This window comes from Shimia sp. (assembly GCF_965227725.1).
GTDB lineage: Bacteria > Pseudomonadota > Alphaproteobacteria > Rhodobacterales > Rhodobacteraceae > Shimia.
In genome coordinates this window covers 168,588-278,993 of sequence record NZ_CBDDGH010000004.1, presented here as the reverse complement: position 1 = coordinate 278,993, position 110,406 = coordinate 168,588, and the positions used below count along the sequence as shown (strand labels likewise).

Below are 110,406 nucleotides of genomic sequence, written 5' to 3'. Positions count from 1 at the left end.
ACAAGATCCCGTTGGCGGTGTTCACAACGTTTTCGATAGAGGTCACGAGAGAGTTGGCAAAAGAGGCGAAGACGCCTCCGGCTTCGGCGGCGTTTGATGTCGGTTCCATAGGCTTCCTGTGTCGTTTGCGCAGCGGGGCTGCGGTGCCGGGCACAAGCGAAGGCGGCCCGACTCAAATTTCGGCGCCTCCTTACGCCTCACAGAAAGAGGGGGAAATGGCTTTTCCCCCATTTTAGGCTGATTTTGCCCTTAAAACGCTGCGTAAACTGTTTTGATCAACCAGAGCGCACCAAGAGTGGGCCTAAGCTCGCCTTTGAGGTGGGGTGGCGGTTGCGCCCAAAGACATGCACCTTGGTCGCCAGCTCGGGAAAATGCGCAAACATTTCCGCGCGTCCTGCCTGCGCGCATAGTGCTTTGGCCTGCGCATTGGGGTGAAAACACTGGCTCAGCACCCCGTCTCCGCTGACAATCTGAGGCGTTTCAAAGGCGAGGTGATAGTAGGTGATCTTGTCGGTCTCTGCTGCGCGCACATCGCAATTGTCGACCAGGGCCTTGGCGGGCACCAAGATCTCTTCCTCGCCATAAAGCAGCTCTGCGCGCCAGCCTGTGAGCAAGACAAGATGATCCGGCGCCACCAGATGCGGCCTAAAGGCGCCAAAGGTTTCATGAGCTATTTGAACCGGCGCATATTGTCCCCGCGCAGGCAAAAGGCGCTTTCCGATCCACAAGATCGGCTGAGGCCCGTTGTCTCTGGTCCAGATCTGATCCCCTTCTTTCAGGGTTTCAATCAGCTGATACCCCACTTCGGTGCGAATGCGGGTGCCTTCCGTGAAACAGGCGAGCCCACCGGTGGTGCGTATTTTGGCGATTGGGGTTGTGGCCTGCGCTGTGGTGGCGGGGACGGTTGGTTGTTCAGACACTAAAGGGGCGGGGCTGGCCCAGGATGTGCTCGCAGAGGAGCCGCCTGACATCGCGCCTGCGGCCGCGCCGTCCACGGCCACCACCGGCGCAGAGTTTGCGCGTGTGTCAAAGAAACAGAGCACGCGGCCGCTCGAAAGATCCGTCAGAGCCACCGCCGTGATGCGCGTTTCCCGCGTGCCTTGGGCAAACAGAACCGGAAAGCGGGACGCTGAAATCACAAAGGTCTGCGTGTTTTTCTTCGAGTGAATGAACGTCAGAACGCCAGCTTCGGTGAGCGTCATCTCTGTGCCGATGTGCCCGTCGATCTGATAACAGGAAACAATGAAACCTGTGGCGTCTTCGTTTGGGTCCAGCGTGACCTCAATAAAATCCTCAACCCCGGTCGGATGGGTAAAGTCATTGGAAAAATGCAGCTCGCTGATACGCGCCATTAAAACCTCCAGATACTAACACTCATGCGGCAACACACGCCGCTGGCGACATCTTGGGGCTGAAATGGTGAATAAATCGTAATCTGTTTTTCTTTTGTTCTCTTATGTTCTGCTTGCTGACCTGATCCGTTCCGGTTTTGGCCGTGTTTCCAATGTGTCAGCTGGGGGAGAGGCCGAAATAAAAAAGGCCCGGAGCTTGCGCTCCGAGCCTCTTAAAGTTGGTGTTGCCTAGGCTTACGCAGCCAGAGCAGCTTTCGCTTGATCCACGATCGCGGTGAACGCTTCGGGCTCATGCACGGCCAGGTCGGCCAGAACCTTACGGTCCACTTCGATGCCAGCCAGGTTCAGGCCGTTGATGAAGCGGGAGTAGGTCAGCGCTTCGTCGTGTGCACGGACAGCAGCGTTGATACGCTGGATCCAGAGCGCACGGAAATTACGCTTCCGGTTCTTACGGTCACGAGTTGCGTACTGGTTCGCCTTGTCAACTGCCTGACGTGCCACCTTGAAGGTGTTCTTACGACGGCCGTAGTAGCCTTTTGCGGCCTTGACGACTTTCTTGTGACGGGCGTGGGTTACGGTACCACCTTTAACGCGGGACATATATCAATCTCCTCTTAGCGGTCGTAGGGCATGAAGCCCTTGACGATCTTCGCGTCCGGTGCGGACAGCGTTGTGGTGCCGCGTGCATCACGCAGGAATTTGTTGGTGCGTTTGATCATGCCGTGGCGCTTACCGGCTTGGCCGGCTTTCACTTTGCCAGAGGCAGTGACCTTAAAGCGCTTTTTGGCGCTCGACTTGGTCTTCATCTTAGGCATTTCCGTCTCCTTTGTATTCGGTCGGTGACAAACGCGACTCGGCATGCCATCCAGCCGGTCGCGCGAATAGAGGCGCCGTATAGAGCGCTCATTGCTGTGGCGCAAGGGGTAATTCGCCGATTTCCTGCTGTTTGTTCCAATGACAGCAGCTTGTGGTGCCTCAGTGCAGGATGTCGGCAATCACGCGCACCACAACATTGGGCAACTCCCCAAAGCTGTAGCGCGCCGGGTTAAGCAGCACGGCCAGCGTAATCACCGCCGCAGACAGCACAAACGCGGCCATCGGCGCGCGTGGAAAGCGGTCGTCCGCATAGGCGGAGATCATGGCCGGGATGGAAAACACCCCAACCAAAAGCCCGATGGTGATCAGATAGTCCGTGGTCATGCTGTGGTCCGGTTGTTACCGGCCGACGCTACTCCGACTCGACGTTGAAAATCAAACGCTCGTCACAGGGGGACACGCGCAGAATGTTCGTTGTGCCCGGCACATTGAACGGCAGACCTGCGGTCACAACGATCTGATCGCTCTCCTGCGCATAGCCAAGATCGCGCGCGGCGCGGGCCGAGGCCACAACCGCCATTTTAAAGCGGCTGACGTTAGATGTGATCACACAGTTGGTGCCCCAGCTCAGGGCCAGACGCCGCGCGGTGCCGCGCAGGCTGGTCATGGCGATGATCGGCACGCGCGGACGTTCCCGCGCAATCAAGAGCGCTGTGGTGCCCGATTGACTGAAACAGCAGATCGCGGCCACCTGCGTGGTTTCCGCAATCTCACGGGCTGCAGCCACAATTGCATCCGCCACGCCGGAACGCGGCTGCGTGCGGCTGGCTTCGATGATCTCGCGGTAAGTCGGATCGTTTTCCACTTCCACAGCCACGTTGTTCATCGTGGTGACCGCTTCAATCGGATAGCTGCCTGCCGCCGATTCGGCGGACAACATGATTGCGTCAGAGCCTTCATAGATCGCGGTGGCCACATCCGAGATTTCCGCGCGGGTTGGCATCGGGCTGTCGATCATGCTTTCCAGCATCTGAGTTGCCACAATCACCGGCTTGGCCACATGGCGGCACTTCCGCACCAGTCGTTTTTGGATCGGAGGCACGGCGCTGACTGGCAGTTCCACACCAAGGTCGCCACGCGCCACCATGATCCCGTCAGAGACCGCAAGAATGTCGTCAAAGGCCTCCACGGCGGCTGGCTTTTCAATCTTGGACAGGATCGCTGCGCGCCCTTGCGCCAGCTCGCGTGCCTCGGTCACATCTTCCGGGCGCTGCACAAAGGACAGAGCCAACCAATCCACGCCAAGACCGCAGACAAATTCCAGATCGTCCCGGTCCTTGTCTGACAGCGCGGCCAGCGGCAGCACCACGTCAGGCACGTTCACGCCCTTACGGTTGGAGATCGTGCCACCTGTGGTCACGACGCAATTGGCAAAATCATCACCGCAGTCTTCGACCTTCAGGCGGATCTTGCCGTCATTCACCAGAAGGTTCGCACCGGGCTTGAGCGCGGCAAAAATTTCCGGGTGGGGCAGGCAGACGCGATTGATGTCGCCTTCTGCCGCGTCCAGATCGAGGCGGAACTTGGCGCCTTCTTCGAGATCTTCAGCGCCATTGGCAAAAACGCCCACACGCAGCTTCGGACCCTGAAGGTCGGCCAGAATGGCAATCGGGCTTTGCAGGTCTTTTTCCACCTGACGGATGATGCGGTGCTTTTCGCGGATTTCTTCGTGACTGCCGTGGCTCATGTTGAGCCGGAAGACATCAGCACCCGCTTCGTGCAGGGCGCGGATCATGTCATAGGTTTCAGAGGATGGGCCCAGAGTGGCCACGATTTTCACGTTTCTCAGTCGTCGCATGATCGGTCTTTCTTTGGCTTTGCCTGTCGGGCGCGCGGTCATTCCGTTTCGGGATGTCTTGCGGTTTGCGCTACATGTTAACGCTAACAAATGCAAGTTTTACCTCTATGGAATTCCTTTTTAGGTCGAACTCTCTTAACTCAGAGCAAATAGCAATGACAGGCCCATGACATACACTCCTTTTTCTATCTATGGCGCGGATCGCCCCGCGCGTTGGCTCATCACCTGTGACCATGCATCTAACCATGTGCCCAGCGACATCGCGGGCGGCGACCTTGGTTTGCCAGCCGAAGATATGGCGCGCCACATCGCTTACGATGTGGGGGCACGCGGCACGTCTCTGCGATTGGGAGAGCTGCTTGATGCGCCGGTGATCTGCACCAATTTCTCACGTCTCTGTATTGATCCCAACCGGGGCATGGATGATCCAACCCTGGTGATGCGGCTGTGTGATGGCTCCGTCATTGAGGGCAACCGTCATGTGAATGACGCAGAGATCGCCCGCCGGGTTGAGGCGCACTACAAGCCCTACCACGAAGCGCTGGAGGGACTTGCCGCTGCACGGACGGCCCCTGTGATCATCGCCATGCATAGCTTTACGCCCCAATATAAAGGCCGCGCGCCGCGCCCATGGGAAATCGCCGTGTTGCATGCCAAACCCGAAGACCGCTTTGGCCACGCCCTTCTGTCGCGCCTTTCCAAAGAGCATGATCTGACCGTTGGCGACAACGAGCCTTATGATGGCGATTTGCCCGGTGACAGCATCGACCAGCACGCGCTGCAATCTGGCCGCTTGAACGCGCTGATCGAGTTGCGCAACGATGAGATTGAAACAGCTGAGCAGCAAAACCACTGGGCGGAACGGCTGGCTGTGATCCTGCAGGAAACCCTTGAGGAAAGCGGCCTTTAACGCCTGACACTAAGTGTCGTCTCCCTTGTTGCAGATCTTTGCCATCACCATATTTGGGGTAAGGAAACGCTGCTGCCACAAAGGAGGCTCACAATGTCCCATGCAATGCTCACAAGCTTCTTCGGCTGGATGACTGTGCTTCACGTCGCGCTCCTGTTGGTCGCGTCCATTGGCATCTATGGGATGCGGGGGCGGGTGACGGCCATGCATGCACGGCTCACCGGTGTGCCCCAAGACAGCCTGGCGCCGCTCTACTTTCAGTGGCTTGGCGCCTACAAGCTGCTGATTTTTGTCTTCGCATTGGTGCCGTGGATTGCCCTACAGCTCCTTTGACCGGCTTGCTGCGCGTCTCTGCGCTTGTTAGGCCTTAAAAAACACCCTGCTCTGAGGAGAGTGACATGGACGAGCAAACCCAAATCGAACTGGAAGCCGCAGCATTCCGCACGTTGCGCGCGCATCTCATGGAAAAGCGCACCGATGTGCAGAACATCGACATGATGAACCTTGCCGGATTCTGCCGCAACTGCCTGTCGCGCTGGTATCAGGAAGCCGCCAATGAGCGCGGCATCGAAATGGGTAAGGAAGAGGCGCGCGAGCTGTTCTACGGCATGACCATGGCAGAGTGGAAAGCCAACTACCAAACCGACGCCAGCCCGGAAAAGCAGAAGGACTTTGAAAAAGCTTTCGCAGAGAATGTCGGCAACGAAGGTAAGTAACCACCTTTGAGCGGGCCGGGCGTGCGGTAAATCTACATCACGCTTGGCCGACTATCTGGACACCAAGCAATTTTGCCTGCTTTGGCCACATTGTTGCCCTTTTCCATCCGCACCGTGCAGTGGGGCGTGGAGGAATGAAGTGATGATTACACTGCTGACACTAAGCGCATGTATGGGTTTTGGCCTGATGGCGCGGGGATTTGACCCCAACGAAAACAGCGACACCCGCTAAAACAAATTTCCGCCAAAGCGAGAGGCCGCAACCTCGGCCAAACCTCGCCGCAATGAGGCCTACCGGCTGAGTTCATGCTCATAGCGCTGTTTGGCTATCTCTTCGTTTTGTGTGGATTTCTTGTGGTTGGACAAGGCGTTTTCCACATAGTCCAGATGCGCAATCACCGCGTTGCGCGCGCCTTTGGCATCACGCGCCTGCAGCGCTTTGTTGATGGCCCGGTGCTGCTCCAGCAACTCGCCCCGGGTGGTGCGCTGCTTGAACATAATCATGCGGTTGTAAAACACACCTTCACGCAGCAGCTGATACATCGAACGCATCATATGCAGCATGATCACATTGTGGCTCGCCTCAATGATCGCCAGGTGAAAATCCGCGTCCAGCTGCGCTTCATCCGTGGGATTGCGCTTGGGGTGGGCGGCTTCCATCTTGTCAAACACCGCCTGAATGACCTGCAAGTCCGTATCAGATGCCAGCATCGCAGCGCGTTCTGCGGCCAACCCCTCCATGTCACGGCGGAAAGCGATGTAGTCAAACACCGCCTCATCATGGGCCGAAAACAACTGCACCAAAGCTTGCGAAAACGCGCTGCCCAGAACATCGGCGACAAAAATGCCCGCGCCGGCTTTGGACGTCAGCAGCCCTTTGTCCTGCAGCATTGCAATCGCTTCACGCAGGCTTGGGCGCGAGACACCCAGTCGATCACTCAGTTCCCGCTCCGCCGGAAGCCGCTCCCCGGGGCGCAATATCCCCCGCAGGATCAGCAACTCGATCTGTCGCACAACGGAAGTGGAGAGTTTTTCTGGCTGAACCTTTTGAAACGGCATGACTTTCCTTCTGGCCCAAAATGAGCGCATCAAACTGGTCAGGTAATTTGACCACGCCATTCCACAGAGGGCAAGCCCTGTTGGATCACTGCTTAGGTGAGGGTCTTTGTCATAAAGATTGAAGAACTGTTGGCTTCATAGTCCCCAAACGGCCCGCAATCCACAAATCCATGCGCATGATAGAGGCTGTGCGCCTCGCTCAGCTTGTCTCCGGTTTCAAGCTTCAGCTCTGCAAGGCCCTGATCCCGCGCGGCCGTATCAAGCTGCGCCATGAGCTTGTGGGCAATGCCTTTGCCGCGGGCCTCTGGGGCGACAAACATGGATTTGATCTCGCCATAGGCGCCCTTGTTCGCAAGCGCGACGCAGCCCAATGTGAAGTCGCCTTCTTTGGCCACAAAGAAGCTGATTTCCGGAACACAGAGCTCGTCAATCGACAGAAAGTGATTGTCCTCAGCGGCAAACAGGCTCTGCATCAGTGTATGGCTGGCCTGCAGCAGCGCCGTCGCCTGCGGATCACGTGGATCACCGGGAATGACCGCGATTTTCGATGTGTCTTGTGCCATGTTTGCCCCCTGTCATTGTAAGCTGTCATCTGACCTTGCGGTTGTCTGGCAGCAGTTCTCAGCCAAGTCCAGAAGAGACGTGCCCACAGGGAAGTTTTGTACCACCCAGTCGCTGCCTGGTCCTTGCGGTTGCATAGAATCATGGCGCTTTGCGCGATAAGCTTTGTCGGGCTTTTTAAGCGCCTGCGCAGGGCTATCTTCACCTCAACTGCAATATCTTGTGGATAAATCCGCCGCCTTTGCCATATCATGTGGTTTGCCGTTGACTCCCCGCTACAAGCCTTTGCAGACTTCTCAAAATCACAGGAATCATAGGGCCGCAGATAATTTGCGCTTCTCCAAACTCAGACTGACTGGCTTCAAAAGCTTCGTGGATCCCACCGATCTGATCATCGCTGATGGTCTGACTGGTGTTGTGGGCCCCAACGGCTGTGGCAAGTCCAATCTGCTGGAGGCCCTGCGCTGGGTCATGGGGGAGAACCGTCCAAAGGCCATGCGCGGTGGCGGTATGGAGGATGTGATTTTTGCCGGAGCGGCCACGCGACCCGCCCGCAACTTTGCCGAAGTGTCGCTGCAGATCGACAACTCCGAACGACTTGCCCCGGCAGGCTTTAACGATGATGACGCGCTCGACATTGTGCGCCGCATCACCCGTGACGTGGGCAGCGCCTATAAGGTCAATACCAAAGACGTGCGCGCCCGGGATGTGCAGATGCTCTTTGCCGATGCCTCAACCGGCGCACATTCGCCAGCTTTGGTGCGGCAGGGGCAGATTGCCGAGCTGATCAACTCCAAGCCCAAGGCACGCCGCCGCATTCTGGAAGAAGCGGCAGGCATTTCCGGCCTCTATCAGCGCCGCCATGAGGCCGAGTTGAAGCTCAAAGGAGCTGAAACCAATCTCGCGCGCGTTGATGATGTGATCGAGCAATTGGCCAACCAATTGAGCCAACTGGCGCGTCAGGCCCGACAGGCGGCGCGTTACCGCGCGATCGGGGATGAGCTGCGTCAGGCTGAAGGGCTGTTGCTCTATCGCCGTTGGCGCGAAGCCGATGAAGCCCGCGCCAAAGCTGATGACGAACTGCGTGAGCGCACCACTTTGGCCAGTCAGGCGGAAATCGCGGCCCGCGCTGCGGCCAAAGAGCGGGTGGCGCGCGATGATCTTGTGCCGGGCAAGCGTGAAGAAGAGGCCATCGCTTCTGCGATCCTGCAGCGCCTGCAGGTGCAGCGCGACAGCCTGAACGATCAGGAAGCCCACGCGCTGCAGATCATCGAAACGCTTAAGAACCGCATTCTGCAACTCAGCCGTGATATGGAGCGCGAAGCAGGTCTGAACCGCGATGCTGTTGACACCATTGAGCGATTGGAATGGGAGCAGCGCGAGCTTGGTAAGGCCAGCGAAGGCCACGTGGAGAAGCTCGAAGCGGCCTCAGATGAAGCCCGTGAAGCTGCCAGCGTGTTGCAAGACCGCGAGGCCGAGCTTTCCCAGCTGACCGAAGACGTGGCCCGTTTGGCCGCGCGCCACCAATCCGCGCAGCGCCTGCTGCACGACAGCCAGAAGACGCAGGAAAAGAGCGAAGCGGAAGCCGCCCGCGCCCGCGCTGCGGTTGCGGAGTCCAAAGACGCCCTCAGCCGTGCGGCTGAAGAGTTGGAGACCGCGCGCGAGGCCGAAGAAGAGGCGATTGAGGCGGCGCAAGACGCCGAGGAACGGCTCGCGGCCGTCGAAGAAGAGCGCGCAGAAACCCAATCCCGCGAGGCCGAGGCCCGGGCAGAGCGCTCTGAAGCCGAAGGCGAACTCAATGCCCTACGGGCAGAAACCACGGCTTTGGCCAAACTCGTAGAGCGCGACACCGCAGAAGGTGGGCAGATCCTGGATCGGCTTCAGGTACAACAGGGGTTTGAGAAAGCGCTGGGCGCTGCCTTGGCAGATGACCTGCGCGCGCCGGAGGTGGAAGAAGAGGGGCCATCCGGGTGGTACGTGCTGCCGCAATACGATGATGTGCAGCCGCTGCCCGATGGGGTCACCTCACTGACCCAGCACGTTTCCGTGCCTGAGGTGCTTGAGCGCCGCATGAGCCAGATCGGCCTGGTCGCCACCGAAGATGCCTTGCAGTTGCAGCCGCTGTTGAAGCCGGGTCAACGTCTTGTCTCGATCGAAGGCGACCTGTGGCGCTGGGATGGCTACCGCGCCTGGGCCGAAGATGCGCCGAGCGCGGCCGCGCTGCGCCTGCAGCAACTCAACCGCCTTGAGGAACTCAAGCAAGCCATGGCCAGCGCCACCGCGCGCACCGATGGTGCCGTGGACGCCCATGAAACCCTGCAAAACCGCTTGCGGGAGTTGTCTGATATTGATCAGGCCGCCCGCGAAGCCCGCCGTGCCGCTGACCGCGCCGTGGCGGATGCCAACCGCGCCTTGAGCCGGGCAGAGGCGGATCGCAATCTGGCTGAAGGCAAGCTCGAAAGCCTTGGCCTTGCGGTGACGCGCCACGAAGAAGAGGCCATGGCTGCACGCGCGCAACTCAATGAGGCGGAACGCGCCTTGGCGGATCTGGGCGATCTCGATGCCGCGCGTCAGGGCGTTGAAGACATCAAAATGACGGTCGAAGCCGCCCGCATCATGATGATGTCCCGCCGCTCTGCCCATGACGAGCTGCGCCGTGAGGGCGAGGCGCGCCTGAAGCGCTCTCAAGAGGTGATCAAAGAGATCAGCGGCTGGCGCCACCGCCTTGAGACCGCTGAAAAACGTATGAACGAACTGGTCGAACGCAAGGACAGCTCCGAGGAGGAGCTGATTGATGCAGGTGCCGCTCCCGAAGAGATCGCAGCCAAGCGCGAAGAGCTGACCGATGCCATCGAGGCCGCCGAAGAGCGTCGCCGCACCGCCGCCGATGCTTTGGCTGAGGCGGAAGGCGCGCTGCGTGAGGCGGAGCACGCAGAGCGGGACGCGGAACGCGCGGCCAGTGAGGCCCGCGAGGCACGCGCACGGTCTGAAGCGCGCGCAGATGCGGCGCGCGAGACCGTGGTCTACGCAGCGGAGCGGATCATGGAAGAGCAGGAAGTCACACCTGCCGACCTTCTGGAGCGCCTTGCCGTGGAGCCGGACAAAATGCCGGATGCAGGTGACATTGAGGCCGATGTGAACCGCCTCAAGCGGCAGCGCGACAGCCTTGGCGCGGTCAACCTGCGTGCCGAAGAAGATGCCAAAGAGGTGCAGGAAGAATATGACGCGCTGACCAGCGAGAAATCCGATCTCGAAGCGGCGATCAGCACCCTGCGCAGCGGCATTGCCAGCCTTAACAAAGAAGGGCGCGAGCGTCTGCTGACAGCCTTTGAGCAGGTCAACAGCAACTTCTCGCTCTTGTTCCGCCATCTCTTTGGCGGGGGCGAGGCCAATCTGGTTCTGGTGGAAAGCGAAGACCCGCTGGAGGCCGGTCTTGAAATCATGTGCCAGCCGCCGGGTAAGAAGCTCTCCACCCTGTCCCTGCTGTCTGGCGGGGAACAGACCCTCACCGCCATGGCGCTGATTTTTGCGGTGTTTCTGGCCAATCCGGCACCGATCTGTGTGCTGGATGAGGTCGACGCGCCGCTGGATGATGCGAACGTCACGCGGTTCTGTGACCTCTTGGACGAGATGTGCCGCCGCACCAACACGCGGTTTTTGATCATCACCCACCACGCCGTCACCATGGCGCGGATGGACCGCCTCTTTGGGGTGACCATGGTCGAGCAGGGCGTGAGCCAACTTGTGTCGGTTGATCTTAAGGCGGCAGAGACGCTGGTGGCGTAACGCTCAGGGGCCAGCCCCGCTTGGCCTGACGGCCAATTCACCCCGGAGTATTTTTGGCAGAATGAAGAGGCTCACCGCTTTGTGACGCAGAAACACCGCCCGCTCGGTTTAGGGTTGCGGCATGGAGGATGCGTAATGCGGATGATGATCGGGTTTTTGATGCTATTGGCCGCGCCAGTGGCTGCGCAGGATTGGAAAACCCAGCCCGGCGACACAGCTTTTGACAGCGCAGGCCTGACCGAGCGCCTGTCAGGACAGACCTTGGTATTCTTTGACAACGGGCGGTCGGTCTTTGAAAGCAACGGCCAGTATCAATACACCTATGGCGGTGGCGGGACCTGGTATGGCCATTGGAAGGCCGCCGCGGACAGCACGTTTTGCGTGACTTTTGTCACCGGCGTGGAGCGCTGTGACCGCATTGTGGAAAACGGTGGCCGCCTCGTGCTGCAGACCAAAGACGGCATGCGCTTTCCAGTGCGCGAGGTTGTCGCGCACTCCTGATCCAGCTTTTAGAGTGCGTTCAGCAATTGCTGCGTGGGCCAGGCATCCGCAGGCAAGCCCAATCGCTGTTGTTCCGCCTGCACCGCACGGCGGGTCAGCTTGCCGAGAATGCCATCCACCTTGCCAACATCATGACCGCGCGCCTTGAGTTTGCTCTGCAATTGCTTCATTTGCGCGCCGCTCAGGCCGGGGTCGGCATTGCCCGCATCATAGCGCGTCGCCCCTTCCAGACGGGTGGCAAAATAGGCCGCGGTGGTCACATAGACAAAGCTCTGGTTCCACTCAAAATACACATTGAAGTTCGGGTAGGCGAGGAAGGCTGGCCCTTTGCGCCCCTGTGGCAGCAACAGTGACGCAGGCAGATTGGCCAGCTGTCCTTCGCGGGGTTTCACCCCCATCTTGGCCCATTGTTTTGCAGGCAATGTGGTGTCCAGCCCGGTCTTGGACCAATCCAGATTGGCGGGCACTGTGACTTCCTGCAGCCAAGGCTCGCCTGCGCGCCATCCGAGATGGGAGAGCATCTTACCGCCAGACATCAGCGCATCCTGCGGCGATGTCTTGAGGCGCACCTTGCCATCGCCGTCGCCATCCACGCCGTTTTCGATGATATCGGCGGGCAGCATCTGCACCATGCCGATCTCACCGGCCCAGGCGCCTGTGGTTTTGGTCGGGCTGAAGTTGCCGCGTTTGTACAGCTCCAGCGCCGCAAACACCTGTGGGCGGAACAGCTCCGGGCGGCGGCAATCATGGGACAGGGTCACCAGAGAGTTCAACGTATTGAAATCCCCCTGAAATGCGCCGTAATCGGTTTCAAACGCCCAGAACGCCAACAGCACGCCGCGAGACACGCCATATTGGCGTTCAATGCGGTCAAAGGTGCTGGCATATTGCTGCGCCTTTTTGCGCCCCACATTGATGCGGTTCTGACTGATCAGGCGCTGGCTGAAATCCAGAAACGGACGTTGGAACACGCCTTGGCTGCGGTCCGCTTTGATGGTGGCCGGGTCTTGGCGCACATTGGCAAAAAACGCATTCACCGTGCTTTTGTCATAGCCTTTCGCGCGGGCTTCCTGCTTCAGCCCATTGACGAAGCTGTTAAACGACCCGCCGCATTGCGCGATGGCGGTGCTGGCGGTGGTGATGGAAAGAAACGCGGCGGCAAGCGCAGGCAAAAGACGCATCTGAAAGTCCCTGAAGCAAAATTTGCGTTCAGACATAGCCAGAGGCGTCTAACTGGGCAAGCGCTCAGAACAGAGCCAGTATCAAGGCCGCCGCGAGCGTGATGCCCCAACTGCGCCACAGCGCGCCACAGGCGGCGTCCACATCATCAGGCCCGAGTTCTTTGCGGCCTTCAGGGTTCACAAAAGGAAAGCTCTGCATCTTGCCGTCATAGGCACGCGGCCCCGCCAGAGAGATGCCGAGCGCGCGGGCCATGGCGGCCTCAGGCCATCCCGCATTGGGGGAGCGGTGCAGGCGCGCATCCGCTTTGATGGCCTGCCACTGGGACAGCCCAGCATGGCTGGTGGCAATCAGGGCTGCGGTGATGCGGGCGGGCACCCAGTTCAGCACATCATCAAGCCGCGCAGCGGCCCAGCCGAAGTGGAGATATTTCTCAGAGCGGTAGCCAATCATGCTGTCGGCGGTGTTCACGACCTTATAGACAAGCAGGCCGGGCAGCCCGCCGATCAGGAACCAGAAAGCGGGGGCAATCACCCCGTCGCTCAGGTTTTCTGCACCGGATTCGATGGCAGAGCGAGCCACGGCGCTTTGATCCATATGGGCGGTGTCCCGGCTGACAATTCGCGCCACCATGCGCCGACCGTCTCCGAGTGACAGCCGCAGGCCATCGCCCACCTCCTGAACGTGATCCACCAGCGAACGCTGAGCCAAAAGGATGGCGGCAATGATCAGTTCGGGCAGCCAGCCAAACAGCCCAATCACCTTGCCAAGCACCATGGCGCCGATGACCAGACCAACCACCACAAGCGCGCCTTTGAGGCGGCTGGCCTCACCGGTGTTGAAGCGTGCATCGGCGAGGCCGATCACACGGCCCATCAGAACCGCCGGATGGGGCAGACGCTGCCAAAGCCAGCGTGGCTCGCCCAGCGCGGCATCCAGAAGCATCGCGCCAACCAAAACACATGCAGTGCTCATGCGCCTGCCTCCATTGTCGTCAATGCACTCTCAAGCTGTCCCCAGCGATCCGGCGCAGGCAGACCAAGGCGCAGGAATGTCTCCGAATATGGGAAAACCCGTGTCCAGATGTGGTGTTCAGCGAGTTGTTCCTGCCATTTGGCCGCATCCGGCACGTCATAGAGACGGAACAGCGTGGTGCCGCCCACAACCCGCGCGCCTTTGGCTGTCATCAGCGCATCCAGACGGTCACTGTCTTTGCTCAACCGCGCGCGTGTATCCGCGGCCCAGCTGTGATCCTGCAACGCCGCTGCACCGGTGTGCAACGCCGGGCCGGAGACTGCCCAGGGGCCGCTCAGGGCGTTCAGCTTGGCGATGGTGTCAGGTGTGGCAATCGCAAAGCCGAGCCGCATCCCAGCCAGCCCCCAGAACTTGCCAAAACTTTTGAGCACGATACGCCCCGGCTGATCCGCCAAGTGCACAAGGCTGTCATCCGGGCAGATGTCACAAAAGCTCTCGTCGATCACCACCAACGGGGCATTCACATCCTCTGCCTGCCAGCGTTTGCCGGTGGGGTTGTTGGGATGCACCAGCACCCGCGCATCAGGTGCGCTGTTGCCAAAGGCCCAGCCCTGCGCCGCAAAGGCGGCGGCATGTTCATTGTAGGTTGGGGCAGGGATGTCCACGCTGCCTGCAGGCAGGAGTGCCGGAATACGCGCGATCAGGGCGGAGGCCCCGGGAGCCGCAAGGATCGCAGCACCCTCCGGCACCTGCCAGAACGCCCGCGCGGCGCGGATCAGCGCATCCTGCGCCGCCTGATCGGGCAGATCATTCCAATCCGCCGCGGTGAACTCTGGCAAAGGATAGGGCACCGGGTTGATCCCGGTGGACAAATCCAGCCATTCTGCGCGTGAGCCACGCCAGCGAGCCACCGCTGCATCAATGCCGCCACCATGATCGCGCGGCGGCATGACTGAAACCAATTCTTTTCCCGCCTGCATTGCGCCGCGCTCCCAGTCTTGCAAAACTGCTGTTCAGAGCGCGGCTACACCACGAAGGCGGCGTTTGGCAAGCGGTGCTCAGCCGCGCCCGTGCGGCGCGTCAAAATCCAGCACCGGATTGATCGGCACAATACGGTGCGGATTGATGCTTTCATGGCTGCGGTGATAGTGGCCGATGATGTGATCCATGTTCACGGTTTCAGCCACACCTTCCATCTGGTAGAGCTCGCACGTGTAGCCCCAGAGGTTCGGATAATCGATCAGCCGCTTGCGATTGCATTTGAAATGCAGGTGATAGACCGGATCAAAACGCACAAGCGTGGTGAAGAGCCGCCAATCCGCTTCGGTGATGTGATCGCCCAAGAGATAGCGGTTTTGCGAAAGCCGCTCTTCCAGCCAGTCCAGCGTGTCAAACAGCGGGTGCACAGCGGCGTCATAGGCCGCTTGCGAGGTGGCAAAGCCGCTTTTGTAAACGCCATTGTTGACGGTGTCATAGATCCGCACGTTGACCTCTTCGATCGCGTCACGCTCTGCCTCAGGCCAGAAATCCAGCGTATTGCCGGTCAGCCCGTCAAAAGCGCTGTTGAACATGCGGATGATCTCGGAGCTTTCATTGCTCACAATGGTTTCCCGCTGTTTGTCCCAAAGGATTGGCACGGTTACGCGGCCGGAGTAACTCGCATCCGCCTTGGAATAGAGACTGTGGGCAAATGGCAGACCATAAAGCGTGTCGCCTGTCGCACCGGCATCATCTGTCTCAAAGGTCCAGCCCTCGCTCAACATGTCCGGATGCACCGCAGAGATGCTGATGTGATCCTCAAGCCCTTTCAGCTTGCGAAAAATCAGCGTGCGATGCGCCCAAGGACAGGCGTAGGACACATAAAGGTGATAGCGACCGCTCTCGGCCTTGAAGCCATCTGTGCCGCTTGGCCCCGCGCTGCCATCCGCGGTGATCCAATTGCGAAACTGTGATTGCGAGCGCACAAATTTGCCGCCCGTGGAGTTGGTGTCATACCATTGATCGGTCCATTTCCCATCAACCAAAAGCCCCATGGCGTGCTCCCTTCCGAGGTGGTGTCGTCATCGATGTTGCACAGTAATCTAGGGGCCACAGCGGCGTCGTAACACCGGCATACCCGCGCGCTTGCTGCGCATTTTTGCACAGAAAAAACCGGGCAAGGCCGCATGGGATGTCGCGCTTTTACAAGGCGTTGCCCTTCCGAACGGTGGCGTATGTTTACAAAATCTTCGCTTGACCCAGCTCTAATGGGTCGCGACGATGGAGGCCGATTTTGGAGATTCTCGATGAGTACATTCGTTTCCGCTGAAGTGCAGGCAGGCTTGGATGCCGCCCGTAAGAAGGCCCTGAAACAGCGCCATCGCCTTCGTATAGAAGCTGATGGTCAGAGCATTCGTGTGCTGCGTCATTGGGAAACCGGTTTCACGCTGGACGCCGAAACCGCGCCACATCTGCGCGGTCTGGTCGATCTCTATGACGGCAGCAAACATCTGTTTCAATGTCTGGTTATTGCCGCAGATGAGGAACACGGCGAAATGCGCTATGAGTTCAAGCGCTCCACCCCGGCAATGGAACGTGCTCCGGTCGATTTTTATCAGGAAGAGCCCGCGCCGGTCGCTCTGCTGGAACAGCAGAACTGACCCGCACGGCAGGTAGCGCCCCGCCCGTTTGAGTAGCGGGCAGGGCGCCTTTGTTTTATTGCATATCGGCGAATGCCGCGCGCAGACGGCTTGCCGCCTCTTGCACGCGCGCGCGCGGCGTGGCGATGTTGAACCGCAGGAAGTTTTCGCCGCCTTTGCCAAAGGTCGGCCCGTGGTTCACCGCGATGCGCGCGTCCTGCTCCACCCGTTTGGTGAATTCAGCCCGTGACATGCCGGTGTCGGTGAAATCCACCCAGCTCAGATAGGTCGCCTCAAGCGGCATTGACGCCACTCCGGGGATCTCGGCAATCACAGCATCCAAAATTTTCCGGTTGCCATCCAGATAGGTGATCAGATCATCCACCCAGGCCGCCCCCTCCGATGAATAGGCCGCTTCCGCCATGAACAGGCCAAAGCTGTTAGGCGATAGCCCAAGCGCGGCCATGCGGGTGGCAAACTTGGCGCGCAGCGCCGGGTCTGGAATGATCACATTTCCAGAATGGCTGCCCGCGGTGTTGAACGTCTTGGTGGTGGCGGTCATCATCACCAGCCGGTCCAGAATGCTCTCATCCACTTTGGTCATCGGGATATGGGTGTGCCCCGGGTAGACCAGATCATGGTGGATCTCATCAGACACTAGAATGAGATCGTGGCGTTTGCAGAAGTTTGCTACGCCCTGCAGCTCTTCACGGGTCCAGACACGGCCACCGGGATTGTGCGGCGAGCACAGAATGAACATGGTTTCATGCCCCTGCATCTGCGCATCCCAGGCCGCGAAATCCATTTCGTAGCGCCCCTCGTTCAGTGCCAGCGGGCATTCCACAACCTCGCGACCCGCCGAAGCAATGACCCGTGCAAAGGCGTGATAGACCGGAGTGGTCAGCACAACGCCATCGCCCGGTTTGGTAAAGCTGTCCACACACATACCGGTGCCGTTCACCAGCCCATGGGTGGTGAAGACCGAGGCCGGATCCACCTCCCAGCCATGCCGGGTCTTCATCCACCAACAGATCGCTTCGTTGTACGCGGTCTCATCGCCGTAATAGCCATAGATGCCCTGCGCCTGCATTTTGGCAACTGCATCCGCCACACATTGCGGTGGGCGGAAGTCCATATCCGCAACCCACATGGCGATCCCGTCATCGGCCGGCACGCCATAGATCTGCTCCATCATGTCCCATTTCACAGAGTGGGTGCCAAAACGGTCGATGATTTCGTCAAAACTCATGTGCTGCGTCCTTTGCTTAACATCGCAAGGCACGCTAGCGAAAAGCGGGCGCGGCGCAACCCATCTTGCAAAAAACCCACATCTGCATCCTCTGGATTTGAGGATATTTTGTCTGATGCCGCTCTAGTGACTTGTAATTGCGCATCTATTGGGGGGCTCGCAGGCGGTCTGTGTCAGAAAAGCCGCTTTAGCCAGCCGTTGGGCGCTATTGCACAGAGCCTAACCCGTTGCGCGCAGGGCGCGTCTGTCCTAGATGAGGGCCATGATTAAGCCCATTCTCATCCACCCCGATCCGCGCCTCAAAAAACTCTGCGCGCCCGTTGCCGATCTGAGCGACGATCTGCGCACATTGGCCGAAGATATGCTGGAAACCATGTATGACGCGCCTGGCATCGGCCTGGCTGCGCCGCAGGTTGGCGTGCTGGAGCGTCTGATCGTGATGGATTGCATCAAAGAGGGCGAGCCGGAACCGGTGGTGATGTTCAATCCCGAAGTGCTGTCCAGCTCCGAGGATCTGAGCGTCTATGAGGAGGGCTGCCTGTCGATCCCGGAGCAGTTTGCCGAAGTCACCCGCCCCGCCGAAGTGCGCGTGGGCTGGATTGATATGGATGGCAATCCGCAGGAGAAAGATTTTGATGGCCTTTGGGCGACCTGCGTGCAGCACGAAATCGACCACCTCAACGGTAAGCTCTTCATCGACTATCTCGGCCCGATGAAGCGCCAGATGATGACCCGCAAGTCCCAAAAGCTGAAGCGCGAGCTGGCACGCGGATGAGCATTCTGCCGCTGGTCTTTTATCCCGACGCGCGGCTGACGCAGCCCTGCGCTCCGGTCGCAGATCCGGTCACCGACGAAGACCTGCGCCCCCTGATCGCAGATATGTTTGACACAATGTATGCCGCTCCCGGTCGTGGCTTGGCCGGGCCACAGGTGGGTGTGATGAAACGTGTCTTTGTGATGGATTGCACCTGGAAAGACGGCGCAGGCACGCCAATGGCATTTCTCAATCCGGAGATCATCGCGCAGAGCGAGGGGGAGGATACGCTTGATGAAGGCTGCCTCTCGATCCCTGATCTGATGGTGCCTGTTGTCCGCCCCACAGAGATCACAGTGCGATGGATCGATGAGCTTGGCCGCACGCATGAGCGTGATTTTGACGGCTTTGAAGCCCGCTGCATTCAGCACGAAATGGATCATCTTGACGGCCGCGTGACGCTTGATCACCTATCCGAGCTCGCACGCGCCAAGATTTTGCAAGGATATACCGCCCCATGACAGTTCGCCCCTGCCTGCCTTGGCCTGACAAGCGCCTGCGCACCGTATCCGAACCTGTGGCAGAGATCACCGATGAGGTTCGTCAGGTCTGGGATGATCTGATTGACACCATGTACGCCATGCCCGGCGTTGGCATGGGCGCGAACCAGATTGGCGTGCTCAAACGCCTGATCGTGGTCGACGCAACCGAAGAAGGCAATCAGCCCATCCGCATGGCCAACCCGGAAATCCTGCACGCCTCGGTTCAGCCGCGCGAGCATGAAGAGGCCAGCCCGAACCTTGTGGGTGTTTCTGCCAAAATCTCCCGCCCCCGGGCGGTGACCGTGCGCTATATGGATGAGTCTGGTGAGACCGTTGAGAAAGATTTTGTCGGTCTCTGGGCCACCTCCGTGCAGCACCAGATCGACCACATCAACGGCAAAATGTATTTCGATCATCTCAGCAAAACCAAACGCGCGATGCTGATCAAAAAAGCCCAGAAACGCCGCTGACGCCCAAATTCCATTCCACGCACGCAGGAGCCAAACCATGCGCATTCTTTTCATGGGAACCCCAGATTTCTCAGTTTCCGTGCTTGATGCTCTGGTTGAGGCAGGCCACGAAATTGCCGCCGTTTTCTGCCAACCGCCGCGCCCTGCTGGACGCGGTAAGAAAGACCGCCCAACCCCGGTCCATGCCCGCGCTTTGGAGCTGGGCCTTGAGGTGCACCATCCCAAAAGCCTGCGCACTGATGAGGTGCAACAGACCATCCGCGATCTGAAGGCGGATGTTGGGGTTGTGGTGGCCTACGGCCTGCTGCTGCCACAGGCGGTGCTCGACGCCCCGACGCAGGGTTGCCTGAACATACACGCCAGCCTTCTGCCACGTTGGCGCGGCGCTGCCCCCATCCACCGCGCGATCATGGCGGGAGATGCGGAAACGGGGGTGTGCATCATGCAAATGGATGCGGGGCTGGACACTGGCCCCGTTCTGCTGCGTCGTGACCTCACCATTGGTATCGAGGAAACCACCGCAGAGCTGCATGACCGCCTCGCGGTCTTGGGCTCCAGCGCCATTGTGGACACGCTTGCCGCATTGCCCGAGCTGACCGCCAAGCCTCAGCCAGAAGAAGGCGTCACTTACGCCGAAAAGATCGACAAATCCGAGGCGCGCATCGACTGGTCCGCCCCTGCGGTTGAGGTCGACCGCAAAATCCGCGGCCTCTCCCCATTCCCCGGTGCATGGACAGAGATTGAAGGCCAACGGGTGAAACTCCTCGCCTCCCGCCTCGCAGAGGGGCAGGGCGACGCCGGCACTTTACTGGATGATGCGCTCACCGTGGCCTGTGGCGACGGCGCTGTGCAACTCCTGCGCCTGCAACGCGCCGGCAAAGGCGCGCAGGATGCAGACGTGTTCCTCCGAGGCTTCCAGCTCAGCAAGGGCGATGTGATCTAGGCGCGTCGCTCAATTAGGCGCCTCGTGTTTCAGCATTGCTGGACTACCCAACATCGCCCACACGCCCGCCACTGCGTTTTCTCATTCGTCAAATATCCCGGGGGTGCGGGGGCTGGCCCCCGCGAAATCCAACGTCGCGTGCCTTTCTTCAGATGCTGGCTTCAGCGCCATCTCTTGCCCCGCCGCGCGTTTTGCCCAATCGTAGGCAGGTAAATACACTGCCAGCACGTCCATGAGGTCTCATGTTCTTTGCCTTCTTCGGAACCGTCATCATCGCCGGAATCATCGGCTATGCTTCAGAGCGCATCCGCTTCACGCATAATGGCTACATCCCGTCGATCATCATCTGCATTGGCGGGGCATTTTTGTTTTTCATGATCAGTCGCATGTTTCACATCGGTTTTGGCAGCCCGGGCATGAATGCGATCGTGTCTTCCATCGGCGCGCTCATCATCGTGCCAACCCATTACCGCCGCTAAATCCCGGCACACCGGTGCCCCGAAAGCCACAAGCGTCTGCGCTACATTAAGAATTTCTTAAAATTGTAGACCGTTGGCCAAAACCTCGATTATGCTCGATTCATATAAGCGGCATCAAAGCCGCATGCTTTATTGAGGCGAGCAAAAATGGCGATTTTGGATTTTGGCAGCGATTCCGCTGCGCCAAAGGTCACGGTTGTGACCACCATGAAGGACGAAGGTCCTTACATTCTTGATTGGGTTGCACACTACAAGGCCCTTGGTGCAACTGACATTGTTGTGTTCACCAACGACTGCAGCGATCCCACTGATCAGATTCTACGAAATCTCAACAGGCTGGGCTATGTCCATCACCGGTTCAACCGTGTGATGCGTCGTGGGCCGCACAAAAGTGCGCTGATGTGGGCGGAACAAGAGCCTGTGGTGCGCGATGCGGATTGGCTGCTGGTGGTTGATGTGGATGAGTATCTCGACATCAAAGTCGGAGACGGCACATTCAAAGCGCTCATTGATCATCACAAAGGCGCAGATGCAATTTCTCTGGTATGGCGCATTTTCGGCAATGCGGGAATTGAGCACATCTCAGATCGCCCTGTGCCGGTAGAGTTCGTGAAATGCGAAGGCGCCGAAGTTAACCCACAACGCCGCAGCCGCTTTTTTAAGACTCTTTTTCGCAACAACGAGAAATTCAACCGCATGGGGGTGCACCGCCCGTTTCTTGAGCGCGGTGCTTCAGATATTGTCTGGGTCACCGCTGACGGCACGCGCATTCCGGATGAAAATATGCCCGGCGCGCTCCATGTGAGTGACGGCTACGGCTATGAAGTTGCACAGCTCAATCACTATGCTTTGCGCTCCAAGGATGCGTTTTTGAACAAGCAGCGCCGAGGGCGCGCCAATCATGTCGGCGGCAACCTCAAACTCGCCTACTGGAAAAAATTTGATCGCAACGAGGTAGAAGATCACAGTCTGGCAGAAGGCTTCGCCAAAGCCCTGCCGATCAAAGAAGCGATGCTAGACGATCCTGTTGTCCGTAGACGGCATGAAGAGGCGATCGAGGGCGCTCGGGCCATGGCCAAAATGGCGCGTAGAAAGCGGCCAGGCCGCGCCTTTGTTGTGCATCTGGATCGCATGCTTTCTGGCGGGCACATACCCGATGAGGAGGAGATCGAACTCTCAAGTGATGGCGCCGATCAGGCGGCCTAAGACGATAAAAACGCAGGTAGGAGGATATCATGGCAATCCCTGACACGCTCGCTGTGCGACTCATGAATGTCGTCGGAGATCACGAGCTCGGCGGCGATTTTCTAATGCTGGGACGTCAGCGCTGGGTTGGGAGCCGCCGCAAGCGTTCCGCCCGACTGTTTCAAGACACGATCAAGGCGCGTTTTCCGGATCTCTCCGAGGAAGATTTCGCCAGCCCGGACAACAAATACTCCGAAACCTTCTTTGAGCGTTTGGGCTTTGATCAGGTGGACAGTATGGATGTCTCTGACTTTGAAGATGCCAGCATCGTTCAGGATCTTGCCGGTAAGCTCCCCAAAAAACTGCGCGGGCGTTTTGATGTGATCTATGATGGCGGCACATGCGAGCATGTCTTTGATCTGCCAACCGCTTATCGCAACATCGACCGGATGCTGAAGCCCGGTGGCGTTTTGATCGGCCACAGCCCGTGCAACAACTGGATCAACCACGGATTTTACCAAATCACGCCGGAAATGGTGTATGGGTTCTGGGAAAAGACACTCGGCTATGAAGTGCTGGAATGCGAATTGCAGCCGTTGCTTCCCATGTTTGCGCACCGGAGTGTAGGGACAACGAACCCCAACGAAACCGGGGTGCGTCCCCGTTTGCTTGGCAAACTGCCTGATGGCCCGGTCATCTTATCTTACGCTGTTCGTAAACCGCTTCAGAAGCGCGCTGATAAAGGCACAAAAGTCTATCAGACGGACTATCAGGCGCGCTGGTCTGAGGGCGAAGAACAGCAGGCTGTCGCGGTATAGGGTTGGGCGCTACTTCCCGGCCTTAAATGGGGCCATGCCTTCACGAGCAAGCTCGTCGGCGCGTTCGTTTTCCGGATGGCCAGCATGGCCTTTGACCCATTCCCAAGTCACTGAGTGGCGCGCTTGCGCCGCATCAAGCCGCTGCCACAGCTCAACGTTTTTCACCGGCTTCTTGGCGGAAGTCTTCCAGCCGTTCTTCTTCCAGCCGAAAATCCAGCCGGTGACACCGTTCTTCACATAGGTGCTGTCCGTCACAACCGTGATGGTGCTCGCGCGTTCCAGCGTTTCAAGCGCCATGATCGCGGCCATCAGCTCCATCTTGTTGTTGGTGGTCTCCGGTGCCCCGCCAGACAGATCACGTGACTTGATCACCGTGTCGCCATCCTTGGCCTGCAACAGCACGCCCCAGCCCCCCGGACCCGGGTTTCCAGAACATGCGCCATCGGTATATGCAATCAAATCAGCCATGGGCGGTCAGTATGACAAATGTATCCTCACCGCCAGCCAATCCTTTGCCATTGCCCCGCCTTTTTCGGATGACCGTAAAGCCCGCCGCTTCCAGCAGGCCAATCAGCTCTGCCTCGCCATAGTAGCTGTAAAACCGCCCCAAGCGATCTCGCGCTTCAGCCTCGCCCAGCTTCATGCCGATATGAAAGCCGCCTCCGGGTTTGAGTGCCCGGTACACGCGAGCCAGATGCGTCGAGAAGTCAGCACGGGGCGCATGCAGCAGGCTGAAATTGGCCCAGATGCCATCATATTTGGCCTCTGCCGTCAGATCTTCAAACACGCCCACTGCCACGTCCAGATCAAACCGCTCTTTGGCCAGTTTCGCCATCTCTGGTGAGGCATCCATGGCCTCAACCCGATATCCCGCGTCACGAATTTTGGTCGCCCATTGCCCGGGGCCACATCCCAGATCCAGCACCAGCCCATCGTCCGGCAACAGCTCAAACAGCGCCTTGAGATCGCTGAACTGATCGATGTCGCCCTCAGCGACCTTGGCAAACCGCTCTGCATAGTCCTCGGCGGCCTGTGCATAAACCTGCATGGTTTCCTTGTCGCTCATGCCCGCTCCAGTGCCAGACGTCCGGCCAGCGCCACAAACAGCGTGGCAAAACTGCGGTTCAGCCAAGCCATCACCCGCTCACTGCCCAAGAGTGCATCCCGCGCCTTTGCCGCAAACAATCCATAAAGCACAAAGACGCCGAAGGTCATCGCCATGAAAGCCCCGCCGAGCAAGGCCATCTCTGCGGTGGCGCTCGCAGGATTGCCGCTCAAAAAGGGCGGCAGCAGCGCGAGGAAAAACACCGAAAGCTTCGGGTTCAGAATATTGATCAATGCCCCGCGTCGCGCAATCACTGCGCCCTTTTGCACCTCGCGTTCTGCACGCACGCTTAAGGCGCCATCGCTGCGCAGCGCCTGCCACGCCAGATAGAGGAGGTAGGCCACACCCGCGAATTTCACGACATTGAAGAGCACCGCAGAGGTGTGCAGCACCGCCGCCAACCCCAATGTGGCGGCCAGCAGGTGCGGCAAAATTCCAGCTGTGCACCCAAGGGCTGCCCAAACTGCAGCACGTGGCCCTTGGCCGAGCCCCATCGCCAACGTGTAAATCACCCCGGTGCCGGGCGCGATCACCACCACAAAAGCGGTGATCAAAAACTGCAATGACATCATCCTAACTCCTCCACTCGGTCACAAGCGCCTCGCGCCATCCGCTCAATAAACCACGCTGATCGCCAAACAGCTCACCACAACCGCTGTCAAAATCAGCCGCAGCCGCATCCACCACGGCGGCGTCAGCCCCCATTTGAAAAACGCATAGTCCAGAAACAGAAGCCCGGCGAAACCAAACAACAGTTTGGTCCCCGCGCTTACAGGTCCGCCGCCGGTCATGAAAAACGCCCAAAGCGCCGGAACAACCGACAGCGCATAGCCTGTAGCCGCCCGCCCGCCTTCCGCTTTGGTGGCAAAGCCCCACAACACGCCTGACATGAAGCTTAAAATGATCGCACCGTAATAGAGCTGGATGTAAGGCCCGACAAACCGCGGTCCCATCGCCCGCGTGCCCCAAAGCGCCAGATCCGGGTTCAGGTAGGACAGCGCGCCCCAGACAAACGGGATCAATCCGGCCAGCCCCAGTGCCAATGGCGCCTTTGGAATGCCTAACATCTTCACCTCTTTGCGTTTTTTCTGTTTCGTCACGTCAGTATGCACGCGATCTCTTCCGTGCCCATAGGCAATAAACTACCCAAGTGCGATGACGATCAATAGACTAAACACACGCGCGCTGCTGGTGCTGACCATTGCCCAGCTCATAGGCGCCACTGCCGCTGCCGCCCAACCTTGCCACCCCAGCTATAAAGGCGCGTGCCTGCCGCCAAATGGTCCGGACGTGGATTGTGCCGGTGGCAGCGGAAATGGCCCAATTTATGTGAAAGGCCCTATTCGGGTTGTCGGGCCTGATCCCTACAAACTGGATCGCGATAAGGACGGGATCGCCTGCGAGAAATAATGCGCCGCAGCGCTGAATGTTTCAGCGTACAGGCACTTTCTAAAGAAATGCACCGCTAAACGTCCGCGCAACAGGCGCTGCCCGCTTCAGCAGGGACGTTAAGAGGCAGCTTCCACATCGCGCAGCACGCGCGGCACTTTGAAATTCACCCGCTCCACCGCGGTTTCCACGATCTCGACCGTCACGTCAAAACGGTCGCGGAAGGCGTCGATCACCTCATTCACCAGAACTTCCGGTGCACTGGCGCCAGCGGTGATGCCAAGAGCAGAGATCCCTTCCAGCGCACGCCAGTCGATATCGGTGCTGCGCTGCACCAACTGGCTGTAATCACAGCCGTTTTTTGCACCCACTTCCACCAGACGTTTGGAGTTGGAGGAGTTGGGCGCGCCCACAACCAGCATCGCATCCACTTTGGGGGCCACTTCCTTCACCGCTTCCTGACGGTTGGTGGTGGCGTAACAGATGTCTTCCTTATGCGGGCCCACAATATTGGGGAAACGCTGGTTGAGCGCGGCAACAATACCTTTGGTGTCATCCACCGACAGCGTGGTCTGCGTCACGAACGCGAGCTTGTACGGATCACGCACATCCACATCGGCCACATCTGCCTCGGTCTCCACCAAAAGCACTTCGCCATCTGGCAGTTGCCCCATGGTGCCAATGGTCTCTGGATGCCCGGCGTGGCCAATCATGATGATCTGCAGCCCGCTTTCAGAATGGCGCTCCGCCTCAATGTGGACCTTGCTCACCAACGGGCAGGTCGCATCCACATAGATCATATTGCGCCGCTCAGCTTCCGCCGGGACAACCTTGGCCACACCATGGGCCGAAAAGATCACCGGACGGTCATCGGGGCATTCATCCAACTCTTCGACAAACACCGCCCCTTTGTCGCGCAGCCCGTCGACCACATATTTGTTGTGCACGATCTCGTGGCGGACATAGACCGGCGCACCCCATTTCGTGAGAGCCATCTCCACGATCTTAATGGCCCGGTCCACACCGGCGCAAAAGCCGCGCGGGGCAGCAAGGTGAATGGTCAGAGGCGGCTTGCTCATCGGCTCAACTCCACATTGGTCGTTGCCCACAGGTAGTGATTTCCCAGCGCGCCGTCCAGTGCTTGACCTTCCAGTGTGGGAGGCTGCTAGCAGCGGGCAAACGACGAATGGAGAGGACATGTCTTTCAAGCAAGCAACCGTCGCAGCTGCGGCCACTGTCGCCGTCGCCGCGATTGTCTGGCAATTTGCCTTTGGTGCTTCAGATGCGGATGCCGCCGCCCTGCGGCTGCCTTATGACGAAGCCGCGCGGGTTTCGCAGGGCGCAGAACTTTATGCCGAGAATTGCGCGGTCTGCCACGGCGCGGCTTTGCAAGGCGCACCCAATTGGCGCGAACGCGATGCAGACGGTTTGATGCCAGCCCCGCCGCATGACGCAAGCGGTCACACCTGGCACCATCCTGACGAGGTGCTCTTTAGGATCACCAAATTGGGCACGGAGGCAGTTGTGGGACAGGGCTATCAAAGCAATATGCCGGGATTCGCTGACAGCATGACCGATCAGGACATTCTGGATGTGCTGGCCTTCATCAAAAGCACCTGGCCCGAGCGGGTGATTGAAATGCACAACAGCATGAACGCGCAATCGGAATGACAATGCCCATGTGACAGGACAAAGAAAAAACCGGGGCGCTCAGCACCCCGGTTCGATTCTATCTCTTGTGTGGAAGGCTCAGTTGCCAACCATCTCCGCTTCGCGGCCCGGCTCCGGCATCGGGTCACGCGGTGGGCGTCCGATAACCTCGCGCAGCCCGTCGAGCTCGATAAAATTATCGGCCTGACGACGCAGCTCATCGCTGATCATTGGCGGCTGGCTGCGGATCGTTGACACAACCGATACGCGCACGCCCTGACGCTGCAAGCTTTCCACAAGCGGCCGGAAATCCCCATCTCCCGAAAACAGCACAATGTGGTCGACATGCGGCGCGAGCTCCATAGCATTCACTGCCAGCTCGATATCCATGTTCCCCTTGACCTTACGGCGGCCCTGAGCATCGGTGTACTCCTTGGCAGCTTTGGTCACCATGGTGAAGCCGTTGTAATGCAGCCAATCAACCAGAGGTCGAATTGGCGAATACTCGTCATTTTCCAATAGCGCGGTGTAGTAAAACGCACGCAACAGCTTACCACGGCGCATAAATTCCTGCCGCAGAAGCTTGTAGTCGATATCGAAACCGAGCGACTTGGCGGCCGCGTACAGATTCGAACCGTCTATGAACAGCGCAAGCCGTTCGTCTTTGTAAAACATCAAAATGTCCTTTCTGGCTCTGTCGCGCTTGGCATGTCCCGTGAGTGAAATTATTTGGATAGGCGCGACAGCGTTGTTTAAAATATAGGTATCTTTCCGGGCCTTCAAGCGCTCGCGACATATCGCCCATAACTCGCGTAATTCGGAGCTACTTAAGTGAGCAGATACGGCCTCTTAGCCCTCGGCGGCAACTTGCCTTCTAAATTCGGGACTCCCAAAGAAACAATAGTTCATTGTATCAAGGTATTGAGTGGTAATTCCATCCATATTCGCGCAATCAGCCGATTCTATCAAACCCCTTGTTTTCCGGCGGGGGCTGGGCCTGATTTTGTGAATGCTGCAGTTGCCATTCACACGGAATTGAACCCGCGCGATCTTCTAGTGTGTTTGCATGACATCGAAGCGGAGTTTGGCCGCGAGCGTCTCACACGCTGGGGCACACGTCCACTGGACATTGATCTTATTGCGCTGGACGATCTGGTGCTGCCGGACTCCGATGTGCAGACCCGCTGGCGGCAGCTGGATCTGCAGACACAGGCCACCAAAGCGCCCGAGGAACTGATTCTCCCGCATCCGCGCCTGCAGGATCGCGCCTTCGTTCTGGCCCCGCTTCTGGACGTCGCTCCGCACTGGCGGCACCCGCTTATTGGCCTCACGGTGGCAGAAATGTTTGCCCAATTGCCCGAAACCGAGCGCAATGAGCCGGAGCCTCTGTGAATCTTGCTTGTCAAGGGGTACAATCCCGCTTACATACACGACTTCCGACCCGATCCATAAAGAATGGAGTGCCTGATGGCCCGCGTGACCGTTGAAGACTGCGTAGACAAAGTTCAGAACCGCTTTGAGCTGGTGATGCTCGCGTCGCACCGTGCCCGTGAAATTTCGGCTGGCGCCGCAATCACACTGGATCGTGACAACGACAAAAACCCAGTCGTGGCCCTGCGCGAGATCGCGGAAGAGACCCAGACCGCTGACGAGCTGCGTGAGCGTCTGATCGAATCCAACCAGAGCCAGATCGAAGTGGACGAACCAGAAGAAGACCGCATGGCGCTTCTGATGGGTGCCGAAGCCGATACTCCGGCGGAGGACGATATGTCCGAAGAAAAACTCCTGCGCGCCCTTATGGAAGCGCAAGGCCAGGGCTAAGCCCCAGCAACTACGGTAGGCGCTAATGATTCCTGCTGACGAACTTGTCGACCACATTCGCGCCTACAACCCTAAGACCAACGATGATCTTATTCGCGCGGCCTATGAGTTTGGCCGCGAGATGCACGATGGTCAGTTCCGCCATTCCGGCGAACCCTATTTTACCCACCCCATCGAAGTCGCCTGCATCTTGGCAGAGCAGCATTTGGATGATGCTTCCATCATCACGGCGTTGCTGCATGACACGATCGAAGACACCAAAGCCTCTTATGAGCTGGTGGCAGAGCGCTTTGGCGAAGAGGTGGCCGGTCTGGTGGATGGTGTCACCAAGCTGACCAATCTGCAGCTGTCTTCTTCAGAGACCAAACAGGCCGAAAACTTCCGCAAGCTCTTCATGGCAATGTCCAAGGACCTGCGGGTGATCTTGGTTAAGCTGGCCGACCGTCTGCACAACATGCGCACGATCAAGGCCATGCGCCCTGAAAAGCAGGCCGTGAAGGCGCGCGAAACCATGGACATCTATGCGCCTCTTGCCGGCCGCATGGGGATGCAGTGGATGCGCGACGAGCTGGAAGATCTGGCTTTCAAGGTGCTCAATTCCGATGGCCGCGCCTCGATCATGCGCCGGTTTGTGACGCTGCAGAAAGAAACCGGCGACGTCATCGAGAAAACCACCGCCGACATGCGTCAGGAGCTGGCCGCCGTCAATGTGACCGGCGAGGTCTTTGGCCGGGCCAAGAAACCCTATTCAATCTGGCGCAAGATGCAGGAAAAGGATCAGGGCTTCTCCCGTCTTTCCGACATCTACGGCTTCCGCATCATCACCGATACCGAAGACAGCTGCTACCGCGCGCTTGGTGTCATCCACCAGCGTTGGCGCGCGGTGCCGGGGCGCTTCAAAGATTATATCAGCCAGCCGAAATCCAACGGTTACCGCTCGATCCACACCACCGTGTCCGGGCGCAACGGCCGTCGGGTTGAGGTGCAGATTCGCACCCGTCAAATGCATGATGTGGCGGAATCCGGTGTGGCGGCACACTGGTCCTACAAAGACGGCGTGCGCGGCGAAAACCCTTTTGCCGTTGATCCGGTGAAGTGGATCTCCGGCCTGACTGAACAGTTTGACGCCGAGGAGGATCACGAAGACTTCCTCGAGGCCGTGAAGCTTGAGATGTACTCCGATCAGGTCTTCTGCTTCACACCCAAAGGCGAAGTGGTGAAGCTGCCCCGTGGCGCCACCCCGGTTGATTTTGCCTACGCGATCCACACCCGGATCGGCCACGCCTGTGTTGGTGCCAAAGTGGATCACCGTCGCGTGCCGCTCTGGACCCGCATCAAAAACGGCCAATCGGTGGAGATCATCACCGCAGAAGGGCAGGTCCCGCAAGCGACCTGGCTCGATATGGCCAAGACCGGCAAAGCCCGGACAGCGATTCGCCGCGCCCTGCGGGAAATGGACCGCGAACGCTTTGTGAAGCTGGGCTCGGAACTAGCGCGTTCCGCCTTTGAGCATGTGGGCAAGAAATCCACCGACAAAGTGCTGGATATGGCCGCCAAACACCTGCGCCTGAAAGAGCGCGATGAGGTGCTGGCGCGCCTTGGTTCTGCTGAGCTGACTGCGCAACAGGTGCTGCAGGCGGTTTACCCCGATCTTGCCCCCTCTGAGGCTGATGAAATTGGCGCGGAACGCGCTGTGATTGGTCTGTCTGCGGATCAGAGCTTTCAGCGTGCGCCCTGCTGTCAGCCACTGCCCGGCGAGCGCATCGTGGGCATCACATACCGCGGTCAGGGCGTGGTCGTGCACAGCATCGACTGCGATTCGCTGTCCAACTACGAAGACCAGCCCGACCGTTGGCTCGATCTGCATTGGCACGCTGGCAAACACAAACCGATCTACGCGGTGCAGCTCTTTGTCACCATTGGCAATGACGCGGGCGTACTGGGGCGTATTTGCACATTGATTGGCGAGAACAACGCCAATATCTCTGACCTCGAGTTCGTTGACCGGAAACCGGATTTTTACCGCCTCCTGATAAGTGTGGACCTCGGCGATGCCGAGCATCTGCACAAGCTGATGCTGGCTTTGGAAGCGGAAACCGACGTGGCCGAGATTGAACGCTACAGAAACCCGGAGAGGGCCCGCTCCGCGCTGGCGCCCTGACGTAACTGAGGACAGACCCGGTGGTATTCAAACGCCGTGATAGAAGACCCTTCCTCCGAGTGCTCGGAGAGTTTTTCTATCCGCGTGGCGGATGGGGGCGTGCCTTTCGCTATGTCAAACACCGCCTGCACCGTCTGCCCGGTTCGCCGGAAACCATCGGGCGCGGCATCTGGGCCGGGGTGTTCACAACCTTCACGCCATTTTACACGATGCACTTTATCGTGGCCGCCATTCTGGCCCGCATCCTGGGCGGCAACATCCTTGCCGCGCTTTTGGCGACCTTCTTTGGCAACCCGCTGACCTATGTGCCCATCGGCGTGGCCTCTCTGCAAACCGGCCACTTCATTTTGGGTACCGAATTTGAGGCCGGTGACAAAAGCTCACTGGGCGGTAAATTTGCCAATGCTGGCGCGGATTTGTGGCACAATCTCTTTGCGCTGTTTACCGATGAGGTGCCGGATTGGACGGGCCTGCGCATCTTCTATGACGAGGTGTTTTACCCCTACATGATCGGCGGGATCATCCCGGGCATCATCGCGGCGACCGTCATGTATTACCTCTCTGTGCCGGTGATCCGTGCCTATCAGAAGCGGCGCTCCGCGAAGTTCGCAGAACGCATCGCCAAGGCGCGAGCGCGCGCCGAAGAGCAGGCTGCCAACGTCCAGTCAGACACGTAAAGCCTGAAAGACCCTATCACATCTTTTGATCAAAAATCGGTTTTCCTCGCGCGGCACCCGGCATAGGGTCGCCACAGACATATTAGCGAGATGAGGACTGAGATCATGCTGCGTCTTGGGGTGAATATCGATCACGTCGCCACCGTGCGCAATGCGCGCGGTTCTGCTTACCCGGATCCGGTCCGTGCAGCTAAGCTGGCCGAAGAGGCGGGGGCAGACGGCATCACCGCGCACCTGCGCGAAGACCGTCGCCATATTGCCGATGCCGACATCGACGCCTTGATGGAGGCGCTTTCGGTGCCGCTCAATTTCGAGATGGCCGCCACCGACGAAATGCAGGCCATCGCCCTGCGTCACAAGCCACATGCGGTTTGCATCGTGCCGGAAAAGCGCGAAGAGCGCACCACAGAGGGCGGGCTTGAGGTCGCGCGTGAGGAAAACAAACTGGCGCATTTCATCGCGCCGCTGCGCGAGGCGGGCTGCCGGGTGTCGATTTTCATCGCCGCTGATCAGGCCCAGATCGAAGCGGCCAACCGGATTGGCGCACAGGTGATTGAGCTGCATACGGGTGCGTATTGTGACTTCCACTACGAAGGCCGTTTTGAAGAGCGCGACGCCGAGCTTGTGCGCCTCACGGAAATGGCACGTTTTGCGCATTCACTGGGGCTTGAGGTCCATGCGGGCCACGGTCTGACCTATGAAACCGTTGGCCCCATTGCCGCGCTGCCGGAACTGATGGAACTCAACATCGGCCATTTCCTGATCGGCGAGTCGATCTTCCGCGGCCTCCAACCCGCCATCGTGGAAATGCGCCGCCTGATGGATGAGGCGCGGGCGTAACGCTCGTGTCTGACTGCAAGGTGACTGTGTCGTGACTTTGAATCTGAAGAAATACGCCCTGCACTATATCCTCACGATGTTTGGTGTCATGGGCGCCGCCATGGCTTTGGCGGCTTTGGATATTGACTTCCCAGATGCAGCCGGAGGGCTGATGCCCTCCATGATCGCGGCAATGCTGGCAGGGGCAAAGCACGCTGAAACCACGATGCAGCCTCTGGCGAAAGGTGAAGCCTGGCGTTTGGCCCTGCCCATGACCCTATGCGCCGCCGCCATCCAGGTGGGGTTTTCGCTAGTTTATCTTTTCGGCTCTGGAATACTGAGCGAAGGCCTGCCAGTCTTGCTTAGGACAATTTCATTGGCGACTTGGAGCCTGCTTGCGCTGTTCGTTCTGGCGGTGGTCTATCTGACAAATCGCATCTTCTTAGGGATGGGCGTGCGCAACGGTCTTAAGGCAGCACAGCGGAAAGCAAGCAAATCATGATCACTCCGGAGTTCATCGCGATTTGGATTGCATGGCTCATGGCCGGTGGCTCTCCGGGGCCGGCCACCATGGGCATCGCAGGCACCGCCATGTCTGCGGGTCGCAGCTCGGCACTGGCCTTTGCACTGGGCATCCTTGCGGGCTCCGCCAGCTGGGGCATCGCGGCGGCGCTGGGGCTGTCAGCGGTGATGCTTGCAAATGTCTGGGTGTTTGAAATCCTGCGCTACGCCGGGGCTGCCTATCTTGGCTGGCTGGCGTTCAAAGCGCTCAAACGCGCTGTGGCTAAAGACACACCCGCCGCCGCTGGCACGCCGTTTTCCGGCAGCGCACGCAGCCTCTTTGCCAAAGGTGCTGCGATCCACATCACCAACCCCAAAGCCATCCTCAGCTGGGCCTCCATCTACGCCATCGTCGCCCCCGCTGACGCCACTCCGGCCACGCTGTTTGGCTATTTTGGCCTGCTGTACGTGGGCTCGATCTTGATCTTCATCGGCTATGCCTTCCTGTTTTCCTCAGAGAGAGTCGTGCGGGGCTATCGCCGTGCGGCGCGCTGGTTTGATCTCGCTTTCGCCGGTTTCTTCGGTTTTGCCGGCTACAAAATCCTCACCGCACGTTTGCAGGGCTAAACACCATGATCCTTGGTATCGGCACCGATCTTGCCAACATCGACCGCATTGCGGGCACCATCGACCGTTTTGGCGATCGTTTCAAAAATCGTGTTTTCACCGAGGTGGAGCAGGCCAAGGCCGAGCGCCGCCGCGATACCGTGGGCACCTATGCCAAGCGCTGGGCCGCCAAGGAGGCCTGCTCCAAAGCCTTGGGCACAGGTCTGGCCATGGGCATCAGCTGGAAAGACATGGCGGTCAAAAACATGCGCACGGGTCAGCCCGTGATGGAGGTCACTGGTTGGGCCAAAGAGCGGCTGGCAGAGATGACCCCGCCCGGCCATGAGGCGATCATTCATGTGACATTGACCGATGATCACCCCTGGGCACAGGCCTTTGTGGTGATCGAAGCCCGCCCAATTGCAGCGCCGCAGGGACAGTCTGCTTGACACCTCGCGCCCGCGCCCGCATGTAACCTCAGACCAAAAAACACTGGCAGAACGAGCGGAGAGCATTCCCCATGGCGGAAAAAGCCAAAAGCGAAAGCGGCATTGTCGAGACCATCAAAACGATCTTCTGGGCCTTGCTGATTGCCGGTGTCTTCCGCACCTTGTTCTTTCAGCCCTTCTGGATCCCGTCAGGCTCCATGAAAGACACGCTGCTGATCGGGGATTTCCTCTTCGTCAACAAGATGACCTACGGCTATTCCTACGCCTCCTGCCCGTCGGTGCGCATCCCTGCGGTGGGCGTGAATATCGACGCCGAAGACCTCTGCGGCTGGCTTGGCGGCAACAATGGCCGTCTGCTGGGCGGCGAGCCTGAGCGCGGTGATGTTGTGGTCTTCCGCCATCCGGTGACCGGTTATGACTTCATCAAGCGCCTGATCGGTGTGCCCGGTGACAGGGTGCAGATCAAAAACGGCGTGGTGTATCTCAACGGCGTGCCGGTGAAGCGCAAGGCCGATGGTGTCTTTCGCGAGGAATATGGCCCGCAAGGTCCGCAAGGCCACCGCCCGCGCTGTGAAAACGGCCCCGTCGGCGATGGCGGCATCTGTGCCAAATCGCGCTATATCGAGACCCTGCCAAACGGTGTGAGCTACGCCACGCTCAACATCACCAATCAGCAGTCCGACAACACCGGCATCTATACCGTGCCCGAAGGTCACTACTTCTTTATGGGGGACAACCGCGACAACTCCACCGACAGCCGCGTGCCGCAATCCGCACGTGGGGTGGGCTTTGTGCCCTATGAAAACCTGATCGGCCGCGCCGACCGGGTGATGTTCTCCTCTGCAGGGCGTTCCATGTTTGCCTTCTGGACATGGCGCGGGGATCGTTTCTTCAAAGGGATTGAGTGAGGGTCACGTGAAACTCGCAGCGGAACTCAAGGCACTTGAAGCGCGACTGGGGCACACATTCTCCCGCCCCGATCTTCTGGTGCGCGCGGTCACCCACTCCTCCATGTCCTCACCCACACGGCAGGACAACCAGCGGCTGGAGTTTCTGGGCGATCGGGTGCTGGGCCTTGTTATGTCCGAAGCCCTTCTGGAGCACGATAAATCCGCCGCCGAGGGTCAACTGGCTCCGCGTTTTAACGCACTTGTGCGTAAGGAAACCTGTGCCGATGTGGCGCGCGAGATTGATCTGGGCGCCGCCCTGAAGCTCGGCCGTTCCGAGATGATGTCCGGTGGCCGCCGCAAACAGGCGCTTCTGGGCGACGCCATGGAGGCGGTGATCGCCGCAGTCTATCGCGACGCGGGCTTTGAAGTGGCCAAGGCGCTGATCCTGCGGCTCTGGGGCAACCGGGTGAAATCGGTCGAGGCCGACGCACGCGACCCCAAGACCTCGCTGCAGGAATGGGCACAGGCGCGCAAACTGCCGCCACCACGCTATGAGCTGGTCAAACGCTCCGGCCCCGACCACGCGCCGGTCTTCACTATCGCCGCCAAGCTAGAGAATGGCGCATCGGCTGAGGCGACAGACAACTCCAAGCGCAAAGCAGAACAGGCTGCCGCAAAGGCGCTGCTGGATAAGGTAAGCGGTTAGGCCCGGAGCCAAGGCGCTTGCGCCGCCGGGCCAGCGCCTGACCGCCCGCAAGGGCAGGCGCTTTTGAAGCGTCACGCCTAAATCCAGGTCACAGACATGTCGCAACATAAACTGCCACACACATACGTGGTTTGCGCCCACCCGCGGTCAGGCGCTGCCCTGTTCTTATGCCTCTAGCCCCAGCCCGCAATTTCCGCTACAGACGCCCCTTAACCAGCCACAGCTGACTCACAAAGGCATTCACATGACCACACGCGCCGGATTCGTTGCCCTGATCGGAGAGCCCAACGCGGGCAAATCCACGCTCACCAACCAGATGGTGGGGGCGAAGGTCTCGATCGTGACCCATAAGGTGCAGACCACCCGCGCACGCATCCGGGGTGTGGCGCTGGAAAGCGACAGCCAAATTGTCTTTGTCGACACGCCCGGCCTCTTCCGTCCGCGCCGCCGCCTGGACCGCGCCATGGTCGCCGCCGCTTGGGGCGGGGCTGCGGATGCGGATGTCATCGTGATGATGGTGGAGGCCCATCGCGGCGTCACCAAAGGTGTCGAAGCCATTCTGGAGCAGCTGGAAGAAATCGCCGAAGGGCGCAAAGTGGCACTGGCGATCAACAAGATCGACCGCGTGAAATCCGACGTCCTGCTGGCCCTGACCAAAGACCTCAACGAGCGCTTCACCTTTGTTGAGACCTTCATGATCTCCGCAGAGAAAGGCCACGGCTGCGCCGATCTGCGCAAATGGCTGGCCGCAGAGCTGCCTGAAGGCCCTTGGCTCTATCCCGAAGATCAGATTGCCGATCTGCCCATGCGCATGATCGCCGCTGAAATCACCCGTGAAAAGCTCACCCTGCGTCTGCATCAGGAGCTGCCTTATCAGATGACGGTGGAAACCGAGAACTGGGAAGAGCGCAAAGACGGCTCCGCGCGCGTAGATCAGATGATCTATGTGATGCGTGACGGGCACAAAGGCATCGTTCTGGGCAACAAGGGTGAGACCATCAAGGCGGTTTCCAAAGCCGCTCGCGAAGAGCTTGAGGAGTTTATGGGCCGCCGTATCCACCTGTTCCTGCAGGTGAAAGTGCGCCCGAACTGGCTTGAGGAAAAAGAGCGCTATTCCGAAATGGGCCTTGATTTCAAAGACGGCAACGCCTGAAGGAGCGCCCATGCGCCTGACCGCTGACTTCTGGGTGCACGCCTATATTGCGCGGCTCCGGCTGGCGGACATCCCGGCCTTTGTTGTGGCGCATGGCGATGACACCGCAGGGGCGGTTCTGGTCAAACTCAACACGCTGGATGGCAAAGCCACGGTGTTTCAGCGCAGCTTTGATCTCATGAGCGGGGAGCGCAAATGGGTTGTGCTGTCTGAGGGTGATGAGGCTGAGGTGGATGCGGCGCTGGCCCGTCAGCGCAGCTTTGATCCGGACGCCTGGGTGATTGAGGTGGAGGACCGTCAGGGGCGTCACCTGCTTGATGAGCCGGGTTTGTCGGATTGAACAGGACAGGGGCTTCGCCCCGCTCACAGCAAAGCTGTGATCTCCCCAGAGTATTTTTGGCAGAATGAAGCTGGAATGGGCTTTCCTTTTGGCCCACTGCGCGGTTTTCTGAGCCAAAGGATAGGGCGATGGACTGGCGCGATCAGGGCTTTGTGCTCAGCACAAGAAAACACGGAGAAACCTCGGTCATTCTGGAGGCCTTCACCGAGACACAGGGCCGCCATGCAGGCATCGTGCGCGGTGGAATCAGCCGCAAGATGACCCCCATCCTGCAACCCGGCGGGCAGGTCGATCTCGCATGGCGCGCGCGTCTGTCAGATCATATTGGCACCTATTCGGTAGAGCCGCTGCGCTCCCGTGCTGCTGTGCTGAGTGATCGATTTTCGCTGGCCGGGCTGAATGCGGTGACGGCGCTTTTGTCCTTCTGCCTGCCAGATCGCGAACCGCACCCGGCGCTCTATCATCAAAGCGTGCAGCTTCTGGATTTGCTGGGGCAGCACGAGCTCTGGCCGCTGGCCTATCTGCGCTGGGAAATGGCGCTGCTGACGGAGCTCGGCTACGGGCTTGATCTGACCTCCTGTGCGGTCACAGGCAGCTCTGACGCGCTAATCTATGTTTCGCCCAAATCAGGGCGCGCGGTCTCCGCCAAAGGCGCTGGAGAGTGGGCAGACCGGCTGCTGCCCTTGCCCCCTGTCCTGCGCGGGGAGGGCAGCGCACCGGATGAAGAGGTGCTGGCTGCTCTGGCGACCACGGGCTACTTCTTGTCAGAAAAGCTCGCCCCCGATCTGGGGCACAAGCCGCTGCCCGATGCGCGCGCGCGCTTTATTGATCGGTTTGCACGTCAGCTGTCAGCCCGCTGAACACCATCTCCCGCCCGGCATCATTGCCCAGCACCAGTGTGGGGCCAGAGACCTCCACAAGGCTCATCGCCTGCAGCGCGGTCAGATAGGCCTCTTCGCGGTCGATGTCCGGACAGTAGATCTGCTCCACCACATCCACCTTGATGTTGATCCACGGGTAGGGGGCGTCCTGCGTTGCCAGAAAGCTGTTGCAGGGCCCTTGCCCCATCACCCGGCCGTTTTCTTCCAGCATGAGGCCGGCTTCATAATCGACAGCCACGCCGTCGATCTCCTGCAGCCGCCAAGTGTAGTCGGCGCCACCATATTGTGTCACCGTCTCAGACGCCGCGCAGGCGGCCACGCCCAAACCCGCTGCCAAAACCCAAGCAATCCGCCGCATCATTCCGCCTCGTGCAATGCCAAAATCAAATCAACCAATGTGCCCAGAGCCGGGCCATTCTGCACACCATCATGCGCAGACAGGGTCTCCATGCCAAGGAAGGCGCCATAGAGCAAGCGGGTCAGTTCCGGATTGGTGAGGCCAATCTCCGACAGCAGGGTCTTGATGTGGCCCATGCGCGCCTCATCAACCGCCGTGATCTGAGCGGCCACATCCGCATTGTCCCGCGCCCAGGCCCGCATCGCTGGCCCAAGCCGCGTGGCCTCGCTGTCTGTCTCTTGCTCGGCAATCTGCGCCAGATCACGCAGCTTCTGTACAGCCGTACCGGTGTCGTCGCGTTGCGCCGTGATCACCGCTTCGGCGTCGTCTGCCCAGGCCGCCAGCAATGCGGCGTGAAATCCCGGGACATCATCAAAGTGCCAGTAGAAGGAACCTTTGGTTGTGCCAAGCCGCCGCGCCAGTGGCTCGGCCTTCAAGGCGGCTGGTCCGGCCTCGGTGAGCGCTTCAAATCCCGCCTGCAGCCAATCCTGCTGTGAAAGTCGCTTTGTCATGATGGAAGCGTAGGAGCGTAAATGCTGCACTGCAACAGACGCAATGGGAGTGTGACCAAATGTTGCGCCATTTCACGCAACAAAGTGCGGTGTGTTAATTGCTGCACCTGCGAAAAGATCACCGAAATCGGCACCTCCGCGATACAGACGCAATACTGACGCGATACCGAACACGCGATTTTTGTGGATTTTGCGAATCAGCGACTTTGTTAACGGGCACAAAAAAAGCGCGGCTCCGAGGGAGAGCCGCGCCGGGTCTGCTGTCCAACTGAGAGCGGGTGTCAGCTCAGCAAACGTCTTGCAATCACTTGCGCCTGAATCTCAGCCGCACCTTCAAAGATGTTGAGAATACGCGCATCACACAGGATGCGGCTCACGGTGTATTCCAGCGCAAAGCCGTTACCGCCATGAATTTGCAGCGCATTATCCGCCGCCGCCCAGGCCACACGTGCGCCCAGCAGCTTCGCCATGCCCGCTTCAAGGTCACAGCGGTGGCCGTGGTCTTTTTCCCAAGCAGAGAAATAGGTTAGCTGGCGGGCAATCATGATCTCCACCGCCATCATCGCGAGCTTGCCTGCCACACGTGGGAAGGCGATCAGCGATTTGCCAAACTGCTTGCGGTCAATCGCATATTGCATGCCCACGTCGAGCGCGGCTTGTGCCACACCCACTGCGCGGGCCGCAGTCTGAATGCGTGCCGACTCGAAGGTTTCCATCAACTGTTTGAAACCTTTGCCTTCTTCGCCACCCAGAAGGTTCTCGCCTTTGACTTTGAAACCATCAAAGCCCAGCTCGTATTCCTTCATGCCACGATAGCCCAGCACCTCGATTTCACCGCCGGTCATGCCTTCAGTCGGGAAGGGGTTCTCATCGGTGCCAGGGGTCTTTTCCGCCAGGAACATGGAGAGGCCGCGGTGGTCGGTGCTGTCAGGATTTGTGCGTGCCAGCAGGGTCATCACATGGGTCCGCGCCGCATGGGTGATCCAGGTTTTGTTGCCGGTCACTTCCCAGTTGCCATCCTCGGTTTTCACCGCGCGGGTGCGCAGGGAGCCGAGGTCAGACCCGGTGTTCGGCTCTGTAAACACAGCGGTTGGCAGGATCTCTGCGCTCGCCAGTTTCGGCAGCCAGTTCTGTTTCTGCTCTTCGGTGCCGCCGCACAGGATCAGCTCAGCGGCGATCTCGGAACGTGTGCCCAGCGAGCCGACACCGATGTAGCCGCGAGACAGCTCTTCAGACACCACAACCATGGAAGCTTTGGACAGGCCAAACCCGCCGTATTCTTCCGGGATGGTCAGGCCAAACACACCCATTTCGGCAAGCTCTTCAATGATTTCCATTGGGATGAGCTCGTCTTTGAGGTGCCATTCGTGGGCGTTTGGTTCAACGCGATCCACCGCAAAGCGACGGAATTGTTCGCGGATCATTTCCAGCTCTTCATCAAGACCGGAGGTGCCAACGGTGATGTTTGCCGCCTGCTCCTGCATCAGCTCTACAAGGCGCATACGCGCCGCTTGGCTGTTGCCCTCGGTGCAGAGGGTCATCACATCCGGCGCCATCAGGCCACGCATTTCGTCTTGGGTCAGGCCGAGGTCCTGCAGGCGAATGATCTCGCCCTGGCTCATCGGAATGCCGCCATACACCTGCCAGAGGTATTCGCCAAACGCGATCTGGTGAATGATCTGTTCGATCTCGCCAAACTTGCCGTCTGCATTGAGCTTCTCTGCCCAAGCCTGCATCTGTTTCAGCGATTGCGCGTAAGTCGCGAGCCAGCTCAGGCCATGTGCAGCGGTCTGATTTTCCTCAATCAGCTTGCCGGAAACACGGCCATCTTCGGAGACAGTTTCCTTCACGCGCGCAATGGCGGTTTCCAAAATGGCTTCAACCGGGGCCACAGCCGCGCCGGTCAATTTCAGAAGATCGGGAAGAATCACCGGAGTCGCCATCGTCAAATCCTGTCCATCATGGGCCATGTTGCAATATCCTCTGTTTCTGCAGTGTGCATATTTCTTTTGCAGGTGCAGCGCAACAAAAATGCCAGAAGACGTTGCGTTTTGATCGTTTGTTTCGCGTCAAGTCTTTGCCCGACAGGATGTCAGGCACTATAGGAAGATATGGATTTCGACATTCTAACCCTACCGCCCGTTGCCTGGCTACTTTGCGCGGGAATCGCTGTTTTGGCGGGAGTTATCAAAGGGATGGTCGGGTTCGCCATGCCCATGGTCCTGATCTCGGGGCTAAGCTCTTTTCTGGCTCCGGAGCTGGCTTTGGCCGGTCTGATCCTGCCCACATTGGCCACAAACGGCATGCAGGCGTTGCGTCAGGGGCGTGCGGCAGCTTGGCAATCCGTTAAGCGTTTCCGGCGATTTTTGATCGCGGGTGGCGCTGTCATGGTGATCAGCGCGCAGTTTGTCCGCATTCTTCCCGGGGACGTTTTGCTGTTGGTGATCGGTGTGCCGGTGTTTTTGTTTTCTCTGCTGCAACTGATGGGGCGTTCCATCACCATCGCAAAGCCAACGGCACGTGGCGAGATGGTTGTCGGTGGCGTTGCGGGAGCAATTGGCGGCATCTCAGGCGTTTGGGGGCCGCCCACGGTGGCCTATCTTACCGCACTTGGCACCGAGAAATCCGAGCAGATGCGCATTCAGGGGGTGATCTACGGGTTGGGCTCTGTTGTGCTGCTCTTTGCCCATATCGGCTCAGGCGTGCTGACCACCAAAACCGCGCCTCTGTCGCTCGCACTGGTTTTGCCTGCCATTTTGGGCATGTGGTTTGGAGGGCGTATCTCTGATCGCATCGATCAGCGCCGCTTCCGACAGGCCACACTTTTCGTTTTGCTGATCGCCTCGCTCAACCTGATGCGGCGCGCAGTGCTCGGTTGAGCGCAGGCGGTTTAAGCGTTTACCTGATCATACCAGGCAAGAAGATCGTCGATGTTGGGCTCCACTTGCGTGGCCATGCCCTCGGCAAACTCTTCAAACACTCCGGCATTCAGCGGATTGGTGCCCGCGATCACCGTTGCGCCATTCTCCAACGCTTCAGCCAGCAGATCCCGGAAGCCCTTTCCTTCGGCTTCCTGCTTGCCAAATTTGTTCAGGAGGAACACGTCGTAAGGCTCTTCCATGGATTGCGACACAGCGGTGATAGCCGTGGCCATGGCGTCCGGATCAAGACGGCAGCCTTTGGCTTCTTTGCCTAGGTCTTGAGAGATACGGATGATCGGCCCGCTCGGCAGTACCTGAACGTCCATGTCACAACGCTGATCGGTCTCACAGCCCGTGTTGGTCTGCACAATACCACGTGCGGTCAACCCGCGATCGTTCAGCCGATCTGCCAGTTCCGCCAGCAACAAATCCAGTTTCCCGCGCCCATGCGCCATCGTGTATGCAATTTTCATCATGGGCTAATTTTAGGTTTCAGAAGCCGAATTACAACTGAGGCATATTGCCTTTGCTCAGTCGAGCGAGCGCGGCAACAGCCGGCTGATCAGGGAAACGAGAAACGCGGTGGAAATGCCAAAGCACAGAATGCCCGTTACGCCGCCAAAGGCCCCAAAGACGCGAAACTGAATGGGCAGCACAACGTCGCCATAGCCGACGGTGGTATATGTCACCAGCGAGAAGTAGAGCGCATCATAAAGGTAATCAAACGCGCCCATATAGATCAGCACGTAAGCCCAGAGCCAAACCTGAATGGTGTGAGACCCGACAATCATGGCGAAGGCCGCGCCGGTCACCACCGCTGTTCGGATGAACCTTGATCTCTGCGTCACCCATTTTCCAATTTTTTCAAGCGCTTCGATCATCAGAGACAAAAAGCCGACATGAATGATCGCGCAGGCGCTGAGCACCACGGTGCCCCACAACAACTGTTGCGGCTGACTCATTGGAAACAGATCGGCGATGAGAGGATCCTATCGTTGATTGGAAATCAAAGTATCACGTTTCAAAGCGCGCGCTTACATCGTTTCGACACAGTGACGCCGGAAGGCCCGTTTGAGCATGTCGAGCTCCGCCCGCAGCAAATCGATTTCAGCCCGCAGATCGTCAGCAAGCGCCTCACCTGCAACAAAGCTCAGGGTCTCAAGGTGATCTCCACTCAGCTGATCTGTGATCAGCAGGGTTTGCACGCCATCTGACAGGCTTTCCTTAGGCAGCGGAAAGCGGAGCCGCCAGCTGTCTTGAGTGTCGGTGGCGTCAATCTGCACCCCGTTGACCGGATCGCCAAGGTAGGTGACGTCAACCTTTGGAACCGGTCCCTGACCGCTCTCATATTTCAGGACACCTTCCCAAACACCTTCGAAAAGGCGGGTCTTGGTCAGTGTTAACTCACTCATATCTCGATCCTTTTCACAGCAGGCTTAGAATTCAGCGCGGGGGCGGCGGGCAAATGTCACATCCCTGAGGACCACTTGGTTCATCTCAGGGCCTTCGAAAATCAGGTCGATCCACATCTTTTCCACCCGCTTTTCGTTCAGGTTGGAGTAGGCAAGATCAAACTCAACCCGAATGTCCTCGTCATGCAGAGGCAGCTCCCGCACAATTTGCTCGGTGTTTGGTCCGTGTCGGATGTTGAGACGGGCAAAGATCTCGAGCGGCTTTTCCATTTCCACAATGGTATCGAGTCGTAGAACATGCTCCCGGCGCAGCCCGGCCACCGACTCCGGTGGCAGGTCGATCACCAGCGAGAGAAACGAGCCGTCAAAGCGGAACACATCCATGCGCAGACCAAACGGCGCCAGATCCTTCTCGCGATGATTGCGCAATTGGCGAAGCGTCAGTTCCGAGATGCGGCAATCATGAAACAGCGTAACCTCGTCGCCGAGTTTTTCTTTGTTTTGAACGCCAGCCAGGCCCTTCGTGGGATTGGGTTCCCGCCAAAGGGCAGGACGCCAGGACCAATCGGTCCCGTGGGGTTTGGGGAACGCGTTGGAGCCGATGATGGGCAAAGCCAGCCGGCTCTCGGAAATCGCAATCACCATGTCGAGATGATGGCGCAAAGTCCGCGCGCGCCGCCGCTGACGGCGCAGGCGGGTCAAGTCTTCAAGTGCTGCTTTGCTTGCCACACGCGCCCAATAGCGAGCCAGGCCAGCTTGAAAAAACTGCTGAAGAACGCGCTTGCTACGTGCCATATCGATTAGTGAGTCCCGCTCAATTGTTTCTGACTGCGAAACGATGCGCAGCTCGATTTTCTATTATCTACCCAATTGATTGAGATGAGACAAACGCCCATTCATCAATTGAGGCACACAAATTCACATTTGCTGACAAAGTGTTGCCCCGCCGCCAGCGCGCCCTGGCAGCAGGAAACGCCAATCACAGCAGGCTGGTTTCGACCGTTCCCACAGGAGAGAGCACGCCATAGATTGCAATTCCTGACGTGGCGTCTTATTTCGGTGCCTGATTGGAAGCCAGAGGACCCTGATCACATGAACTGGATCACAAACTATGTCCGCCCGCGGATCAACTCGATCTTTTCGCGCCGTGAGGTGCCGGACAACCTTTGGACCAAGTGCGACGAATGCGGCACGATGCTGTTTCACCGCGAGCTTAAGGGCAATCAGAACGTTTGCACCCAGTGCGGCCACCACATGGCGATCACAGCCCGCGACCGTTTTGAGGCGCTTTTTGACGGTGGTGTCTTTGTTGAGGTCGAGGTGCCTGAACCGCTGGCCGACCCTCTGCAGTTCCGCGATCAGAAGAAATATCCGGAACGCATGAAGGCCGCGCAGAAGAAGACCGGCGAGAAAGAAGCGATGCTGGTGGCAGAAGGCGAAATCGGGCGCACACCGATTGTTGCCGCGTGTCAGGACTTCTCTTTCATGGGCGGCTCCATGGGCATGTATGTGGGCAATGCAATCATCGCCGCTGCCGAACGTGCGGTTGCCATGAAACGCCCGCTGGTGCTGTTCTCCGCCGCCGGTGGCGCGCGTATGCAGGAAGGTATCCTGTCGCTGATGCAGATGCCCCGCACGACGGTTGCTGTGCAGATGCTGAAAGAAGCCGGTCTGCCTTACATCGTGGTTTTGACCCACCCGACCACAGGTGGCGTGACGGCATCTTACGCGATGTTGGGCGATGTGCAGATATCCGAGCCAAACGCATTGATTTGTTTTGCGGGGCCACGGGTCATTCAGCAAACCATCGGCGAACAGCTTCCCGAGGGCTTCCAGCGCGCGGAGTATCTTCTGGATCACGGTATGCTGGATCGTGTCACCAAACGCACCGAAATGAAGGACGAACTGGTGACGATCATCCGCATGCTGATGGACATGCCTCCGGCCGTCAAAGGAGACCTGCCGGCGCCAACTCAGGAAGAGTTGGACGAAGCCAAAGAGGACACTGCGCAGGACGCGTAAGTTTTCAGAATTTTATTGAGCTGCGGGCTTTCGGTTTGTTTGACCGGAAGCCCGCTTTCATTTAGGGCGGGCTCACTGTTTCGGAGGCGCACATGACCCACACTTCAGACACATCAGATGCCATCCTCGCCCGGATGCTGGCGCTGCATCCCAAGATCATTGATCTGACGTTGGATCGCATGTGGCGATTGCTCAATGCGCTTGAAAATCCGGAGAAGAAAATGCCTCCGGTCATCCATCTGGCGGGCACCAACGGCAAGGGCAGTACACAGGCGATGATCCGCGCTGGGCTGGAAGGTGCAGGCAAAACGGTCCACGCCTATACAAGCCCCCATCTCGCCCGGTTTCACGAGCGTATCCGGCTCGCAGGGGAGCTGATTGACGAGGCGCATCTGACACAGGTGCTGGATCAGTGTTGGGAGGCCAACGAGCGCCAGAACATCACTTATTTTGAGATCACCACCTGCGCGGCCCTGCTCGCATTTTCGCGCGTGCAGGCAGATTACACCTTGCTTGAGGTCGGTCTTGGAGGCCGTCTGGATGCGACCAATGTGATCGACGATCCCAAGCTGTGCGTGATCACGCCAATTTCTATCGACCATGAGCAGTTCCTTGGGAACACGCTTGCCAAGATCGCCTCTGAAAAAGCTGGGATCATCAAGGGCGGGATCCCTGTTGTGGTGGGCCCTCAGCCGGAAAAGGCAATGGCGGTTATTGAAGAAACCGCGGCCCGTCTGGGCGCTCCGGTGATCGCCTATGGGCAGCATTGGCATGTGTATGAGGAACACGGCCGCCTGATTTATCAGGATGAAACCGGCCTGCTGGATCTGCCGCTCCCTGCCTTGCCCGGTGCACATCAGATCCAAAACGCCGGTGCGGCCTTGGCGGCGTTGCGCCACCTCGGTTGCGATGCGGAAGCCTGCGAAGCGGCCATGCGAGACGTTTTCTGGCCTGCGCGTATGCAACGCTTGCGCGAGGGGCCATTGGTGGAGGCGGCTGCCTCCGCTGAGCTTTGGCTCGACGGCGGGCACAATGCAGCGGCAGGGCAGGCTTTGGCCGCCCATATCGCAGGGCTGCCCAAGCGCGAAACACATCTCATCTGTGGCATGCTGAACACCAAAGACGTCTCTGGGTATTTGTCACCCTTGGCTGAGGTGTCCGACAGCTTGCACGCGGTTTCCATTCCGGGAGAAGCCAACACGCTATTGGCAGAAGAAACCGCCGAACATGCGAATGCGGCCGGGCTTACGGCACATGTCGCTGAAAGTGTTGCCAAGGCGATAGCGACCATTTCGGCGCAATCCCCGGAAGCGCGCATCCTGATTTGCGGCTCGCTCTATCTGGCAGGCGCGGTGCTGCGCGAAAACGGCTAATGTTATGCATCTGCCAAGCTCTGGTTGGCAGATTTGCGATTTGAGATCCCAGACAGTTGACGGGAGCGAATCACCGCTCCTATAGTGAAATCAACTCCTCGCGCCGCAGAAAATAAGGCAGATGGCGTTTGGGAACAGGGACCGGCAGGTGAAAAATGGGGGGCGTTCGGCCCCCTTAATAATGTTAGCTAGATGCGTCGTTGCGCATCAATCTGCGCCATTTGGGCCCACGTGAAAGTCGCTACCTATGATCGACCCGCTCACCCAGTTTGTCACTTTCACAACAATCATCGCGACCGCCGTGATGGCGGCCTCTGCTTCGATCCAAGGGGTGCGACATACGCTGGATCTCTTTGGTGCCACTTTGATCGGTGTCGCCACCGCAGTGGGTGGGGGCACGCTTCGGGATCTGCTGCTTGGCCGCACGCCGGTGTTCTGGATTGAGGATCTGAGTTATCTCGCCACTGCGGTGCCCGTGGCCGTAGCCATGTATTTTGTCGCCACACGCCTTCCGTCGGGCAATGGCAGACGTTTGCGCCTTTTGATGCAACTTGATGCCATAGGGTTGGCACTGTTCACTCTAGTGGGCGTGCGTGACGCGCTGGATATGAGCACCCATCCCGCCATTGCTGTGGTGATCGGGTGCATCACGGGTATCGTGGGCGGTATCATCCGCGATGTTCTTTGCAATGTGACCCCTTCGGTTCTGAAGGAAGATCTCTATGCGACGGTTTCGCTGATTGGCGGCGGTATCTATGTGCTGTCTGCGCCCATCATCGGTGAAACGTTCTCCTTCGCTCTGTGTTTTGTGTTGATGTTGATTGCGCGTCTCATCCTCATCAAACAGCTGATCGCCGCAGAAGAGTGAGCTGTCCAGAGGTTGGACCTATCTCTCTTTTTCTTGCGAGGATGCAAATGTTTGTACAGATTGACAAAAAGCTGTGACCGCAAGCACTGGAGTTTGAGATGCAAACGGTGGAAGATTTTCCCTATCAAGTGAATGAGCATCCGCACGTTCAGATTCCAATGCCAGATGGCACCCTGTTGTCCGCCCGGATTTGGCGACCTGAGACCGATGAACCACTGCCTGCAATCCTAGAATTCCTGCCTTACCGCAAACGGGACGGCACTGCAGAACGGGACGCACTGACCCATCCCTATATGGCTGGACATGGCTATGTCTGCGTCCGCGTGGACATGCGCGGCTGTGGCGACAGCGAAGGCCTGTTTGATGATGAATACTCGCCGCAAGAGCTTGCAGATGGCGTCTCTTTGATCGAATGGTTGGCGGCGCAGGAGTGGTGCTCTGGCAGCGTTGGTATGGTGGGTATCAGCTGGGGCGGTTTCAACGGTCTTCAGATCGCGGCTTTGGCGCCCGAAGCGCTTAAGGCCGTGGTGAGCATATGCTCAACCACTGACCGATTTGCCGATGACATCCACTATAAAGGCGGCGTCATGCTTGGCGAAAACACCGGCTGGGCGGCAACCGTACTGGGGTGGTTTGCCTTACCGCCTGATCCAGAAATCGTTGGCGAGAGCTGGCGGGAAGTCTGGCTTGAGCGGCTGCAAAACACGCCTTTCCTTGCGGAGAAATGGGTGCAGGAACAAGCGCGCAATGGCTATTGGAAGCATGGGTCCGTTTGTGAGGACTATAGCGCGATCAAGGCCGCAGTTTTGAGCGTGGGCGGCTGGCACGATGGCTACCGTAACACCATCGCGCATCTGGTCGAAAACCTTGACGCACCTGTGAAAGGCCTTATCGGACCTTGGATCCATAAGTACCCTCATTTTGCTGCGCCGGGACCGCAGATCGACTTTCTTGGGGAAATGCTGCGGTGGTGGGATCGTTGGCTTAAGGGCATCGACAACGGTGTAGAAGTGCTGCCAGACATGCGCCGTTGGTTGATGGACAGCGTGCCCCCGGCGACCATCTATGATGACCGCCCAGGGCGGTGGATCGCGGACTCTGCAGAAGACATCAACGCGCCAGCTGAGAGTTTTTTCCTGACCGGTAAGAGTCTTTCAGAGACCGAAGGCCCAGCGGAGCGTATCGTTGCGCCCGCTCTGTTCTGCGGACAGGCCACTGGCGAGTATTTCCCGGTTTCGCTGGCACCTGCCGGGACAGCGCCGGGGGAATTGCCTGCTGATCAGCGCGAAGACGACGCTTTGTCCTGCTGCTTTGAGACAGAAGTTATTACCGCTTCCCGCGCCATTGTTGGCGCGCCCTCGGTGCGGTTGAAGCTCTCGGCGGACAAGCCAAAGGCGCAGCTGATCGCGCGTTTGTGCGATGTGCACCCGGATGGGCAAAGCACCTTGATCACGCATGGCGTGCTGAACCTTCGGCATCGTGATGGACACGAGGCTTTTGTCGATCTGCCGATCAATCAACCCGTTGATGTGACCCTGACACTGGACCACTGCGCCTATCAGCTGCCTCCTGGGCATCAGCTGCGGCTGGCCTTGTCTTCGAGCTATTGGCCCTATGTCTGGCCTGAAGCAGAAACGGCGGTTTTGACGCTGCAAAGCGGTGCTCTCTCATTGCCGGTGCGCGAAGAACCTGCGGAGGAAACATCCGTTTCCTTTGATCCGCCAAAGGCGGCGAAGCCCCGGCGCACACGTCAGGTTTCTGCGCCTGAGAATAAGAAGACCGTCGCCAAGGATGTGGGGTCTCAACAGCTCACTCTGGAGATTGTGGGTGACACGGGTCTTACAGAGGATCTGGACACCGGCCTCATATCCGGAGCCCGTGTGCAAGAGCGGTTCTCGATTGTCGAACGTGATCCAAATTCCGCTGAAAACCACTTCACATGGCGGCGCACTATGGCGCGCGGTGATTGGAAGGTTGAGATCTTTGCGGATGTTTCTATGCGTACCGATGGGCAGAACTTCCTGATCACGGCTGATCTGAAAACATCCGAGAATGGCGCAGAGGTGTTTGCGAAGCACTGGGAAAGCACCGTGCCGCGTCTCTGATCTCGGCAGGTGCACAAAAGCAAAAGGCCCGCCGCACTGCGCGACGGGCCTTTTTTTGAAAGTGATGGATCAGCGGATCACGAACACCGATTGTTTGGCGTGCCGTGCGATCCGCGCGGCATTGGGGCCAATCAGATAGTCCTTCAGCTGGGATTTGTGGGCGCCAACGATGATCGCATCGGCCTTTACGCTTTTGGCTTCCTTTAGAACGAGATCATAGATTGTGCCCTGATCCACATGCAGGCGCAGGTTCTCTACACCTGCCAGCGCGCTTTTGGCCCAATCCTCCAATGCCGCTTTGGCTTCTTTCAGGATCAGCTTGTTGTGATCCTGGCTAAAGAACGAGCCAACAATCGACATGCCGTAATCGGGCACGACGTTCATGACGTGCAGTTCAGCCCCATCCGCCATTGCCATCGCGCGCGCGGCCTCGGCGGGGCGCTCAGAGCCTTTCAGATCGTTGACGTCCACGGTTAGCAAGATTGTCTTGAACATGACTTTCTCTCCTTAGAACGCCGGTTGTGTGGCGCGTGGCCGCTGGATCATCATCAAGCCTGCAAGCAGAAGCAGCGCCGGAATGAAGAACAGCTCTTTTGGCATCCGCTCGTTTTCAACTTGTACCTGCGAGATCACCACAGGCTGATCGCCGTAGTAATCATACTCGGTGCCCAACTGGCCAAAGTAGGGCGTGCCGGGGAAGGGCTCTTCGAGCAGCAGCTTACCATCTTCCTCAAACACGCTCAGGCCGCCGTTTGACATCGCCGTCAGCGCATCGCCGCCGGGGTAGATCATCGTGACGGTGGTGGCGCGATTGTCGCCGGTGTCGAAGTCCGGGCCTTCGACCTTAAAGCGCACCAGCGCGCCTTCAGGCTGTGCGCCGACCAGTTGCACCGCTTCCGGCCCAACCATGGTCTGATACTTCTCTGACACTTGGTCGAGGAAGAAATCTGGCCGGAAGAGCATGAAGGCGATGAAGAGCAGCGCCGCGCTTTCCCACTTTCGGGATTTGGCGATGAAATAGCCTTGGGTTGCAGCCGCAAATATCAGCATCGCGATGAGCGAGATAAAGAACACCAGAACGGCTTTTCCAAAGCTCACGTCAATCAGCAGAAGATCGGTGTTGAAGATGAACATGAAGGGCAAGAGAGCCGTCCGGATGTCATAGGCAAAACCCTGCACACCGGTCTTGATCGGATCGCCCCGAGAGATCGCAGCTGCCGCATAGGCGGCAAGGCCCACAGGCGGCGTGTCGTCCGCCAAAATGCCGAAGTAGAACACAAACATATGGACCGCGATCAGCGGCACAACCAAGCCGGCTTGTGCACCAACGCCAACGATAACAGGTGCCATCAAAGAGCTGACAACAATGTAGTTCGCGGTGGTTGGAAGGCCCATGCCAAGGATCAAGCTCAGAACCGCCACCAGGAGCAACAGGATAATCAGGTTGCCGCCAGAGATGACCTCAATCACCTGACCAATCACTTGGTGAGCACCGGTGAGGCTGATGGTGCCAACGATGATGCCGGCCGCGCCGGTCGCCACGCCAATTCCGATCATGTTCCGAGCACCCATGATCAGGCCTTGCACAAAGTCGTTCCAGCCTTGGGTGAAAGCAGCGTTCACGGCGGTTTCACCGCGGAAGAACGCTTTGATCGGACGGTGTGTCACCGCCACGATGATCATAAAGATCGTCGCCCAGAAGGCCGAGAGCGCCGGGGACAAGCGATCCAGATTCTCGGTTTTCACCATCAGGTTCCAAACCAGAATGAAGATCGGCAGCGCATAGTAAGCCCCACCCAAAAGCGTTGGTGTCAGACGAGGCGCTGCCAACGGGGCGTCTGGATCATCCATTGCGATGTCTGGATATCTTGACGCCACATAGAGCAAACCAAGATACATCACGGCAACCAGTGCCACCGCGATATAGATGCTGTCGCCCACCAACGGCTCCAGCACATTGCGGATACCGATCATTGCGAAGGTGATTGCGCCAAGGCCGATGAAGCCGGTCAGGAACAACACGAGGATCATGATCGGTCCGATGTGGCGACCGGCCTTCTTCAGACCCTGCATCTGCATTTTCAGCGCTTCGAGATGTACGATGTAGAGCAGCGCGATGTACGAGATCACCGCAGGCAAGAAGGCGTGTTTGACCACGTCGATGTAGGGGATGTTCACATATTCAACCATCAGGAAGGCAGCGGCCCCCATGACAGGCGGGGTCAGCTGACCATTGGTCGAAGAGGCCACCTCAACCGCGCCGGCTTTCTCAGCAGGGAAGCCAATGCGCTTCATCAGCGGGATGGTGAATGTGCCGGTGGTGACGGTGTTCGCAATCGAGCTGCCTGAGATCATGCCGGTCATCATGGAGCTGAGAACCGAGGCTTTGGCCGGGCCGCCGCGCAGCGCGCCAAGGAGGGCAATGGCCACTTTGATGAACCAGTTGCCACCCCCTGCGCGATCCAGCAGTGCGCCAAACAGCACAAAGAGGAAGATCATTGTGGTGGAGACACCCAATGCGACACCAAAGACACCTTCGGTCTGCATCCAGTAATGGCCGAGCGCCTTCGACAGCGAGGCGCCACCGTAGTTGGTGATCTCGCGCACCCACTCGGAGTTGCCGCCAAAGAAGGCAAAGAGCACAAAGGCCCCAGCAATGATCACAAGTGGCAGACCAAGCGAGCGATACACGCAGATCATCAAAACGATCATGCCAAGAGCGGACATGGTGATGTCTGTGCTGGTCCAGAGGCCGGGACGATCCGCAATCTGGTAGCGGAAGAAGACGAGGTAAAGACAGGCGCTGACACCGATGACCAGGAGCAGCCAGTCATAAAGCGGGATGCGGTCACGCGGTGATGTTCTAAACATCGGAAAGGCCAGAATGGCCAGTGACATCGCAAAAGCGAGGTGGATATAGCGCGCTTGGCTGACCACATTCGCAAAATCAGAAAGCCCTGTGAGTTGGGCCAGCGTGCCGGGGAGTTTGGACGCGATATAGAGCTGAAACAACGACCAGATGATACAGATCGCGATGATGAGTTTTCCTTGAAAACCCGTGGCATTGCGCGCGCCGGTGTCGACTTCTGCGACCATAGCATCGGCGGAAGCAGCGCCATCTTTATTGGGGTCCTGAACCATTTTTGTCCTCGTCTAGCCCTTGGCCAAATGCGCCCTCATTTCTGGGGCGCATTTGTAGTTTTTAGAGATTTGAACCCGAACTATTTCAGGCCGAGTTCTTTGTATGCTTTTTCCGCACCTGGGTGGATTGGTGCGCTCAGGCCGTCGCTAACCATTTCTTTCGGATCAAGGTTAGCAAACGCTGGGTGCAGCTTGCGGAAGTCTTCGATGTTTTCCATCACAGACTTCGCCACCACATAGACAACATCGTCGGAGATGTTTGCGGAGGTCACGAAGGTTGCGCCCACGCCAAAGGTGGTGGTGTCGCCATCGGTGCCTTTGTACATGCCACCTGGGATGGTTGCGACGCGGTAGAACGGGTTGTCAGCAACCAGTTTGTCGATTTCCGGGCCAGTTACGTTCACGAGGTTCGCATCACAAGTGGTTGTGGCCTCTTTGATGGCCGCGGCAGGGTGACCGATGGTGTAGATCATCGCGTCGATGTTGCCGTCACACAGCTGCTTCGCCATCTCAGAACCTTTGTATTCGGTTGCGAGAGCAAAGTCGTCCATGGTGAAGCCATAGGCTTCCATCACAACTTCCATGGTGGCGCGCTGGCCGGAACCTGGGTTGCCCACGTTTACACGCTTGCCTTTAAGATCCGCAAAGCTGTTCACGCCCGCATCAGAACGTGCGATCACGCTGAACGGCTCCGGGTGTACAGAGAACACCGCGCGCACGTCTGGGAACGGATTGTCTGCGAACTTGGAAGTGCCGTTATAGGCGTGGTGCTGCCAGTCAGATTGCGCAACGCCAAACTCAAGCTCACCGGCTTTGATGGTGTTGATGTTATAAACAGAACCACCGGTGGATTCCACAGCACAGCGGATGCCGTGTTCTTTGCGGCCTTTGTTCACCAGACGGCAGATCGCGCCGCCAGTTGGGTAATAGACGCCGGTCACGCCGCCTGTGCCGATGGAGATAAACTCCTGTGCGGATGCACCCGCGGAGATGCCCATGGAGGCAATAATGGCGGCGCCCGCCAGTTTAAGTTTCGAAATCATCTTAGGCTCCCTAGTTGATGATGGTTTGAGTAATTCAAGTGTTGTTGTCAGTCGTTCCAGAATTCGCCCAAGCTTTGGTTCCGGCGTTCTACGTCGCGGATACGGCGGCTTGCGTCTTCGCCTGACTGTGCGACCAACATGGCAATCATGGTCTCCAATAGAGACAGAGTCGCAGCATAGGACGAAAAGAATTGTGGACTATCTGACGGAACAATAAAGGGAAAAGTTGCAAACTCAATCGCGGGACAGGCGTGGCTGTCGCTGACAACGATGACCGTCGCGCCCGAAGCGCGGGCAGATTCCGCCGCGCGCACCGCTTTTTTGGCGTAAGGCGTTTTGGTGACTATCAGTAGAACATCTTCTTTCGCCAGTGTGGACAACGCTGCGCCAAGAGAAGCGCCCATGCGCCCGGCAAGGGTCCAGTTGGTGGTGAAATAGTTGGCCAAATAAGCCATGTACTCGACGATCCCGGTCGAGCCAAAGGCGCCAAACAAAACAACACTTCTGGCGTGTTTCAGCGCAACAACGGCAGCTTTCAACCGGTCTTGGTTCAGATCTTCTCTGAGTTTTGAGATGTTCAGCACGCAGGCGGCGGCCTGCCGATCGAGCATGGATTGGTCGGGCTGAGGATCGCTTGTGAGCTGCTCAGCGCGATCCGCAAAAGACAAGGAGCGCTCTCCCACCGTTTCGCGGCATAGCTCGCGCATGTCTTCATAGCTCTCAAAGTTGAGGCTTCGGGCCAGTCTTGAAAGCGTGGCAGGCGAGACGCCGCTTGCCGCCGACACTGATCTGAGGGAGCGCGTGGCGACATCCATCTGATTATGCACGACGTAATCAGCCGCAGCCTTAAGCTTGACGCTTAAGCCAGCATAGCTTTCAGCAACCCGCTCTTGAAGACGGTTGGCGTTGCTCACGTGTCCCTCCTATTGACTCAGGTTATGCAGTTGTTTTAACGGATGTCAACAATTGGAACATTTGTTTCATGCATTGCGATCCGTGAGCGTGAAGCAAAACGAGAGACCTCATGACTGTGCATTTGCCTGAAGAAACTTTGAACTGGCAGACAATGGCGCCGCTTAAGATAACCGTCGCCCCCAACGGAGCCCGGCGCGGGCGGATAGATCATCCAAAGCTGCCAATTACAACAGATCAAATTTCCAAAACGGCTAAAAATTGTGCAGATGCTGGCGCTGACGAGATTCATCTCCACGTCCGCGACGACAGCGGAGCTCATTCTCTTGATGCAGGCCGCTATCGTGAGGCGATCTCTGCAATTGCGGAAACTGCGCCCGATTTGGGCATTCAAGTAACGACGGAAGCTGCCGGCAAGTATTCCGTCGAAGATCAGTTTTCTGCGTTGAAAGAGCTCGTACCGCAGGCCGCGAGTGTGTCGGTGCGGGAAATGTCCCGTGATATGGCACTGGCCCCTAAGGTTTATGCTTTTGCCAGAGAAGCAGGCATTCAGGTCCAGCACATTTTGTATGATCAGCAAGATCTGGAATTGCTTGATCACTGGCAGAACGCCGCTGTGGTTGAGCGTAGCCAATCTGACGTTCTGCTGGTGCTGGGTCGCTATGCCCCGCCACGATTGGCCGAAGTTGCAGAGCTTGAGCCATTTGCCGCTGGTGCCGCACAAATCGCTGATCGCTGGACGGTGTGCGCTTTTGGGCAAAATGAACATGCGGTTGCCGAAGCTGCGATCAAGCTTGGCGGGCACATACGCATCGGTTTTGAAAACAACATCCAACGCCCTGATGGCACGTTGGCGGAAGACAACGCGGAGAATATTCGCCGCGCGGTAGATGCGGCGCAGGCTTTGGGCCGCCCGCTTTTGAAAGAGGTCACAGTCTCATGAGTTTTGTTTTTCCCCGGCACTCAAAGAAATCCCTGCCCACAGTGGCACGAGGTGAAGGGCCATTTTTGTATGACACCAAGGGTAAAGCCTATTTCGATGGGTCCGGTGGTGCGGCTGTGTCTTGTCTTGGTCATTCTGATCCAGCTGTGACCGAGGCGATAAAGGCCCAGGTGGATACTGTCGCCTTCGCACACACAGGTTTCTTCACCTCGGAACCGGCGGAAGCCTTGGCAGAAAAGCTCGTCGCGAACGCACCCGAAGGGCTGGACCGCGTATATCTCGTCTCAGGTGGTTCTGAGGCGATGGAAAGCGCGTTGAAGCTCGCGCGGCAATATGCGTTTGAGAAGGGCGAAGGGCGTCGCCGCCACGTGATTGCACGGCGTCAGAGCTACCATGGCAATACCCTTGGTGCGCTCGCGACAGGCGGGAACCAATGGCGCCGCGCACCCTTTGCGCCGCTGTTGATGGACACCCACCACATTTCACCTTGCTATGCCTATCGCGGCCAGGAAACCGGTGAAACGGCTTTTGACTACGGCCAGCGCGTCGCCAATGAACTTCAGGAGGCCATAGATGAACTGGGCGCGGAAAACGTCTTGGCCTTTGTCGCGGAGCCTGTTGTGGGCGCAACGGCAGGTGCAGTGCCACCGGTTGAGGGCTATTTCAAACGGATCCGCGAGATTTGCCACGCCAACGGCGTTTTGCTGATTTTGGATGAGGTCATGTGTGGCATGGGACGGACCGGTACGTTGTTCGCCTGTGAGCAGGACGACGTCACACCAGACATTTGCGCGGTCGCAAAGGGGCTGGGGGCCGGCTACCAACCCATCGGCGCGATGCTTTGCTCAGCCGAGATTTATAACACCATTCGGGACGGCTCCGGTTTCTTTCAACATGGTCACACCTACAATGGCCACCCAACCGCTGCGGCGGCGTCGCATGCCGTACTCACACGTTTGGTGGATGACGGTATTGTTCGGCAGGTTGTCCCTAAGGGGGCCAAACTGCGTGCCGCGCTTGAGGAGCGGTTTGGGCAGCACGCCAACATCGGCGACATCCGAGGCAGAGGGCTTTTCCTTGGTCTTGAAGTGGTGGCGGACCGCGACACCAAGGCGCCCTTTGATCCTGCTCTTGGCATTGCGGCAAAGCTCAAGGCTGCAGCCTTTGAGGCGGGCCTGATCTGCTATCCGATGGGGGGGACAATCGATGGGCAAAACGGGGCGCATGTGCTGCTTGCGCCGCCGTTTATTATGGAAGACGCCCATATCTCGTTGATCTGTGATGCGCTTGAGACCGCGTTTAATGCGGTGCTGCCCTCAGTCTAGGAAGGGGGCAGCTTTCATGGTCTCCGGGATCTCAGCGCCAAGGCGCGACAGGATTGTGGGGGCCAGCTGCAGCTGATCGAGAACAGTATCCGCTTCAGGACCTTTTGCATCTCCGAAGTAGTAGAGCGCGAACTCCTGCTGCAGTGGGTCGCGACCGCCGTGATGCCCCCGTGCATCCTGTCCGTGATCCGCCGTCACGATCACCTCATACCCAAGAGCGCGCCACTTCGGGATGAAGGGCGCAAGCATCTCGTCCATCACAAAACAGGCGTGATCCATTTCGTGGCTGTCGTGTTGGAAGCGATGCCCCATGCTATCAAGCGTGCAGGTGTGCAACATGCCGTAGTTCAGGCCGCGATTCAGGCAGAGGTTCGTCAGGGTCGCGAACAGATCCACATCCGAAGGTGTCATCTGATTGGCCATTCCGTAGCCCGTCATGGAGTGGAAACGGCCGTGGTTGATCGTAGCGCTTTCGGGCTCGTCATATTCCACATCCCGCACATAGTCGAAAGGATGCCGGTTGAAAAATTCCGACCAGAACGAATGCGCGACCGCGCCGGTCACGCCACCTGACTTGCGTACCTGACCAAAGACATCTGGCTGTTTGATCCGGAACACGTTGCCATTGCCTGTACAGCCGTGTTCCTGCGGCGTAACGCCTGTATGGATCGACGCGTAACAGCTTGCAGATGTAGAGGGCAGAACCGAACGCATTTTCCACTTTTGGGCGGTGCCGTCTGCAACCCAACCTTCAAGATTGCCAAACAGGCGTTCCCAATTGCGCCAAGGCACGCCGTCCAGAATGATGAGCAAGAGTTTCCGGTCCATCTGAGTCTCCCTTTCCGTCCGGTCCACGGTCGCCAGTTCCGCTTTCAAGAACTATTGCAAATGCGACAATCAGGGCCCGGCTAATCAAAAAGGGCGACGTCTTAATGACATCGCCCAACTTTTTCATTTTGGCGTTTGGAATTAGTTCCCGGCGCTTTCCATTTTGCGGTGCGCGATGACGTCTTCCAGCCAGCCGAGTTTCATTTCCGGTACAGAGCTCAGCAAAAGATCGGTGTAGTCGTCAAATGGCGGGCTCAACACGTCGGTTTTGCCGCCGTATCGGACAACCTCGCCCTGATACATCACGGAAATTGAGTCCGCGATCGCCTTCACCGTGGCCAGATCGTGGGTGATGAAGAGATACGCGACGTCCTCGATCTTTTGCAGATCCAAAAGCAGTTTCAGGATGCCATCCGCCACCAGTGGATCGAGCGCGCTTGTCACCTCGTCACAGATGATCATCTTGGGCTTTGCAGCCAAAGCGCGGGCAATACACACACGTTGTTTCTGGCCGCCTGAAAGCTCCGCCGGATACCGATCAATGAACTTCTCGCCCATTTCGATCTCATCCAAAAGCTCGATGATGCGCTTGCGCTTCTCTGCGCCTTTGAGACCGAAGTAGAACTCCAACGGACGACCAATGATCGTCCCCACGGTTTGGCGCGGGTTCATCGCGACATCCGCCATCTGGTAGATCATCTGGAGCTCACGCAAATCTTCGCGCGAACGTCCATCAAGATCAGGGGAAAGATCGCGGCCAGCAAAATGGATGGTCCCATTTTTGGGCGGCAAAAGCCCTGTGATCACCCGGGCCAACGTCGATTTGCCGGACCCGCTTTCCCCCACAACCGCGAGGGTTTGGCCGGGGTGAAGCTCGACGTTGATGTTCTTGAGAACGTCAAAGTTGGTTCCTTTGTAGCGTGCGGTGATGTTCTGAACTTTAAGTACCGGCTCAGGGGTCGCCTCTTTCTCCTGATGGTCGATCGAGCGAACCGAGACGAGCGCTTTGGTGTAATCCTCCTGAGGGTCGTTGATGATCTGATCAACGGGGCCATATTCGACCATGTCGCCCATCTTGAGCACAAGGATATCGTCGCTCACCTGCGCCACAACCGCGAGGTCGTGCGTGATATAAAGCGCGGCGACGCCCGTGTCTCGTATGGCCTCTTTGATCGCCATAAGCACGTCGATCTGAGTTGTCACATCCAACGCTGTGGTTGGTTCATCAAACACAACCAGATCCGGCTCCGGACAGAGCGCAAGCGCTGTCATACAGCGCTGCAGCTGCCCCCCGGACACCTGGTGGGGGTAGCGATTGCCGATGTTCTCCGGGTCCGGCAGGCCAAGTTTGCGGAAGAGTTCAACGGCGCGCGCCTCGGCTTCCTTCTTGGAGAACTTGCCTTGCACCACGGCAGCTTCAATCACCTGATCCATGATCTGCTTGGCTGGGTTGAAGGAGGCCGCAGCGGATTGGCTGACATAGGTGACCTCACCGCCGCGCAGGCTGCGAATGTCGCCGTGCCCGGATTTCAGGATGTCGCGGCCATTAACCCAGACTTCCCCACCGGTGATTTTGACGCCGCCACGGCCGTAAGCCATAGAGGCCAGGCCAATGGTGGATTTGCCGGCACCGGATTCCCCGATGAGGCCAAGCACCTTGCCCTTTTCCAGCTCAAAGCTCACCCCGTGCACGATTTCGATATCTTGGGGCTTTTCGCCGGGGGGATACACCGTCGCGCCAATCTTGAGGTCTTGGACTTTTAGAAGCTTGTCGCTCATCCGCGGCCTCCCTTCAGCGATGTGGTGCGGTTCAGGATCCAGTCCGCAACGAGGTTGACGGAGATCGCAAGTGTGGCAATGGCCACAGCCGGGTAAAGGGCTGCACCAATGCCATAGACGATGCCGTCAGCGTTCTCTTTCACGATACCGCCCCAGTCCGCTTGCGGCGGTTGTACGCCGAGACCCAGGAAAGACAGTGTGGAGACGAAGAGCACCATGAAGATAAAGCGCAGGCCCATTTCCGCGATCAGAGGGGAGAGCGCGTTAGGAAGGATTTCGCGGAAGATGATCCAGCCGCGGCCTTCGCCTCGGAGTTTGGCGGCTTCCACATAGTCCATGACGTTGATGTCAACGGCCACAGCACGTGCCAGACGATAAACGCGCGTGGAGTCCAAGAGACCCATGACGATGATCAGAACCGGAACGGTCACCGGTGTGACTGACAGTACCACAAGTGCGAAGATCAGCGATGGGATCGACATGATCAGATCGACAAACCGGCTCATGGCCTGATCTGCCCAGCCACCAAGAACAGCGGCAAGGAAGCCAAGGACCGATCCAGTGGTAAAGCTCAGAATGGTGGCTGCAGTCGCGATAAAGATTGTGGTGCGCCCGCCATAGATCATACGGCTCAGCAAGTCGCGGCCGAGGTTGTCCGTGCCCAGTAGGAATTCACTGGACGGTGGCAACCATACATTTCGGCTGACGATTTCAGCCATACCATAAGGTGCGATCCATGGGGCGAAAATGGCCACCAGGAAATACAGCGCGGTGAAGAAAAGCCCGATCAGGGCGGCGATGGGTATTCTCATCTGGAGACCTCCCTATTTCGGATGCCGCAAACGCGGGTTGGTGACGATGGAGACAATGTCGGCGATCATGTTCATGCCGATGTAGACCGCAGCGAATATCAAGCCGCAGGCCTGAACCACAGGAATGTCCCGCTTGGACACGTGGTCCACCAGATATTGCCCCATGCCGGGATAGGTGAAGACCACCTCGATCACCACAACGCCAACCACAAGGTAAGCCAGGTTGAGCATGACAACATTCACAACCGGCGCGATGGAGTTGGGGAAGGCATGTTTCCAGATGATGGTGAACATGCGCAGGCCTTTCAGCTCAGCCGTCTCGATATAGGCGGATTGCATCACATTGAGGATCGCAGCGCGGGTCATGCGCATCATGTGGGCCAAGACAACAAGGGTCAGAACTGCAATGGGAATGCTGATCGTGTGCAGCTTCTCACCAAGGCTCATACTGTCGTTGATGGTTGTCACCGATGGCGCCCATCTCAGGCGAACTGAAATGAAGAAGATGGCCACATAAGCGATCAGAAACTCAGGGACGGAGATCGAAGCCAAGGTAACGGCGGAGATCATCTTGTCTGGCCAGCGTTCGCGGTAGCGCACGGCCAAGAGGCCCAGCAAAATCGCGAGAGGCACAGCAATGATGGCTGCCCAGAACGCCAGGAACAATGTGTTCCCAAGGCGTCTGCCAATGGATTCTGTAATGGCCTTTCCGCTGGTCAAAGAGGTCCCGAGGTCGCCTTGGACAAGGCCGCCGAGCCAGTCAAAATAGCGTTGTACGGGAGGGTCATTTACGCCGAGCTCTTCGCGCAGGTTGGCGAGTGCCTCAGGCGTAGCGGATTGACCGAGAATTTGTTGTGCCACGTCCCCTGGCAAAATCAGCGTGCCAGCAAAGATCAGGATCGAGACGAGGAAGAGCAGAAGGAGGCCCAGCGCGATGCGCTGGGCCAAAAGTTTCAAAAGGAGCGACATATCAGGCGGTCACCCACATACGCTGTGCCGCGTAGCCGTTCATGAGCGAGAAGCCTGCAACGCCTTCGACCCAGCCGCCGAGCTTGTCGGTGTAGGCGTCAATGAAGTCGTTGAACATCGGGCAGATCAGGCCGCTTTCGTTGCGCACCATGGTGCCCATGTCAGCATACATCTGCTTACGCTTGGTCTGGTCAAGCTCCGCACGTGCCGCGATCAGCAGCTGGTCAAACTGTTCGTTGTTGAAGCGCGTGTCGTTCCAGTCTGCGGTGGACAGATACGCGGTGGTGAACATCTGATCCTGCGTGGAGCGGCCGCCCCAGTAGCTGGTGCAGAACGGTTTGCTGTTCCAGACTTCAGACCAGTAGCCATCGTTTGGCTCACGCTTGATTTCCAGCTCGATTCCGGCGGCTTTCAGAGATTGCTGGAACAGAGCCGCAGCATCCGGCGCGCCGGGGAAGGAGTTGTCGGAGGTGCGCAGAAGAACCGGACCGGAGTGGCCGGATTTCTTGAAGTATTCTGCGGCTTTCTCCGGGTCATACTCGCGCTGCTCGATTTCCTGATACATCGGGTACGCGGCATTGATTGGCGTGTCGTTGCCAACAGAGCCATAGCCGAACAGGATCTTGTCGACCATTTCCTGACGGTTGATGCCGTGCTTCAGCGCCATCATCAGGTCCGGGTTGTCAAACGGTGCAGTGTTTGTGTGTGCGATAAACACATAGTGGCCGGGGCCTGCGGTGGAGGCGACAGTGATGTTTGGCGCGCGTGCCACCAGACCCGCGGTGCGCGGTGGCACACGGTCAATGATGTCAACCTGGCCGGATTGCAGCGCAGCTACACGTGCAGTGTTGTCGTTGATCACCAGCATTTCGATGGTCTGCGCGTGGCCGAGGTCACCCCAGTAGTTCGGGTTCTTCTCCGCAACAAAGCGCACGCCCATATCAATCTCTTTCATGATATAGGGGCCGGTGCCGATGGCTGCGTCTGGCGCATCCTTGCCGCCGTTTGGCTGAATGATCAGGTGGTAGTCGCTCATCAGATACGGCAGGTCAGCGTTGCCGTTGTTGAGCTCGATGATCACATTGCGGCCGTCGGCGCGGACGCCTTTAATGTCACGCAGCAAGCCAAGCGCACCGGATTTGGTGTCTTCGCCGGAGTGACGATCAATGGTCGCTGCCACATCTTCTGCGGTCACGGATTGACCGTTGGAGAAGGTGATGCCGTTGCGAACGGTGAAGGTCCAGGTCTTGGCGTCGGCAGAAGCTTCAAAGCTCTCTGCGACTTTGCCCTGCAGGCCGCCATCGTCGGTCAATTCAACGAGTGGCTCGCCCCACATGCGGATCAGGTTCACGGCCACGGTGTTGGTCGCCAGTGCGGGATCCATGCTGTCCGTGGTGGAGCCGCCTTGCAGACCAATGCGCAATGTGCCGCCCTTTTGCGGACCTGCTGCATGAACTGCGGTGGACAGCATTGTGTTGGCTGCGGCAGCGGATACACCAAGCGCGCCAGCGCGACCCAGGAAGGTGCGGCGTGACAGTTTCCCCAACGCCGCCTGGCGGCTCAGGTACTTAAGTTCGTTGTTCATTTGGAGACTCCCATGCTGATTTTGTCGTTTTCTGACATGCTGCGATCCGAACGCGACTCAAAGCAAGGAAAATGTGGCAGTGCTGACAAAGTTTTTAGAGGGGCAAAACGCCCGCTAACTCTGTGAAATGGGGGTATTCGAAAACCGGCCTTTTGCGCGCTGAAACCGACATATTAAATGGCCATTTAAAAAATTGTAGGGTTCAGAGAGGTATGCGCGTCAGGCAATGTATCGCCGGTTTGGCCCTCGTTTGCACGCAAAACAGGCAAGTGTCGCCCCTGAAGTGTTGCTTTGTAGCCACAAAGTCTGCGATCAACGCCTTTCGAGTTGACCGCAGACCGTGATTTTTTGTTGCGCGAAGGTGGCTACTCCGCCGCCACACTCCGTTGGGCTGATTGCAGCAGCGCGGCGAGTTCTGGCTTGCAGGAACCGCAGTTTGTTCCCGCCAACAACGCTGCACCAATGATGTCAACCGACATCAGGTTTTGCGTTTCGATCGCGCTCAGAATGGTGTTCACCCCGACACTGAAACACGCACAAACAGTTGGCCCGGGATCGGGTTGTCCCGCGCTTGGTCGACCAAGCAACACAGTTTCGCTTGTAGTGCCCAGCTGACTTCCTGCGAAACCTCGGGAGACCGAAACGGGGCGGTCACTAACAAACAAAGCGCCGATCAGGACGCCATCTTTGTGAAGCGCAATGCGCGCTGAAACACGGGATGTGTCCAAAACGCTGGAGATTTCCGCATCCGGTGCCTCAAACAACGCACGGGCGTAGCGCTCCCAGCACTCTGGTGTGCCTTGATGCGCCAGCTCATATTGCCAACCTGCCTCGACGCGCGATTTGGCCCAATAGTCTGAATTTGGCTGAAGCTCGCGCTGAGATACCGCAAACCCATACCATTTGGGCGCGAAGGGATGAATGGCCACTTTGGCAGCCTTGCTGTCGGGCTGTCCGGAAAAAGGATCTGTTTTTGGTGTCACAACATCGGAAATGCGCCCGCTTGGAGCGGTTGTGGCGGTCCAATGTATCGGAGCAAAGACATCTCCTTTTGCCACACGATCCGTGATCAAAACGCGCAGGATGGATTGGCCGTGCGCATTGCTGAGCTTCGCCAAATCCGCAGCTCTCAAACCAAGCGCAAGCGCGTCTTCTGGATGTATCTCCAGAAACGGCTCGCCATAGTGCTGGTTCAGGCGCGACGCTCGTGCGGTGCGGGTCATTGTGTGCCACTGATCGCGAATGCGCCCCGTATTGAGCCGGAATGGCGCGTCCTTTGATGGCTCTTGTGAAGCGGGTTGCGCGACAGGAAGCATATTGGCCCGCCGCGTTGGGGTGAAGAAACCACCATCTTCGAACATGCGGTCGGAAGGTGTTTTGCTTGCCGGATACGGCCAGCGCGTGGGCTGCAGCGCGTTGTAGCCTGCGTCTGACAAATCCGCGAAACCAGATATGTCGAAGTCTTTGCCTTGTGCTGCGGCAGTCCCTGACAAAGCTGCATGTTCGCGGAAGATTTGCGCCGGTGTTTCAAAATTGAACGCCTCAGCAAAACCCATGCGTTGCGCCACGCCACAGATCGCCTGCCAATCATGGCGGGATTCTCCCGCAGGTGGGAGGAAGCCGCGTTGGCGGCTGATTGTGCGATCGGAATTGGTGACGGTGCCGTCCTTTTCGCCCCAGCCTGTCGCGGGAAGCACCACATCTGCCAGTTCGGCGGTATCAGTGTCGCCAAACATATCGGAGACCACAACAAAGTCGCATCCGGCAATGGCGGCGCGCACCGCTTTGGCATCAGGCATGCTGACGGCGGGATTTGTGCACATCACCCAGAGTGCCTTGACCTTGCCCTCGCCAATCGCACGGAACAGATCGACAGCCTTAAGGCCAGCTTTTTCCGGAAGTGTCGGCGACTGCCAGAAACCTTGCACGACCGCGCGATGATCGGGGTTTTCGATGTCGAGATGGGCCGCGAGCATGTTTGCCAACCCTCCCACTTCGCGCCCGCCCATGGCATTGGGCTGCCCGGTGACAGAAAGCGGCCCCATGCCAGCTTTACCAATGCGTCCGGTGGCAAGGTGACAGTTCAGGATCGCATTGACCTTGTCGGTACCGTGATCTGATTGATTGACGCCCTGGCTAAAGACGGTGACGGTTTTTTCGGTTGTCAGCCAGAGCTTGACGAAGGTTTCAATGTCACACGCGGACAGGCCTGTTGCCTCAACAGATGAACCGCTCGCCGCATCCAGCGCTTCGTCAAAGCCAGCAACGTGCTGCCCAACGAAGGACGTGTCTACTACGCCCTGTTCGTAGGACTTCTGAAGAAGGTGATTGAACAGCGCCACGTCTGTGCCCGGGCGCAAGGAGAGATGCAGATCGGCAATGTCACAAGTGGCTGTGCGACGCGGATCGACCACCACCACTTTCATCTCGGGGCGTTCTGCCTTCGCGGCCGCAATCCGTTGGTAGAGAACCGGGTGACACCACGCCAGGTTGGAGCCGGTCAGAATAATCAGATCCGCCAGCTCCAGGTCCTCATAAGTACCAGGAACGGTGTCTGTGCCAAAGGCGCGCTTATGGCCTGCCACGGTCGAGGCCATGCAGAGCCGCGAATTCGTGTCGATATTGGCCGTGCCCATGTAGCCTTTTATGAGCTTGTTGGCGACGTAGTAATCCTCGGTCAGCAACTGCCCGGAGACATAAAACGCCACGGCGTCGGGTCCGTGCTCGGCGATGGTTTTGCGGAATCTCTCCGCGATAAGATCAAGTGCGCTGTCCCAGCTTGCCGCCTCTTTGTCGATCAGGGGCGTCAACAACCTACCTTCGTTGGAAACGGTTTCTCCCAACGCAGAGCCCTTCGAGCACAAACGCCCGAAATTGGCGGGATGCTCAGGGTCACCCTTGACCGCGAGCGCCCCATCCTCCGTTGGTGTCGCCAAGACCCCACAGCCTGTGCCGCAGTAAGGGCAGGTGGTGCAGACAGTCTGGCTCATTCCGCAGCCACACCTGTTGTCAGCGCGCTGGCATCCAGCAAGACACGTCCTTCAACAACCTGCGTTGCATAGGTGTCGATCTGACCTTCGTCTGCCCCCTGCGCTTCACCAGTTTCCAGGGAAAACACCCAGTTGTGCAGCGGGCATGTGACTTTCTTGCCGTGCACGATGCCTTCCGACAAGGGGCCGCCTTTGTGCGGGCAGCGATCGGAGGTGGCAAAGACCTCGGCCTCATCGGTGCGAAACACAGCAACACAGCCCACGGCCGTTTTGACAATGCGTGCCCCGCGCAGAGGAATGTCGGTCACGTCACAAATGTCGATCCAGCTCATTCCGCAGCCTCCAGTGTCAGGTTTGCAATCGGTTGATAGGTTTCCGCCTTCTCACGCGCATGTTCTGCCCATGGATCGGCGCGGTAGACGGATTGGGAAGTCTCGAACCGTTCGGCCAGCGCCTTGCGGTTCTCAAGATCTTCCACAATCTGCTCTTTGACCCAATCCAGCCCAACCTTGTCGACCCATTTCCAGATACGATCCAGATACTTGGCGTTCTCGCGGTAGATCTGCGTCATGGCAGAGATCACCTCGATGGCTTCTTCCTCTGAGGCCACCTTGCAAAGCATTTGGGTTTCCTTGACTTCCATGCCTGCAGCACCGGCAACAGACACCTCATAGCCTGAGTCCACACAAATCACGCCAATGTCCTTGCAGGTCGCCTCCGCGCAGTTGCGTGGGCAGCCAGAGACCGCGAGCTTGAGCTTATGCGGCGTCCAAGATCCCCAGAGGTGCTTTTCCAGTTTGATGCCAAGCCCTGTGCTGTCCTGTGTGCCAAAGCGGCAGTGGTCGGTGCCGACGCAGGTTTTCACCGTACGCAGGCCTTTGGAGTAGGCATGTCCGGAGACCAGCCCCGCTTGGTTCAGATCAAACCAGATCGCGGGCAGGTCTTCTTTCTTCACGCCAAGCAGGTCGATACGCTGGCCACCGGTGACTTTGACCGTTGGCACGTCAAACTTATCCGCCGCGTCTGCAATCGCGCGCAGCTCGTCTGGGGTGGTGATCCCGCCCCACATGCGCGGCACAACCGAATAAGTGCCATCTTTCTGAATGTTGGCGTGGTTGCGCTCGTTCACAAAACGGCTTTGTGGATCATCCGCATAGTCCAGCGGCCAATCCGCCAGAAGGTAATAGTTGATCGCGGGGCGGCACACGTGGCAACCGTTTGGCGTGCTCCACCCCAGTTCCTGCCAAACGGCCGGTTGGGATTTCAACTCGCGGGACTTTATCAAGCGCCGTACATCCTCGTGGGTGAGGTCGGTGCAGCCGCATACCGATTTGGCAGCTGGCATGACAAAATCATCACCCAGAGTGACCGAAAGCACTTGCTCCACAAGCCCGGTGCAGGTTCCACAGGACCCGGAGGCCTTTGTCACTGCCCGAACATCTTCCAAAGTGGTCGCGCCATTGCCAATGGCGTCTACGATCTGACCTTTACATACGCCGTTGCAGCCGCAGATTTCTGCGTCAGCCGGTAAGGCTGCAACGGCCGCCATAGGGTCCAGGGAGTCGCCCCCCTGATAGGCCGGGCCAAAGATCAACGTGTCGCGCATTTCAGAGATGTCTTCGCGGTCTTTGATCAGCCCGAAGAACCAGTTTCCATCTGCGGTATCGCCGTACATCACCGCACCAACGATGCGGTTTTCCTCAATCACAAGACGCTTGTAGACACCTCGTGCCGGATCGCGGAACACGATGTCTTCGCGCCCCTCGCCATCGGCAAAATCACCGGCGGAGAAGAGATCACAGCCGGTCACCTTGAGCTTGGTTGCCACCTCTTTGTTCACAAAGGCGGCCTCTTCGCCAAGCAGTGTTTTTGCCAGCACCTTGGCCTGATCAAAGATCGGTGCCACGAGTCCAAAGACATCGCCGTTGTGCTCAACACATTCACCAAGCGAGAGAATATTCTCATCAGAGGTGATCATCTGGTCATCCACGTGGATGCCGCGCCCGGTTGCGAGGCCGGCGTCAGAGGCCAATGCGACAGAAGGGCGGATGCCCACTGCCATCACCAGAAGATCACAGGGCAATTCGGTGCCGTCATCTAGAAGCAGCGCTTTGACTTTGCCGTTTTCGCCAAGGATTTCCTGGGAGTTGGCAGAGCATTTGACGGTGATGCCTTTGTCCACCAGCGCCTTGCGCAGCAGGTAGCCTGCCGCCTCATCAAGCTGGCGTTCCATCAGGTGGCCCATGATGTGCACGACGGTGACATCCACACCGCGCAAGGCCAGACCTGCAGCTGCTTCAAGGCCCAACAACCCGCCGCCGATCACCACGGCTTTGGCGTCCGGCTTGTCGCCAAGGGCGATCATGGCGTTGGTGTCTTCCAGATCGCGGTAGGCAATCACGCCGTCCAGATCATGACCAGGGAGCGGGATGATGAACGGGTTTGAGCCGGTGGCGATGACCAGCTTGTCATAAGACAGCACATCGCCAGTGTCTGAGGTCACAGTTTTGGCAGCGCGGTCGATGTTCACAACCTTCTCGCCAAAGCGGCAGGTGACGCCGTTTTCCTCATACCACTCCGCGGTATGGGTGACGATTTCCTCAAAGCTCTTGTCTCCGGAGAGGACGGGAGAGAGCATGATGCGGTTGTAGGTTCCGCGTGGTTCGGCGTTGAACAAGGTGACGTCATAGGCGTCCGGCGCTTGTTCAAACAGGTGCTCAAGAGCGCGGCCCGCGGCCATGCCTGCACCGATGATGATAAGTTTCTGTGTCATATTCACTCCGCAGCGATGGCTTTGGCTACTTTGGGCTTTGGCTTCGCGCCGTGTTCATATTCCTCAAGGAAATCAAGAACATACTGGCGGTAACGGTAATAGTCTGGATGCTCGAGCAGCGCCTGACGGCTGCGCGGGCGGGGCAGATCCACGTCGACGATTTTGCCGATGGTGGCCTGCGGGCCGTTCGTCATCATCACCACGCGGTCTGCCAGAAGGATGGCTTCGTCCACATCATGGGTGACGCAGATGGCGGTCACCTTGGTGCGGTCCCAGACTTCCATCAGAACCTCCTGCAGCTCCCAGCGGGTGAGACTGTCGAGCATCCCGAAAGGCTCATCCAAGAGCAGCAGTTTGGGGGAGAGGGCAAAGGCGCGGGCGATGCCGACGCGTTGTTTCATGCCGTTGGACATGGAATGCGCCGGGCGATCCATGGCGTCGGCCAGACCGACACGCTCCAGATAATATTCCACCACGTCCTGACGTTCGCCCTGACTTGCTTTGGGGTAGACCTTGTCCACGCCAATCGCGACGTTCTCTTTGGCGGAGAGCCAAGGGAAGAGATTGGGGGATTGGAACACCACAGCGCGTTCCGGATCTGCGCCTTCAACGTGGCGACCATCCAGACGGATGCCGCCTTTGGAAATGGCGTTCAGACCGGCGGCCATGGTCAGCACTGTGGACTTGCCACAGCCGGAGTGGCCAATCAGCGAAATGAACTCACCGCGTTGAATTTTAAGGTCAAAATCCTCCACCACGGTCAGTGGACCTTTGGGGGTGGGGTAGATTTTGTGCAGCTGGGAGAAGTCGAGGAAGTTGTGGTCGATCATACCCTTCTGGGCATCTTTGACCGCCGCAGGCACGCCGTGGATCGGGGTCACGTCAGGCAGAACCTTGGTGCCTTCGGCCTTGGCCTCGATGCCCACGTCCATCAGGTATTTTGTCACCTCGGCGCGCAGCTTTTTGAAACCTTCGTGGTGGTTCATTTCCATCCGGTCGCGGCGGCGCTCGATGTTGACTTTGAACTCGCGGCCCAGCGTGCCGTCTGGGTTCAGCGCGATGATACGGTCGGCCAGAATGATGGCTTCGTCCACATCGTTTGTGATCAGCACGCAGGTCTTTTTCTCAGCGTCCCAGATGGCTTCGATCTCATCCGCCAGATTGGCACGGGTAAGGGCGTCAAGCGCGCTAAGAGGTTCATCGAGAAGCAAAACTTCGGGGTTCATCGCCAGTGCGCGGGCGACGTTCACACGCTGGCGCATGCCACCGGAGAGCTCTGCCGGACGCCGTGCGGTGGCGTGGCTGAGGCCCACCATGTTGACGTAATGCGCGACTTTCTCTTCCTTTTCTGCCTTGGGCATTTTCGGGAAGACGCTGTCCAGTGCGAGGCGGACGTTGCCGTTCACGGTGAGCCAGGGCATCAGCGAGTAGCTTTGGAAGATCACGCCACGTTCCGGGCCGGGGCCGGTTATGGGTTTGTCCTTGAAGCTGACGGTGCCTTTGGTGGGCATCTCAAGGCCCGCCATGAGGTTGATCAGCGTGGTTTTGCCGGAGCCGGAGAAGCCCAGGAGAACGAGGAACTCGCCCTCCTGCACTTCGAGATTGATGTCCTTGAGCACGTGGGTGGTGTGGGTGCCTTCACCGAAGCTCTTGGAAACATTTTCAAATTTCAGAACACTCATCTTTTTGACCTCACCGGTTTGCGCTGAAGGTGAAGAGCGACTGGATCGCGTACATCAGGCGGTCGAGCAGGAAGCCGATGATGCCGATGGTGAAGACGGCGACCATGATTTTGGCGAGCGAGCTGGAGGAGCCGTTCTGGAATTCATCCCAGACAAATTTGCCGAGACCCGGGTTCTGAGCGAGCATCTCTGCGGCGATCAGAACCATCCAGCCAACACCGAGCGACAGGCGCAGGCCGGTGAAGATCAGGGGCAGGGCGGAAGGCAGCACCAGCTTGGTGATTTTGGTCCATGTGTTCATCTTCAGAACCTTGGAGACGTTCACCAGATCCTTGTCGATAGAGGCCACACCCAGAGAGGTGTTGATCAGAGTTGGCCAAAGAGAACAAAGGGTTACGGTGATCGCGGAGGTCAGGAAGCTCTTGGAAAACAGGCCGTCATCCACGGTGTAGGTGGCGGACACCACCATGGTCACGATGGGGAGCCATGCGAGTGGGGAGACCGGTTTGAAGATCTGGATCAGCGGGTTGATGGCGGCGTTGGCGTAGAGCGAGAGGCCCGCCATGATGCCCAGAGGGATCGCAATTGCGGAGCCGATTAGGAAGCCGAAGAACACAGTTTTGATCGAAGTCCAGATCTGATCGTAGTAGCTTGGGCTGCCTGTGTATTTGATATCTTTGACTTTTTCCGGCTGGCCGGCGGCGATGAACTTGGCGTTGCGCTTCTCGACGCGCTCCATGAATTTCGCTTCTTTGGCGGCCTTGGCCTGGGCGTCTTCGTGCAAATTGACGGCTTCGGTCCAGACCTCTTTGGGGCCGGGCACGGCGCCGAGGGAGGTTTGCACCTTGGGGGCGAGGTTTCCCCAGAGCACCAAGAACACGCAGATGGCGAGCAGCGGTACGCCCAAAAGGCGCCAGATTTCAGTGGCTTGAGCCTTTGGGTTGTCGCCTGCGGCGGCTTTCAGGATCGGGGTGATGAAGCTCAGGCCGAGGACTTGGAACCAAGCGTCGGCCTTGTTGATGCGGGTGAAGAGACGGGCGCGCTTGGCTTCGCGGTCTTCCTCAGCAATGGATTGTGGGTCGATTGTGGTCATGGGAATGTCCGTGGCTATGAGTGGCGGCTTTGAGTGGCTTGGGGCGCTGTTGCGTGAATGGTTAACGGCGAAATGGCACGTCGGTATTGCGTCGGTATCGCGACTGTTTCGCGTAGGTGGAAAAACGCGGCACGGGCAAAACTTAATCGCCCGTGCGTTGCGTCGCCGGAAAGGGGAGCGATCCTTCCGGCGACGGAGCCGATCAGCCCTGTACTTCGGTGCCGACGACGCGCTGGTCGCCTTTCAGACCGATGGGCAGGCTGTCGAGGTAAGCGTTCGGGGTGCGGCCGTCGTAAGTGATGCCGTCGATGATATCCTCAGCCGGGGTCGGCGCTTTGTAGCCGTCGCTGTCCCATGGGAAGTCCGCTTCGTTGGCGAGACCTTCATCCACCAGCAGGCGGGCGGCTTCGAGGTAGATCGCAGGCTTGTAGACAGACTTCGCCACTTCGTCATACCAGCTGTCCGGCTTGGCCTCCGCGATCTGGCCCCAGCGGCGCATCTGGGTCAGATACCAAACCGCGTCGGAGTAGAACGGGTAGGTCGCGTTGTAGCGGAAGAACACGTTGAAGTCCGGCACGTCGCGCTTGTCACCTTTTTCATATTCAAAGGTGCCGGTCATGGAGTTGGCGATCACGTCGTAGTCTGCGCCCACATATTCCGGCTGGCTGAGGATGCGCACCGCCTCTTCGCGGTTGGCGTTGTCGTTTTCATCCAGCCACATGGCGGCGCGGATCAGGGCCTTGGTCACGGCCAGTGTGGTGTTTGGATATTTCTCGGCAAACTCGGCGTTCAGGCCGAAGACTTTCTCCGGGTTGTTCTTCCAGAGTTCGTAGTCGGTGATCACAGGCACGCCGATGCCTTTGAAGACGGCCTGCTGGTTCCAAGGTTCGCCCACGCAGTAGCCGTAGATGGTGCCCGCTTCCATGGTGGCCGGCATCTGTGGTGGCGGTGTGACGGAAAGCAGAACATCCGCGCCGATCTGGCCGGTGATGTTTTCAGGAGAATAGTAGCCTGGCTCCAGACCACCGGCGGCGAGCCAGTAGCGCAGTTCGTAGTTGTGGGTGGAGACCGGGAACACCATACCCATGTTGAAGGGCTTGCCCTCAGAGGTGTATTTCTCGACGACCGGCTTCAGCGAAGCTGCGGAAATCGGGTGCTGTGGGCGGCCGTCGTCCATCAGAGGCACGTGCGGTTTCATTTCCTCCCAGATCTGGTTGGAAACGGTGATGCCGTTGCCGTTCAGATCCATGGAGAAGGGGGTGATGATGTGCGCTTCAGTGCCGTAGCCGATGGTGGCGGCAAGCGGCTGACCTGCGAGCATATGTGCGCCGTCCAGCTGACCGTCGATCACACCGTCCAGAAGAACTTTCCAGTTTGCCTGTGCTTCCAGCGTGACAAACAGGCCTTCGTCATCGAAGTAGCCCTGCTCATATGCCACGGCGAGCGGCGCCATGTCGGTGAGTTTGATGAAGCCGAACGTCAGCTCGTCTTTCTCAAGTTCCAGTTCGGCCATGGCCGGGGTCACGAACATGGTCGTGGCCGCGAGGATGGAGGCAATGCGTTTCATCTAGACTGTCCTTTTGTTTGCCCTGTTGGAGGAGATGGGCGGGGAACGAAAAAAGCCGCTGACCAAGAGACCGCGGGAGGAAGTGCGGTGTCAGGTCGAGCGGCTTTGCTCAGAGTGTCCCCGGCTTCGGGGGCTGATTTTACGGAACGCCCTTGTTCCGTCTTGAGACCATTTGGCGGATCACGACGCGTTGGCTCAAGCGCGAATCGCCGGTTTCTTGCTGCGTCGCCGCATGACGCGGGGTGATTGCCTATTTTTTAATCACTCAGGATGGGCGGGGTCGAAGATGCGCCCGTCAAAGAAGCGATCCGGACCCAGGGTGAGCGGCCCATTGGTGGCCTTCATGGCGGTTGGATGCGCCAGCGCGCCTTCGCATTTCTCAGAGGCCGCGGGCAGCACAGCGCCCAAGGGGGCGAGGTGGCGGCGGTAGAGATCGGAGCGGAAGACCGAGGCGGCGGTGGCGGCGGATTGGGCGCGGTCCAGCCCGAAGCGGGCGGCCATGCGGGTGCCGATCCAGGCGGCCTGACTTTTCCATGGGAAGGTGGCGGCGCTGTCAAAGAACTCCAGCATACGCGGCACGCAGTGGTTGGCCGCGCTTTGGTGGGTGAGCATCTGGCCGCTCAGCGCGCGGTCGAGGATTTCGGCGGAGACGTCGAGATATTCGGGCCAAGCCAGAATGTCGGAGGCGGTGGAGCGTTTCGCCGGATCGGCGAGCCAGCGGCCAGCCTTCCAGACGGCGCGCATCAGGCGCCCGGTGAGATCATCCTCGGCCTGCGCCCAATCGCGGCGCACGGCCAGCACTTTCTCCGGGGTGAAATTCCAGATCGCGGCCCCGGCGAGCAAAAGCCGCCCGCCGCCCTGTTCCACGGTGATGGAGCCCCATGGCTCGCCCACGCAGAAGGCGTCGATCTCGTCCGCGGCGATGGCTTGGGCCATCAGCGGGGGCGGGATGATCCGCATGTCCAGCGCCTCGGGGGTGTTGAGGCCGGAGCTGGCCAGCCAGTAGTGCAGAAGCTCCGCGTGCATGGAAAACGGGAAGGGCACACCGACGCGCAGGGTGCGGCCCAGATTGGCCAGCGCCTGACCGGCCAAAGTGGCGTCTAGAAAATCGGGCAGGGGGTGTTTGGCAGAGAGCTCGGCGGCCAAGCCGTTGGAAATGCCGATGGAATTGCCGTTGACCGAGAGCACGCAGAGCGCGTCGAGCTTGGTGGGCACACCGCCCAGACCCAGCGCCATGGCCACCGGCACCGGCGCCAGCATATGGGCGGCCTCGATCTGTCCGAGCACCAGCCGGTCGCGCAGGGTGGACCAGCTAGGCGCGCTTTGCAGATGAAGGGAGAGGCCTTCTTCTTCGGCAAAGCCCAGCTCATGGGCGACAATCAGAGGGGCGGCATCGACCAGCGGCATGAAGCCCACGGAGAGCGGCAGGGTTCTCATGACAGAAGCTCCGATGCGGTCACAAGGGCCTGGGCGACATCGACAATTTTCTTGCCCTGGCTCATGGCGGTTTTGCGGATGAGGGCGTAGGCCTCCTCTTCCGGCAGGCCGCGCGCGCGCATCAGGATGCCTTTGGCGCGGTCGATGATCTTGCGTTCCTCAAGGGCGCGTTTGGTGGCAGCGAGCTCGTTGCGCATGCGGGCAAACATGTGAAACCGGGCGATGGCGGCATCGAGCACCGGTTTCACGCGGTCGGGATGCATGCCGTCGACCACATAGGCGGACACGCCCGCCTCGATGGCCGCCTTTGTCAGACTGTCGTCTGAGCGGTCCACAAACATCGCCACCGGGCGCTCCAGCGGCGAGGATGCCAGGGTGAGCGCGTCAATCGCGTCGCGGCTGGGGTTGGCCACATCCACCAGCACAAGATCGGGGTTCAATTCGGCCACAGAGCGGGCCAGACCAGTGGATTCAGAGAGCACCCGGATGTGGTGGTCTCCGGTCTCGGTCAGGCTGTCGATGATGGCTTCGGCCCGATGTTTGTCGGGCTCCACGACGAGGATGGTGAGCTTGGCTGTCACGGGTGGTTGTTTCCGGGGCGGCTGTGGCGGTTGCCCCGTGATAGTGCCGCAGTGCAGCGAAGGGCCACGCAGGGGAGGCCTGCGCGGCGGGTGTGACGCAGTGTGCTGCTTGGTTTTTGGGCGGTTTGAGGGGGGATTGATGATTATTGTAGCGTTTTAGATGCAGCGCCCGCCGTCGACTTCCATCAGCGTGCCGGTGATCATGGAAGCTTCATCAGAGCACAGGAAGGCCGCGGCGTTGCCCATGTCTTCGGGCTGAGAGAAGCGGCCGAGCGGGATGGTGGAGAGGAATTTGGCGCGGATTTCAGGGGTGTCCTCGCCCATGAAGGATTTCAGAAGCGGGGTTTCCCCTGCCACGGGATTGAGCGCATTGACGCGGATGCCATGGGGGGCGAGCTCTACCGCCATGGCTTTGGTGGCGGTGTTCACCCAGCCTTTGGAGGCGTTGTACCAGTTGAGGTTGGGGCGCGGGGAGAGGCCTGCGGTGGAGGAGATGTTGAGGATCGCGCCAGCCGCGCGGGACTTCATATGGGGAATGAGCGTCTGGGCGATCAGGTAGATGGATTTGCAGTTCACCGCAAAGACGCGGTCAAAATCGCTCTCCGTGACGGTTTCCATCGGGGCAGGCAAATGCGTGACCCCGGCGTTGTTCACCAGAATGTCGATCTGTCCCCAAGCGCCAAGTGCGGTGTCGATCATGCCCTGCACGCTGCTGGCATCGGCCACATCCACGGTGCAGGGGATGGCGTTTTCATGCTCGGCGGCTTTGGCACTGGCGGCCTCGCCGTTGATGTCCGCTACCAGCACCTTGGCGCCTTCAGCGAGGAATTTGTCGACGATGCCCGCGCCAAAGCCCTGGGCGCCTCCGGTGATGATGGCGGTTTTGTTATGAAGACGCATGTGTTGGTCCTTTTTATCTGGGCCGGGGCAAAGAGGGAGATGCCTCCGGCGGGGATATTTGCGGAATGAGAAGCCTAGCCGTGCAGTGCGGCCACGGTTTTGAGTCGGGAGAAGTGGAAGAGGGCTTCAAAGCCTTTTTCGCGGCCGTGGCCGGAGTGGCCGGTGCCGCCGAAGGGCAGCTCCACACCGCCGCCTGCGCCGTAGTTGTTGAGGAAGACCTGACCGGCGTTGAGCTGTTTGGCCAGACGCATCTGACGCGCGCCGTTCTGGGACCAGACCGAGGCGACAAGGCCATACTTTGTGCTGTTGGCGATGGCGAGCGCCTGCTCTTCGCTGTCAAAGGGGATGAGCACCTGAACCGGGCCGAAGATTTCCTCCTGCGCGAGGCTGTGATCGGGGGGCACATCGGCAAAAAGCGTTGGGGGCACATAATGGCCGGGGGCGTCGGTGGCGATTTCGCCTTGGGCGGCGATGGTCAGGTCTGCGCCTTTGGTGAGGAAGTCTGACACAATGTCTTTTTGCCGTGCAGAGATCAGAGGGCCGAGGGTGGCATCCTCCATCGCGGGCGCGGCGCGCATCGCCTTATAGGCGTCGGCCATGCGGGATTTGACCTCTTTATAGACGCTGCGCTCCACCAGAATGCGGGAAGAGGCCGAGCAGGTCTGGCCTGCGTTCTGGATGCCTGCGTTCACAAGGAAGGGCAGGGCGGCATCGAGATCGGCATCCGCAAAGACCAGCTGCGGGGATTTGCCACCCAGTTCCAGTGTGACCGGCACGACGTTTTCCGCGGCGGCGGTTTGCACAAGGCGGCCGGTGTTCACCGAGCCGGTGAAGGAGATGTGGTTCACATCGGGGTGGGCGGCGAGCGCGGCCCCGGCCTCTGCCCCCAGACCGGGCACCACATTGAGTGCGCCGTCAGGCAGGCCTGCCTGTTGCGCCAGATCGGCAAAGGCCAGTGCGGTGAGGCAGGCCTCTTCGGCGGGCTTGAGAACACAGGCATTTCCCATGGCGAGCGCGGCCCCGACCGAGCGGCCAATGATCTGCATCGGATAATTCCATGGCACGATGTGGCCGGTCACGCCAAAGGGCTCGCGCAGGGTGTAGACGGTGTAGCCATCCAGATAGGGGATGGTTTCGCCATGCACCTTGTCAGCTGCGCCGCCGTAGAACTCCATATAGCGCGCCAGTGCAGTGACATCGTTGCGCGCCTGTGTCAGCGGTTTGCCCACGTCCTGCGCCTCTAGCCGGGCGAGTGTTTCGGCGTGTTCCATCACAAGCTGGCCGATGCGGGTGAGGATGCGCCCGCGCTCGACAGCGGTGGCGCGGCCCCAGTCGCTGTTGCGCGCGGCCTGTGCGGCGGCCACGGCGGCGTCGATGTCTGCTTTGGCACCGCGGGCGATGGTGGCGAGTGGGCTGCCGTCTGAGGGGTTGGTCAGCGCCAATGTGTCGCCGGAGAGGGCTGGTTGCCATGTGCCGCCGATGAGGCATTTGGACGGGTCAAACCAGAGATCGGAAGTCATTTAGTATCCTTTGAGGGAATGCGTTGGAGGAAATTTCGCAAGAGGTTGAAATAGGTGTCAGGGGCGTCAAACTCCGGCAGGTGGCCGCAGTTTGGCAGGCAATGGTGGGCCGCGTCGCTGTGGGTGAGCGCGGCGGTGATGGTCTCGGAAAAGGCGCTGGGCATGATCGGGTCTTTGTCGCCGCTGATGACCAGGCTGGGGCAGGTGACTTTGGCGAGCGCTGCGCGGAAATCAAAGCGGCCCATTTCATTGGTGGGACCGTTGAAATGCAGGGCGACCGGGTCTTTCATCAGCACGCGGGACCAGAAGTCGGGCTCTATCGCGGTTTGGGTATAGTGGGGGACGCAGATCTGGCCGTAGGTGGCGCGGGAGTCGGATGTGGGGTTGCCCCAGTAGTTTTGTGCCGCTGCCTGTGCCGCGGGGCCGACCAAATGGCCAAAGGCGTTGTAAATCGTGGGGAAATCGACCTTTGCGGTGGTGTTGGACAGAATGAGGCCCGCGAGGCGATCAGGGTATTTGGTGGCAAAGGCCTGCGCGACAAAGCCGCCAAAGCTGCCGCCGTAGACAATGGGTTTTGCGATGTCGAGCACGTCACAGAGGGTGGCGAGGTCGTCGGCCCATTGGTCGAGCGTCCAGAGCGCGGGATCGCCATCGTCAGAGCGGCCATTGCCGCGGTGGTCAAGATAGAGGATGTGGCAGAGGTCGGAGAGTGCGGCGGCGTAATGGGGCTTGAATATCGAGTGATCCGCGCCGGGGCCACCGTGCAGCAGGATCAGCGTGGGTTTCTGCCGCAGCGTGGGGCCGTCTGCGACCCATTCCGGCCCGTCAAAATCCACAAACAGGCGCACGCCATTGATCAGAAGCCTCATGCGGGGGCCTCCTCTATGGCGAGCCTAGGCAAGACAGGGGCGGCGGCGATCAGGCTTTGGGTGTAGCTGTGCTGCGGAGTGGCAAAGACCGCTTCGGTCGCGCCTTCCTCGACGATTTCACCGTTTTGCATGACCAGCACGCGGTCTGTGACGGTACGTACCACAGAAAGGTCGTGGGAGATGAAGAGATAGGCGAGGCTGTGGCGCCGGGAGAGATCGGCGATCAGGTCGAGAATTTGCGCGCGGATGGAGACATCCAGCGCAGAAACCGCCTCGTCAAAGATAATGAGCTCGGGGCGGGTGATGAGGGCGCGGGCGATGGCGATGCGCTGGCGCTGGCCGCCAGAGAACTCGTGGATGTATTTTTGCGCGTCCTGAGGCGTGAGGCCGACATCGGTGAGGACCTCGCCGATGAGGCTCTGCAGGGCCGCGCCTTTGGGTGGGTTTTGCACCAGATGGAAGGGTTCTGTCAGGATGCGGGCAACGCGGTGGCGCGGGTTGAAGCTGCTGTAGGGGTCTTGGAACACCACCTGCGTTTTGAGACGCAGTGCGGCGGGCATGGCTGCGCTGACCGGATGGTCAAAGGCGGTGATCTGGCCGCTTTGCACCGGCTCCAGCCCCAGAATGGCCCGTGTTAGGGTCGATTTTCCGCAGCCGGACTCGCCGACCAGCCCGACACGTTCACCTTGGTGAATGGTGAAGGACACATCGTTGACGGCGCGGTGGAAGGCGCGGGGGGCAAAGAGTTGGGTGCGGGGCCGGGCGTAGTCCCTGACGGCGTTTTGCACTGTGAGGATCGGGGCAGGTGTGTCCTGCGGCGTTGGCAGGTCGACGGTGTGGCCTGAGGCCTCAAAGAGCGCGCGGGTATAGGGGTGCTGCATATTGGCGAGCAGCTGTTGGGTGGCGCCTTGTTCGACAATTTCGCCTTTGCGCATGACCACGATGCGGTCGGCCATATCGGCCACCACGGCGAGGTCGTGGGTGATCATCAGAAGGCCCATGTCAAACTCGGCAACGAGATCTTTCAACAAATCGAGGATGCGGGCCTGGGTGGTGACGTCGAGCGCGGTGGTCGGCTCATCTGCGATCAGCAGGCGCGGGCGGCGAGCGATGGCCATGGCGATGACCACGCGCTGGCGCTGGCCGCCGGACAGCTCATGCGGGTAGCGGCTAAGGGGGAAGCGGTCTTGCGGCAGGCCCACACGGGTGAGCATGGCGGCGGCTTGCGCCATGGCCTCGGCCTTGGGCGCGCCGGTGTGGATGCGGATGGTCTCTGCCACCTGTGTGCCGATGGTCTGCAGCGGGTTGAGCGCGGTCATCGGCTCCTGAAACACCATGCCGATGTCATTGCCGCGCATGGTGCAGAGGTCGAACTCGGACTGGGTCAGCAGATCGGTGTCGTTGAGCAGGATGTGGCCGTTTGTTTCTGCGGTGTCGGGCAGGAGCTGCATCACCGCGAGGGCGGTCATGGATTTGCCGGAGCCGCTTTCGCCGGTGACCGCGAGGATTTCGCCCGGGTCTATGGAGAAGGTGACATCGTGCAGGATCGGGACGGAGCCGATGGTGAGGGAGAGGTTTTGCACAGAAAGCAGGGTCATGTGCGCACCACGCGGATTTTGGGGTCAAGCCAGTCGCGCAACCCGTCGCCCAGGAGGTTGAGGCCCAGCACGGCGGAGATGATGGCGAGGCCGGGGATCAGCGCGAGGTGGGGTGCGAAAGAGACCATGGTTTGCGCATCTGCCAGCATGCGGCCCCATGAGGGGGTGGGGGGCTGTGCGCCAAGGCCGACATAGCTGAGGCCAGCCTCAGCCAGAATGCCGAGGGAGAACTGGATGGTGCCCTGCACGATCAGCAGATTGGCGACATTGGGCAGGATGTGCTCGACGCTGATGTGGGCGCGGGATTTGCCTGCGACGCGGGCTGCGAGGATGAAATCACGTTGCCAGAGCGGTAGTGCGCCTGCGCGGGTGAGGCGGGCAAAGACCGGCACGTTGAAGATGCCGATGGCGAGGATCGCGTTGACTGCGCCGGGGCCGAGGATGGCGGTGATCAGGATGGCGATCACGAGGCTGGGGAAGGCAAAGATCAGATCGTTGCCGCGCATGATCAGCTCATCAGTCCAGCCGCCTTGCCGCGCGGCGGCCCAGAGGCCAAGGGGCACGCCAAGGCCCATGCCGATGCCCACAGCCACCAGAGCCACGGCGAGCGAGGTGCGCGCGCCGACCATGATCATTGAAAAGATGTCGCGGCCGAAGTGGTCGGTGCCAAACCAATGCAACGCGCTGGGCGTTTGCAGCTTGTTGGGGATGTCCATCGTGGTGATGTCATAAGGCGTCCAGACAAAGCTTATGAGCGCGGCGCTGACCACGATCAGGCAGAGTAGTCCGCCAAGGAGGATGTTGCGCGACAGGCTCATGTGCGGGACCTCAGGCGGGGATCAATCGCGGCATAGGCGAGATCGACGAGGAAGGTGACGAGGATCACCAAGAACACCAAGAGCATGACCACGCTTTCCACCACGATGAGATCGCGGGCAGAGATCGACTGAAAGATCAGGCGGCCGAGGCCGGGCAGGAAGAAGACCTGTTCGATGATGATCGCGCCTGCGAGCAGGAAAGAGAACTGCATGCCGATGATGGTGAGCACCGGGATCATGGCGTTGCGCAACCCGTGGCGCAGCAGGGCCTGACGGCGGGAGAGCCCTTTGGCGCGGGCGGTGCGCATGAAGTCTTCGCCAAGCACATCCAGAAGCGAAGAACGCATGACGCGGGCGAGGATGGCGGATTGCGGCAGCGCCAGTGCGATGGCGGGCAGGGTGAGGGATTTCATCGCCGCGCCAAAGCCTTTGTCCCAACCGACAAAGCCCCCGGCAGAGAACCAGCGCAGGTTGATGGCAAAGATCAGGACCAGCATCATCGCAAACCAGAAGTTTGGCACGGCGATGCCAAATTGAGTTGCGCCCATCACCGCCATGTCCCCCGGTTTGCCGCGGCGGGAGGCGGCGTAGATGCCAGCGGGGAAGGCGATCAGGGTGGACAGGGTGAGCGCATAGAGCGCCAGTGGCAGCGAGACCCAGATGCGGTCGCCTATCATCTCTGTCACAGGTGTGCGGTAGGTGTAGGAGAGGCCAAAATCGCCCTGCAACATGCCACCCACCCATGTGAGGTAGCGCTCAAACTTGGGCACATCCAGACCCAGCTCTGTGCGCAGGGCTGCGATGGTGTCGGGCTGGGCATTGAGACCCAGCATGAAGCTCGCCGGATCGCCAGGCACCACCTCGATCACAAAGAAGATCACGAGGGAGGCCACGATCAGGCTGAGCCCTAAAGAGAGCGCGCGTTTGAGAGTGTAGCGGAGCATTGGGGTGTTGGTTAGAGCGGTTGGTTTCAGATCGTTGCGGCGGCGGGCATCAGGTCGGTGGTGTCAGGTAGTCGGCGTCGGTGACATGTTCGAGCCAGTCCGCGCCGGAGCCGTCTTTGACCTGTTGCATGGCAAGATGGCACATGCCGGTTTCCGGTGCTGCGCCGTGCCAATGCTCCAAACCGGGTTCGATCCAGATGGTGTCGCCGGGGCGGATGGTGCGGGGGGCTTCGCCACGCAGCGCAATCAGGCCGACGCCGGAGAGCACATGCAGGGTCTGGCCCACGGGATGGGTGTGCCATGCGGTGCGCGCGCCGGGCTCAAAGGTGACCCGTGCAGCAAAGAGCTCGGACGGCGGGCGGCTTTCGGTGATCGGGTCAAGACGCACCGTGCCGGTGAAATACTCCGGAGCGCCTGCGCGGCTTGGCAGGCTCCCGGCGGGGATATGGTCGATCATGGCAAAGACCCTTCTAGGTCAATGAGGCAAATGCCGGAGCCGCGCGTGGGGCGGCTCCGGTCAGGAGGGTGTTACTCTGCCCAGGTGACAGCGGTGAGATCGGTGGCCTGTGTCGGCGCATTTTCCCAGAGGCCCTGAACACCCGCTTTGGCGATGGTGGGGAAGGCGAGCTGGAAGAGGTAGCCGTTCACATAATCCTCGGAGATCATGGTCTGGGCCACTTTCAAAAGCGCGCTGCGTTCGGCGGGCAGGGTCGCTTTGTTCAGGGTTTCCATGATCTGCTGGAACTCCGGGTTGTCATACTGGAAGTAATAATCCGGACGGGCATAGATGCCGATGTCAAAGGGCTCGGTGTGGCTGACGATGGTCAGGCCGTAGTCTTTGCCCCGGAAGACCTGCTCCAGCCATTGCGCCCATTCGAGATTGGAAATCTCGGTCTCAATGCCCACGGCGCGCAGTTGGGCGGCGATGATCTCACCGCCACGGCGGGCATAGGAGGGCGGGGGCAGTTTCAGCGTGGTGCTGAAGCCATCGGCAAAGCCTGCTTCGGCCAGAAGCTGTTTGGACAGCTCCGGATCGTATTGGGAGTTGCCGGTCAGGTCGACGTAATCCGGATTGTGCGGCGCAAAATGGGTGCCAATCGGGGTGCCAAGACCAAACATGGCCCCGTCGATGATCGCTGAGCGATCAATCGCATGGGCGATGGCTTTGCGCACTTTCACATTGTCGAGCGGCGGCTGTTGGTTGTTGGTGGAGAGGATGGTCTCCCCCTCAGAGCTGCCCACCAGCACCTGAAAGCGCGGATCGGCCTCAAACTGTGGCAGAGCCTCAGGCGTTGGGAAGCCGGCAAAGACATCAATGTCTTCGGCCATCATCGCGGCAAAGGCGGCGGTGGGATCAGAGATGAATTTGAAGGTCACATCCGTCAGCGCGGCAGGCGTGCCCCAATAGGCCTCGTTGCGGGCCAGCGTGATCTGATCGCCCTGCACCCAGTTTTCAAATTTGAAAGCGCCGGTGCCGATGGGGGTGGTCTTGATGTCCTCGATGCTCTCAGACGCCACGATCACCGCATCGCCCCAGGCCATGTTGAAGAGGAAGTTGCCGTTGGGGGCCTCCAGCGTGACCTGCACGGTGAGCGGATCGACCACAGCCACATCGGTGATCCCGGCAAAGAGGGCTTTTTGCGCATTGGCGCTGTCTTCGGCGCGGGCGCGGTCGAGCGAGAATTTCACGTCCTCCGCATCCATGGCGCTGCCGTCATGGAAGGTCACGCCTTCGTTGAGCATGAAGGTGTAGGTGAGGCCGTCCTCGGAAATCTCCCAGCTTTTGGCAAGGCCCGGAATGACCGCGCCATCGCTGGCAAAGCGGGTGAGCCCCTCAAAGACGTTGGAGTAAAGCACGCTGTCGATCGCGCCTGCGGCAGCAGAGGTCGGATCCAGATGTGGCGGTTCCAGCTGCAGGGCCACGGTGAGGTCGGTCTGTGCCATGGCCGCGCCCGCAAACAGCGCTGCGGTGAGGGCGGTTGTGCTGGCGATCAGGCGTGTGCGGGCCAGCTTTGACGTGTGAAGTGTCATTTTATCTCTCCCTTATCTTATTGGTTTTTATTATTTTTGGGCACAGCCTCGGAGGAGGCTGGCCGGATAAATCTATGTAGCATCTTCTGACGGTAACAAAAGCTGAGTCAGGCTATGGGCCATGACTTTGGCGCTGTCGACCATATCGTCGATGCCGATGTATTCGTCTGGTTTGTGGGCCAATTCCAAAATACCCGGCCCATAGGCGATACAGTTTCTGAGCTTGCCGATGCGATCAATATGTTTTTGATCATAGGTGCCGGGGCTGGCGACATAATCGGGTGATTTTCCCAGCACATCCTGAATGGCGCGGTCCACGGTGGTGACAACAGGCGCGGCGCGGTCGGTCATGGAGGGCGCAACATGGTTGAGCTCGCGCATTTCGTAGCGGAAGTTCTCGCGCTGGGCGGAGAGATCGTTGAGCAGGCCTTGCACTTCGCCTGCGACCCCGGCGTGGTTTTCTTCGGCCAGATAGCGGCGGTCGATCACGATGCGGCAGCTGTCGGGCACGCAGTGGGCGGGCAGGCCGGTGAAATCTTCGGGCTGCTCAGGCTGGCCGCCGTGGATCGAGTTGATGTTCATGGTGGAGGAACGCGCACCTTCGGGCACCACCGGCATATCGGTGCGCCGGGCCGCCATGGCGGGGAAAAGATCGCTCTCAAACTTGTCGAGTACCGCGCCCATGTGGCGCACCGCGCAATCGCCAAGGAAGGGCATGGAGCCATGGGCGATTTCGCCGAAGGTTTCGATTTCCGCCCACCAGCCGCCGCGGTGGCCCAGGCAGATGCGGTCTTTGTTGAGCGGTTCGGGGATGATCACATGCTGCACCCGTTCCGGGGCAAAGAAGCCGCGCTCTGCCAGAAAGGCCACGCCGCCGTAGCCGCCGCTTTCCTCATCCGCTGTGCCGGAGATTTCGATGGCGCCGCAGAAATCTGGGAACTCACCAATGAAGGCTTCGGCGGCGATGATGGAGGCGGCCAGCCCACCTTTCATGTCGCATGCGCCGCGCCCGTAGATTTTGCCGTCTGACACCTGCCCGCCGAAGGGGTCAAAGGTCCAGCCGTGGCCGACCTCGACCACATCGGTGTGGCTGTTGAAATGCACGCATTCGCCGGGGTGGTGGCCTTCTTTGCGGGCCAGAACATTCCATCGGGGGTATTTGTCGCAATCCCCCGGTGCGCCATGGGCGCGGATCAGCTGGGTGTCAAAGCCGTGGCGGGTGAGGCGGGTGTCGAGGTAGTCGCAGATGTCGCGGTAGCACTCGCCGGGTGGGTTGAGCGTTGGGATGCGGATCAGATCCTGGGTCAGGGCTATCAGCTCGTCGCGCATGGCGTCGATGCGCGTCATCAAACGGTCTGTGTCAAAGGGCATGGCAAAACCTCGGCTGCTGACGGGTGTGGACAGCTGGGGAGCCTCCGGCGGGGATATTTCGGGCAAGAGGAAAAGCTGTGGTGGCAGAATGGCTTGCGAGTGGATACGGTATCAATACCGTAGGATTACGGTTTGCGGGGAGCGTGTGATGGATTGGGATCTGCTGGCATATGATGCGGCCCCGGTGGGGATCGTGGTGACGCAGCATCGGGTGATCCGGGGCTGTAATGCGAGCTTTGCGCAGATGCTGGGCTATCAGAAGGCGGAGCTGATCGGGCAGTCCTTTCGCCTGCTTTACGGCACCACGGAAGAGTTTGAGCAGGTGCGTGACATCGGGATGGCGCCGCTGCGGGCGGACACGGCCTATAGTGATGAGCGCATGTTGCGGCGGCGTGACGGCGGGCAGATCTGGTGCCGGTTTCGCGCACAGACGCGCACGCCGGAAGATCCGCTGGCGCAGCTGGTGATGAGCATCGCGGTGATCCATGACGGCCCGCCCCTGTCTCTGAGCGCGCGGCAGCGGCAGGTGGTGAGCGGCCTTGGGCGCGGGCTGACCAGCAAGGAGATCGCGCGTGAGCTGGGGTTGTCACCAAGAACGGTGGAAGACGTGCGCGCGCGGCTGTTGAAGCGGTTTGAGGTGAAGAACGCCGCAGAGCTGCTGGCGCATCTGACGGTTGGGTGAACGGCGGCGTAGAAACGTGGGGGCGCGGGCTCCGACGGGCCTTTGTGTCTTGCGCCCAGACGGCGGTTTCCGTGCAGGAGGTTACAGGTTTGGCGCGAGTTGCGTTGTTTTCGCAATTTTGGCGGGGTGTTTCTGGCAATAAAATTTCTGAACATACTTGCATTTCGGCCCCTTGAATGGCACCCGTTCAGACCAGAAATGAAAGGGGCGCCCACGTGGGTGCCAACGCCATCCTCAGGAGAGCACAAAATGCCCGATCTTCGTTCCAAGACCTCCACATTCGGTCGCCGAATGGCGGCTGCGCGCGCGCTATGGCGGGCGACGGGTATGAAAACTGAGGACTTCGGCAAGCCGATTGTGGCTGTGGTCAACTCCTTTACCGAATTTGTGCCCGGACACGTGCACCTCAAGGACATGGGCCAGCTGGTGGCGCGTGAAATCGAGAAAGCCGGTGGTGTGGCCAAAGAGATGAACACCATTGCGGTGGATGACGGCATCGCTATGGGCCATGACGGGATGCTCTATTCCCTGCCCTCGCGCGAAGTGATCGCCGACTCCGTGGAGTATATGGCCAATGCCCATTGCGCCGATGCGTTGGTCTGTATTTCCAACTGTGACAAGATCACCCCCGGTATGCTGATGGCGGCAATGCGCCTGAACATTCCGGCGATTTTTGTCTCCGGTGGCCCGATGGAAGCCGGTAAGGTGATCCTGAAAGATGGTGAGCACAAGGCCGACCTCGTGACCGCGATTGTGGGCGCTACGGACGAAGACCGCAGCCAGGAAGAGGTGGACAAGCTCGAGCGCTCCGCCTGCCCGACCTGTGGTTCCTGCTCCGGCATGTTCACCGCCAACTCCATGAACTGTCTGGCCGAAGCGCTGGGTCTGGCGCTGCCGGGCAATGGCTCGCTGCTGGCGACCCACTCCAAACGCCGCGGGCTGTTTGAAGAAGCCGGTCACAAGATCATCGAGCTGTGTGATCGCTGGTACAAAGAAGGTGACGAGACCGCGCTGCCCCGTGGGATCGCGAACTTCAAAGCCTTTGAAAACGCCATGGCGCTCGATATTGCCATGGGCGGCTCCACCAACACCGTGCTGCACCTCTTGGCGATTGCCCATGAAGGCGGCGTGGATTTCACCATGGCGGATATGGACCGTTTGAGCCGAGAGATCCCGCATCTGAGCAAAGTGGCGCCTTCGACACCGAAGTACCACATGGAAGACGTGCACCGCGCGGGCGGTATTGCGCGGATCATGGGGGAGCTGGAGCGCGAAGGCAAAATCCACCGGGATTGCGCCACCGTGCATGAGCGCACTGTGGGTGAGTTCATCGACAAATGGGATGTGCGCCGCGAGACCGCGGGCAACGAAGCGCGCGATCTGTTCATCGCGGCCCCCGGTGGTGTGCGCACCACGGAAGCCTTCAGCCAGTCGCGGATGTACACCGAGCTGGATCTGGACATTGAGGACGGCTGCGTGCGCGACTTTGCCAATGCCTATTCTCAGGAAGGCGGCCTCTGCGTGCTGTTTGGCAACATCGCGGAGCAGGGCTGTATCCTGAAGACCGCAGGCGTGATCAAAGAGATGTATGAGTTTGAAGGCACCGCAAAGGTCTTTGAATCCATGGAAGACGCGATGCATGGCATTCTGCAGAATGAGGTGAAGCCTTATTCCGTGGTGGTGATCCGCTATGAGGGCCCGAAAGGTGGGCCGGGCATGCAGGAAATGCTCTATCCAACCGCCTACCTCAAATCCAAGAAGCTCGACACCACCTGTGCGCTGCTGACCGATGGCCGTTTCTCTGGCGGCACGGCTGGTTTGTCGATTGGCCACGCCTCGCCGGAAGCGGCGGAAAAGGGCGTGATCGGTCTGGTGGAAGATGGCGATAAGATCAAAATCTCTGTGCCAAACCGCACCATCCATCTGGATGTGAGCGACGAGGAGCTGCAGCGCCGTCGTGACAACCACCCGCAGGCGGACAAGAAGTTCTGGAAAGCGGAAGGGCGCCCACGTGCGGTGTCCAAGGCGCTGAAGGTCTATGCGGCGCATGTGTCCAACGCCTCGCTGGGTGCGGTGCGGATGCTGGATGACGAAGACGAATAAACACGTCTGATGGGAAGATAGAGACGGGGTCGCTTGGCGGCCCCGTTTTGGTTTGAGGGCGCTGCCCTCGTCACACCAAAGGTGCTGGGCTCCGCCCGTTCGCCGCTGAATGTGTCCACTGGACACATTCCGAGACGCGGCTCACCCCGGGATATTTGAAGAATGAGAAGCGCTTAGAGGTGTGTGGGTTGGAAGGCGGCGGTGAGGCCTTGGCCGCCGCCGATGCCGATCAGGGCCATGGCCAGTGCGTTGTCTGGGGCTTGTTGGCGAATGAGCTGGCTGAACAGGCGCACCACGAGGATGGCGCCGGAGGCTCCAAAGGGGTGCCCAAGGGCGATGGCGCCGCCGTCTTGGTTGGGCAGGGTCTCGTCGATCTCCAGCGCGTCGAGGCTGGCCAGCACCTGCGCGGCGAAGGCTTCGTTGAACTCCAGATGTGTGAGATCAGAGAGGCTGAGGTTTGGGTGGTGCTTGAGCAGTTTGCGGGTGGAGGCAACAGGGCCGGTGCCGAGGATATTGGGATCCACACCTGCCGCTGCGCCCCCGAGAAAGGCCAACGCCTTGCTGTGGCCGAGGGCGCGGGCTTTGGCGGCACTGGTGATCAGGAGCGCGGCGGCTCCGTCGTTGAGCGGGCAGGCGTTGCCGACGGTGACGGTGCCGTCTTGGGTGAAGGCGGGGCGCAGGCGGGCGAGGCGCGCGGCCGTCATGCTGTCGCGGATACATGCGTCGGTGGCGTGGCCTGCGATGGGGGTGATTTCACCGGTGAAACGACCGGCATCGCGGGCATGTTTGGCGCGCTCTTGGGAGCGCAGGGCGAAGGCGTCCTGGCGGGCGCGGGAGATGTTGAACTCATTTGCCACTGTGTCGGCGGCGACGCCCATCTCTGGATCCCCGATGGAGTCAGGGGAAAAGCGCGCGCGTTTGTAGCTGTGTTCTGGTAAGTCGCCGCTGGCGGGCAGGGTGCGCAGAGGCGCGCGGCTTTGGCTTTCCACGCCGCCTGCGAGATAGGTTGTGCCTGCGCCTGCCTTGATGAGGTGGCAGGCCAGCATCACGGCCTCAAGACCCGAACCGCATTGGCGATCTACGGTCATGCCGGGGATGGATGTGGGGAAACCTGCGTGTAGGGCGGCGAGGCGGGCCAGGTTGCCGCCGGGGCCTGCGGCGTTGCCCAAGATCACGTCGTCGAGCTGGTCAGGGGAGAGGCCTGCGTCAGCGAGGGTGGCTTGCAGAACGGGGGCGGCGAGGTCTTCGACATCCAAAGAGGCAAACATGCCGCCTGCGCGGCCAATGGCGCTGCGGCGGGCGGCGATGATGACCGGTTGGCGCTCAGGTGGCAGCAGGGACAAGGCGCGCGTCCTTTTTGCTGAGCCAGGAGAGCAGGCGGCCGCGGTCGGGTTTGCCGGAGCTGGTCAGGGGCCAGTCTTGCGTGCGGTAGAAATGGCGCGGGAGTTTGTAGCGGGGCAGGCGGATGGCGAGTTGGGAGCGGAGTTCGTCCAGCGGCGTGTCGCCCTCAACAATGGCGACCAGTTCCTGACCGCGCGACTGATGGGCCACGCCGAGCACCACGGCGGCAGTGAGGCCGGGGATTTCAGAGAGCGCGGTTTCGATTTCCTGCGGGTAGACGTTGTGGCCTGCGGTGATGACCATGCCGCCTTCACGGCCCAGAAGGCTGAGGCTGCCGTCGTTGTTGAGCTTGCCCACGTCGCCGACGGTGGCCCATGGGCCTTCGCGGCGGAAGCCGGAGTTGCGCCCGCCCCAGAGGTAGCTGTCGATCGCCAGATCGCCGCGCACAAAGATGGTGCCGGCTTCACCCTGGGCGACCTCCTGGCCGTTCTGGCGCAGGGAGAGTTCCACATGGGGGAAGGGGCGGCCGACGGAATGGGCTGGCGCAGAAGAGCTGTCGCGGCCGTGGGTGTTGAGGCTGACAAAGCCAAGCTCGGACGCGCCGTAATATTCATGCACGCGGGCGCGGGGGAAGAAGGCGCGGGCTTTTTCCAAGAGTGCTGGGTCGAGCTTGGCCCCGGCGGTGGTGATCTCAACGATTTGCGAAAGCGGCGTGCCGTGGCAAAGCGCGCCCAAGAGACTGGGCACGGCGACGATGCGGCGGGTCTCGGCCATCGCTGCATGGGCGGCGGCGAGGTCGAATTTCGGCAGGGCGTGGAAGGAAGCGCCAAGTTCCAGTGTTTCAGCAAGCGCATAGAGCGTGATGCCGTGGGCCAGCGGGCCGGGGGCAAATGTGTTGCTTTGTTCGGTCAGCGCAAAGGCGAGGCGGCTGGCATCGAGCGAGGCGCGCCAGCTGTGGCGGGCGCGGGCAAAGGCTTTGGGCTCGGAGGTGGTGCCGGAGGTGAAGCCAACCATGAAGATTGCGCGCGGATCGGTGAAGGGGATCTCGGCAGGGGCGGCCAGGAAGGTGTCAAAATCGGCGGTGTCGATGCGGATGGCAGGGATGCCGAGGCGCTCGGCTGCGGCGATCAGGGCGGTCTGGGTGGAGAGGCAGAACAGCGCATCGGGGGGGAGTTTGGCCAGCACGCGCTGATGCAGGGCGTCGGGCCACTGCGGATCAAGCAGAGTGACGGCGTGGGGCGTGGCCAGTGCGGTGGCCAGCAGGGTGGGCGCGTTGGGGTGGTTGCCCGCAGAGAGGGCAAAATTGCGCGCGCCTTCGGGCAGGGAAAGGTCGGCGCGGGGCTGGGTGGGCAGAGCGCTGAGCGCGGCATGCAGGCGTTGCAGCTTGCGGTGCAGCGCGCCGTAGGTCAGGCGGGTCTTGGAAAGCGCAACCGCCAGCGCGTCGGGGCGCTGGCGGGCGTGATGATCTATTGCGTGGCGTAAAGGCAAGCGCGTCCTCAGAGGGCTGGAAAGGCGCGGCGCAGACCGCGGGCGATCACTGTCGCCAGAACCACCTTTACCAGATCGCCGGGGACATAGGCCACCATGATCGCGAGGGATTTGGTCATGCCCAGTTTGCCGATGAACGCCATCCAAGGAATGCCTGCGGCATACATCAGAACGATGCCGCCAAGGGCCACGTTCAGACCTGTTTTAAAGGCGCTGTTGTCGGTGTCGCGCTCCACAAGATAGCCGATCAGTGCGGCACAAAGCGGCCATGCCAGCAGGAAGCCGCCGGAGGTGCCGATCAGCACGCCAAAGCCGCCACGGCCACCGGACAGAAGCGGCAGGCCCACGGCCACCAGTGCAATGAAGAGCAGGAGCGCAAGGCCGCCGCGTTTGGCCCCAAGCACGGCACCGGCGAGCATCACGCCCAGCGACTGTGCGGTGATCGGAGGCAAGGCGGCGCCTGCGAAATGGATCGGGGGCATCAGGCCAAGTGCGGCGGTGAGAGCGGCAAAGAGTGCGATATAGACGATGTCTCTGGTCGCGAAGCCTTGTTTCATTGCGGTGTCCATTTGATCCGTCCCTTGTCAGAAATCTGTTTGGCGGGAGGGGTGCGCAAAAGCCGCTGAGGGCTCAAGGGCATGAGGCGCTAACGGGGCGGACTTAGGAACGATATCCTCTGGAATCGATGGCATCAGAAATATCATCCGCCATCTTTATGGCGCGGATTGCCATGGGCATGGCCACAGCAATCACCGAGCGCTCCAGCCCGCGCGCTTTCTGGGCCTCGCGCACGTCGCGCATGATCTGCGCCAGAACCGGAATGAAACGCAGCGCCAGTGAGATCGCGAGGCTGACCTTGGCGGGGTTGACGCCAAAGGGGCGCAGGATGCTGAGCGCGCGCGTCATGGTGTCGATCATATCCGAGGAGCGCGTGGTCAGGGTCACAAGACTGGCCAGCAGGATCAGGGCGGCGAGGCGCAGCACCACGTAGGCTGCCAGTGTGAGGCCCGAGAAATACCACTGCACCGCAAAGAAGAGCACAAAGATCCACAAGAGCGGCCGTATCTGGGCAAAGGCTTGTTTCAGCGTGAGCTGCGCCAGCGGGTAGAGCGCAAGGATCGCCAGCGTGGCTGCGGCGGTCACGGCCAAGCTCTGGTTGATGAAGAGCAGGGTGGCGCCCGCCATCAGCGCCGCCATTTTGACCGCGGGGCGCATGCGATGCAGGGGGGAGTGGCCGGGGGAGTAGAGATCCAGCATCAGGCCATGAGCTCCTGATAGGCGGGGATGACCTCCGCAGGCGGCCCGTCGGCAAAAACGCGGCCTTCATCAATGGCAATCACCCGGTCATAATCGGCGATCAGATCAAGATCATGAGTGACCATGACGACGGTTTGGGCGAGTTCTGCCACGGCGCGGGCGATGCGGCGTTTGTTGCGCAGATCCAGAAGCGTTGTGGGTTCGTCCATCACCACGATGTCGGGGTTCATCACCAGCACGCCGGAGATGGCGATCAGCTGTTTCTGCCCGCCTGAGAGCAGATGGGCGGGGTGTTCGCGCAGCTCGCTGAGATCATAGCGGGCAAGGATTTCATCGGTTTTGGCGGCGATTTCAGCAGTGGAAAAGCCGCAGTTTTTCATGCCAAAGGCAAGGTCTTCTTCAACCACTGGCATGACGATCTGATTGTCGGGGTTCTGGAAGACAAAGCCGACCTTGCGGCGCACGTCACGCCCCTTTTTGCGGGTGTTGAGCCCGTCGATCAGCACATCGCCGGAGGTGGGCAGGGCAAGACCATTGAGGAGGCGCGCGAGGGTGGATTTGCCGGAGCCGTTGGCCCCGATGATGGCGATGCGGCGCTCAGACAGGGTGAGCGAAAGGCCGTTGAGGACCTGGCGGTCGCCAAAAGAGAGGCTGACGTTTTGAAGCTCGATCATGGGGGTCCCGCCGGTTGCTGCCTGCTGCGCTCATAGCGCGGGGCGCGCGCCGGTTGAAGCGGAGGATGCCTCCGGCGGGGATATTTCGGGAATGAGAAGCCCTTAGGGACGTGTTTGGCGGGAAAGTTTTCCGCTTAGTCGGCCATAAGGGCGGGGACGCCGCCGATTTCGCCGATCAGGGGCAGCAGGGCCTCAAGCCCCTTGCCGTGCCGCAGCGAGGTGAAGAGGAAGGGGCGGGTGCCGCGCATTTTGCCGGCGTCGCGCTCCATGACGTCCAGCGAGGCCCCGACATAGGGCGCAAGATCGGTTTTGTTGATCACCAGAATGTCGGAGCGGGTGATGGCCGGGCCGCCTTTGCGCGGGATCTCTTCGCCTGCGGCTGTGTCGATCACATAGATGGTGAGGTCGGCCAGTTCGGGGCTGAAGGTGGCGGAGAGGTTGTCGCCGCCGGATTCGATGAGCACGATGTCGAGATCGGGGATCTCTTTGGTCAGCTCGTCAATGGCGGCGAGGTTGATGGAGGCGTCTTCGCGGATGGCGGTGTGGGGGCAGCCGCCGGTCTCCACGCCTTTGATGCGATCCAGCGGCAACACCTGCTGGCGCATCAGCTCCTCGGCGTCTTCGCGGGTGTAGATGTCATTGGTGACAACGGCGATGGAGAGCTTGTCGCGCAGGGCACGGCAGAGGTTGGCGGTGAGTGTGGTTTTGCCGGCGCCGACGGGGCCGCCGATGCCGATGCGGAGCGGGCCATGGGGGGAGGGGGCGGAGGAGGTCATGTGGGTTTCCTGTGAGGTTAGGACCGGAACAGCCGGGAGTATTGGGTTTCATGCCGCATTGAGGCGATGTCGGAGGCAAAGGTGGTGGAGGCGATGGCGGAGAGCGGCTCGGTGATCGCCTGATCTGCGATGGACTGGCACAGTGGGGTGAGGGCGGTGAGCACGCTTTGCGCCTCGGTCTGTCCCAAAGGCACAAGCCGGGTGGCGGCGGAGGTGAGGTTGGCGGCAAAGGCGTGCAGGAAGAAGCGGGCGGTGTCTGGCAGCGGCAGGTCTTGCAGGCGCGCGGCGCGGCCCACGGCCACCGGATAAGTGAGCTGTGTCAGGTCGAGGTCGTGGATGGCGCTGGCGGTGCGCACAAAGGCCGCGCCCTGCTGATCGGTTTCCAGCAGACGCTCGGCAGAGGGGGCGAGCGCGCGGGCGAGGTCGTCCGCCTCGGTCAGGGCGGTCAGATCGTCTGCGTTGTAGGCGGCGGTGAGCAGGATCACGTCATTGTGGCCTGCGCCGTGCGTAAGCGTGTCCTGCAGCCAGTCGGAAAAGCTGGCGGCATTGTGGACAGTGCCGCACTCCACCAGCGCCTCCAGCCCGTGGCTGTAGGTGAAGGCCCCCACCGGATAGGCGGGGGAGAGCCATTGGGCCAATGTGAGGATCGGATCAGTGCTCATGCGGGTGGTCATGACCGTGACTGTGATCATGTGTGTGGTCATGGGCGTGCGGGTGGCTGTGATCGTGGCCATGGGTGCGGCCGTGGCCATAGGCACCGCCTTCCGGTGTGAAGGGTTCACAGACCTCTGTCACGGTGGCGCCAAGCAGCGTGAGCATCTCTTTGATCACGTGGTCAGGCTGGATCAGCAGGCGCGTGCTTTCGATCTGGCAGGGGGTGTGGCGGTTGCCAACGTGCCAGGCGATGCGGGTGAGATCGGGGGCGGTGACCTGCAGAAGCGGTTCCGGCGCGGCGGTCACGGTGATTTCGCGCCCGTCGGTCAGCACCAGAACACCGCCATGGTCGAGCGACGTGGTCTTGGGCAGATCGACGAGGATGCGGGTGCCGTCTTCCAGCCGCAGGGTTTTGCGGCGCAGGAAGCGGTCTTCGTAGGTCAGGGCCACCTGCCCCGCAGCGGGGGCATGGGCGTGGCCGTGATAGGCGCGGGCGGTTGGCAGAGCGGTCATGACGCCCCCCCGGTTGCCCGCAGGATCAGAGATGCATGTAGTCGCGGAAGACGTGCTGCACGATGTCCTCGCGCTTCAGGCCACGTGCGGCCAGCTGGGCGTCGGTCAGTGCGTTCAGTCGGTCGACCTGCTGAATGCGGCTGTTGTTTTCGATCAGCGAAACGAAGCCATTGCCGATTGCGCGGAACGGTGCGGCCAGCACTTTGCCCAGAGTGAGCGGTGCGGCGGATGTTGTGTCGGTCAGTGCCATGATGAACCTCGGTTTGAGTAAAACGTTCGGTCCTCCCCTGGCGCTTTATATGGGGGAAATGGAGGGGCATGTGCACGGGGTCTTTCGTCATAGCTGGCCTGCGTTTGCTGCAATGCAGCGTCAGCGCAGGGCGGGGATTAGTTTGCGGCTTCGATCCGGACATAGACATAGCGGTCTGGCTCTGCGTCTTTGGATTTGGACTCAGAGAGGTAGGAGAAACCGAGTTCGGGCAGGTAGTGCAGGGTTTCCTGATAGCCGTCGTCGTCATGGTAGATGGCGGTGACCGCGATCATGTCGTAGCTGCAGCCGCCAAGGGTGACCTGTGTCGGGTCGCCGAAGAGGTAGCTTTCGGTGCCGCTAACGACACCTTCGCTGTCCATGGTCACCACTTTGGTGTCCCAGCGCCCGCCTGCGACCGGGAGCGGCGCTTTTTCGGGCGGCAGGGGGTAGCTGTGGGTTCTGCGGGAGCTGGTGATGGCGTTGCCGTCGCTCACATCAAAATACTCCACAAGGTAGATGCCTTTGAGCAGGACAAACTTTGACAGCACCTCAGAGCCTTCCTCCCAGGCGCCGCGAATGTGGTTTGCGCCGAAGGCCTCATAGGTTTCCACGGTGCCTTCCATGTCCACCAGGCGGATGCCGGTTTCCATGTCAGAAGCGGTTGGGCATTGCGCAGCGAGAGGGCTGGCAAAGCAGGTGAGGGCGAGAAGAAGTGCGCGCATAAGGCCTCCGGTCAGAACATAAAGTACCGCTGTGCCATGGGCAGCACCTCGGCAGGCTGACAGGTCAGAAGTTCGCCGTCCGCGCGCACCTCGTAAGTCTCTGGGTTGACTTCGATTTCCGGGGTGGCGGCGTTCAGTTTCAGATCCGACTTGCCAATCTTGCGGGTATTCTGAACCGCGATGGTTTGTTTTGCCAAGCCCAGTGACGCACCGATGTTTTCCGCTTGTGCCGCTTCTGACACAAACACAACGGCGGCGTTTTCCACGGCGCGGCCATAGGCGCCAAACATCGGGCGGGAGTAGACCGGCTGGGGCGTTGGGATAGAGGCGTTGGGGTCGCCCATCTGCGCACAGACAATCGAGCCGCCAATCAGCACCATTTCGGGCTTTACGCCAAAGAAGGCCGGGTTCCACAACACGAGATCGGCGCGTTTGCCTTCTTCAATGGAGCCGATCTGATGGGCGATGCCATGGGCAATGGCGGGGTTGATGGTGTATTTTGCGATATAGCGGCGGACGCGGAAGTTGTCGTTCTCGCCGGTCTCCTCAGCAAGGCGGCCGCGCTGTTTCTTCATTTTGTCAGCGGTCTGCCATGTGCGGATCAGCACTTCGCCGACGCGGCCCATGGCCTGACTGTCGGAGGCGATGATCGAGAACGCGCCCATGTCATGCAGGATGTCCTCGGCGGCGATGGTCTCGCGCCGGATGCGGCTTTCGGCAAAGGCCACATCCTCGGGGATGGATTTGTCGAGATGGTGGCAGACCATGAGCATGTCGAGATGCTCATCCACCGTGTTCACGGTGAAGGGCCGTGTGGGGTTGGTGGAGGAGGGCAGCACATGCTCTTCGCCGCATATCTTGATAATGTCCGGCGCGTGACCGCCGCCTGCGCCCTCAGTATGGAAAGCGTGGATGGTGCGGCCTTTCATGGCGGCCACGGTGTTTTCCACAAAGCCGCTTTCGTTGAGCGTGTCGGTGTGGATCATCACCTGCACGTCCATGGCGTCGGCCACGGAGAGGCAGCAATCAATCGCGGCGGGCGTGGTGCCCCAGTCTTCGTGCAGCTTGAGCGCGCAGGCGCCAGCCTTGACCTGTTCTTCGATGGCGGCAGGCAGCGAGGCGTTGCCCTTGCCCGCAAAGGCGAGGTTCATCGGGAAAGCATCAGCGGATTGCAGCATGCGGCCAATGTGCCATGGGCCGGGGGTGCAGGTGGTGGCCAGCGTGCCGTGGGCCGGGCCGGTGCCGCCGCCGAGCATGGTGGTGAGGCCGGAGTGCAGCGCATCTTCGATCTGCTGGGGGCAGATGTAGTGGATGTGGCTGTCAAAACCGCCTGCGGTCAGGATTTTGCCCTCCCCCGCGATGGCCTCGGTGCCGGGGCCGACGATGATGTCCACCCCCGGCTGGGTGTCGGGGTTGCCTGCTTTGCCGATCTTGGCGATGCGCCCATCCTTAAGGCCCACATCCGCCTTGTAGATGCCGGTGTGATCCACAATCAGCGCGTTGGTGATGACCGTGTCCACAGCCCCTTCGGCGCGGGTGGTCTGGGCTTGCCCCATGCCGTCGCGGATCACCTTGCCGCCGCCGAATTTGACCTCTTCGCCGTAACTCAGCGCATTGCCGTTGCCCGCTTTCTCGGCGGTGAGATCCCGCTCCACCTCGATCACGAGATCAGTGTCAGCGAGGCGCAGCTTGTCGCCCACGGTGGGGCCAAACATGGCGGCATAGTCGGAGCGGGAAATTTTGGCTGGCATTTAAGGACGTCTCTGTTGGTTGCGCAGAGGGCGGGCGGGACCCGCCTCTGGATTACTTTTGGGGTTTTGAAGCCTGCGGCATGGCCGGAGGCTTAGAAGGCTGGCGTTTGGGTTTGCGCGTCGGTGCAAGCTCGGCGCTGGGCGTTGCGGTTTTGGCCGCGGGTGCGGGTTTGGCGGCCACTTTGGGGGCAGCAGCTGTGCTTGCCTTTGCTTTGGCCTTAGGTTTTGGCGCGGCCTTTGCGGGCGCGGGTGTCGCAGTCTTTGCGGCGGGTTTGGCCTTTGGCGCGGCTGTTTTTGGCGTTTTGGGCTCTGCGGTTTTGGCCACCGTTGGTTTGGCGACAGCTTTGGCGGCTGCAGGTTTGGTTGTGGCGGCCTTGGCAGCAGGCGTGTTTGCGGTCTTCGCCGTTTTGGTGGCGGGCTTGGCCTTTGGCGCGGGTTTGGCCGCTGGCGTTTCCGGCGCGGCGGTCTTGGCGACTTTTGGCGCAGGTGATGTTGCGACATTGGCGCTGGTGGTTTTGAAGCTCGGCTCTGAGGGCGCGGGCTTGGCGGCTGCGCGTGATGCAGGGCGGGTGGTCTTGGCTTTGGGTTTGGTCGTGGTGCTGGCTTTGCGGCGGGGCGGGCGTTTGGCGGCAGGTTTGGTCACCGGGACCGGTTTGGCCTCCTCGGCGGCAGGCGGTGCGGCGAAAGGTGCAGACACCTCTGAGACGGAGTCCGGGCGGCGCAGGCCCATGGAGGTCATCATGGCCTTGGTCATGGCATGAGAGGTGCGCATGTTGCGCTCCATCATGCGCGACATGAAGATAAACCCGTTCAGTGAGGCCGTGATAGAGCCCATGGCAAGTGTCTGCATCAAAATCTCCTTGGGGTTATGTCATGAGAGAGGCCCCATGACTTTCTGATTAAATCCGTAGATGCGGCGGGCGCCTGAAACCGGGATGAGGTTCACTTCGCGGCGTTGACCCGGCTCAAAGCGCACGGCGGTGCCGGCGGCGATGTCCAGACGCAGGCCGTGGGCGGCGGCGCGGTCAAATTCCAGAGCCGGATTGGTTTCGGCAAAGTGGTAGTGGCTGCCCACCTGAATGGGGCGGTCGCCGGTGTTGGCCACCTTGAGGGTGGTGACTTCGGCGTGTTCGTTCAGGGTGAGTTCGCCCTCTGCAGGGATCAGTTCGCCGGGGCTCATTGCAGGGACCACGCGAGAAGACCAAGTGCGCCAAGGGTGAAGCTGCCTGCCAGCTGTGCCAGAAGCAGGGGATCACTGGATTGTGCCAAGGCCGGAGCGGCGCTTTTGGCGGGGAGGGCGGTGACGGCAAAACGTTGCATGATGGGTCTTTCTGTTTTGGTCAGCGGATCGGGTTGTGGACGGTGACGAGCTTTGTGCCATCGGGGAAGGTGGCCTCCACCTGCACCTCATGGATCATCTCTGCGATGCCCTCCATGCACTGTTCGCGGGTGATGACCTGCGCGCCGGATTGCATGAGGTCGGCCACGGAGCGGCCGTCCCGTGCGCCTTCGACAACGGCGTCGGTGATCAGGGCAATGGCTTCTGGGTGGTTCAGCTTTACGCCGCGCGCGAGGCGCTTGCGGGCGACCTCGGCCGCCATGGCGATCAGCAGTTTGTCCTTTTCGCGGGGAGTCAGTTGCATGTGGTCAGAGCATCCATGTTCGGGGAATATCGGCGCCGTGCAGAAGCGTGAGCGCGGGAATGAGGGATTGGCGCAGGGCGTGGCCGTCTGCGGCGAGAATGCGGGCAAAGAGGAGGCCGTCGCGGATCACGCTGGCCCCTGCTGCTGCGGGCAAAAGCGCGCGCAGGGCATCCAGATGGCGGGCTGCATCCGGTGCGGCCAGCAATAGCGTCGCCATGGCGCGGGCACCGCCAGCGATGGTGGGTCGGTCAAGCTGGGCCTGAATATTGCCGCTGAGTTTGACGCGATCGGCAAACAGCAGGTTGTCTCCGCGGGTCACGGTGATGCGGTCAAAGATATCGGCTTTGCGCACGGTTTCGCCCATAGCGGTGCGGCCAAAAATCAGCGGCTCCACCATCAGGAAACGCGCGGTTTCATGCATGTCGACGGTCAGGCTGCGCGACAGCGATGCGCCGTCAAACAGGATGGTTTCCTGCGGCAGCCAATCGAGTTGGCTGTTCTCAGACAGGGTGAGCGTGCTGTCCAGCTGGCCGGGCTTTGCGTCGATGCTGCGATACGCCCGCTCTGCGGCCTGGGTGGTCACGGTGAGATGGCTGCCTGTGCCAGCGGCGGCGGCAACGGAGAAACGGTCGCCTCCGGTGATGCCGCCTGCGGTGTTGAGCAGGACCGCCTGAAGCGCTTTGGTGCGGCCGTGCGCGTAGTTTGCGTGCGGAAACAGGACGCGGCTGGAGCCGGACAGGCGCAGATCATCCAGAACGGAGCTGTCCTCGCGCAGTTTGCTGCGGATATCGGCACTGCCTTGTGCGCGCGGCTGCTGCTGCGTGGGCGGCAGGGCAGGCTCTGGACGTGATATGAGGGTCAGCGCGGTGATGGCACTCTCCGGTCTTTCGGCAGGGAATTTGCCTTTGACTCGCATCGGTGGCGCCGGGCGGAAAGTGAGACTGCCCGATTTTTGAGCGCATTTGTGCGGTGCGTGCAATTTTTGCGCTAACTGAAAACCTAAGATGAAAAATTAGGCGGATTGTGAACTTTGCGGTGTGGATGCCAATTCGATTGAAATTTGCCCTCTGTCTCGCCATTTTGCCGCCAGTTTCGAATCGCCCTCAGAGGGGGTGATGTCGCCATTTTGCGCGGTCTGATAACACGCCTGACCCCGCAGCCCTTCAGATCCCGGCGTGGCCGGAGAGGAGCCAGATATGAGCTTTGATCGCAAGATTAAGATCGCCCCATCCATCCTGTCAGCGGATTTTGCCAACTTTGGCGCGGAGATCCGCGCGATTGAGGATCAGGGCGCGGATTGGGTGCATGTGGATGTGATGGACGGCCATTTTGTGCCCAACCTGACCTTTGGCCCGCCCGCCGTGAAAGCGTTCCGTCCGCACGTGAAAACCTTCATGGATGTGCATCTGATGATCGCGCCGGTGGACCCTTATATCGAGGCCTATGCCGAGGCCGGTGCCGATATGATCACCGCCCATGTGGAGGCCGGCCCGCATATTCACCGCACGTTGCAGGCGATCAAGGCGCAGGGCGTGAAGGCCGGTGTGAGCCTCAACCCCGGCACGCCGCTGGAGAGCATCGAGCATGTGATGGATCTGGTGGATATGGTGCTGATCATGACCGTGAACCCCGGCTTTGGCGGGCAGAAGTTCATCCACTCCGGTGTGGAGAAAACCCGCCGCTGCCGCGAGATGATCGGGGATCGCGAGATCCACATTCAGATCGACGGCGGTGTGACCACAGAAACCGCGCCTCTGGTGGCGGCGGCTGGCGCCGATGTGCTGGTGGCGGGCTCTGCCGTGTTCAAAGGCGGCTCTGTCGATCAGGCGCAGGTCTACGGCGACAACATCCGCGCCATCCGCGCAGCCGCAGAGGCGGCGCAGTAAGCAGCGCGCAATGAGTGCCCGTGGAGCGTCATGGAAGTATGGCGCTCGGCGGGAGGTTTTTTGAGGCCGTCAGCGGGGCGGTATTGGGCTGGTGGTTGCGAAGGTGGGTGCGTGGGACGTTGTTTCGGTTGGTTCTTGCGTGCCGAAAGACTGCTCTTGGGCGGTGGAGCGAAAGCGGTCCTATTTGCGCCACACCCAAATAGCAGGATTACGGCTTGTGCTACGTTGCGGGAAGTGTTGGCTGTCCGACTCAAAGTTCTCAACTATGCGTTTTCGCGAAATTCGGCCTTCGTTGCAACGGCGCGTTAGTCGAGACACTTGTGTCATCCCGGAAACTCAATAAGAGCCCTAGCTTTCCGAGTCTTCTTCAAACCCCTCCCTCCAGCCTTTTCGTTCCTCATCCACAATGTGGATAATTCGCTCGCCGAACAACCTTTGCCTTTTTTCATCTTCTGCGGCTCCATATTCTCCGGTTGCTAAGTCAAACTTCATTTTCTCGACCGTGAGTTTCCATTGTGCCTCGCGATAGCGAACCCACAAATCTTTGTATTTAAAAGATGATTGTAGAGAAGTTGCTATCGCAACACCCGCAGATATGGCGGTTGCCGTGATTACTCCAAAGGTGCCTAAAACTTGGGATAGGGCAATGATTCCAGTGTTGATCGCGCTGAAAACAACAATTACCACAGTAGTGGTAGTTTGTTTTTTCATATAGCTATCCGCTCTTGCTTTGTACATTTCCTTGTACTGCAAAAACAAGGTGACTGCGTCGGGAGGTTTGAGGGCGTCGTCGTTCATAATCATTTCCTGAAATCAATTTCATGGTACGTAAGGATAGCCCCCCGGAAGCCAGCGAACCAACGTTAACCCAACCGGTCACAAACTTTTTCAGTACCATCTCCGTACACCGGACCTTGTCCGGCTGCACCCCGTGTGAGGCAAAAACGTTCCGTTCCGCAGCGCTATTTCGCTCGAATCTAAGTCTTTGAAATGACTTTCGGAGCGCTGCGACAACAATCTTGTGCAACACGAACCGACCTAAAGATCCGGCGTACGATCCAAGTGCAGCATTGGCCACTTTGGCCTCTTCGCCAGCAGCGCACCCGCGCTTCATCGTGCGGATTGGGCGCTGGCTGTGTGGTCTTGCTTGTGGACCGAGACCGCAGCCAGTCCTGAAAGTTGCGTCAGATACCTATGAGAGATTGTCCAAGCGACAGCGCGCAGTTCAGTCGCGGATTTCCTCGGCTGAGACGCCCCACAGGTCGGATTTCTGGACCCAGCCTTTGTAGCCGCCCGCCTTCAGACGGCACCAGTCTGGATTGCATTCTTCAAGTTTGGCAATCACACCCAGCTCAAGATGTGCGGTGGCCTGTGTTTCGGCTTCCGGGCGGATGGCGAGCGGCAGCATGTCTTTCTGGACAATCACCGTGCGCACGCCGGACAGAAGCGAGTAATGCACCCAGCCGCCTGCGCCTTCGATGTCGCGCACACGGCGCCAGTGGCCATATTCGGCGGTGATCTGAAGCGGCATGGATTTGCGGGTGAAAACCCAGTCGATCCGGTGCGTGCGCGAGGGGCCGCGCCGCACGTTGGCCTTGCTGGCTTTCAAAGACACATAGCGCGGCAAAGGCAGGTTGGTCACCGGCCCGCGCTTTTGGTCGGTTTGTACTTCTGCCGCAACGGAATTTGTGAGCGCCAACAGCAAAGCTGCGGCCAAGCTCACAAGAGATTTTCGACCCAAGGTGAACATTTTGCCTGTTATTTTCTGCATTGAAGGTGCGGAGGGGTTCTTGTGCCCCGCTGGCCTGTGTTGCACTGTGACATCAACAGGCTGATTTGGAAAGCATTGGGAGGCATCGAATGCCAAAGCAACGTCTGAGTGTTGTCGTAACGCGACGTCTGCCAGAAGCGGTTGAGACACGGCTGTCGGAGCTGTTTGATGTGCGGTTGCGGGAGGATGATGCCCCGATGAGCCGCGAGGAACTGGCGGCGGCCATGAAGGACGCGGATGTCCTCGTGCCAACGCTGAGCGACAAGATCGACGCAAACATGATTGCGCAGTCCGGTGAGCGGTTGAAGCTGATCGCCAACTATGGCGCGGGTGTGGACCACATTGATGTGGCCTCGGCCCGTCAGCGCGGTGTTTTGGTCTCCAACACGCCGGGTGTGTCGGCGGATGACACCGCGGATATGGCGTTGGCGCTGATCCTTGGTGTGACCCGCCGCGTGAGCGAAGGCGTGCAGCGGATGCAATCGGGCGAGTGGGACGGCTGGGCCCCCACCACGCTGCTGGGTGGCCGGGTGAGCGGCAAACGGCTGGGCATTTTGGGCATGGGCCGCATCGGCACGGCTGTGGCGCGGCGTGCGCATGCTTGCGGTATGCAGATCCACTATCACAACCGCCGCCGTCTGCGCCCTGAAATCGAGGAGCAATATGAGGCGACCTATTGGGAGAGCCTCGATCAGATGCTGGCGCGTATGGATGTGATTTCCGTGAATTGCCCGCATACGCCATCGACTTTCCACCTGCTGAACGCGCGCCGGTTGAAGCTGATGAAGCCCTCGTCTGTCATCATCAACACCTCCCGTGGGGAAGTGATTGACGAGAACGCCATGGTGCGGGCGCTCAAGAACGGGGATCTCGCCGGTGCAGGGCTCGACGTTTATGAGCATGGCCATGAGGTGCATCCCGATCTGCGCGGCGTGCCCAATGTGGTGCTGATGCCGCATATGGGCTCGGCCACCGTGGAAGGGCGCATTGAGATGGGTGAGAAAGTCCTGATCAACATCAAGACCTTTGACGACGGCCACCGCCCACCGGATCTGGTTGTGCCAGCGATGCTCTAAGCGGGCGGCACTGACCCCATGCGCGCCTTTGTTGGCATACCGCTGGATGGCCCCGAAGAAGACCGCCTGCTGGATATGCAGGACCGTTTGGCCGTTGGCACCCCCGTGCCCGCGGCCAATTTGCATGTGACGCTGGCCTTTCTGGATGATCAGCCGGTGGCGCAGCTTGAGATGCTGCATGAAGAGCTGGAGATGATCCGCGCGCCGGGCTTTGAGATGACCCTCAAGGGCATCGACATCGTGGGCGGCGCGAAAAGCCGCTGTCTGGCGCTGTTGGTGGCGCCGGATCCGGCGTTGATGGAGTTGCAGGCCGATGTGGCCCGCGCCGCGCGCCGGGTGGGCATGAAGATCGAGAAGCGCCGTTTTCGCCCGCATGTGACGCTCAGCCGGTTTCGTGACGGGCAGCACGCGCCGGAGAAGATCCAAGGCGCGATTTCGCGCGGTGCGCATTACGATATGTGGCCGGTCACCGTGTCTGAATTTGCGCTCTATCGCTCGCATCTGACCTCGGATGGCGCGCAGTATGAGGTGCTCAGCGATTATCCGCTGTTGGTGATGCCGCCGCTCTGACCTAAGCTGGCCTCAGGTGGATCGCTCGGGATTTTGAGAGCGGGAATAGGCCTTTTGGTTTCCGATTTAGGGAGAGTGGAATGAAGCGTTTTTCATTAAGTGTTTCCGTGGCTTGCCTGATGGCAAGCATGAGTTTGGCGCAGGAGGCGGCGGACAGTATTGCGCCGGAGGGGGCGACTCAGCTTGGCGGGCAAATCCCCGAAGCCTTGATGGCGGCGCAGAAGGCCAAGGAGGCAGGCAGCCCCACATCGGCGGAAAACTGGATGGTGGCGGCGGCCAATCCGCTGGCGGTGGAAGCGGGCGCAGATGTGCTGCGCGCCGGGGGCTCTGCGGCGGATGCCATGGTGGCCGTGCAATCGGTGCTGGGGCTGGTGGAGCCACAAAGCTCGGGCCTTGGGGGCGGCGCGTTTCTGGTCTGGTATGATGCTGAGAGCGGCACGGTGACCACGCTCGATGGGCGGGAGAAAGCGCCGATTGCGGCCACTCCGAAGCTGTTTCTGGATGAGACCGGCGAGCGCATGAAGTTTTTTGATGCGGTTGTCGGTGGGCGTTCTGTCGGGGTGCCGGGCACACCGATGCTGATGGAAGAGGCGCACCGCCGCTGGGGGCGCAGCGCCTGGCCCGGTCTGCTGGATGCGGCGATTGGCCATGCGGAAAACGGCTTTGCGGTTTCCCCACGCCTTGCAGGCGCGGTGGCCAATGATGCGGAGCGGCTTTCCATCCATCCGACCACGGCGGCCTATTTCCTGCCCGGTGGCGCGCCTCTGGCGGAAGGCAGCGTTTTGCAGAACCTGGACTATGCAGAGAGCCTGCGCCTGATGGCGGAGCATGGCGCGGATCCGTTTTATACGGGCGAGATCGCCACGGATATTGTGGCCACGGTGCGCAGTGCCGACAATCCCGGTGTGCTGAGCACGGTGGATATGGCGCTTTATCAGGTGAAAGAGCGCGATGCGGTCTGTGTGGAGTATCGCGAGCACGATGTCTGTGGCATGGGGCCGCCCTCCTCTGGCGCGCTGACCGTGGGGCAGATCCTTGGGCTGGTTGGGTCTTATGACATGGCGGGCATGGGGCCTGAGAGCGCGGATGCCTGGCGGCTGATCGGGGATGCCTCGCGTTTGGCCTTTGCCGACCGTGGACGTTACATGGCGGACAGTGATTTTGTGCCGGTGCCCACCGCCGGACTGGTGGCGCCAGACTATCTGGCCGCGCGGGCAGAGCTGCTGTCCGGTGATAAGGCGCTGGAAAGCGTGGCCCCGGGCACGCCGGAGTTTGACCATGCGCTGAACTGGGGGGACGGGCAGACCTTTGCGCAGCCCTCTACATCCCACATCTCGATTGTGGACAGCTATGGCAACGCATTGTCGATGACCACCACGATTGAAAACGGCTTTGGCAGCCGGGTGATGGCGCGGGGCTATCTGCTCAACAATGAGCTGACTGACTTCTCCTTCCGCTCCCACAATGACGGCGTGCCGGTGGCCAACCGTGTTGAGCCGGGCAAACGCCCACGTTCCTCCATGGCGCCCACAATTGTGCTCAAAGACGACAAGCCTGTGCTGGTGATCGGCAGCCCGGGCGGCAGCCGGATCATCGGCTATGTGGCCAAGACCATCATTGCCCATATGGATTGGGGCATGGATGTGCAGGCCGCGATTGATCTGCCGCATCTGGTGAACCGTTTTGGCACCTATGACGTGGAAGAAGGCACCTCGGCGGCTGATTTTGAGGCCCCGCTGACACAGATGGGTTTTGAGGTGAATGTGCGGGGGCTGAACTCTGGCTTGCATGCCATCGCAATTGGTGATGGGTTGCAGGGCGGGGCGGACAACCGCCGCGAAGGGGTGGCCTATGGCGAATAAGCGCATCTGAGCAAAAGGCTCTGCGTTCGCCTGTGGCCCGGTGCGAGCTGCAAAGGGGAGAGGCATGGCAAACGCAGAGGTTTTGGAGCGCAATGAGACGGGCATTGCGGCAGCGCTGGGAGTGCTGAAGCAGCAGTTTGGCGAGGCCTGTCAGACCGGTCAGGCCATGCGCGAGCAACATGGCCACACCACCACATGGCTGCCCACGCAGGCTCCGGATGTGGTGATCTTTGCCAAATCCACTGAAGAGGTCTCCGCCATTGTGAAAACCTGCGCCACCCATAAGGTGCCGGTGATCGCCTATGGCACGGGCACCTCGCTTGAGGGGCATGTGAATGCGCCTGCGGGGGGCGTGTGCATCGACCTCACAGAGATGAGCAAGATTGTGGCCGTGAATGATCAGGATCTGGATTGCGTGGTGCAGCCCGGCGTGACCCGTGAGCAGCTCAACACCCATCTGCGGGACCGCGGCCTGTTCTTCCCGATTGATCCGGGGGCCAATGCCTCGCTGGGCGGGATGGCCTCCACCCGTGCAAGCGGCACCAATGCGGTGCGCTATGGCACGATGAAAGACAATATTCTGGCGCTGGAGGTGGTGCTGCCGTCAGGCGAGGTGATCCGCACCGGCACCCGCGCCAAGAAATCCAGCGCCGGTTATGATCTCACGCGCCTGATGGTGGGGGCCGAAGGCACCTTGGGCATCATCACCGAAATCACGTTGAAATTGCAGGGTATTCCCGAGGCGATGTCCTCTGCGCGCTGTTCGTTTGAGAGCGTGGATGCGGCCTGTCAGGCGGTGATGGCCACCATTCAATACGGCATTCCAGTGGCGCGGATTGAGCTGCTGGATGCGATGAGCGTGAAGGCGGCCAATGCCTATTCCAAGCTCGATCTGCCGGAAACACCGCTGTTGCTTTTGGAGTTCCACGGCTCAGAGGCTGGCGTGGCCGAGCAGGCAGAGATGTTTGGCGCCATCGCTGAGGAGATGGGCGGCACAGGCTTTGAATGGACCACAAAGGCCGAGGACCGCACCAAGCTCTGGCAGGCGCGCCATGATATGTATTGGGCCTCACTGCAGCTGCGCCCCGGGGCAAAAGGGGTATCGACCGACGTCTGCGTGCCGATTTCACGGCTGGCGGAATGTGTCACAGCGGCGACGGAAAAGGCGGCGGAGCTGGGCTTGCTGGCCCCGATTGTCGGCCATGTGGGGGACGGGAATTTCCACACGCTGCCGCTCATTGACATGGAGAATGCCGAGGAAGTCGCCAAGGCGGAGGGCTTTGTCAGCTGGCTCAATGACCTGGCGATTTCCATGGGCGGAACCTGCACGGGCGAGCATGGGATTGGTCAGGGCAAGAAGCCTTATCTGCGCAAAGAGCTTGGCGGCGCGGTAGATGTGATGGCCGCAGTGAAAGCCGCGATTGACCCGGATGGGATTATGAACCCGGGGAAGATTTTCTGAGGGTGTTGACCACAGCAAGGGCGATTGGCCGCTTTGGGCAAAGTTAAGCTGAGTAGACCGGTCCAAACAGGACCGGTACCGGCAGATGGTGCGGTTATCCGGCCTTGAGGTAGGGGATTGCTCCCGCAATGTCAGTGTCGTCGATGACGTGGAAGTTGGAGATACTGCCTGATTGGCGCGCCTGACCATAGGGGGCGTATTCCGGGTCCGATGCAAAGGCATCTAGCGCCGTCCGGGTCGGGAACTCCAGAATGGCAATCAGCGTGCTGTCCTTGTCGTTTCCTTCAATGGTTTCAATATTGGCGCTGCGGGAAAGGTACCGCCCCCCGTGTTTTTCAACCAGCTTATGCACATTGGCGGCATATTCTGGAACCCATCCATCGTCGGTCACCTTTATGTCTGCAATCAGAAACACGCTCATGTCACTTCTCCTTTGAGCAAGCGAACGTTGCCGTCCGCGGTCTGTCTCCAAGGTTGGAAGACTTTCACGACTCTTTTCCAGTCACGAAACTGGAGTTGGTGGTACAGTTTCTGGACTGGATCGTTCCGGCATTACCGATAGGGTACCAAGAGCTGACAGGAGGGGAACACCATGGCACACGCCGGATATAAACAGTTCTGCCCGCTCTCGATGGCCGCAGAGGTTCTGTGCACGCGTTGGACGATGGTCCTGATGCGGGAATTGATTGCCGGTTCCACTCGCTTCAACGATCTTCGTCGTGGCGTGCCGAAGATGTCACCGACCTTGCTGTCCCAACGCTTAAAAGACTTGGAAGAAGCTGGTATCGTTGAAAAACGACCCGCTGCCAACGAGCGTCGAGTGTTTGAATATCACTTAACAGACGCTGGAAAAGACTTGCGAGAAGTCGTGATAGCTATGGGCATGTGGGGCCAGAAGTGGGTGGAGTCTTCTTTGTCTTTGAAGAACCTCGACCCCTCACTTCTGATGTGGGACATGCGCCGAAACCTAAATCCCGATCCTCTGCCCAATCGGCGCACGGTGATTCAATTTCTGTACCATGACCTACCGCCAACCAAGCGCGATTGGTGGCTGGTTATCGAACCGGAAGGAGAGGTCGATCTGTGCTGGGCAGATCCGGGATTTGAGGTCGATCTTTTTGTTTCCACCGATCTTCGCACGATGACGGCGATCTGGATGGGGGTGACGGACATCGCATCCGAACGCGAGAAGTTCGAATTTACAGGACCCAAAGAGATTTCTTCGACAATGCAAACATGGCTCGGCCTCAGTCCATTTGCGATCCAAAAGAAGCTTGTGGGCTGAAAGTGCCCCTTGGTTGAACCGCTGCTTTGTCCGCAAAGCAGGTTTTTGAGTACGGATTCAAAGGTGCTTTAGACATTGCAACTGGAGCGGGCAATACCCGCTCCGGCCCTTGCAATTAGCCCTTTTTGCGGAACAGCCAGGCTTTCAGCAACATCGTGATAACGGGCATGATCAGGTAGGTCATGGCGAGCACCTGAATGGTGACGATGATCAGGGTTTGCGACCAGCGTGGCAGGCCTGTCATGACCGGTCCGAGCAAGAGCTGAAGCGCAAAGACCAGTGCAAAGATCACGGCGATCAGGACAACCGCCATCTTGTGACGCGGGGGCTGTGTGGGGCGGGGGGCTTCGGGCAGATCAAACCAGACTTCAAGTCCGGTGGCGCTTTCGCGGTCGGGTTCGCCGTCGGTGATCCCCTCCAGCTTGGCGATCCACTCGGTGCGCACAGGGGAGTTTTCCCAGGCGGTGGCGTGCTCATAGGTGTCAAAGCGGTAGATCACCACATAGCGCCCGCCGGTCTGCTCGGAGGGGCGCAGAATGTTGATGCCCTGCTGGCCGTCAAAATGGGAGGCCACCTCGGAAATGCCGCGGATCCACTCCTCATAGGCCGCCTCACGTCCGGGCAGGATGCGGCGATAGACCGAGATTGTGACAGGGGGATTTTCCGCATTTGAACGGGGAGGGATGTGATCGGCCATGGTGTCTAACTACCTGTCTTGAGACGCTGTCGGAGCGGGGTTCTGTGCGAAATCGAGCCACACATCTGGTCTCTTTTGCGGTGTCAAACAAATCTAACGTTGCGTCTTGGTGGGGCAGGAGGGCGCCACGATTGGTCTCCTGCCCTGATAGGTTGCAGGGAGGCTTTGGGGCTACAATGCCCAGGCAAAGCCCGTCGCCTTTTCCGACACGTCCCACAATTTGACCATGACAGGTTTGTCATAGGCATGGGCGTTGAGTGTGCCTTTGCCCACAGGGCCGACAAATTCCATGCGACCGGTGGGGCCGTAGAGCGCGCGCTGTTGCAGGTCTGGTTCGGTGGCGCACATGAGTTCGGGAAATGCGCCCTGTTCCGCGGTCTGAACCATCGGGGATTTGGTCATCAGCCACCAGATCGCGCGGGTCAAAACACCGCCGCTGGTGCTGATCAGCGAGGTTGCGGAGGAGCCGGGGTGACACACATAGACTTCGACCGATTTGCCTGCGGTGGCAATGCGATCCTGCAATTCATAAGCAAACATCATCTGTGCCAGCTTGGATTGGCTGTAGGCAGGGTTGGCGCTGTAGTTTTTGTCCCAGTTGAGATCGTCAAACTGGATCGTTTTCAGGCCCATATTGTAGCCAAGGCTTGAAACCACCACGATCCGTCCTTTGGTCTTTTCGATCCGGTCAAACAGCATCCCGCACAGCATGAAATGCCCAAAGTGATTGGTGCCAAGCTGGCTTTCAAAACCGTCGACGGTCAGCTTTTGGCGCGGCACCTGTGCGATGGCTGCGTTGCAGATCAGCGCGTCGATCCGGGGTACGGTTTGCAGGATTTCCTTGGCGGCTGCGCGCACGCTTGCAAGCTCAGAGAGGTCCATGGGCACAAAGCTGATATCGGC

117 protein-coding genes (2 of these 117 running past the window's edge) are annotated in these 110,406 nt (G+C 59.6%); 44 read left to right on the top strand and 73 right to left on the bottom strand.

Annotated features, from left to right (window positions below):
* The 6 genes from ACO07T_RS09230 to pyk all read right to left on the bottom strand — a co-directional run.
* Positions 1–109, bottom strand: partial view of an alanine/glycine:cation symporter family protein gene (locus ACO07T_RS09230; protein ID WP_422049147.1) — the start only. Its footprint begins 1,388 nt before the window's first position; the window shows 109 of its 1,497 coding nt (coding positions 1–109); its start codon is at positions 107–109; its stop codon lies beyond the left edge, outside the window.
* 166 nt (positions 110–275) lie between these two features.
* On the bottom strand, positions 276–1,352 hold the full coding sequence (locus ACO07T_RS09225; protein ID WP_422049146.1) for a Hint domain-containing protein: 1,077 nt from the start codon (positions 1,350–1,352) through the stop codon (positions 276–278).
* A 234-nt stretch (positions 1,353–1,586) separates the two neighbouring features.
* Positions 1,587–1,952 (bottom strand): 50S ribosomal protein L20, encoded by a 366-nt coding sequence (gene rplT, locus ACO07T_RS09220; RefSeq protein WP_132861339.1) that lies wholly within the window; start codon positions 1,950–1,952, stop codon positions 1,587–1,589.
* Positions 1,953–1,966: 14 nt separating this feature from the next.
* Positions 1,967–2,167, bottom strand: a complete 201-nt coding sequence (gene rpmI / locus ACO07T_RS09215; protein WP_058241085.1) for a 50S ribosomal protein L35 — start codon at positions 2,165–2,167, stop codon at positions 1,967–1,969.
* A gap of 160 nt (positions 2,168–2,327) precedes the next feature.
* Complete coding sequence (locus ACO07T_RS09210) at positions 2,328–2,552, bottom strand: hypothetical protein (RefSeq protein WP_209059119.1); 225 nt, start codon at positions 2,550–2,552, stop codon at positions 2,328–2,330.
* 28 nt (positions 2,553–2,580) lie between these two features.
* Entirely contained in the window at positions 2,581–4,026 is a 1,446-nt protein-coding gene (gene pyk, locus ACO07T_RS09205; protein ID WP_209085636.1) for a pyruvate kinase, read from the bottom strand.
* Between the two features lie 166 nt (positions 4,027–4,192).
* Here pyk and ACO07T_RS09200 point away from each other — a divergent pair, with 166 nt between their 5' ends.
* From ACO07T_RS09200 to ACO07T_RS09190, 3 genes are all read left to right on the top strand, one after another.
* Positions 4,193–4,936, top strand: coding sequence for an N-formylglutamate amidohydrolase (locus ACO07T_RS09200; protein ID WP_422049145.1), 744 nt, complete (start codon positions 4,193–4,195; stop codon positions 4,934–4,936).
* 93 nt (positions 4,937–5,029) lie between these two features.
* Positions 5,030–5,269 carry a DUF6868 family protein gene (locus tag ACO07T_RS09195; protein ID WP_422049144.1) on the top strand — a complete coding sequence of 80 codons (240 nt, stop codon included), beginning with the start codon at positions 5,030–5,032 and terminating at the stop codon, positions 5,267–5,269.
* Positions 5,270–5,334: 65 nt separating this feature from the next.
* Positions 5,335–5,652 (top strand): DUF1244 domain-containing protein, encoded by a 318-nt coding sequence (locus ACO07T_RS09190; protein ID WP_209059140.1) that lies wholly within the window; start codon positions 5,335–5,337, stop codon positions 5,650–5,652.
* A 291-nt stretch (positions 5,653–5,943) separates the two neighbouring features.
* On the opposite strand, the gene ACO07T_RS09185 is transcribed toward ACO07T_RS09190, so the two are convergent.
* Positions 5,944–6,711, bottom strand: coding sequence for a FadR/GntR family transcriptional regulator (locus tag ACO07T_RS09185; protein WP_209059142.1), 768 nt, complete (start codon positions 6,709–6,711; stop codon positions 5,944–5,946).
* 92 nt (positions 6,712–6,803) lie between these two features.
* Complete coding sequence (locus tag ACO07T_RS09180; protein WP_422049143.1) at positions 6,804–7,274, bottom strand: GNAT family N-acetyltransferase; 471 nt, start codon at positions 7,272–7,274, stop codon at positions 6,804–6,806.
* Between the two features lie 328 nt (positions 7,275–7,602).
* Between ACO07T_RS09180 and smc the strand changes: the two genes are divergently transcribed.
* Both smc and ACO07T_RS09170 read left to right on the top strand, forming a co-directional pair.
* Positions 7,603–11,058, top strand: a complete 3,456-nt coding sequence (gene smc, locus ACO07T_RS09175; protein WP_422049142.1) for a chromosome segregation protein SMC — start codon at positions 7,603–7,605, stop codon at positions 11,056–11,058.
* Positions 11,059–11,193: 135 nt separating this feature from the next.
* Complete coding sequence (locus ACO07T_RS09170) at positions 11,194–11,559, top strand: hypothetical protein (RefSeq protein WP_209059151.1); 366 nt, start codon at positions 11,194–11,196, stop codon at positions 11,557–11,559.
* Between the two features lie 8 nt (positions 11,560–11,567).
* Here ACO07T_RS09170 and ACO07T_RS09165 read toward each other — a convergent pair whose 3' ends face one another.
* The 4 genes from ACO07T_RS09165 to ACO07T_RS09150 all read right to left on the bottom strand — a co-directional run bounded on the left by ACO07T_RS09165 (position 11,568) and on the right by ACO07T_RS09150 (position 15,746).
* Entirely contained in the window at positions 11,568–12,740 is a 1,173-nt protein-coding gene (locus ACO07T_RS09165; protein ID WP_422049141.1) for a lytic murein transglycosylase, read from the bottom strand.
* A gap of 64 nt (positions 12,741–12,804) precedes the next feature.
* Positions 12,805–13,713 (bottom strand): adenosylcobinamide-phosphate synthase CbiB, encoded by a 909-nt coding sequence (cbiB, locus tag ACO07T_RS09160; protein WP_422049140.1) that lies wholly within the window; start codon positions 13,711–13,713, stop codon positions 12,805–12,807.
* Positions 13,710–14,693, bottom strand: coding sequence for a threonine-phosphate decarboxylase (locus ACO07T_RS09155; protein ID WP_422049139.1), 984 nt, complete (start codon positions 14,691–14,693; stop codon positions 13,710–13,712). The genes cbiB and ACO07T_RS09155 overlap by 4 nt, the downstream gene beginning before the upstream one ends.
* Before the next feature lie 78 nt (positions 14,694–14,771).
* The gene (locus ACO07T_RS09150; protein ID WP_422049138.1) at positions 14,772–15,746 is read right to left on the bottom strand and encodes a glutathione S-transferase family protein; all 975 of its coding nucleotides are present in this window, start codon (positions 15,744–15,746) and stop codon (positions 14,772–14,774) included.
* Between the two features lie 252 nt (positions 15,747–15,998).
* Between ACO07T_RS09150 and ACO07T_RS09145 the strand changes: the two genes are divergently transcribed.
* Positions 15,999–16,352, top strand: coding sequence for a hypothetical protein (locus tag ACO07T_RS09145; RefSeq protein ID WP_209059162.1), 354 nt, complete (start codon positions 15,999–16,001; stop codon positions 16,350–16,352).
* Between the two features lie 55 nt (positions 16,353–16,407).
* Here the strand turns inward: ACO07T_RS09145 and ACO07T_RS09140 are convergent, their stop codons facing one another.
* Positions 16,408–17,580, bottom strand: a complete 1,173-nt coding sequence (locus ACO07T_RS09140; protein ID WP_422049137.1) for a MalY/PatB family protein — start codon at positions 17,578–17,580, stop codon at positions 16,408–16,410.
* Between the two features lie 262 nt (positions 17,581–17,842).
* On the opposite strand from ACO07T_RS09140, the gene def (ACO07T_RS09135) reads away from it, so the two are divergent.
* The 4 genes from def (ACO07T_RS09135) to fmt are packed head-to-tail and all read left to right on the top strand — an operon-like array spanning position 17,843 to position 20,289.
* Positions 17,843–18,355 carry a peptide deformylase gene (gene def, locus ACO07T_RS09135; protein WP_209077022.1) on the top strand — a complete coding sequence of 171 codons (513 nt, stop codon included), beginning with the start codon at positions 17,843–17,845 and terminating at the stop codon, positions 18,353–18,355.
* A complete protein-coding gene (def, locus tag ACO07T_RS09130; RefSeq protein WP_422049136.1) occupies positions 18,352–18,855 on the top strand; it encodes a peptide deformylase in 504 nt (167 codons plus the stop codon). The genes def (ACO07T_RS09135) and def (ACO07T_RS09130) overlap by 4 nt, the downstream gene beginning before the upstream one ends.
* Positions 18,852–19,346, top strand: a complete 495-nt coding sequence (gene def / locus ACO07T_RS09125; protein ID WP_209059175.1) for a peptide deformylase — start codon at positions 18,852–18,854, stop codon at positions 19,344–19,346. Before def (ACO07T_RS09130) ends, def (ACO07T_RS09125) begins: the two co-directional genes overlap by 4 nt.
* 37 nt (positions 19,347–19,383) lie before the next feature.
* Complete coding sequence (gene fmt / locus ACO07T_RS09120) at positions 19,384–20,289, top strand: methionyl-tRNA formyltransferase (RefSeq protein WP_422049135.1); 906 nt, start codon at positions 19,384–19,386, stop codon at positions 20,287–20,289.
* An 81-nt stretch (positions 20,290–20,370) separates the two neighbouring features.
* Here the strand turns inward: fmt and ACO07T_RS09115 are convergent, their stop codons facing one another.
* A complete protein-coding gene (locus tag ACO07T_RS09115; protein WP_422049134.1) occupies positions 20,371–20,523 on the bottom strand; it encodes a hypothetical protein in 153 nt (50 codons plus the stop codon).
* 8 nt (positions 20,524–20,531) lie between these two features.
* Here ACO07T_RS09115 and ACO07T_RS09110 point away from each other — a divergent pair, with 8 nt between their 5' ends.
* The 3 genes from ACO07T_RS09110 (at position 20,532) to ACO07T_RS09100 (ending at position 22,771) form a co-directional block, all read left to right on the top strand.
* A complete protein-coding gene (locus ACO07T_RS09110) occupies positions 20,532–20,768 on the top strand; it encodes a hypothetical protein (protein ID WP_209059180.1) in 237 nt (78 codons plus the stop codon).
* A 147-nt stretch (positions 20,769–20,915) separates the two neighbouring features.
* The gene (locus ACO07T_RS09105; RefSeq protein ID WP_422049133.1) at positions 20,916–21,974 is read left to right on the top strand and encodes a glycosyltransferase family 2 protein; all 1,059 of its coding nucleotides are present in this window, start codon (positions 20,916–20,918) and stop codon (positions 21,972–21,974) included.
* Between the two features lie 29 nt (positions 21,975–22,003).
* Positions 22,004–22,771, top strand: coding sequence for a class I SAM-dependent methyltransferase (locus ACO07T_RS09100; RefSeq protein ID WP_422049132.1), 768 nt, complete (start codon positions 22,004–22,006; stop codon positions 22,769–22,771).
* Between the two features lie 9 nt (positions 22,772–22,780).
* Here the strand turns inward: ACO07T_RS09100 and rnhA are convergent, their stop codons facing one another.
* The 4 genes from rnhA to ACO07T_RS09080 are packed head-to-tail and all read right to left on the bottom strand — an operon-like array spanning position 22,781 to position 24,943.
* Positions 22,781–23,239: a ribonuclease HI gene (rnhA, locus tag ACO07T_RS09095; RefSeq protein WP_209077035.1), complete on the bottom strand. Its 459-nt coding sequence runs from the start codon at positions 23,237–23,239 to the stop codon at positions 22,781–22,783.
* On the bottom strand, positions 23,232–23,837 hold the full coding sequence (locus tag ACO07T_RS09090) for a class I SAM-dependent methyltransferase (RefSeq protein WP_422049131.1): 606 nt from the start codon (positions 23,835–23,837) through the stop codon (positions 23,232–23,234). Before ACO07T_RS09090 ends, rnhA begins: the two co-directional genes overlap by 8 nt.
* Complete coding sequence (locus tag ACO07T_RS09085; RefSeq protein WP_422049130.1) at positions 23,834–24,448, bottom strand: LysE family translocator; 615 nt, start codon at positions 24,446–24,448, stop codon at positions 23,834–23,836. The genes ACO07T_RS09090 and ACO07T_RS09085 overlap by 4 nt, the downstream gene beginning before the upstream one ends.
* A 42-nt stretch (positions 24,449–24,490) precedes the next feature.
* Positions 24,491–24,943, bottom strand: coding sequence for a DUF3429 domain-containing protein (locus ACO07T_RS09080; protein WP_422049129.1), 453 nt, complete (start codon positions 24,941–24,943; stop codon positions 24,491–24,493).
* An 88-nt stretch (positions 24,944–25,031) separates the two neighbouring features.
* On the opposite strand from ACO07T_RS09080, the gene ACO07T_RS09075 reads away from it, so the two are divergent.
* Complete coding sequence (locus ACO07T_RS09075; RefSeq protein WP_422049128.1) at positions 25,032–25,286, top strand: excalibur calcium-binding domain-containing protein; 255 nt, start codon at positions 25,032–25,034, stop codon at positions 25,284–25,286.
* Between the two features lie 98 nt (positions 25,287–25,384).
* Here the strand turns inward: ACO07T_RS09075 and ispH are convergent, their stop codons facing one another.
* Entirely contained in the window at positions 25,385–26,344 is a 960-nt protein-coding gene (gene ispH / locus ACO07T_RS09070; protein ID WP_422049127.1) for a 4-hydroxy-3-methylbut-2-enyl diphosphate reductase, read from the bottom strand.
* A 118-nt stretch (positions 26,345–26,462) separates the two neighbouring features.
* Here ispH and ACO07T_RS09065 point away from each other — a divergent pair, with 118 nt between their 5' ends.
* Entirely contained in the window at positions 26,463–26,936 is a 474-nt protein-coding gene (locus ACO07T_RS09065; protein ID WP_422049126.1) for a c-type cytochrome, read from the top strand.
* Positions 26,937–27,014: 78 nt separating this feature from the next.
* Here ACO07T_RS09065 and ACO07T_RS09060 read toward each other — a convergent pair whose 3' ends face one another.
* Complete coding sequence (locus ACO07T_RS09060) at positions 27,015–27,590, bottom strand: NYN domain-containing protein (protein WP_209059248.1); 576 nt, start codon at positions 27,588–27,590, stop codon at positions 27,015–27,017.
* 156 nt (positions 27,591–27,746) lie between these two features.
* On the opposite strand from ACO07T_RS09060, the gene folK reads away from it, so the two are divergent.
* The 13 genes from folK (at position 27,747) to recO (ending at position 37,898) form a co-directional block, all read left to right on the top strand.
* Positions 27,747–28,307, top strand: coding sequence for a 2-amino-4-hydroxy-6-hydroxymethyldihydropteridine diphosphokinase (folK, locus tag ACO07T_RS09055; protein WP_422049125.1), 561 nt, complete (start codon positions 27,747–27,749; stop codon positions 28,305–28,307).
* 75 nt (positions 28,308–28,382) lie between these two features.
* Complete coding sequence (gene rpoZ, locus ACO07T_RS09050; RefSeq protein ID WP_209059254.1) at positions 28,383–28,736, top strand: DNA-directed RNA polymerase subunit omega; 354 nt, start codon at positions 28,383–28,385, stop codon at positions 28,734–28,736.
* Positions 28,737–28,761: 25 nt separating this feature from the next.
* Positions 28,762–30,897: a RelA/SpoT family protein gene (locus ACO07T_RS09045; RefSeq protein WP_422049124.1), complete on the top strand. Its 2,136-nt coding sequence runs from the start codon at positions 28,762–28,764 to the stop codon at positions 30,895–30,897.
* Between the two features lie 20 nt (positions 30,898–30,917).
* Positions 30,918–31,574, top strand: a complete 657-nt coding sequence (locus ACO07T_RS09040; protein WP_209085686.1) for a DUF2062 domain-containing protein — start codon at positions 30,918–30,920, stop codon at positions 31,572–31,574.
* Between the two features lie 105 nt (positions 31,575–31,679).
* Entirely contained in the window at positions 31,680–32,414 is a 735-nt protein-coding gene (locus ACO07T_RS09035; RefSeq protein WP_422049123.1) for a pyridoxine 5'-phosphate synthase, read from the top strand.
* A 31-nt stretch (positions 32,415–32,445) separates the two neighbouring features.
* Positions 32,446–32,895, top strand: a complete 450-nt coding sequence (locus ACO07T_RS09030) for an ABZJ_00895 family protein (RefSeq protein ID WP_422049122.1) — start codon at positions 32,446–32,448, stop codon at positions 32,893–32,895.
* Complete coding sequence (locus ACO07T_RS09025) at positions 32,892–33,521, top strand: LysE family translocator (protein ID WP_422049121.1); 630 nt, start codon at positions 32,892–32,894, stop codon at positions 33,519–33,521. Before ACO07T_RS09030 ends, ACO07T_RS09025 begins: the two co-directional genes overlap by 4 nt.
* 5 nt (positions 33,522–33,526) lie before the next feature.
* Positions 33,527–33,949 (top strand): holo-ACP synthase, encoded by a 423-nt coding sequence (gene acpS, locus ACO07T_RS09020; RefSeq protein WP_422049120.1) that lies wholly within the window; start codon positions 33,527–33,529, stop codon positions 33,947–33,949.
* A 71-nt stretch (positions 33,950–34,020) separates the two neighbouring features.
* A complete protein-coding gene (gene lepB, locus ACO07T_RS09015; protein ID WP_209059289.1) occupies positions 34,021–34,857 on the top strand; it encodes a signal peptidase I in 837 nt (278 codons plus the stop codon).
* 7 nt (positions 34,858–34,864) lie between these two features.
* Positions 34,865–35,545 (top strand): ribonuclease III, encoded by a 681-nt coding sequence (gene rnc / locus ACO07T_RS09010; protein WP_422049119.1) that lies wholly within the window; start codon positions 34,865–34,867, stop codon positions 35,543–35,545.
* A gap of 244 nt (positions 35,546–35,789) precedes the next feature.
* The gene (gene era / locus ACO07T_RS09005) at positions 35,790–36,698 is read left to right on the top strand and encodes a GTPase Era (protein ID WP_422049118.1); all 909 of its coding nucleotides are present in this window, start codon (positions 35,790–35,792) and stop codon (positions 36,696–36,698) included.
* Positions 36,699–36,708: 10 nt separating this feature from the next.
* Complete coding sequence (locus tag ACO07T_RS09000; RefSeq protein WP_209077062.1) at positions 36,709–37,038, top strand: DUF1491 family protein; 330 nt, start codon at positions 36,709–36,711, stop codon at positions 37,036–37,038.
* A 128-nt stretch (positions 37,039–37,166) separates the two neighbouring features.
* Positions 37,167–37,898 carry a DNA repair protein RecO gene (recO, locus tag ACO07T_RS08995; protein ID WP_422049117.1) on the top strand — a complete coding sequence of 244 codons (732 nt, stop codon included), beginning with the start codon at positions 37,167–37,169 and terminating at the stop codon, positions 37,896–37,898.
* Here recO and ACO07T_RS08990 read toward each other — a convergent pair.
* The 3 genes from ACO07T_RS08990 to ACO07T_RS08980 all read right to left on the bottom strand — a co-directional run bounded on the left by ACO07T_RS08990 (position 37,861) and on the right by ACO07T_RS08980 (position 40,798).
* Positions 37,861–38,280, bottom strand: coding sequence for an META domain-containing protein (locus tag ACO07T_RS08990; RefSeq protein ID WP_422049116.1), 420 nt, complete (start codon positions 38,278–38,280; stop codon positions 37,861–37,863). The genes recO and ACO07T_RS08990 overlap by 38 nt on opposite strands.
* Positions 38,277–38,828 (bottom strand): TetR/AcrR family transcriptional regulator, encoded by a 552-nt coding sequence (locus tag ACO07T_RS08985; RefSeq protein WP_422049115.1) that lies wholly within the window; start codon positions 38,826–38,828, stop codon positions 38,277–38,279. The genes ACO07T_RS08990 and ACO07T_RS08985 overlap by 4 nt, the downstream gene beginning before the upstream one ends.
* 281 nt (positions 38,829–39,109) lie before the next feature.
* Complete coding sequence (locus ACO07T_RS08980) at positions 39,110–40,798, bottom strand: acyl-CoA dehydrogenase family protein (protein ID WP_422049114.1); 1,689 nt, start codon at positions 40,796–40,798, stop codon at positions 39,110–39,112.
* A gap of 141 nt (positions 40,799–40,939) precedes the next feature.
* On the opposite strand from ACO07T_RS08980, the gene ACO07T_RS08975 reads away from it, so the two are divergent.
* A complete protein-coding gene (locus ACO07T_RS08975) occupies positions 40,940–41,707 on the top strand; it encodes a sulfite exporter TauE/SafE family protein (RefSeq protein ID WP_422049113.1) in 768 nt (255 codons plus the stop codon).
* A gap of 11 nt (positions 41,708–41,718) precedes the next feature.
* On the opposite strand, the gene ACO07T_RS08970 is transcribed toward ACO07T_RS08975, so the two are convergent.
* The 4 genes from ACO07T_RS08970 to ACO07T_RS08955 all read right to left on the bottom strand — a co-directional run bounded on the left by ACO07T_RS08970 (position 41,719) and on the right by ACO07T_RS08955 (position 43,956).
* Positions 41,719–42,225, bottom strand: a complete 507-nt coding sequence (locus ACO07T_RS08970) for a DUF2478 domain-containing protein (protein ID WP_422049112.1) — start codon at positions 42,223–42,225, stop codon at positions 41,719–41,721.
* A gap of 54 nt (positions 42,226–42,279) precedes the next feature.
* Positions 42,280–42,711, bottom strand: a complete 432-nt coding sequence (locus ACO07T_RS08965) for a potassium channel family protein (protein WP_209059349.1) — start codon at positions 42,709–42,711, stop codon at positions 42,280–42,282.
* A gap of 72 nt (positions 42,712–42,783) precedes the next feature.
* Positions 42,784–43,161, bottom strand: coding sequence for a hypothetical protein (locus tag ACO07T_RS08960; protein WP_422049111.1), 378 nt, complete (start codon positions 43,159–43,161; stop codon positions 42,784–42,786).
* Positions 43,162–43,185: 24 nt separating this feature from the next.
* Positions 43,186–43,956, bottom strand: a complete 771-nt coding sequence (locus tag ACO07T_RS08955; RefSeq protein ID WP_422049110.1) for a DUF6478 family protein — start codon at positions 43,954–43,956, stop codon at positions 43,186–43,188.
* A 297-nt stretch (positions 43,957–44,253) separates the two neighbouring features.
* On the opposite strand from ACO07T_RS08955, the gene accD reads away from it, so the two are divergent.
* From accD to ACO07T_RS08935, 4 genes are all read left to right on the top strand, one after another.
* A complete protein-coding gene (gene accD / locus ACO07T_RS08950; RefSeq protein WP_209059355.1) occupies positions 44,254–45,183 on the top strand; it encodes an acetyl-CoA carboxylase, carboxyltransferase subunit beta in 930 nt (309 codons plus the stop codon).
* Positions 45,184–45,275: 92 nt separating this feature from the next.
* On the top strand, positions 45,276–46,556 hold the full coding sequence (locus ACO07T_RS08945; protein ID WP_422049109.1) for a bifunctional folylpolyglutamate synthase/dihydrofolate synthase: 1,281 nt from the start codon (positions 45,276–45,278) through the stop codon (positions 46,554–46,556).
* A gap of 247 nt (positions 46,557–46,803) precedes the next feature.
* Entirely contained in the window at positions 46,804–47,424 is a 621-nt protein-coding gene (locus ACO07T_RS08940) for a trimeric intracellular cation channel family protein (RefSeq protein ID WP_422049108.1), read from the top strand.
* Between the two features lie 98 nt (positions 47,425–47,522).
* On the top strand, positions 47,523–49,529 hold the full coding sequence (locus ACO07T_RS08935) for a CocE/NonD family hydrolase (protein WP_422049107.1): 2,007 nt from the start codon (positions 47,523–47,525) through the stop codon (positions 49,527–49,529).
* Between the two features lie 69 nt (positions 49,530–49,598).
* Here the strand turns inward: ACO07T_RS08935 and ACO07T_RS08930 are convergent, their stop codons facing one another.
* The 4 genes from ACO07T_RS08930 to ACO07T_RS08915 all read right to left on the bottom strand — a co-directional run bounded on the left by ACO07T_RS08930 (position 49,599) and on the right by ACO07T_RS08915 (position 54,627).
* The gene (locus ACO07T_RS08930) at positions 49,599–50,024 is read right to left on the bottom strand and encodes a universal stress protein (RefSeq protein WP_422049106.1); all 426 of its coding nucleotides are present in this window, start codon (positions 50,022–50,024) and stop codon (positions 49,599–49,601) included.
* Positions 50,025–50,036: 12 nt separating this feature from the next.
* Entirely contained in the window at positions 50,037–52,670 is a 2,634-nt protein-coding gene (locus ACO07T_RS08925; protein WP_422049105.1) for a TRAP transporter permease, read from the bottom strand.
* Between the two features lie 80 nt (positions 52,671–52,750).
* The gene (locus tag ACO07T_RS08920) at positions 52,751–53,713 is read right to left on the bottom strand and encodes a TAXI family TRAP transporter solute-binding subunit (protein WP_209077091.1); all 963 of its coding nucleotides are present in this window, start codon (positions 53,711–53,713) and stop codon (positions 52,751–52,753) included.
* Positions 53,714–53,760: 47 nt separating this feature from the next.
* Positions 53,761–54,627 carry a MurR/RpiR family transcriptional regulator gene (locus ACO07T_RS08915; RefSeq protein WP_422049104.1) on the bottom strand — a complete coding sequence of 289 codons (867 nt, stop codon included), beginning with the start codon at positions 54,625–54,627 and terminating at the stop codon, positions 53,761–53,763.
* Positions 54,628–54,737: 110 nt separating this feature from the next.
* Here ACO07T_RS08915 and ACO07T_RS08910 point away from each other — a divergent pair, with 110 nt between their 5' ends.
* Positions 54,738–55,568, top strand: coding sequence for a 3-keto-5-aminohexanoate cleavage protein (locus ACO07T_RS08910; RefSeq protein ID WP_422049103.1), 831 nt, complete (start codon positions 54,738–54,740; stop codon positions 55,566–55,568).
* The gene (locus tag ACO07T_RS08905; protein ID WP_422049102.1) at positions 55,565–56,893 is read left to right on the top strand and encodes an aspartate aminotransferase family protein; all 1,329 of its coding nucleotides are present in this window, start codon (positions 55,565–55,567) and stop codon (positions 56,891–56,893) included. The genes ACO07T_RS08910 and ACO07T_RS08905 overlap by 4 nt, the downstream gene beginning before the upstream one ends.
* Here ACO07T_RS08905 and ACO07T_RS08900 read toward each other — a convergent pair.
* From ACO07T_RS08900 to ACO07T_RS08795, 22 genes are all read right to left on the bottom strand, one after another.
* Complete coding sequence (locus tag ACO07T_RS08900; RefSeq protein ID WP_422049101.1) at positions 56,885–57,721, bottom strand: alkaline phosphatase family protein; 837 nt, start codon at positions 57,719–57,721, stop codon at positions 56,885–56,887. The genes ACO07T_RS08905 and ACO07T_RS08900 overlap by 9 nt on opposite strands.
* A gap of 141 nt (positions 57,722–57,862) precedes the next feature.
* A complete protein-coding gene (locus tag ACO07T_RS08895; RefSeq protein WP_422049100.1) occupies positions 57,863–59,500 on the bottom strand; it encodes an ABC transporter ATP-binding protein in 1,638 nt (545 codons plus the stop codon).
* Positions 59,497–60,312: an ABC transporter permease gene (locus ACO07T_RS08890; RefSeq protein WP_422049099.1), complete on the bottom strand. Its 816-nt coding sequence runs from the start codon at positions 60,310–60,312 to the stop codon at positions 59,497–59,499. Before ACO07T_RS08890 ends, ACO07T_RS08895 begins: the two co-directional genes overlap by 4 nt.
* A gap of 12 nt (positions 60,313–60,324) precedes the next feature.
* The gene (locus ACO07T_RS08885; RefSeq protein ID WP_209059410.1) at positions 60,325–61,281 is read right to left on the bottom strand and encodes an ABC transporter permease; all 957 of its coding nucleotides are present in this window, start codon (positions 61,279–61,281) and stop codon (positions 60,325–60,327) included.
* A gap of 1 nt (position 61,282) precedes the next feature.
* Entirely contained in the window at positions 61,283–62,866 is a 1,584-nt protein-coding gene (locus ACO07T_RS08880; RefSeq protein WP_422049098.1) for an ABC transporter substrate-binding protein, read from the bottom strand.
* A 365-nt stretch (positions 62,867–63,231) separates the two neighbouring features.
* A complete protein-coding gene (locus ACO07T_RS08875) occupies positions 63,232–65,856 on the bottom strand; it encodes a molybdopterin-dependent oxidoreductase (RefSeq protein WP_422049097.1) in 2,625 nt (874 codons plus the stop codon).
* Positions 65,853–66,188: a nitrite reductase small subunit NirD gene (gene nirD, locus ACO07T_RS08870; protein ID WP_422049096.1), complete on the bottom strand. Its 336-nt coding sequence runs from the start codon at positions 66,186–66,188 to the stop codon at positions 65,853–65,855. The genes ACO07T_RS08875 and nirD overlap by 4 nt, the downstream gene beginning before the upstream one ends.
* Positions 66,185–68,629, bottom strand: a complete 2,445-nt coding sequence (gene nirB / locus ACO07T_RS08865) for a nitrite reductase large subunit NirB (RefSeq protein WP_422049095.1) — start codon at positions 68,627–68,629, stop codon at positions 66,185–66,187. The genes nirD and nirB overlap by 4 nt, the downstream gene beginning before the upstream one ends.
* Before the next feature lie 2 nt (positions 68,630–68,631).
* The gene (locus tag ACO07T_RS08860) at positions 68,632–70,311 is read right to left on the bottom strand and encodes an ABC transporter ATP-binding protein (protein WP_422049094.1); all 1,680 of its coding nucleotides are present in this window, start codon (positions 70,309–70,311) and stop codon (positions 68,632–68,634) included.
* A gap of 10 nt (positions 70,312–70,321) precedes the next feature.
* Positions 70,322–71,404 carry an ABC transporter permease gene (locus tag ACO07T_RS08855; protein WP_209059436.1) on the bottom strand — a complete coding sequence of 361 codons (1,083 nt, stop codon included), beginning with the start codon at positions 71,402–71,404 and terminating at the stop codon, positions 70,322–70,324.
* 202 nt (positions 71,405–71,606) lie between these two features.
* The gene (locus ACO07T_RS08850; protein ID WP_209077114.1) at positions 71,607–72,971 is read right to left on the bottom strand and encodes a CmpA/NrtA family ABC transporter substrate-binding protein; all 1,365 of its coding nucleotides are present in this window, start codon (positions 72,969–72,971) and stop codon (positions 71,607–71,609) included.
* Between the two features lie 261 nt (positions 72,972–73,232).
* The gene (locus ACO07T_RS08845) at positions 73,233–74,408 is read right to left on the bottom strand and encodes an ABC transporter substrate-binding protein (protein ID WP_422049093.1); all 1,176 of its coding nucleotides are present in this window, start codon (positions 74,406–74,408) and stop codon (positions 73,233–73,235) included.
* A complete protein-coding gene (locus ACO07T_RS08840; RefSeq protein ID WP_209059445.1) occupies positions 74,405–74,989 on the bottom strand; it encodes an ANTAR domain-containing response regulator in 585 nt (194 codons plus the stop codon). Before ACO07T_RS08840 ends, ACO07T_RS08845 begins: the two co-directional genes overlap by 4 nt.
* A gap of 156 nt (positions 74,990–75,145) precedes the next feature.
* Positions 75,146–75,889 (bottom strand): SDR family oxidoreductase, encoded by a 744-nt coding sequence (locus ACO07T_RS08835; RefSeq protein WP_422049092.1) that lies wholly within the window; start codon positions 75,887–75,889, stop codon positions 75,146–75,148.
* A 74-nt stretch (positions 75,890–75,963) separates the two neighbouring features.
* Positions 75,964–77,409, bottom strand: coding sequence for an aldehyde dehydrogenase family protein (locus ACO07T_RS08830; protein ID WP_422049091.1), 1,446 nt, complete (start codon positions 77,407–77,409; stop codon positions 75,964–75,966).
* Entirely contained in the window at positions 77,406–78,278 is an 873-nt protein-coding gene (locus ACO07T_RS08825) for an alpha/beta fold hydrolase (protein WP_422049090.1), read from the bottom strand. Before ACO07T_RS08825 ends, ACO07T_RS08830 begins: the two co-directional genes overlap by 4 nt.
* Complete coding sequence (locus tag ACO07T_RS08820; RefSeq protein ID WP_422049089.1) at positions 78,275–79,876, bottom strand: ABC transporter ATP-binding protein; 1,602 nt, start codon at positions 79,874–79,876, stop codon at positions 78,275–78,277. The genes ACO07T_RS08825 and ACO07T_RS08820 overlap by 4 nt, the downstream gene beginning before the upstream one ends.
* Entirely contained in the window at positions 79,873–80,688 is an 816-nt protein-coding gene (locus ACO07T_RS08815) for an ABC transporter permease (protein ID WP_422049343.1), read from the bottom strand. The genes ACO07T_RS08820 and ACO07T_RS08815 overlap by 4 nt, the downstream gene beginning before the upstream one ends.
* Before the next feature lie 2 nt (positions 80,689–80,690).
* Positions 80,691–81,638: an ABC transporter permease gene (locus ACO07T_RS08810; protein WP_422049088.1), complete on the bottom strand. Its 948-nt coding sequence runs from the start codon at positions 81,636–81,638 to the stop codon at positions 80,691–80,693.
* Between the two features lie 49 nt (positions 81,639–81,687).
* The gene (locus ACO07T_RS08805) at positions 81,688–82,095 is read right to left on the bottom strand and encodes a (R)-mandelonitrile lyase (protein WP_422049087.1); all 408 of its coding nucleotides are present in this window, start codon (positions 82,093–82,095) and stop codon (positions 81,688–81,690) included.
* Positions 82,096–82,166: 71 nt separating this feature from the next.
* Positions 82,167–83,669: an ABC transporter substrate-binding protein gene (locus tag ACO07T_RS08800; protein WP_422049086.1), complete on the bottom strand. Its 1,503-nt coding sequence runs from the start codon at positions 83,667–83,669 to the stop codon at positions 82,167–82,169.
* Positions 83,670–83,741: 72 nt separating this feature from the next.
* A complete protein-coding gene (locus tag ACO07T_RS08795; protein ID WP_422049085.1) occupies positions 83,742–85,040 on the bottom strand; it encodes an acetylornithine deacetylase/succinyl-diaminopimelate desuccinylase family protein in 1,299 nt (432 codons plus the stop codon).
* Between the two features lie 148 nt (positions 85,041–85,188).
* On the opposite strand from ACO07T_RS08795, the gene ACO07T_RS08790 reads away from it, so the two are divergent.
* Together ACO07T_RS08790 and ilvD are read left to right on the top strand one after the other, a co-directional pair.
* Positions 85,189–85,722: a PAS and helix-turn-helix domain-containing protein gene (locus tag ACO07T_RS08790; RefSeq protein ID WP_247743732.1), complete on the top strand. Its 534-nt coding sequence runs from the start codon at positions 85,189–85,191 to the stop codon at positions 85,720–85,722.
* Between the two features lie 249 nt (positions 85,723–85,971).
* Positions 85,972–87,825 (top strand): dihydroxy-acid dehydratase, encoded by a 1,854-nt coding sequence (gene ilvD, locus ACO07T_RS08785; RefSeq protein ID WP_209059488.1) that lies wholly within the window; start codon positions 85,972–85,974, stop codon positions 87,823–87,825.
* Positions 87,826–87,998: 173 nt separating this feature from the next.
* Here ilvD and ACO07T_RS08780 read toward each other — a convergent pair whose 3' ends face one another.
* The 11 genes from ACO07T_RS08780 to ureC form a co-directional block, all read right to left on the bottom strand.
* Positions 87,999–89,168 carry a thiolase family protein gene (locus ACO07T_RS08780; RefSeq protein WP_422049084.1) on the bottom strand — a complete coding sequence of 390 codons (1,170 nt, stop codon included), beginning with the start codon at positions 89,166–89,168 and terminating at the stop codon, positions 87,999–88,001.
* A complete protein-coding gene (locus tag ACO07T_RS08775) occupies positions 89,149–90,654 on the bottom strand; it encodes an AMP-binding protein (protein ID WP_422049083.1) in 1,506 nt (501 codons plus the stop codon). Before ACO07T_RS08775 ends, ACO07T_RS08780 begins: the two co-directional genes overlap by 20 nt.
* An 8-nt stretch (positions 90,655–90,662) precedes the next feature.
* Positions 90,663–91,211 (bottom strand): biotin transporter BioY, encoded by a 549-nt coding sequence (locus tag ACO07T_RS08770; protein ID WP_422049082.1) that lies wholly within the window; start codon positions 91,209–91,211, stop codon positions 90,663–90,665.
* A gap of 103 nt (positions 91,212–91,314) precedes the next feature.
* Positions 91,315–91,911, bottom strand: a complete 597-nt coding sequence (locus tag ACO07T_RS08765) for an energy-coupling factor transporter transmembrane component T family protein (protein ID WP_422049081.1) — start codon at positions 91,909–91,911, stop codon at positions 91,315–91,317.
* Positions 91,911–92,585: an energy-coupling factor ABC transporter ATP-binding protein gene (locus ACO07T_RS08760; RefSeq protein WP_422049080.1), complete on the bottom strand. Its 675-nt coding sequence runs from the start codon at positions 92,583–92,585 to the stop codon at positions 91,911–91,913. The genes ACO07T_RS08765 and ACO07T_RS08760 overlap by 1 nt, the downstream gene beginning before the upstream one ends.
* Positions 92,586–92,719: 134 nt before the next feature.
* Complete coding sequence (gene ureG / locus ACO07T_RS08755) at positions 92,720–93,361, bottom strand: urease accessory protein UreG (protein ID WP_422049079.1); 642 nt, start codon at positions 93,359–93,361, stop codon at positions 92,720–92,722.
* Between the two features lie 17 nt (positions 93,362–93,378).
* Positions 93,379–94,023, bottom strand: a complete 645-nt coding sequence (locus tag ACO07T_RS08750) for an urease accessory protein UreF (RefSeq protein ID WP_422049342.1) — start codon at positions 94,021–94,023, stop codon at positions 93,379–93,381.
* A complete protein-coding gene (gene ureE, locus ACO07T_RS08745) occupies positions 94,013–94,528 on the bottom strand; it encodes an urease accessory protein UreE (RefSeq protein ID WP_422049078.1) in 516 nt (171 codons plus the stop codon). Before ureE ends, ACO07T_RS08750 begins: the two co-directional genes overlap by 11 nt.
* Before the next feature lie 25 nt (positions 94,529–94,553).
* Positions 94,554–94,778, bottom strand: coding sequence for a DUF1127 domain-containing protein (locus tag ACO07T_RS08740; RefSeq protein WP_209059535.1), 225 nt, complete (start codon positions 94,776–94,778; stop codon positions 94,554–94,556).
* A gap of 137 nt (positions 94,779–94,915) precedes the next feature.
* Positions 94,916–95,500 carry a hypothetical protein gene (locus ACO07T_RS08735; protein ID WP_422049077.1) on the bottom strand — a complete coding sequence of 195 codons (585 nt, stop codon included), beginning with the start codon at positions 95,498–95,500 and terminating at the stop codon, positions 94,916–94,918.
* Positions 95,501–95,511: 11 nt separating this feature from the next.
* Positions 95,512–97,251, bottom strand: a complete 1,740-nt coding sequence (ureC, locus tag ACO07T_RS08730; protein ID WP_209059539.1) for an urease subunit alpha — start codon at positions 97,249–97,251, stop codon at positions 95,512–95,514.
* An 80-nt stretch (positions 97,252–97,331) separates the two neighbouring features.
* Here ureC and ACO07T_RS08725 point away from each other — a divergent pair, with 80 nt between their 5' ends.
* On the top strand, positions 97,332–98,012 hold the full coding sequence (locus ACO07T_RS08725; protein ID WP_422049076.1) for a hypothetical protein: 681 nt from the start codon (positions 97,332–97,334) through the stop codon (positions 98,010–98,012).
* A 110-nt stretch (positions 98,013–98,122) separates the two neighbouring features.
* Here ACO07T_RS08725 and ACO07T_RS08720 read toward each other — a convergent pair whose 3' ends face one another.
* Genes ACO07T_RS08720 through ACO07T_RS08705 form a run of 4 tightly spaced genes read right to left on the bottom strand, consistent with a single transcriptional unit; the run spans position 98,123 to position 99,810 of the window.
* Positions 98,123–98,431: an urease subunit beta gene (locus ACO07T_RS08720; RefSeq protein ID WP_422049075.1), complete on the bottom strand. Its 309-nt coding sequence runs from the start codon at positions 98,429–98,431 to the stop codon at positions 98,123–98,125.
* Complete coding sequence (locus ACO07T_RS08715; protein WP_422049074.1) at positions 98,428–98,571, bottom strand: hypothetical protein; 144 nt, start codon at positions 98,569–98,571, stop codon at positions 98,428–98,430. Before ACO07T_RS08715 ends, ACO07T_RS08720 begins: the two co-directional genes overlap by 4 nt.
* A 20-nt stretch (positions 98,572–98,591) precedes the next feature.
* On the bottom strand, positions 98,592–98,894 hold the full coding sequence (locus ACO07T_RS08710; protein WP_422049073.1) for an urease subunit gamma: 303 nt from the start codon (positions 98,892–98,894) through the stop codon (positions 98,592–98,594).
* A 4-nt stretch (positions 98,895–98,898) separates the two neighbouring features.
* Positions 98,899–99,810: an urease accessory protein UreD gene (locus tag ACO07T_RS08705; RefSeq protein ID WP_422049072.1), complete on the bottom strand. Its 912-nt coding sequence runs from the start codon at positions 99,808–99,810 to the stop codon at positions 98,899–98,901.
* Between the two features lie 280 nt (positions 99,811–100,090).
* On the opposite strand from ACO07T_RS08705, the gene rpe reads away from it, so the two are divergent.
* Complete coding sequence (rpe, locus tag ACO07T_RS08700; RefSeq protein WP_209077161.1) at positions 100,091–100,780, top strand: ribulose-phosphate 3-epimerase; 690 nt, start codon at positions 100,091–100,093, stop codon at positions 100,778–100,780.
* Positions 100,781–101,128: 348 nt separating this feature from the next.
* Here the strand turns inward: rpe and ACO07T_RS08695 are convergent, their stop codons facing one another.
* On the bottom strand, positions 101,129–101,578 hold the full coding sequence (locus ACO07T_RS08695; RefSeq protein ID WP_422049071.1) for a DUF4231 domain-containing protein: 450 nt from the start codon (positions 101,576–101,578) through the stop codon (positions 101,129–101,131).
* Positions 101,579–102,005: 427 nt separating this feature from the next.
* Entirely contained in the window at positions 102,006–102,530 is a 525-nt protein-coding gene (locus tag ACO07T_RS08690; protein WP_422049070.1) for an SH3 domain-containing protein, read from the bottom strand.
* A 110-nt stretch (positions 102,531–102,640) separates the two neighbouring features.
* On the opposite strand from ACO07T_RS08690, the gene ACO07T_RS08685 reads away from it, so the two are divergent.
* The 4 genes from ACO07T_RS08685 to ACO07T_RS08670 all read left to right on the top strand — a co-directional run bounded on the left by ACO07T_RS08685 (position 102,641) and on the right by ACO07T_RS08670 (position 107,521).
* The gene (locus ACO07T_RS08685; RefSeq protein WP_209059577.1) at positions 102,641–103,627 is read left to right on the top strand and encodes a 2-hydroxyacid dehydrogenase; all 987 of its coding nucleotides are present in this window, start codon (positions 102,641–102,643) and stop codon (positions 103,625–103,627) included.
* Between the two features lie 18 nt (positions 103,628–103,645).
* Positions 103,646–104,197 (top strand): RNA 2',3'-cyclic phosphodiesterase, encoded by a 552-nt coding sequence (thpR, locus tag ACO07T_RS08680; protein WP_422049069.1) that lies wholly within the window; start codon positions 103,646–103,648, stop codon positions 104,195–104,197.
* An 80-nt stretch (positions 104,198–104,277) separates the two neighbouring features.
* Complete coding sequence (gene ggt / locus ACO07T_RS08675) at positions 104,278–106,059, top strand: gamma-glutamyltransferase (RefSeq protein ID WP_422049068.1); 1,782 nt, start codon at positions 104,278–104,280, stop codon at positions 106,057–106,059.
* Between the two features lie 64 nt (positions 106,060–106,123).
* The gene (locus ACO07T_RS08670; RefSeq protein ID WP_422049067.1) at positions 106,124–107,521 is read left to right on the top strand and encodes an FAD-binding oxidoreductase; all 1,398 of its coding nucleotides are present in this window, start codon (positions 106,124–106,126) and stop codon (positions 107,519–107,521) included.
* Between the two features lie 94 nt (positions 107,522–107,615).
* On the opposite strand, the gene ACO07T_RS08665 is transcribed toward ACO07T_RS08670, so the two are convergent.
* A complete protein-coding gene (locus tag ACO07T_RS08665) occupies positions 107,616–107,942 on the bottom strand; it encodes a DUF1330 domain-containing protein (RefSeq protein WP_422049066.1) in 327 nt (108 codons plus the stop codon).
* Between the two features lie 171 nt (positions 107,943–108,113).
* Between ACO07T_RS08665 and ACO07T_RS08660 the strand changes: the two genes are divergently transcribed.
* Positions 108,114–108,806 carry a winged helix-turn-helix transcriptional regulator gene (locus ACO07T_RS08660; RefSeq protein ID WP_422049065.1) on the top strand — a complete coding sequence of 231 codons (693 nt, stop codon included), beginning with the start codon at positions 108,114–108,116 and terminating at the stop codon, positions 108,804–108,806.
* 115 nt (positions 108,807–108,921) lie between these two features.
* Here the strand turns inward: ACO07T_RS08660 and ACO07T_RS08655 are convergent, their stop codons facing one another.
* Together ACO07T_RS08655 and ACO07T_RS08650 are read right to left on the bottom strand one after the other, a co-directional pair.
* The gene (locus ACO07T_RS08655) at positions 108,922–109,503 is read right to left on the bottom strand and encodes an antibiotic biosynthesis monooxygenase (RefSeq protein WP_422049064.1); all 582 of its coding nucleotides are present in this window, start codon (positions 109,501–109,503) and stop codon (positions 108,922–108,924) included.
* Between the two features lie 171 nt (positions 109,504–109,674).
* Positions 109,675–110,406 carry the 3' portion of an oxidoreductase gene (locus tag ACO07T_RS08650; RefSeq protein WP_422049063.1) on the bottom strand. It continues 216 nt past the right edge of the window, so the window shows 732 of its 948 coding nt (coding positions 217–948); its start codon lies beyond the right edge, outside the window — the gene reads right to left on this strand; it ends in the stop codon at positions 109,675–109,677.

What these genes read in the sequence shown, in the direction of transcription:
- era (WP_422049118.1), top strand. Translation starts at nt 35,790, where the DNA reads ATGACCACACGCGCCGGATTCGTTGCCCTGATCGGAGAGCCCAACGCG.
- recO (WP_422049117.1), top strand. Translation starts at nt 37,167, where the DNA reads ATGGACTGGCGCGATCAGGGCTTTGTGCTCAGCACAAGAAAACACGGA.
- ACO07T_RS08895 (WP_422049100.1), bottom strand. Translation starts at nt 59,500, where the DNA reads ATGAGCGACAAGCTTCTAAAAGTCCAAGACCTCAAGATTGGCGCGACG.
- ACO07T_RS08685 (WP_209059577.1), top strand. Translation starts at nt 102,641, where the DNA reads ATGCCAAAGCAACGTCTGAGTGTTGTCGTAACGCGACGTCTGCCAGAA.
- ACO07T_RS08710 (WP_422049073.1), bottom strand. Translation starts at nt 98,894, where the DNA reads ATGCAACTGACTCCCCGCGAAAAGGACAAACTGCTGATCGCCATGGCG.
- ACO07T_RS08935 (WP_422049107.1), top strand. Translation starts at nt 47,523, where the DNA reads ATGCAAACGGTGGAAGATTTTCCCTATCAAGTGAATGAGCATCCGCAC.
- ACO07T_RS09145 (WP_209059162.1), top strand. Translation starts at nt 15,999, where the DNA reads ATGAGTACATTCGTTTCCGCTGAAGTGCAGGCAGGCTTGGATGCCGCC.
- ACO07T_RS08855 (WP_209059436.1), bottom strand. Translation starts at nt 71,404, where the DNA reads ATGACCACAATCGACCCACAATCCATTGCTGAGGAAGACCGCGAAGCC.
- ACO07T_RS09210 (WP_209059119.1), bottom strand. Translation starts at nt 2,552, where the DNA reads ATGACCACGGACTATCTGATCACCATCGGGCTTTTGGTTGGGGTGTTT.
- ACO07T_RS09185 (WP_209059142.1), bottom strand. Translation starts at nt 6,711, where the DNA reads ATGCCGTTTCAAAAGGTTCAGCCAGAAAAACTCTCCACTTCCGTTGTG.
- ACO07T_RS09225 (WP_422049146.1), bottom strand. Translation starts at nt 1,352, where the DNA reads ATGGCGCGTATCAGCGAGCTGCATTTTTCCAATGACTTTACCCATCCG.
- ACO07T_RS09025 (WP_422049121.1), top strand. Translation starts at nt 32,892, where the DNA reads ATGATCACTCCGGAGTTCATCGCGATTTGGATTGCATGGCTCATGGCC.
- ACO07T_RS08735 (WP_422049077.1), bottom strand. Translation starts at nt 95,500, where the DNA reads ATGCGCGCACTTCTTCTCGCCCTCACCTGCTTTGCCAGCCCTCTCGCT.
- ACO07T_RS09165 (WP_422049141.1), bottom strand. Translation starts at nt 12,740, where the DNA reads ATGCGTCTTTTGCCTGCGCTTGCCGCCGCGTTTCTTTCCATCACCACC.
- ACO07T_RS08960 (WP_422049111.1), bottom strand. Translation starts at nt 43,161, where the DNA reads ATGAGTGAGTTAACACTGACCAAGACCCGCCTTTTCGAAGGTGTTTGG.
- ACO07T_RS08720 (WP_422049075.1), bottom strand. Translation starts at nt 98,431, where the DNA reads ATGAGCCCCGGCGAACTGATCCCTGCAGAGGGCGAACTCACCCTGAAC.
- ACO07T_RS08980 (WP_422049114.1), bottom strand. Translation starts at nt 40,798, where the DNA reads ATGGCCCATGATGGACAGGATTTGACGATGGCGACTCCGGTGATTCTT.
- ilvD (WP_209059488.1), top strand. Translation starts at nt 85,972, where the DNA reads ATGCCCGATCTTCGTTCCAAGACCTCCACATTCGGTCGCCGAATGGCG.
- ACO07T_RS08970 (WP_422049112.1), bottom strand. Translation starts at nt 42,225, where the DNA reads ATGATGAAAATTGCATACACGATGGCGCATGGGCGCGGGAAACTGGAT.
- ACO07T_RS08695 (WP_422049071.1), bottom strand. Translation starts at nt 101,578, where the DNA reads ATGAACGACGACGCCCTCAAACCTCCCGACGCAGTCACCTTGTTTTTG.
- ACO07T_RS09200 (WP_422049145.1), top strand. Translation starts at nt 4,193, where the DNA reads ATGACATACACTCCTTTTTCTATCTATGGCGCGGATCGCCCCGCGCGT.
- fmt (WP_422049135.1), top strand. Translation starts at nt 19,384, where the DNA reads ATGCGCATTCTTTTCATGGGAACCCCAGATTTCTCAGTTTCCGTGCTT.
- ACO07T_RS08830 (WP_422049091.1), bottom strand. Translation starts at nt 77,409, where the DNA reads ATGACTTCCGATCTCTGGTTTGACCCGTCCAAATGCCTCATCGGCGGC.
- ACO07T_RS08825 (WP_422049090.1), bottom strand. Translation starts at nt 78,278, where the DNA reads ATGAGGCTTCTGATCAATGGCGTGCGCCTGTTTGTGGATTTTGACGGG.
- ACO07T_RS09065 (WP_422049126.1), top strand. Translation starts at nt 26,463, where the DNA reads ATGTCTTTCAAGCAAGCAACCGTCGCAGCTGCGGCCACTGTCGCCGTC.
- accD (WP_209059355.1), top strand. Translation starts at nt 44,254, where the DNA reads ATGAACTGGATCACAAACTATGTCCGCCCGCGGATCAACTCGATCTTT.
- ACO07T_RS08795 (WP_422049085.1), bottom strand. Translation starts at nt 85,040, where the DNA reads ATGCCCTTTGACACAGACCGTTTGATGACGCGCATCGACGCCATGCGC.
- acpS (WP_422049120.1), top strand. Translation starts at nt 33,527, where the DNA reads ATGATCCTTGGTATCGGCACCGATCTTGCCAACATCGACCGCATTGCG.
- ACO07T_RS08655 (WP_422049064.1), bottom strand. Translation starts at nt 109,503, where the DNA reads ATGGCCGATCACATCCCTCCCCGTTCAAATGCGGAAAATCCCCCTGTC.
- ACO07T_RS09190 (WP_209059140.1), top strand. Translation starts at nt 5,335, where the DNA reads ATGGACGAGCAAACCCAAATCGAACTGGAAGCCGCAGCATTCCGCACG.
- rnhA (WP_209077035.1), bottom strand. Translation starts at nt 23,239, where the DNA reads ATGGCTGATTTGATTGCATATACCGATGGCGCATGTTCTGGAAACCCG.
- ACO07T_RS08940 (WP_422049108.1), top strand. Translation starts at nt 46,804, where the DNA reads ATGATCGACCCGCTCACCCAGTTTGTCACTTTCACAACAATCATCGCG.
- ACO07T_RS08885 (WP_209059410.1), bottom strand. Translation starts at nt 61,281, where the DNA reads ATGTCGCTCCTTTTGAAACTTTTGGCCCAGCGCATCGCGCTGGGCCTC.
- rpe (WP_209077161.1), top strand. Translation starts at nt 100,091, where the DNA reads ATGAGCTTTGATCGCAAGATTAAGATCGCCCCATCCATCCTGTCAGCG.
- ACO07T_RS08965 (WP_209059349.1), bottom strand. Translation starts at nt 42,711, where the DNA reads ATGAGTCAGCCGCAACAGTTGTTGTGGGGCACCGTGGTGCTCAGCGCC.
- ACO07T_RS08705 (WP_422049072.1), bottom strand. Translation starts at nt 99,810, where the DNA reads ATGCGAGTCAAAGGCAAATTCCCTGCCGAAAGACCGGAGAGTGCCATC.
- ACO07T_RS08765 (WP_422049081.1), bottom strand. Translation starts at nt 91,911, where the DNA reads ATGCTGGATCTCTACTCCCCCGGCCACTCCCCCCTGCATCGCATGCGC.
- ACO07T_RS08925 (WP_422049105.1), bottom strand. Translation starts at nt 52,670, where the DNA reads ATGGTTCAGGACCCCAATAAAGATGGCGCTGCTTCCGCCGATGCTATG.
- lepB (WP_209059289.1), top strand. Translation starts at nt 34,021, where the DNA reads ATGGCGGAAAAAGCCAAAAGCGAAAGCGGCATTGTCGAGACCATCAAA.
- ACO07T_RS08660 (WP_422049065.1), top strand. Translation starts at nt 108,114, where the DNA reads ATGGCACACGCCGGATATAAACAGTTCTGCCCGCTCTCGATGGCCGCA.
- ACO07T_RS08670 (WP_422049067.1), top strand. Translation starts at nt 106,124, where the DNA reads ATGGCAAACGCAGAGGTTTTGGAGCGCAATGAGACGGGCATTGCGGCA.
- ACO07T_RS09060 (WP_209059248.1), bottom strand. Translation starts at nt 27,590, where the DNA reads ATGTTTTACAAAGACGAACGGCTTGCGCTGTTCATAGACGGTTCGAAT.
- ACO07T_RS09170 (WP_209059151.1), top strand. Translation starts at nt 11,194, where the DNA reads ATGCGGATGATGATCGGGTTTTTGATGCTATTGGCCGCGCCAGTGGCT.
- ACO07T_RS08955 (WP_422049110.1), bottom strand. Translation starts at nt 43,956, where the DNA reads ATGGCACGTAGCAAGCGCGTTCTTCAGCAGTTTTTTCAAGCTGGCCTG.
- ureE (WP_422049078.1), bottom strand. Translation starts at nt 94,528, where the DNA reads ATGACCGCTCTGCCAACCGCCCGCGCCTATCACGGCCACGCCCATGCC.
- ACO07T_RS09035 (WP_422049123.1), top strand. Translation starts at nt 31,680, where the DNA reads ATGCTGCGTCTTGGGGTGAATATCGATCACGTCGCCACCGTGCGCAAT.
- thpR (WP_422049069.1), top strand. Translation starts at nt 103,646, where the DNA reads ATGCGCGCCTTTGTTGGCATACCGCTGGATGGCCCCGAAGAAGACCGC.
- nirD (WP_422049096.1), bottom strand. Translation starts at nt 66,188, where the DNA reads ATGAGCTGGATCGACATTTGTGACGTGACCGACATTCCTCTGCGCGGG.
- ACO07T_RS08845 (WP_422049093.1), bottom strand. Translation starts at nt 74,408, where the DNA reads ATGAGAACCCTGCCGCTCTCCGTGGGCTTCATGCCGCTGGTCGATGCC.
- ACO07T_RS09100 (WP_422049132.1), top strand. Translation starts at nt 22,004, where the DNA reads ATGGCAATCCCTGACACGCTCGCTGTGCGACTCATGAATGTCGTCGGA.
- def (WP_422049136.1), top strand. Translation starts at nt 18,352, where the DNA reads ATGAGCATTCTGCCGCTGGTCTTTTATCCCGACGCGCGGCTGACGCAG.
- ACO07T_RS08770 (WP_422049082.1), bottom strand. Translation starts at nt 91,211, where the DNA reads ATGAAACAAGGCTTCGCGACCAGAGACATCGTCTATATCGCACTCTTT.
- ACO07T_RS09085 (WP_422049130.1), bottom strand. Translation starts at nt 24,448, where the DNA reads ATGATGTCATTGCAGTTTTTGATCACCGCTTTTGTGGTGGTGATCGCG.
- ACO07T_RS08690 (WP_422049070.1), bottom strand. Translation starts at nt 102,530, where the DNA reads ATGTTCACCTTGGGTCGAAAATCTCTTGTGAGCTTGGCCGCAGCTTTG.
- ACO07T_RS08715 (WP_422049074.1), bottom strand. Translation starts at nt 98,571, where the DNA reads ATGCAACGTTTTGCCGTCACCGCCCTCCCCGCCAAAAGCGCCGCTCCG.
- def (WP_209059175.1), top strand. Translation starts at nt 18,852, where the DNA reads ATGACAGTTCGCCCCTGCCTGCCTTGGCCTGACAAGCGCCTGCGCACC.
- ACO07T_RS08740 (WP_209059535.1), bottom strand. Translation starts at nt 94,778, where the DNA reads ATGGCACTGACCGACACAACATCCGCCGCACCGCTCACTCTGGGCAAA.
- ACO07T_RS09000 (WP_209077062.1), top strand. Translation starts at nt 36,709, where the DNA reads ATGCGCCTGACCGCTGACTTCTGGGTGCACGCCTATATTGCGCGGCTC.
- ACO07T_RS08890 (WP_422049099.1), bottom strand. Translation starts at nt 60,312, where the DNA reads ATGAGAATACCCATCGCCGCCCTGATCGGGCTTTTCTTCACCGCGCTG.
- ACO07T_RS08945 (WP_422049109.1), top strand. Translation starts at nt 45,276, where the DNA reads ATGACCCACACTTCAGACACATCAGATGCCATCCTCGCCCGGATGCTG.
- ACO07T_RS09155 (WP_422049139.1), bottom strand. Translation starts at nt 14,693, where the DNA reads ATGCAGGCGGGAAAAGAATTGGTTTCAGTCATGCCGCCGCGCGATCAT.
- ACO07T_RS09105 (WP_422049133.1), top strand. Translation starts at nt 20,916, where the DNA reads ATGGCGATTTTGGATTTTGGCAGCGATTCCGCTGCGCCAAAGGTCACG.
- ACO07T_RS08665 (WP_422049066.1), bottom strand. Translation starts at nt 107,942, where the DNA reads ATGAGCGTGTTTCTGATTGCAGACATAAAGGTGACCGACGATGGATGG.
- ACO07T_RS08920 (WP_209077091.1), bottom strand. Translation starts at nt 53,713, where the DNA reads ATGATTTCGAAACTTAAACTGGCGGGCGCCGCCATTATTGCCTCCATG.
- ACO07T_RS09195 (WP_422049144.1), top strand. Translation starts at nt 5,030, where the DNA reads ATGTCCCATGCAATGCTCACAAGCTTCTTCGGCTGGATGACTGTGCTT.
- ACO07T_RS08750 (WP_422049342.1), bottom strand. Translation starts at nt 94,023, where the DNA reads ATGAGCACTGATCCGATCCTCACATTGGCCCAATGGCTCTCCCCCGCC.
- ureG (WP_422049079.1), bottom strand. Translation starts at nt 93,361, where the DNA reads ATGACCTCCTCCGCCCCCTCCCCCCATGGCCCGCTCCGCATCGGCATC.
- rplT (WP_132861339.1), bottom strand. Translation starts at nt 1,952, where the DNA reads ATGTCCCGCGTTAAAGGTGGTACCGTAACCCACGCCCGTCACAAGAAA.
- ACO07T_RS08805 (WP_422049087.1), bottom strand. Translation starts at nt 82,095, where the DNA reads ATGATCGACCATATCCCCGCCGGGAGCCTGCCAAGCCGCGCAGGCGCT.
- ACO07T_RS08975 (WP_422049113.1), top strand. Translation starts at nt 40,940, where the DNA reads ATGGATTTCGACATTCTAACCCTACCGCCCGTTGCCTGGCTACTTTGC.
- ACO07T_RS08860 (WP_422049094.1), bottom strand. Translation starts at nt 70,311, where the DNA reads ATGAGTGTTCTGAAATTTGAAAATGTTTCCAAGAGCTTCGGTGAAGGC.
- cbiB (WP_422049140.1), bottom strand. Translation starts at nt 13,713, where the DNA reads ATGAGCACTGCATGTGTTTTGGTTGGCGCGATGCTTCTGGATGCCGCG.
- ureC (WP_209059539.1), bottom strand. Translation starts at nt 97,251, where the DNA reads ATGCCAGCCAAAATTTCCCGCTCCGACTATGCCGCCATGTTTGGCCCC.
- rpmI (WP_058241085.1), bottom strand. Translation starts at nt 2,167, where the DNA reads ATGCCTAAGATGAAGACCAAGTCGAGCGCCAAAAAGCGCTTTAAGGTC.
- ACO07T_RS09110 (WP_209059180.1), top strand. Translation starts at nt 20,532, where the DNA reads ATGTTCTTTGCCTTCTTCGGAACCGTCATCATCGCCGGAATCATCGGC.
- ACO07T_RS08990 (WP_422049116.1), bottom strand. Translation starts at nt 38,280, where the DNA reads ATGATGCGGCGGATTGCTTGGGTTTTGGCAGCGGGTTTGGGCGTGGCC.
- ACO07T_RS08760 (WP_422049080.1), bottom strand. Translation starts at nt 92,585, where the DNA reads ATGATCGAGCTTCAAAACGTCAGCCTCTCTTTTGGCGACCGCCAGGTC.
- ACO07T_RS08910 (WP_422049103.1), top strand. Translation starts at nt 54,738, where the DNA reads ATGACTGTGCATTTGCCTGAAGAAACTTTGAACTGGCAGACAATGGCG.
- nirB (WP_422049095.1), bottom strand. Translation starts at nt 68,629, where the DNA reads ATGACACAGAAACTTATCATCATCGGTGCAGGCATGGCCGCGGGCCGC.
- ACO07T_RS08985 (WP_422049115.1), bottom strand. Translation starts at nt 38,828, where the DNA reads ATGACAAAGCGACTTTCACAGCAGGATTGGCTGCAGGCGGGATTTGAA.
- ACO07T_RS09080 (WP_422049129.1), bottom strand. Translation starts at nt 24,943, where the DNA reads ATGTTAGGCATTCCAAAGGCGCCATTGGCACTGGGGCTGGCCGGATTG.
- ACO07T_RS08725 (WP_422049076.1), top strand. Translation starts at nt 97,332, where the DNA reads ATGGCCGGAGGCTTAGAAGGCTGGCGTTTGGGTTTGCGCGTCGGTGCA.
- ACO07T_RS08810 (WP_422049088.1), bottom strand. Translation starts at nt 81,638, where the DNA reads ATGCTCCGCTACACTCTCAAACGCGCGCTCTCTTTAGGGCTCAGCCTG.
- ACO07T_RS08900 (WP_422049101.1), bottom strand. Translation starts at nt 57,721, where the DNA reads ATGGACCGGAAACTCTTGCTCATCATTCTGGACGGCGTGCCTTGGCGC.
- def (WP_209077022.1), top strand. Translation starts at nt 17,843, where the DNA reads ATGATTAAGCCCATTCTCATCCACCCCGATCCGCGCCTCAAAAAACTC.
- ACO07T_RS09045 (WP_422049124.1), top strand. Translation starts at nt 28,762, where the DNA reads ATGATTCCTGCTGACGAACTTGTCGACCACATTCGCGCCTACAACCCT.
- ACO07T_RS09075 (WP_422049128.1), top strand. Translation starts at nt 25,032, where the DNA reads ATGACGATCAATAGACTAAACACACGCGCGCTGCTGGTGCTGACCATT.
- pyk (WP_209085636.1), bottom strand. Translation starts at nt 4,026, where the DNA reads ATGCGACGACTGAGAAACGTGAAAATCGTGGCCACTCTGGGCCCATCC.
- ACO07T_RS09115 (WP_422049134.1), bottom strand. Translation starts at nt 20,523, where the DNA reads ATGGACGTGCTGGCAGTGTATTTACCTGCCTACGATTGGGCAAAACGC.
- ACO07T_RS08905 (WP_422049102.1), top strand. Translation starts at nt 55,565, where the DNA reads ATGAGTTTTGTTTTTCCCCGGCACTCAAAGAAATCCCTGCCCACAGTG.
- ACO07T_RS08820 (WP_422049089.1), bottom strand. Translation starts at nt 79,876, where the DNA reads ATGACCCTGCTTTCTGTGCAAAACCTCTCCCTCACCATCGGCTCCGTC.
- rpoZ (WP_209059254.1), top strand. Translation starts at nt 28,383, where the DNA reads ATGGCCCGCGTGACCGTTGAAGACTGCGTAGACAAAGTTCAGAACCGC.
- ACO07T_RS08835 (WP_422049092.1), bottom strand. Translation starts at nt 75,889, where the DNA reads ATGCGTCTTCATAACAAAACCGCCATCATCACCGGAGGCGCCCAGGGC.
- ispH (WP_422049127.1), bottom strand. Translation starts at nt 26,344, where the DNA reads ATGAGCAAGCCGCCTCTGACCATTCACCTTGCTGCCCCGCGCGGCTTT.
- ACO07T_RS08930 (WP_422049106.1), bottom strand. Translation starts at nt 50,024, where the DNA reads ATGTTCAAGACAATCTTGCTAACCGTGGACGTCAACGATCTGAAAGGC.
- ACO07T_RS09090 (WP_422049131.1), bottom strand. Translation starts at nt 23,837, where the DNA reads ATGAGCGACAAGGAAACCATGCAGGTTTATGCACAGGCCGCCGAGGAC.
- ACO07T_RS09150 (WP_422049138.1), bottom strand. Translation starts at nt 15,746, where the DNA reads ATGGGGCTTTTGGTTGATGGGAAATGGACCGATCAATGGTATGACACC.
- ggt (WP_422049068.1), top strand. Translation starts at nt 104,278, where the DNA reads ATGAAGCGTTTTTCATTAAGTGTTTCCGTGGCTTGCCTGATGGCAAGC.
- ACO07T_RS08850 (WP_209077114.1), bottom strand. Translation starts at nt 72,971, where the DNA reads ATGAAACGCATTGCCTCCATCCTCGCGGCCACGACCATGTTCGTGACC.
- ACO07T_RS08800 (WP_422049086.1), bottom strand. Translation starts at nt 83,669, where the DNA reads ATGACACTTCACACGTCAAAGCTGGCCCGCACACGCCTGATCGCCAGC.
- ACO07T_RS08790 (WP_247743732.1), top strand. Translation starts at nt 85,189, where the DNA reads ATGGATTGGGATCTGCTGGCATATGATGCGGCCCCGGTGGGGATCGTG.
- ACO07T_RS09140 (WP_422049137.1), bottom strand. Translation starts at nt 17,580, where the DNA reads ATGAGTTTTGACGAAATCATCGACCGTTTTGGCACCCACTCTGTGAAA.
- ACO07T_RS09180 (WP_422049143.1), bottom strand. Translation starts at nt 7,274, where the DNA reads ATGGCACAAGACACATCGAAAATCGCGGTCATTCCCGGTGATCCACGT.
- ACO07T_RS08875 (WP_422049097.1), bottom strand. Translation starts at nt 65,856, where the DNA reads ATGAGCCAGACTGTCTGCACCACCTGCCCTTACTGCGGCACAGGCTGT.
- ACO07T_RS08880 (WP_422049098.1), bottom strand. Translation starts at nt 62,866, where the DNA reads ATGAACAACGAACTTAAGTACCTGAGCCGCCAGGCGGCGTTGGGGAAA.